98 protein-coding genes, 2 tRNA genes and 3 pseudogenes are annotated in these 101929 nt (G+C 69.2%); 30 read left to right on the top strand and 73 right to left on the bottom strand.

The window, feature by feature from the left end:
• Positions 1–74: 74 nt before the first annotated feature.
• Positions 75–1034 (bottom strand): endonuclease/exonuclease/phosphatase family protein, encoded by a 960-nt coding sequence (locus tag A8G15_RS13095; protein ID WP_068159823.1) that lies wholly within the window; start codon positions 1032–1034, stop codon positions 75–77.
• Between the two features lie 119 nt (positions 1035–1153).
• On the opposite strand from A8G15_RS13095, the gene A8G15_RS30585 reads away from it, so the two are divergent.
• The 4 genes from A8G15_RS30585 to A8G15_RS13080 all read left to right on the top strand — a co-directional run bounded on the left by A8G15_RS30585 (position 1154) and on the right by A8G15_RS13080 (position 4374).
• Positions 1154–1330, top strand: a complete 177-nt coding sequence (locus A8G15_RS30585; RefSeq protein WP_156665368.1) for a hypothetical protein — start codon at positions 1154–1156, stop codon at positions 1328–1330.
• 79 nt (positions 1331–1409) lie between these two features.
• Entirely contained in the window at positions 1410–2618 is a 1209-nt protein-coding gene (locus A8G15_RS13090; protein ID WP_245687824.1) for an oxygenase MpaB family protein, read from the top strand.
• A 510-nt stretch (positions 2619–3128) separates the two neighbouring features.
• The gene (locus A8G15_RS31815) at positions 3129–3887 is read left to right on the top strand and encodes a DUF6745 domain-containing protein (RefSeq protein WP_245687823.1); all 759 of its coding nucleotides are present in this window, start codon (positions 3129–3131) and stop codon (positions 3885–3887) included.
• A gap of 34 nt (positions 3888–3921) precedes the next feature.
• The gene (locus A8G15_RS13080; RefSeq protein WP_068159814.1) at positions 3922–4374 is read left to right on the top strand and encodes a hypothetical protein; all 453 of its coding nucleotides are present in this window, start codon (positions 3922–3924) and stop codon (positions 4372–4374) included.
• Positions 4375–4378: 4 nt separating this feature from the next.
• On the opposite strand, the gene A8G15_RS13075 is transcribed toward A8G15_RS13080, so the two are convergent.
• The gene (locus tag A8G15_RS13075) at positions 4379–4738 is read right to left on the bottom strand and encodes an amino acid permease (protein ID WP_068159811.1); all 360 of its coding nucleotides are present in this window, start codon (positions 4736–4738) and stop codon (positions 4379–4381) included.
• Between the two features lie 10 nt (positions 4739–4748).
• Positions 4749–5942, bottom strand: coding sequence for a GDSL-type esterase/lipase family protein (locus A8G15_RS13070; protein WP_068159809.1), 1194 nt, complete (start codon positions 5940–5942; stop codon positions 4749–4751).
• A 91-nt stretch (positions 5943–6033) separates the two neighbouring features.
• Here A8G15_RS13070 and A8G15_RS13065 point away from each other — a divergent pair, with 91 nt between their 5' ends.
• On the top strand, positions 6034–6603 hold the full coding sequence (locus A8G15_RS13065; RefSeq protein WP_068159806.1) for a TetR/AcrR family transcriptional regulator: 570 nt from the start codon (positions 6034–6036) through the stop codon (positions 6601–6603).
• A gap of 37 nt (positions 6604–6640) precedes the next feature.
• Here the strand turns inward: A8G15_RS13065 and A8G15_RS13060 are convergent, their stop codons facing one another.
• A complete protein-coding gene (locus tag A8G15_RS13060) occupies positions 6641–7195 on the bottom strand; it encodes a TetR/AcrR family transcriptional regulator (protein ID WP_245687829.1) in 555 nt (184 codons plus the stop codon).
• Between the two features lie 207 nt (positions 7196–7402).
• Between A8G15_RS13060 and A8G15_RS13055 the strand changes: the two genes are divergently transcribed.
• Together A8G15_RS13055 and A8G15_RS13050 are read left to right on the top strand one after the other, a co-directional pair.
• Positions 7403–8383, top strand: a complete 981-nt coding sequence (locus A8G15_RS13055) for a Rieske 2Fe-2S domain-containing protein (RefSeq protein ID WP_082899863.1) — start codon at positions 7403–7405, stop codon at positions 8381–8383.
• A 55-nt stretch (positions 8384–8438) separates the two neighbouring features.
• Positions 8439–9524: an NAD(P)H-dependent amine dehydrogenase family protein gene (locus A8G15_RS13050; protein ID WP_068159800.1), complete on the top strand. Its 1086-nt coding sequence runs from the start codon at positions 8439–8441 to the stop codon at positions 9522–9524.
• 15 nt (positions 9525–9539) lie between these two features.
• Here the strand turns inward: A8G15_RS13050 and A8G15_RS13045 are convergent, their stop codons facing one another.
• The 3 genes from A8G15_RS13045 to A8G15_RS13035 all read right to left on the bottom strand — a co-directional run bounded on the left by A8G15_RS13045 (position 9540) and on the right by A8G15_RS13035 (position 11876).
• Positions 9540–11051, bottom strand: coding sequence for an HNH endonuclease signature motif containing protein (locus A8G15_RS13045; protein ID WP_068159797.1), 1512 nt, complete (start codon positions 11049–11051; stop codon positions 9540–9542).
• Positions 11052–11174: 123 nt separating this feature from the next.
• Complete coding sequence (locus tag A8G15_RS13040) at positions 11175–11726, bottom strand: dihydrofolate reductase family protein (protein ID WP_068159794.1); 552 nt, start codon at positions 11724–11726, stop codon at positions 11175–11177.
• 76 nt (positions 11727–11802) lie between these two features.
• Positions 11803–11876: transfer RNA gene (locus A8G15_RS13035), tRNA-Ile, on the bottom strand.
• 201 nt (positions 11877–12077) lie between these two features.
• On the opposite strand from A8G15_RS13035, the gene A8G15_RS13030 reads away from it, so the two are divergent.
• The gene (locus tag A8G15_RS13030; RefSeq protein WP_068159791.1) at positions 12078–12839 is read left to right on the top strand and encodes an SDR family NAD(P)-dependent oxidoreductase; all 762 of its coding nucleotides are present in this window, start codon (positions 12078–12080) and stop codon (positions 12837–12839) included.
• 69 nt (positions 12840–12908) lie between these two features.
• On the opposite strand, the gene A8G15_RS13025 is transcribed toward A8G15_RS13030, so the two are convergent.
• Positions 12909–12981, bottom strand: a tRNA-Asn gene (locus A8G15_RS13025).
• 149 nt (positions 12982–13130) lie between these two features.
• Here A8G15_RS13025 and A8G15_RS13020 point away from each other — a divergent pair.
• On the top strand, positions 13131–13376 hold the full coding sequence (locus tag A8G15_RS13020; protein ID WP_068159790.1) for a hypothetical protein: 246 nt from the start codon (positions 13131–13133) through the stop codon (positions 13374–13376).
• A gap of 4 nt (positions 13377–13380) precedes the next feature.
• Here A8G15_RS13020 and dnaG read toward each other — a convergent pair whose 3' ends face one another.
• The 3 genes from dnaG to A8G15_RS13005 are packed head-to-tail and all read right to left on the bottom strand — an operon-like array spanning position 13381 to position 17263.
• On the bottom strand, positions 13381–15291 hold the full coding sequence (dnaG, locus tag A8G15_RS13015; protein ID WP_068159787.1) for a DNA primase: 1911 nt from the start codon (positions 15289–15291) through the stop codon (positions 13381–13383).
• 28 nt (positions 15292–15319) lie between these two features.
• Positions 15320–16591, bottom strand: coding sequence for a deoxyguanosinetriphosphate triphosphohydrolase (locus tag A8G15_RS13010; RefSeq protein ID WP_068159784.1), 1272 nt, complete (start codon positions 16589–16591; stop codon positions 15320–15322).
• A gap of 39 nt (positions 16592–16630) precedes the next feature.
• Positions 16631–17263 (bottom strand): YdcF family protein, encoded by a 633-nt coding sequence (locus tag A8G15_RS13005; RefSeq protein ID WP_245687828.1) that lies wholly within the window; start codon positions 17261–17263, stop codon positions 16631–16633.
• Between the two features lie 154 nt (positions 17264–17417).
• On the opposite strand from A8G15_RS13005, the gene A8G15_RS13000 reads away from it, so the two are divergent.
• Positions 17418–19448, top strand: coding sequence for a TPM domain-containing protein (locus A8G15_RS13000; protein ID WP_068159853.1), 2031 nt, complete (start codon positions 17418–17420; stop codon positions 19446–19448).
• Positions 19449–19573: 125 nt separating this feature from the next.
• Complete coding sequence (locus tag A8G15_RS12995; protein ID WP_156665370.1) at positions 19574–20908, top strand: cytochrome P450; 1335 nt, start codon at positions 19574–19576, stop codon at positions 20906–20908.
• A gap of 39 nt (positions 20909–20947) precedes the next feature.
• Here the strand turns inward: A8G15_RS12995 and A8G15_RS12990 are convergent, their stop codons facing one another.
• On the bottom strand, positions 20948–22339 hold the full coding sequence (locus A8G15_RS12990) for a glycine--tRNA ligase (protein ID WP_068159774.1): 1392 nt from the start codon (positions 22337–22339) through the stop codon (positions 20948–20950).
• A 165-nt stretch (positions 22340–22504) separates the two neighbouring features.
• On the opposite strand from A8G15_RS12990, the gene A8G15_RS12985 reads away from it, so the two are divergent.
• Together A8G15_RS12985 and A8G15_RS12980 are read left to right on the top strand one after the other, a co-directional pair.
• A complete protein-coding gene (locus A8G15_RS12985; protein WP_068159771.1) occupies positions 22505–22840 on the top strand; it encodes an ArsR/SmtB family transcription factor in 336 nt (111 codons plus the stop codon).
• 8 nt (positions 22841–22848) lie between these two features.
• Positions 22849–23277: a Fur family transcriptional regulator gene (locus A8G15_RS12980; RefSeq protein ID WP_068159850.1), complete on the top strand. Its 429-nt coding sequence runs from the start codon at positions 22849–22851 to the stop codon at positions 23275–23277.
• A 12-nt stretch (positions 23278–23289) separates the two neighbouring features.
• Here A8G15_RS12980 and A8G15_RS12975 read toward each other — a convergent pair whose 3' ends face one another.
• From A8G15_RS12975 to recO, 4 genes are read right to left on the bottom strand one after another with little or no spacing between them, the layout of a single operon-like run.
• Positions 23290–23838 (bottom strand): T3SS (YopN, CesT) and YbjN peptide-binding chaperone 1, encoded by a 549-nt coding sequence (locus tag A8G15_RS12975; RefSeq protein WP_068159768.1) that lies wholly within the window; start codon positions 23836–23838, stop codon positions 23290–23292.
• Positions 23835–24254, bottom strand: coding sequence for a hypothetical protein (locus A8G15_RS12970; RefSeq protein WP_156665365.1), 420 nt, complete (start codon positions 24252–24254; stop codon positions 23835–23837). The genes A8G15_RS12975 and A8G15_RS12970 overlap by 4 nt, the downstream gene beginning before the upstream one ends.
• The gene (locus tag A8G15_RS12965; RefSeq protein WP_082899861.1) at positions 24251–25057 is read right to left on the bottom strand and encodes an isoprenyl transferase; all 807 of its coding nucleotides are present in this window, start codon (positions 25055–25057) and stop codon (positions 24251–24253) included. The genes A8G15_RS12970 and A8G15_RS12965 overlap by 4 nt, the downstream gene beginning before the upstream one ends.
• Complete coding sequence (gene recO, locus A8G15_RS12960) at positions 25014–25850, bottom strand: DNA repair protein RecO (protein WP_082899860.1); 837 nt, start codon at positions 25848–25850, stop codon at positions 25014–25016. The genes A8G15_RS12965 and recO overlap by 44 nt, the downstream gene beginning before the upstream one ends.
• Before the next feature lie 141 nt (positions 25851–25991).
• On the opposite strand from recO, the gene A8G15_RS12955 reads away from it, so the two are divergent.
• Both A8G15_RS12955 and A8G15_RS12950 read left to right on the top strand, forming a co-directional pair.
• A complete protein-coding gene (locus A8G15_RS12955) occupies positions 25992–27410 on the top strand; it encodes an amidase (RefSeq protein WP_068159761.1) in 1419 nt (472 codons plus the stop codon).
• Between the two features lie 2 nt (positions 27411–27412).
• Positions 27413–27985, top strand: a complete 573-nt coding sequence (locus tag A8G15_RS12950) for a TetR/AcrR family transcriptional regulator (RefSeq protein WP_068159756.1) — start codon at positions 27413–27415, stop codon at positions 27983–27985.
• Between the two features lie 26 nt (positions 27986–28011).
• Here A8G15_RS12950 and A8G15_RS12945 read toward each other — a convergent pair whose 3' ends face one another.
• The 6 genes from A8G15_RS12945 to A8G15_RS12920 all read right to left on the bottom strand — a co-directional run bounded on the left by A8G15_RS12945 (position 28012) and on the right by A8G15_RS12920 (position 35299).
• A complete protein-coding gene (locus A8G15_RS12945) occupies positions 28012–29439 on the bottom strand; it encodes a wax ester/triacylglycerol synthase domain-containing protein (protein ID WP_068159753.1) in 1428 nt (475 codons plus the stop codon).
• A gap of 145 nt (positions 29440–29584) precedes the next feature.
• Entirely contained in the window at positions 29585–30502 is a 918-nt protein-coding gene (gene era / locus A8G15_RS12940) for a GTPase Era (protein ID WP_068159750.1), read from the bottom strand.
• Between the two features lie 19 nt (positions 30503–30521).
• On the bottom strand, positions 30522–31826 hold the full coding sequence (locus tag A8G15_RS12935; RefSeq protein ID WP_068159748.1) for a hemolysin family protein: 1305 nt from the start codon (positions 31824–31826) through the stop codon (positions 30522–30524).
• Positions 31827–31850: 24 nt separating this feature from the next.
• Positions 31851–32393, bottom strand: a complete 543-nt coding sequence (gene ybeY / locus A8G15_RS12930; RefSeq protein WP_068159745.1) for an rRNA maturation RNase YbeY — start codon at positions 32391–32393, stop codon at positions 31851–31853.
• Positions 32394–32442: 49 nt separating this feature from the next.
• Positions 32443–34584, bottom strand: coding sequence for a PhoH family protein (locus tag A8G15_RS12925; RefSeq protein ID WP_068159740.1), 2142 nt, complete (start codon positions 34582–34584; stop codon positions 32443–32445).
• An 85-nt stretch (positions 34585–34669) separates the two neighbouring features.
• Positions 34670–35299 carry a TetR/AcrR family transcriptional regulator gene (locus A8G15_RS12920; RefSeq protein WP_281180649.1) on the bottom strand — a complete coding sequence of 210 codons (630 nt, stop codon included), beginning with the start codon at positions 35297–35299 and terminating at the stop codon, positions 34670–34672.
• A 190-nt stretch (positions 35300–35489) separates the two neighbouring features.
• Between A8G15_RS12920 and A8G15_RS12915 the strand changes: the two are divergent.
• A pseudogene (locus tag A8G15_RS12915) lies at positions 35490–37058 on the top strand (MFS transporter); the annotation flags it as partial.
• Between the two features lie 5 nt (positions 37059–37063).
• Here A8G15_RS12915 and A8G15_RS12910 read toward each other — a convergent pair.
• The 4 genes from A8G15_RS12910 to hrcA are packed head-to-tail and all read right to left on the bottom strand — an operon-like array spanning position 37064 to position 40849.
• A complete protein-coding gene (locus A8G15_RS12910; protein WP_068159734.1) occupies positions 37064–37825 on the bottom strand; it encodes an alpha/beta hydrolase family protein in 762 nt (253 codons plus the stop codon).
• A gap of 10 nt (positions 37826–37835) precedes the next feature.
• A complete protein-coding gene (locus A8G15_RS12905; protein WP_068159730.1) occupies positions 37836–38597 on the bottom strand; it encodes a 16S rRNA (uracil(1498)-N(3))-methyltransferase in 762 nt (253 codons plus the stop codon).
• Positions 38598–38606: 9 nt separating this feature from the next.
• The gene (gene dnaJ / locus A8G15_RS12900) at positions 38607–39761 is read right to left on the bottom strand and encodes a molecular chaperone DnaJ (protein ID WP_068159726.1); all 1155 of its coding nucleotides are present in this window, start codon (positions 39759–39761) and stop codon (positions 38607–38609) included.
• Positions 39762–39805: 44 nt separating this feature from the next.
• A complete protein-coding gene (hrcA, locus tag A8G15_RS12895; protein WP_068159722.1) occupies positions 39806–40849 on the bottom strand; it encodes a heat-inducible transcriptional repressor HrcA in 1044 nt (347 codons plus the stop codon).
• Between the two features lie 161 nt (positions 40850–41010).
• On the opposite strand from hrcA, the gene A8G15_RS12890 reads away from it, so the two are divergent.
• Positions 41011–41403 carry a type II toxin-antitoxin system VapB family antitoxin gene (locus A8G15_RS12890; RefSeq protein ID WP_068159719.1) on the top strand — a complete coding sequence of 131 codons (393 nt, stop codon included), beginning with the start codon at positions 41011–41013 and terminating at the stop codon, positions 41401–41403.
• Positions 41404–41416: 13 nt separating this feature from the next.
• Here A8G15_RS12890 and hemW read toward each other — a convergent pair whose 3' ends face one another.
• Positions 41417–42640 (bottom strand): radical SAM family heme chaperone HemW, encoded by a 1224-nt coding sequence (gene hemW, locus A8G15_RS12885; protein ID WP_425415090.1) that lies wholly within the window; start codon positions 42638–42640, stop codon positions 41417–41419.
• Positions 42641–43005: 365 nt separating this feature from the next.
• Between hemW and A8G15_RS12880 the strand changes: the two genes are divergently transcribed.
• The 7 genes from A8G15_RS12880 (at position 43006) to A8G15_RS12850 (ending at position 50355) form a co-directional block, all read left to right on the top strand.
• Positions 43006–44727 (top strand): nitrite/sulfite reductase, encoded by a 1722-nt coding sequence (locus A8G15_RS12880; RefSeq protein WP_068159714.1) that lies wholly within the window; start codon positions 43006–43008, stop codon positions 44725–44727.
• Positions 44724–45449 (top strand): phosphoadenylyl-sulfate reductase, encoded by a 726-nt coding sequence (locus tag A8G15_RS12875; RefSeq protein WP_068159710.1) that lies wholly within the window; start codon positions 44724–44726, stop codon positions 45447–45449. The genes A8G15_RS12880 and A8G15_RS12875 overlap by 4 nt, the downstream gene beginning before the upstream one ends.
• Positions 45446–46390, top strand: a complete 945-nt coding sequence (gene cysD / locus A8G15_RS12870) for a sulfate adenylyltransferase subunit CysD (RefSeq protein ID WP_068159706.1) — start codon at positions 45446–45448, stop codon at positions 46388–46390. Before A8G15_RS12875 ends, cysD begins: the two co-directional genes overlap by 4 nt.
• A gap of 2 nt (positions 46391–46392) precedes the next feature.
• Positions 46393–47700: a sulfate adenylyltransferase subunit 1 gene (locus tag A8G15_RS12865; RefSeq protein WP_068159702.1), complete on the top strand. Its 1308-nt coding sequence runs from the start codon at positions 46393–46395 to the stop codon at positions 47698–47700.
• A complete protein-coding gene (locus tag A8G15_RS12860; RefSeq protein WP_068159699.1) occupies positions 47697–48446 on the top strand; it encodes a sirohydrochlorin chelatase in 750 nt (249 codons plus the stop codon). Before A8G15_RS12865 ends, A8G15_RS12860 begins: the two co-directional genes overlap by 4 nt.
• Before the next feature lie 94 nt (positions 48447–48540).
• Complete coding sequence (gene ppk2, locus A8G15_RS12855; protein WP_068159696.1) at positions 48541–49431, top strand: polyphosphate kinase 2; 891 nt, start codon at positions 48541–48543, stop codon at positions 49429–49431.
• Positions 49432–49509: 78 nt separating this feature from the next.
• Entirely contained in the window at positions 49510–50355 is an 846-nt protein-coding gene (locus A8G15_RS12850) for a universal stress protein (RefSeq protein ID WP_068159693.1), read from the top strand.
• 34 nt (positions 50356–50389) lie between these two features.
• On the opposite strand, the gene A8G15_RS12845 is transcribed toward A8G15_RS12850, so the two are convergent.
• From A8G15_RS12845 to A8G15_RS12825, 6 genes are all read right to left on the bottom strand, one after another.
• Entirely contained in the window at positions 50390–51403 is a 1014-nt protein-coding gene (locus A8G15_RS12845) for a sulfate/molybdate ABC transporter ATP-binding protein (RefSeq protein WP_068159689.1), read from the bottom strand.
• The gene (gene cysW / locus A8G15_RS12840; protein WP_068159686.1) at positions 51400–52209 is read right to left on the bottom strand and encodes a sulfate ABC transporter permease subunit CysW; all 810 of its coding nucleotides are present in this window, start codon (positions 52207–52209) and stop codon (positions 51400–51402) included. Before cysW ends, A8G15_RS12845 begins: the two co-directional genes overlap by 4 nt.
• A complete protein-coding gene (cysT, locus tag A8G15_RS12835) occupies positions 52206–53081 on the bottom strand; it encodes a sulfate ABC transporter permease subunit CysT (RefSeq protein ID WP_068159683.1) in 876 nt (291 codons plus the stop codon). The genes cysW and cysT overlap by 4 nt, the downstream gene beginning before the upstream one ends.
• A 10-nt stretch (positions 53082–53091) precedes the next feature.
• Complete coding sequence (locus A8G15_RS12830; RefSeq protein WP_068159681.1) at positions 53092–54123, bottom strand: sulfate ABC transporter substrate-binding protein; 1032 nt, start codon at positions 54121–54123, stop codon at positions 53092–53094.
• Positions 54124–54300: 177 nt separating this feature from the next.
• Positions 54301–54393, bottom strand: a complete 93-nt coding sequence (locus A8G15_RS32365; RefSeq protein ID WP_342671574.1) for an Ms4533A family Cys-rich leader peptide — start codon at positions 54391–54393, stop codon at positions 54301–54303.
• A gap of 124 nt (positions 54394–54517) precedes the next feature.
• Positions 54518–54739 (bottom strand): hypothetical protein, encoded by a 222-nt coding sequence (locus tag A8G15_RS12825; RefSeq protein WP_068159676.1) that lies wholly within the window; start codon positions 54737–54739, stop codon positions 54518–54520.
• Between the two features lie 87 nt (positions 54740–54826).
• On the opposite strand from A8G15_RS12825, the gene A8G15_RS12820 reads away from it, so the two are divergent.
• Complete coding sequence (locus A8G15_RS12820) at positions 54827–56794, top strand: glycoside hydrolase family 15 protein (RefSeq protein ID WP_068159673.1); 1968 nt, start codon at positions 54827–54829, stop codon at positions 56792–56794.
• A gap of 13 nt (positions 56795–56807) precedes the next feature.
• Here A8G15_RS12820 and A8G15_RS12815 read toward each other — a convergent pair whose 3' ends face one another.
• From A8G15_RS12815 to A8G15_RS32510, 7 genes and pseudogenes are all read right to left on the bottom strand, one after another.
• Positions 56808–57788, bottom strand: a complete 981-nt coding sequence (locus tag A8G15_RS12815; protein ID WP_082899858.1) for an ABC transporter substrate-binding protein — start codon at positions 57786–57788, stop codon at positions 56808–56810.
• 58 nt (positions 57789–57846) lie between these two features.
• A complete protein-coding gene (locus A8G15_RS12810) occupies positions 57847–58779 on the bottom strand; it encodes an NAD(P)H-dependent flavin oxidoreductase (protein WP_068159671.1) in 933 nt (310 codons plus the stop codon).
• 19 nt (positions 58780–58798) lie between these two features.
• Entirely contained in the window at positions 58799–60643 is a 1845-nt protein-coding gene (gene lepA / locus A8G15_RS12805; RefSeq protein ID WP_068159669.1) for a translation elongation factor 4, read from the bottom strand.
• A gap of 161 nt (positions 60644–60804) precedes the next feature.
• Positions 60805–61161 (bottom strand): annotated as a pseudogene (locus A8G15_RS12800) (winged helix-turn-helix transcriptional regulator); the annotation flags it as partial.
• 139 nt (positions 61162–61300) lie between these two features.
• Positions 61301–62434: an MFS transporter gene (locus A8G15_RS12795; protein WP_068159838.1), complete on the bottom strand. Its 1134-nt coding sequence runs from the start codon at positions 62432–62434 to the stop codon at positions 61301–61303.
• A gap of 35 nt (positions 62435–62469) precedes the next feature.
• Positions 62470–63045 carry a Chromate resistance protein ChrB gene (locus A8G15_RS12790; protein ID WP_068159667.1) on the bottom strand — a complete coding sequence of 192 codons (576 nt, stop codon included), beginning with the start codon at positions 63043–63045 and terminating at the stop codon, positions 62470–62472.
• Between the two features lie 25 nt (positions 63046–63070).
• Positions 63071–63280: a hypothetical protein gene (locus tag A8G15_RS32510; RefSeq protein ID WP_425415089.1), complete on the bottom strand. Its 210-nt coding sequence runs from the start codon at positions 63278–63280 to the stop codon at positions 63071–63073.
• Between A8G15_RS32510 and A8G15_RS12785 the strand changes: the two genes are divergently transcribed.
• Positions 63210–63761 (top strand): type II toxin-antitoxin system PemK/MazF family toxin, encoded by a 552-nt coding sequence (locus tag A8G15_RS12785; RefSeq protein ID WP_425415088.1) that lies wholly within the window; start codon positions 63210–63212, stop codon positions 63759–63761. The genes A8G15_RS32510 and A8G15_RS12785 overlap by 71 nt on opposite strands.
• A gap of 26 nt (positions 63762–63787) precedes the next feature.
• Here A8G15_RS12785 and A8G15_RS12780 read toward each other — a convergent pair whose 3' ends face one another.
• The 4 genes from A8G15_RS12780 to A8G15_RS12765 form a co-directional block, all read right to left on the bottom strand.
• Positions 63788–64570, bottom strand: coding sequence for an aquaporin (locus A8G15_RS12780; RefSeq protein WP_068159661.1), 783 nt, complete (start codon positions 64568–64570; stop codon positions 63788–63790).
• A gap of 72 nt (positions 64571–64642) precedes the next feature.
• Positions 64643–65473 carry a transglutaminase family protein gene (locus A8G15_RS12775; RefSeq protein ID WP_068159658.1) on the bottom strand — a complete coding sequence of 277 codons (831 nt, stop codon included), beginning with the start codon at positions 65471–65473 and terminating at the stop codon, positions 64643–64645.
• An 8-nt stretch (positions 65474–65481) separates the two neighbouring features.
• Positions 65482–66456 (bottom strand): alpha-E domain-containing protein, encoded by a 975-nt coding sequence (locus tag A8G15_RS12770; protein ID WP_068159657.1) that lies wholly within the window; start codon positions 66454–66456, stop codon positions 65482–65484.
• Positions 66456–68105, bottom strand: a complete 1650-nt coding sequence (locus tag A8G15_RS12765) for a circularly permuted type 2 ATP-grasp protein (RefSeq protein WP_068159654.1) — start codon at positions 68103–68105, stop codon at positions 66456–66458. Before A8G15_RS12765 ends, A8G15_RS12770 begins: the two co-directional genes overlap by 1 nt.
• 193 nt (positions 68106–68298) lie before the next feature.
• Between A8G15_RS12765 and rpsT the strand changes: the two genes are divergently transcribed.
• On the top strand, positions 68299–68559 hold the full coding sequence (rpsT, locus tag A8G15_RS12760) for a 30S ribosomal protein S20 (RefSeq protein WP_068159652.1): 261 nt from the start codon (positions 68299–68301) through the stop codon (positions 68557–68559).
• 84 nt (positions 68560–68643) lie between these two features.
• On the opposite strand, the gene holA is transcribed toward rpsT, so the two are convergent.
• The 23 genes from holA to nadD all read right to left on the bottom strand — a co-directional run bounded on the left by holA (position 68644) and on the right by nadD (position 92618).
• Complete coding sequence (holA, locus tag A8G15_RS12755; protein WP_068159651.1) at positions 68644–69606, bottom strand: DNA polymerase III subunit delta; 963 nt, start codon at positions 69604–69606, stop codon at positions 68644–68646.
• Positions 69603–71936: a ComEC/Rec2 family competence protein gene (locus A8G15_RS12750; protein WP_068159649.1), complete on the bottom strand. Its 2334-nt coding sequence runs from the start codon at positions 71934–71936 to the stop codon at positions 69603–69605. The genes holA and A8G15_RS12750 overlap by 4 nt, the downstream gene beginning before the upstream one ends.
• Complete coding sequence (locus A8G15_RS12745) at positions 71933–72799, bottom strand: ComEA family DNA-binding protein (RefSeq protein ID WP_068159647.1); 867 nt, start codon at positions 72797–72799, stop codon at positions 71933–71935. Before A8G15_RS12745 ends, A8G15_RS12750 begins: the two co-directional genes overlap by 4 nt.
• Positions 72800–72905: 106 nt before the next feature.
• The gene (nuoN, locus tag A8G15_RS12740; protein ID WP_082899864.1) at positions 72906–74429 is read right to left on the bottom strand and encodes an NADH-quinone oxidoreductase subunit NuoN; all 1524 of its coding nucleotides are present in this window, start codon (positions 74427–74429) and stop codon (positions 72906–72908) included.
• Positions 74430–74473: 44 nt separating this feature from the next.
• Complete coding sequence (locus tag A8G15_RS12735) at positions 74474–76111, bottom strand: NADH-quinone oxidoreductase subunit M (protein WP_082899856.1); 1638 nt, start codon at positions 76109–76111, stop codon at positions 74474–74476.
• A gap of 7 nt (positions 76112–76118) precedes the next feature.
• The gene (gene nuoL / locus A8G15_RS12730) at positions 76119–78032 is read right to left on the bottom strand and encodes an NADH-quinone oxidoreductase subunit L (protein WP_068159642.1); all 1914 of its coding nucleotides are present in this window, start codon (positions 78030–78032) and stop codon (positions 76119–76121) included.
• Between the two features lie 25 nt (positions 78033–78057).
• Positions 78058–78357 (bottom strand): NADH-quinone oxidoreductase subunit NuoK, encoded by a 300-nt coding sequence (nuoK, locus tag A8G15_RS12725; RefSeq protein ID WP_068159639.1) that lies wholly within the window; start codon positions 78355–78357, stop codon positions 78058–78060.
• Positions 78354–79157 carry an NADH-quinone oxidoreductase subunit J gene (locus A8G15_RS12720; protein WP_068159636.1) on the bottom strand — a complete coding sequence of 268 codons (804 nt, stop codon included), beginning with the start codon at positions 79155–79157 and terminating at the stop codon, positions 78354–78356. Before A8G15_RS12720 ends, nuoK begins: the two co-directional genes overlap by 4 nt.
• Complete coding sequence (gene nuoI / locus A8G15_RS12715) at positions 79154–79723, bottom strand: NADH-quinone oxidoreductase subunit NuoI (RefSeq protein ID WP_068159832.1); 570 nt, start codon at positions 79721–79723, stop codon at positions 79154–79156. The genes A8G15_RS12720 and nuoI overlap by 4 nt, the downstream gene beginning before the upstream one ends.
• Complete coding sequence (gene nuoH / locus A8G15_RS12710) at positions 79723–80985, bottom strand: NADH-quinone oxidoreductase subunit NuoH (RefSeq protein ID WP_068159835.1); 1263 nt, start codon at positions 80983–80985, stop codon at positions 79723–79725. Before nuoH ends, nuoI begins: the two co-directional genes overlap by 1 nt.
• Positions 80985–83384 carry an NADH-quinone oxidoreductase subunit G gene (locus A8G15_RS12705; protein ID WP_068159633.1) on the bottom strand — a complete coding sequence of 800 codons (2400 nt, stop codon included), beginning with the start codon at positions 83382–83384 and terminating at the stop codon, positions 80985–80987. The genes nuoH and A8G15_RS12705 overlap by 1 nt, the downstream gene beginning before the upstream one ends.
• A complete protein-coding gene (gene nuoF / locus A8G15_RS12700; RefSeq protein ID WP_068159630.1) occupies positions 83381–84694 on the bottom strand; it encodes an NADH-quinone oxidoreductase subunit NuoF in 1314 nt (437 codons plus the stop codon). Before nuoF ends, A8G15_RS12705 begins: the two co-directional genes overlap by 4 nt.
• A gap of 1 nt (position 84695) precedes the next feature.
• Complete coding sequence (gene nuoE / locus A8G15_RS12695) at positions 84696–85502, bottom strand: NADH-quinone oxidoreductase subunit NuoE (protein ID WP_068159627.1); 807 nt, start codon at positions 85500–85502, stop codon at positions 84696–84698.
• The gene (nuoD, locus tag A8G15_RS12690; protein ID WP_068159626.1) at positions 85499–86839 is read right to left on the bottom strand and encodes an NADH dehydrogenase (quinone) subunit D; all 1341 of its coding nucleotides are present in this window, start codon (positions 86837–86839) and stop codon (positions 85499–85501) included. Before nuoD ends, nuoE begins: the two co-directional genes overlap by 4 nt.
• On the bottom strand, positions 86839–87537 hold the full coding sequence (locus A8G15_RS12685) for an NADH-quinone oxidoreductase subunit C (protein WP_068159625.1): 699 nt from the start codon (positions 87535–87537) through the stop codon (positions 86839–86841). The genes nuoD and A8G15_RS12685 overlap by 1 nt, the downstream gene beginning before the upstream one ends.
• Positions 87534–88088: a NuoB/complex I 20 kDa subunit family protein gene (locus tag A8G15_RS12680; protein WP_068159624.1), complete on the bottom strand. Its 555-nt coding sequence runs from the start codon at positions 88086–88088 to the stop codon at positions 87534–87536. Before A8G15_RS12680 ends, A8G15_RS12685 begins: the two co-directional genes overlap by 4 nt.
• Before the next feature lie 69 nt (positions 88089–88157).
• A complete protein-coding gene (locus A8G15_RS12675) occupies positions 88158–88517 on the bottom strand; it encodes an NADH-quinone oxidoreductase subunit A (protein WP_068159623.1) in 360 nt (119 codons plus the stop codon).
• A 244-nt stretch (positions 88518–88761) separates the two neighbouring features.
• Positions 88762–89157 carry an Rv3143 family two-component system response regulator gene (locus tag A8G15_RS12670; protein WP_211270155.1) on the bottom strand — a complete coding sequence of 132 codons (396 nt, stop codon included), beginning with the start codon at positions 89155–89157 and terminating at the stop codon, positions 88762–88764.
• A 97-nt stretch (positions 89158–89254) separates the two neighbouring features.
• Positions 89255–90088 carry a DegV family protein gene (locus A8G15_RS12665; protein ID WP_068159621.1) on the bottom strand — a complete coding sequence of 278 codons (834 nt, stop codon included), beginning with the start codon at positions 90086–90088 and terminating at the stop codon, positions 89255–89257.
• Positions 90089–90093: 5 nt separating this feature from the next.
• Positions 90094–90879 (bottom strand): diglucosylglycerate octanoyltransferase, encoded by a 786-nt coding sequence (gene octT / locus A8G15_RS12660; protein WP_068159620.1) that lies wholly within the window; start codon positions 90877–90879, stop codon positions 90094–90096.
• Positions 90866–91513 carry a histidine phosphatase family protein gene (locus A8G15_RS12655; protein WP_068159619.1) on the bottom strand — a complete coding sequence of 216 codons (648 nt, stop codon included), beginning with the start codon at positions 91511–91513 and terminating at the stop codon, positions 90866–90868. Before A8G15_RS12655 ends, octT begins: the two co-directional genes overlap by 14 nt.
• Complete coding sequence (gene rsfS / locus A8G15_RS12650; RefSeq protein WP_068159614.1) at positions 91510–91944, bottom strand: ribosome silencing factor; 435 nt, start codon at positions 91942–91944, stop codon at positions 91510–91512. Before rsfS ends, A8G15_RS12655 begins: the two co-directional genes overlap by 4 nt.
• Complete coding sequence (gene nadD / locus A8G15_RS12645) at positions 91941–92618, bottom strand: nicotinate-nucleotide adenylyltransferase (protein ID WP_068159613.1); 678 nt, start codon at positions 92616–92618, stop codon at positions 91941–91943. Before nadD ends, rsfS begins: the two co-directional genes overlap by 4 nt.
• Before the next feature lie 144 nt (positions 92619–92762).
• Between nadD and A8G15_RS12640 the strand changes: the two genes are divergently transcribed.
• Positions 92763–93260 (top strand): hotdog fold domain-containing protein, encoded by a 498-nt coding sequence (locus tag A8G15_RS12640; RefSeq protein ID WP_068159612.1) that lies wholly within the window; start codon positions 92763–92765, stop codon positions 93258–93260.
• A 12-nt stretch (positions 93261–93272) separates the two neighbouring features.
• On the opposite strand, the gene A8G15_RS12635 is transcribed toward A8G15_RS12640, so the two are convergent.
• From A8G15_RS12635 to A8G15_RS12610, 6 genes are read right to left on the bottom strand one after another with little or no spacing between them, the layout of a single operon-like run.
• Positions 93273–94754 carry a vWA domain-containing protein gene (locus A8G15_RS12635; RefSeq protein ID WP_082899855.1) on the bottom strand — a complete coding sequence of 494 codons (1482 nt, stop codon included), beginning with the start codon at positions 94752–94754 and terminating at the stop codon, positions 93273–93275.
• A 1-nt stretch (position 94755) separates the two neighbouring features.
• Positions 94756–95658, bottom strand: coding sequence for an AAA family ATPase (locus A8G15_RS12630; protein ID WP_068159610.1), 903 nt, complete (start codon positions 95656–95658; stop codon positions 94756–94758).
• Between the two features lie 15 nt (positions 95659–95673).
• Entirely contained in the window at positions 95674–96966 is a 1293-nt protein-coding gene (locus A8G15_RS12625; protein WP_068159608.1) for a glutamate-5-semialdehyde dehydrogenase, read from the bottom strand.
• A gap of 59 nt (positions 96967–97025) precedes the next feature.
• Positions 97026–98132, bottom strand: a complete 1107-nt coding sequence (locus A8G15_RS12620; protein ID WP_068159606.1) for a D-alanine--D-alanine ligase family protein — start codon at positions 98130–98132, stop codon at positions 97026–97028.
• Positions 98133–98180: 48 nt separating this feature from the next.
• A complete protein-coding gene (locus tag A8G15_RS12615) occupies positions 98181–99341 on the bottom strand; it encodes a cystathionine gamma-lyase (protein ID WP_068159826.1) in 1161 nt (386 codons plus the stop codon).
• A gap of 7 nt (positions 99342–99348) precedes the next feature.
• Positions 99349–100347, bottom strand: a complete 999-nt coding sequence (locus tag A8G15_RS12610; protein WP_068159604.1) for an NAD(P)H-dependent glycerol-3-phosphate dehydrogenase — start codon at positions 100345–100347, stop codon at positions 99349–99351.
• 163 nt (positions 100348–100510) lie between these two features.
• On the opposite strand from A8G15_RS12610, the gene cofC reads away from it, so the two are divergent.
• Positions 100511–101206, top strand: coding sequence for a 2-phospho-L-lactate guanylyltransferase (gene cofC / locus A8G15_RS12605; protein WP_068159602.1), 696 nt, complete (start codon positions 100511–100513; stop codon positions 101204–101206).
• Positions 101203–101929: pseudogene (locus A8G15_RS12600) on the top strand (RNA degradosome polyphosphate kinase); the annotation flags it as partial. The gene cofC and the pseudogene A8G15_RS12600, both read left to right, overlap by 4 nt.

Genomic DNA, 101929 nt, shown 5'->3' with positions numbered 1-101929 from the left:
ATCCTGCCGTCCCGCTCCCGGTTTCCCACCCCACCCAGGGAGGGGTATTCGGGAGCGGGGCGGCATCGCTGTTTCTAGGCCTGTTCGGCGTCCAGGCGGATCCGGGCGACCACCGCACGGTGGTCCGCGCCGGGAATGTCCACGGTCGTCACCTCCGTCGCGCGTCCGCCCGCGACGAGGATGTGGTCGATGCCGACGACCGGCGGGAACTTCCGGTCGCTCGGGTAGGTGGCCAGGTTCCCGGCACCGACCTGCTCCGCAGCAGCACCGAAGCGTCCGGTGAGCAACGCCCGGAACTGCGCATGGTCGAAGGTCGCGTTGAAGTCGGCGCCCACGATCGCAGGCCGCGTCGCGGGCGCACCCCCGAGGATGTCGCCCAGACGGGACAGCTCGTCCGCCCACACGTGTGTACCGAAGACCGGCGGGACGGGATGGAAGGCGTACACCGTGACCGGTCCGGCGCCGGGGACGTGCGCGGTCGCCGAGAGCTGGTTCATCGCGAACCCGTCGTGTTCGACCGTGTCGGACAGCGGGTAGGCGCTCCAGATTCCCGTACCGTTCGCGCCGGCCGCGGGCGCGAGATACCGGTACGGCAGCAGCCGGTCGAGACCTTCCCCGGTCAATGCCTCGACGGCCTCCGGCGACAGCTCGTCGACGGTGAGTATCCCGATGTCCCGTTCGCGCACCTCGCGCACCACGGCGGCGGGGTCGGCTCCTCCGAACAAGATGTTCGTCTGCATCACCTGAACCGCGACGCCGCCGGTCGTGTCCACGCCCCCGACGTGGAGCGGCATTTGGGTTGCGGCTGCTCCTGCCACGACGAGGCCCGCGACCGCCACACCGGCCCAGCGGCGAACGACCACGAACACGACGGCCCCGACGAGAGCCGCGGCCATCAGGTACTGCGCACCCGATGCAGCGAGCACGAGTGGGCGCGCCGACGACGGACTGAAATGCAGTGCGACGCCGGCCGCTCCGACCGCCGTGGCAATCCACGCAAGAAGCTCGACACCGGGCCGCACCCACTTCGTCATCACGCCGACCAGACAATCACGACGGCGGTGCGGACGGGGTCAGGCCGTGCACGGCGATTCGGGGACGCGAGCCTCAGGCCTTTTCGCGTGCGTCCGCCACTCGCGGCGCGAGCCGCAGGATGTCGACGACGAACGCGCCGACCGAATCGCTCACCTCCCGCCCGGGTCCCGGACAGCCGGCGGCCTGGGATCTCGTCGACGTCGTCCGCGATCGCGGGACCGGCCGGTTCGCTCGACACACCGACGGCTCGTCGAGCACTCCCGGCTCCGGCGAGACGCCGCCGCAGCAGCGGTGACCTGCCCACAGACACAGCGGGAAAACTCTGGACCCCTCCAGTATTGACAACCGCAGTTGTCAGTTGCATGGTGGGCGGTGTGACGATCCCGGCATATGCTCCGACCCGCTACATGCGCGACCGCGAACGCAGCGCTCGCGTCACCGCACCTCTGCGCCCGTTCGCGTGGCCGAATCCCGACGCCGGCGCAGAGGAGGCGGATCGACTCCGGCGTGCGCTGCTCGAGCGCGACGAGCCGAGTGCCGCACTGGTCCGCGCGATGCGCGAGGACCGCACGGTCACGATGTCCCAGTTCCGGCAGGCCCTCCACCAGGGCGTCGACTCCGTGCCGGACGCGCCGCAGCCCCTACGGGACTACTTCGCCCGCCTCGAGGCCACGCCGGCCTGGGTGGACCGCGACAAGATCGCGCTCGGAGCACGCACCCTGCGCCGCGTCGGAACCGACGCCGCGGACGTACTCGCCTACGGTTCACTGCTCGGCGGGTTCAACAACTCCGGCCCGCTGCCGATCCTGACCGGATCCGGAAAACTCACCGGCGACCGGACGCTCCGGCGGATCGCCGAGACCGGCGCATGGTGGTACGGCTGCACCGAGGACGGTGGGCTCGAACGCTTCGGCGACGGGTTCCTCCTGTCCGTCCACGTCCGCCTCATGCACGCCTTCGTGAACTATCACCACGAACACGAAACCGATTGGGACACGGCCGAACGCGGTCTTCCCATCAACCAGTTCGACCAGGCCGGGACGCTCGGCCTGTTCTCGATCACGTTCCTGCTCCACACGCGCGTCCTGGGCGTGCGCTACACCCGTCGTGAGGCCGACGCGGTCCTGCATCTGTGGTGCTACGTCGGATGGCTCATGGGCGTCGACGATCACTGGCTTCCGTTCGACGAGCGGAAGGGGTTGCGCATGATGTACCGGATCGGCTCGTCGTCGCCCGCCGCGGACGAACACAGTCTCGTGCTCGCGAAGTCGCTGATCGACCTGCCACTCCATTCCGACCTGACCGGCTTCGGCCCGCTGCGCCGCCGCTACGAGTACGAGCGCGGTCTCTCACTCGCGACCACTCTGCTCGGTCCCGCCGGGGTACGAGCACTGCATGTGCCGATGCGTCCGCCGTGGTACCCGGTGGCGCGTATCGCGGTGAACGTGACCAGACATCACGTGATCGGTCGTGTCCCGGCCGGGAAACGTTGGCTGCAGAGGCTCGGGGAGCGCCGTCTGATCGAGAATCGCCGGCGCATTCTCGGCGGCGAGATCCCCACCGTCGCACCGATTCCCGTGTAATTCTTGCGCGACAGGTGAATTCGTGCCATCCTCGACAACCATGACGACAGGAAAGGCGGCTTCCGCCCCCATCGCGTGACCGCCGTGGAGACCACACCAGCGGTCGAACACCGCTCCCGGGCTCACGGCACTCCCCCTCTCGACCTGCTCTCCCACGTCCGAGAACTGCGCGACGATTGGCTTGCGCACGGACTGAGCACCCGACCGGCCGATCGCTGCGCCGCGGAAAGCGCAGTCAGCCAGTTGTATCGGCGTTCCGGTTTCGATCCTCCTGAATTCCTCTGGGTGCCCTCACCCGCCGCGGCGGCGGTATCGATCGCCGAGCTCGCACTTCCGGCCCCCGCTTCGGCCGTCGACGACGGGCATCCTTCTGTACGGATAGCGTCCGGGCTCTCGGCCGCGCGCCGCCGGATGGATGAGCGGATCCGGCGACGATACCCGCCGGCACCCCGGTTCGCCGACCCGAGGCGGCCTTACGGGCCCTCTCCGAACCCGGAGGAGCTCGTCCGCATGCTGGTTTGGAATTCGTTGCGCAGCACTCTTTTCGACGCGGTCGCTACCGCTGTCCGGCGAACACTTCCCCGATCCGTGGGTACCGTGAGCTGGTACGGGCAGCAGGAAGCACACCGGGTCGGGTACTACGACACGATCCGGCGATGCGGTCTCGTCGGTTTCGGCCGTTCCGACAACGACCTGCTCGACATCCAGTCCGTGCTGACCGCGGCAACGGGGTGGTGGTGGGCTTTCCGGCGGGTCTGCGTCATGGCCGAACGGCCGTCCTCCCTGCACACGGAACCCGCACCGGATGGCAGCGACGGACGGCGACGCCTTCACCACCGCGATGCTGCTGCACTCGAATACCGGGACAACACACGAGTTTTCGTCCATCACGGCACCATCGTTCCGGAGTGGGTGGTACTCGACCCGAGTGCCGAGCGCATCGGACGCGAACGCAACGTCGAGATCCGCCGATGTGCGATCGAGCGCATCGGCTGGGATACCTATATCGACGAGGCCGGGCTCACGCTCGTCGACCGTGCCGAGGATCCCGGTAATCCGGGCTGCCGGCTCGAGCTCTACGACAGTCCGGGGGGCTGGGGCGCACCCGGCCGGATCCTGCTGGCCGTCAACGGATCGTCCGAGCGTGACGGTACTCGTCGGCGCTACGGACTGCCTGTACCCGCGTGGGTTCCGACCGCCCTCGATGCCGCCGGCTGGACGTACGGCATCAGCGGCTCCGACTACTCCCGGCTCGTCCGCCGGACCTGACTTCCCCGAACCCGAACCATCCGAGGTGATTGCCATGAACGCTCAGCAGACTCTCTCCGACATCACCGCCTGGAGCGGAATCGACGTCTTCGACTACCTCGATCGTGAGGTCTCCGTCCCGATCGTCCACGGACCGCAGGCGCAGGGCGACCTCATCGTCGTCCCACACGCGATGCTCGCCGACGTGGTGACCTCCCACCCGTGGACCCGCAGCCTGCCGGTGCCACCGTCCGGAATCGAGTTGCTGCGCAGCGCCGCCGGTGGCAACCCTCATTCGCTCGTCGCGGACGACGGTGCCTGCACGTGGACCGGACCGGTCGCCGATCCCCGTGGTCTCGCGCTCGGCATCGTCGAGGTGACCGGTGTCGCCTACCTCATCCATCCCGAGCACGGTGCCACGGGCATCGCGCCCGGCCGCTATGTCATCGGCCGGCAACGTGAGCGCGGTACCGGTCTCTACGGCGCGGCGCGGCTCGTCGCGGACTGACCGCTCACCTGCGGCCGCGCCGCCATGCCCAGACGCACGCGACGATGCCGGCAACGGCGACGAGCGGCAGGATCCGCTTCGCGTACCGCACCGTTTCGAAGCGTCGGTACTGTTCGTTCGACAGGAACTGCAGCGACGGTTCGTTGTCCGGCAGCGACAGATTCCACCAGAAGCTGCCGTCGCCGTTCACGAATCCGGGCACGGTCGTGAATGCGGCTGTCGCGCAGGCGACCGCGCCGCACGTGAGCGGAAAGACCACCCAGAACCACGGGAACCTTCCGGTGGGAGCGCGCATTCGGCGCGGCACGACCACGCGCGCAACCGTCGCTACGACGCCGAAGGCGACGATCAGCAGCCATGCCACGAGCTCGAGGTTATCGGGAACGTGCCGATCGGGACGCGGGCGCGCCGTCGCCGACGAGGACGCGTTCCGCGAAGCGTTCGCCGATGAGCCGGTGTGTTTCGGCGTCGGGGTGAAGGCGGTCGGGCAGCGGCAGGTCCGTGTGGTCGCTCTCCCCGTACAGTTCGCGCCCGTCGAGGTAGAAGAGGTTCGGATCGTCCTGGGCGCGCTGCGCGACGATGCGGGCGAGGTCGTCACGGATGGTCGCGAGCGTCAGTTTCCCGGCGGCTCGCTCGGCCGGGTTTCCGGTCGCGACGAACGCCATCGTTCCGGCGGCGAGCGCATCGGTGTCGAAAGCGCCGGGCCCGGGAGTGTCCTCGTGGATCGGACAATGGATCGGCGAGACGACGAACAGCGGCGTCGTCGGATGCCCGTCCCGGATGGTGTCGAGGAAGCCGTGCACCGCCGGGCCGAACGCGCGGCGTCGCATCAGGTCGGAGTTGACGAGATTGATTCCGAGCTTGACGCTGATCAGGTCCGCCGGGGTGTCCCGCAACGTGCGGGCGGTGAACGGGTCGAGGAGGGCACTGCCCGCGAGCCCGAGGTTGACCAGGTCCACTCCCCCGCGCGCGGCGGCCACCGCCGGCCAGATCCCGGTGGGCGAGGCAGCGTTGGAACCCTGGCTGATCGAGCTGCCGTGATGGAGCCATACCGCTCGGTCCTCGTCACGCACCGGTTCGACCGGGGCGTCGGTGCGCAGCGCGACGAGCTCGGTCGTCTCGTTGTGCGGTAACCAGATCTCGACCTTCTTCGAGTCACCGGGCAGACCGGAGAACCACACGGTACTGACCTGTCCGGCGCGGTTCTCGACGTTGCCGGTGGCAAGGTCGACGATCACGGTGTTGCCACCCGACGCGCCGGCCTGCCCCGCGAGCCGGCCGTCGACGAGCAGGTCGTACACACCGGCCGTGCGCGGAGGGGCACCGATGTAGGTACGCCTGGTGGGCAGCGTGTCCAGTTCGATCTCACGCGCGCGGGTCCGGAACACCAGCCGCACGCCCGACGGCTGGGACTCGGCCATGAGCAGTTGCGGGTCGTCGCACTGGCGGCGGGCGCGGGCCGGCAACCGGTGCGGGAGGAGTCCGTGCTCTGTGCGCTCGAGTTCGGCGGCGCCGCGAACGAGGTCCTGGGTGATCGCCGTGGCGGTCAGGCCGGTCGTGCTTGTCATGATGTCACCTTCCGATTTCCTAAGCACCACTGTAAATTGCCTATATATATTAGGCAAAATGGGATCGCCCCGACCGAATAGGGTGCAGAGCATGGCACGAGCTGGGCTGACCACGGATCGACTGACGCAGGCAGGAGCCGAACTGGCCGACGAGGTCGGTTTCGACGGGGTGACCTTGTCGGCCCTGGCCCGACGGTTCGATGTCAAGGTGGCGAGCCTGTACTCCCACCTGCGGAACTCACAGGATCTGCGAACCCGCATCGCACTGCTCGCGCTCGAGGAGATGGCCGACCGCGCATCCGACGCGGTGGCCGGTCGCGCGGGAAAGGACGCACTGTTCGCGTTCGCGAACGTCTATCGCAGCTACGCCGGGGAGCACCCCGGCCGGTACGCGGCCGCCCGCATGCCCCTCGGGCCGGAGATTGCCGCCGCGAGCGCCGGTGTCCGGCACGCAGCCATGATGCGGGCGATCCTGCGCGGCTACGACATCGACGAGCCGGACCGGACGCACGCGGTTCGGTTGCTGGGCAGCGTCTTCCACGGCTACGCGAGCCTGGAGCTGAACGGTGCGTTCGCCCACAGCGAGCCCGGGTCCGAGCAGAGCTGGATTCGCATCCTCGAAGTCCTGCACGACACGTTGAGCAACTGGCGGTCGACGTAGTCCCGCCCGGCCGGTATCCGATGCCGGCCGGAGGGGCTCATCCCTCGAGATAGGCCACGATCCCGCCGATGAGACCGGCGAGCGCATCGTCGAGGTCTCCGTAGGTACCCAGGGTTCGCTCCGAGGTGATTCCGCGCATCGCCGCCGGGATGAGCGCGGCCACCTGCCGCACTTTGGCCCGGTCGAGGCCGAGGCCGGCAAAGGTACGTTGGCAGGCCTTGTCCCAGTTGGGCTTCCACGAGGCCAATTCGGCAGCGGTGAGCGGATAGTCCCGCTCGAGTTCGGCATGGTCACGCGGCAGTGCGGCGCGGAGGGTTTCGATCGCCAGCGATTCCGGGGTGCGCAGGCCCACCGCCATCGCGCCGATCAGCGCGGATACCCGCTCGAGCACTGTTCCGTCGGTCCTGATTCCGGCGGGAAGGTCACCGCGCTTGTCGGCGGTGTAGCGGAGGACGGCAGCCCAGAGGCCGTCGATATCCCCGAACTGATACTTAACGACACCCCAGGTGGCCCCGATGTCGCGGGCGATCCGGTTGCCGGACACCGCCGCGGGATCTCCGGTCGCGAGCGAGGCGATGGCCGCCTTGATCATGCTGTCCCGCGTTTCGATACCGCGCCTGTTCGCGCGCCGTCCGTTCACCGTCTCCGCCACGATCGGCGAGTCTACCGCCCTGAACAGCACCGATCGATTTTCACAGAACCCTCTTGTCTTGTTTCACAGAGGGTTCTACGATCACTTCCGTTCCGAGATGGAGATCACGCATCCGACAGGAACCGCACCCGAACCGGGAGGACCGAATTGGCGAAACCACCCCTGCCCATGGAGCCGACAGGCTGGTTCCAGGTCGCCTGGTGCACCGAGATCGAGGTCGGCACCGTCCGCAGGATGAAGTACTTCGGGCGCGAAATGGTCGCGTGGCGGGCAAAGTCCGGACGGATCGCGGTGTTCGACGCGTACTGCGAGCACCTCGGCGCACACCTGGGATACGGCGGCCACGTCGAAGGCGAGAACCTCGTGTGTCCGTTCCACGGCTGGGAGTGGAACTGCGAGGGGCGCAACGTGTGCATTCCCTACGAAAGCCGTCCCAACAAGGGGAGGCGCATCCGCAGCTATCCCGTCGTCGAACGGAACGAGGCGGTGTGGATCTGGTACGACACCGAAGGGCGAGCGCCCTACTTCGAGGTCCCCGACATGTTCGAGGCGTTCGGCGACGACAGGACTGCCGCCGACTACTACCCACCCGTTCCCGCGGCCACGCTGTATCGGCGAGGGCTGGAGATGCATCCGCAGTACATCCTCGAGAACGGGGTGGACTTCGCCCATTTCGAGTTCGTCCACAAGACACCGTTCGTCCCCGAGTTCACCCGCCACGACTTCTCCGGTCCCGTGTCCTATGTGGACTTCACCGTCGCCTTCGACGCGGGCGTGGCGGAGGACCAGGTCGACAGCGGAGTGGAATCGATCAACGCCGGGCTCGGATGCTCTCTCACCAAGAGCTGGGGAATGATCGACAACCGCACGATGCCCGCGGTGACGCCCGTCGACGAACACACCTCCGACATCCGGTTCACGGTGTGGATCGGACGCCGCCCCGGGGACGACGGCCCGGAGATCACCCGATACGGAAAAACGATGGCGGACTTCGTCATCGAGCAGTTCGAGGCCGACATCAACATCTGGGCACACCAGCGATACTCCGATCCTCCCGCACTGACCCACAAGGAATTCGAAGGATTCAGGGCACTGCGCGAATGGGCGGTGCAGTTCTACCCCTCCTGAGCCCCCGTGCCCGCCGGCAGACACCTCCCACCACGAACCAGAAAGGCCCATGAGAATGAGCGCTTCCGCGAAGGTCCGGGTTTTCCAGGTCGCAACGGGCAACCTCGGCACGGAAATGATCGGCCGTATCCGGAACCATCCCGACCTGGAACTCGTCGGCCTGCACTGCTACACATCCGACAAGATCGGCCGGGACGCCGGCGAGATCGTCGGGCTCGACCCCATCGGAGTGACGGCCACCGGGTCGGTCGACGAGATCATCGCTGCCCGGCCGGACATCGTCACCTTCCACGGCGTGTTCCCCGACGAAGACCTCTACGAGAAGGTCCTCGAGGCGGGCATCGACGTGGTGACCACCGCCGACTGGATCACCGGACACCACCGCGACAGGAATCATCCGCACCCGTCCGGCCGCAGGGTCAGCGAGGTCATCCAGGCCGCGTGCGAACGTGGCGGCTCGACCTTCTACGGCACCGGTATGAACCCGGGCCTGACACAGATCCTCGGCATCGTGCATTCCGCCGACGTGTCCGAGATCGAGAACGTCACCGTCACCGAGTCGGTCGACGTCTCGTGCCACCATTCGGTCGACACCTGGAAGGCCGTCGGATACGGGCGTGCGGTCGACGATCCGACGATCCCCGACTCTCTCTACAAGTACACCGCAGTGTTCGCCGACTCGGTCCAGTTGATGGCCGACGCCTTCGACCTCGAACTCGACGAGGTGACCTTCGGTTACGAACTCGGAGCGTGCACGAAGGACGTCGACCTCGGCTGGTACTTCCTGCCCGAAGGGTCCTTGGGCGCCAGCTACATCAGGCACCAGGGACTGGTCGACGGTGTGCCGCGAGTGGAAACCCACCTCGAATGGCAGATGACGCCGCACACCGATCCGGCATGGAAGATCCAGGGCTGCTACATCACCCAAATCACGGGCGACCCGAACATCTACAGCAAGCACATGATCTTCCCTCGCAAGGGCTTCGACCTGTCCGACCCGCAGAACTTCGCGTCCATCGGCATGACGGTCACCGGACTCCCGGCACTGAACGCGATCAAATCCGTGGTCGCGGCCCCGCCCGGCATCATCACCAGCGCCGACCTGCCCCTGCGCGGGTTCGCCGGGCGCTTCAAGAAGTGACGCACCGGCGATCGTCTACGGTGCCTCGCCGTCGTTCGCGTCTCCGCCCGGTTCCCGCAGCCATCGCCGCCGGTACTCGCGCAACTCGGTTTCGCGGCGGGCCCGGTAGTGCGCCAACGCCGCCGACAACAGATCACCGAGATGATGCCGGTGATTGACGCGAGGTTTCTGTTCCGGATCGATGTGCGGGGGCGCGATCCACTCGGTGCGGCCCGGGTGTTCGGCGCTTGCCGCCGCGACGCGGGTTTCCCAGCCGCCGGGCCCGTCGTGCACGAGTGCATGGCAGGCGTCGCAGGCCAGGTCCTCGTTGGTGATGTCGGTGAGACCGCCGTCGCGCCATTCGGTGATGTGATGCACCGCAGTCAGGGTGGCGGGCGCGTCGCAGCCCGGTCGGGTACACCCACCGGACGCGGCGATCAACGCCAGCCGCTGATCCGCCGAGGCGAGTCGTTTCGCGCGCCCGAGATGCAGCGGCCGACCACGATGATCGAACACCGCCAGCACCGGATGCGCCTTTTCGGCCATCCGCAGCGCATCCCGGATCGGCACCAAACCGCCGGACGCGGTGCTCACGACACCGGTCTCTTCTTCGAGTTGGGTGACGCTCATGGTCAGGATCGCGGTGACCGGCAACCCGCGGTGACTGCCGAGCACCCCCGAGGACAGCACCTGCCGCAACGCCACTTTCAACGCGTCGTGATTGCGCTGCACCGCGGTGCGGGTGTCGCGGGCGGCGGCCTTGGCGAGGGCGTCGCGGTCCAGGCTCTCGGATTCGACATCGCCACGCGGTGATTCCGGGTCGTCGGGGTTGTTCATGCCCGGGCGGGCGAGTTTCGCGAGCACCGGTTCGAGCAGCGCCCGGGTTTCGGGATCGAGGAGTCCGGAGATCGGCGTCATCAGATCGGTGCCCTGTTTCCCGATCCGCAGGCCACGCCGTCGTGTGCGTTCCTTCTCGTCCGGTGCGTCCCCGTCCGGATTGAGATATGCAAGAAGGTGCGCGCCGATCTTGGTGACTTCCTCGGGGGTGACCGAGCACGCGGCATCGGCCAGGATCTTCTCGGCGACGGTGATCTCGTCGAACCCGACCCCGCGCGGAACCCTGCGCATCACGCGGGCGACGGCGGCGACATGATCGGGCCCGACAGCACCCGAACGCTGCGCGGCGGCGGTGGCCGGCAACTCCACGGGCATGTCGCCGCCGTCGGCGCCATGCCACACCCCGGCCTTCTTGGCGCCCTTGACGCGGCGGGCGGCGTCGGCGCCGGAGATCCGCAGCGTGCCGATCAGGAAGTCGTTGATCGAGCGGCAGCCGAGATGACCCGGGATCTGCCGTTCGGTCGATTCCACAACCAGCCGGTGCCCGACCACCGAGGTTTTCCGCAGCGAGGTCTCCAGGCGTTGCAGGACCTCGACGATGTCGTCGTCGGACAGGCCCGACAGGTTGTCGTCGAGCAGGCCGGTAACGGCAGTGTCGAGGGCGGTCAGCCGCGCCTCGACGATCTCCCCACCGACACTGTTCGAAAGCATGTTCGAATCATAGTGAAGGGGTCCGACAATTTCCGCGCCGCTCATCTTGAAGGCGCGCCGCGCCTGCCGATCGGCGCGAACAGCAGGCGGTCACAGGCCGCCTTCGACTTCGACGATCGGATCTCATTCAACCTGGTAACGCAGCATCAGCACGGTTTCGAAGTGCTTCGTTTCGGCCAGTCGGAGCTGGATTCGGTGGTCCAACGGCGGGAAGAGCGGAGTGCCACCGCCCAGCACCACGGGAGAGAGGAACAGCTGATACTCGTCGATGAGTCCGTGCGGCATGAGCGAGGCCGCGAGGTTCGCGCCCCCGACTTCCATGACGCCATCGCCTTCGGATTTGATCCTGCGAACTTCCTCGACCGCGTTCTCCCTGATCAGGGTGCTGTTCCAATGGACTTCGGTGAGCGTCCGAGAGAAGACGATCTTGGGCTTCTCCGTCCAGAGTTCGGCGAACTCATGCTCGATGCGCGACGCGTCCTCTGGCACGTGCGGCCAATACTCAGCCATCAACTCGTACAGCCGGCGGCCGTGCAGCGAGATCTCGAGCTCGCGGAACCTGTCGTTGTGGAACTGGTGCAGTTCCTCGTCCGGATCAGTCCAATCGATGCTGCCGTCGCGGTCGTTGATGTAGCCGTCCAGGGACACGCCATACGTGTAGATCAGTTTCCTCATGGTCGGGTAGACCTCCTGCGAGAACGAAACTCATCGGTGCTCGCTCGGCTGTGGTCTCTACCCGAGGTGATACACGTGGGGCGGGCGGGGCTCGAACCCGCGACCAATGGATTATGAGTCCACGGCTCTAACCGACTGAGCTACCGCCCCATTACGGCCGTTTCCGGCAGCGCGCCCCGAATGCTACCTGCCTGCACAGGGCAGCTCGATCACCGGGTCACCCGGGGTTCGCGGGCGGATACGAACCGTGCCTCGGACTCCGTCAGAACCTTTGTCGATCTTTTAAGAATGATATTCTTCCTTTTGCAAATATTGTTTTCGAACGTGACTTTCACAGACGAGGGGCTCTCGATGGAGGGATTGAAAGACCAGGTCGTACTGGTTGCGGGTGCTGCAACCGGACTGGGCGCCGACTCGGCCGCCCGCCTCGCCCGCGAGGGCGCGAAGGTGGTCGTGGGCGATCTGGACGGCGTCGGCGCGGAGAAGACCGCCACCGCGATCGGCGAGGCGGGCGGCGACGCGATCGCCGTGCAGTTCGACATCTCCGACGACGACTCCGTCCGAGCGCTCGTCGACGCCACGATCGGCGCCTACGGTCAACTGAACGCGGTGCACGTCAACGCGGGCGACATGGGTTCGGTGTCGAAGGACACCGATGTCGTGGACATCGACCTCGCCATCTGGGACCGCATGATCGCCGTCAATCTGCGCGGCCACATGCTCGTCACCCGGCACACCGTCCCGCACCTGCTCGCGGCCGGCGGCGGCGCGATCGTCTACACGTCGTCGATCGCCTCGTTCACCGGCGAACCGCAGCGACCCGCATACTCCGCGACCAAGGCCGGAATCAACGCCCTCACACGCCACGTCGCGTCGCGCTGGGGCCGGGAGGGCATCCGGGCGAACGCCGTCGCCCCCGGGCTGATCCTCACCGACGAGATCCGCACCGGCGCCGATCCCGAACTGCTGAAAGCACTCATCGGCAGGTCCCGCAGCACCCGGGCCGGGGAGGCCCGCGACGTCTCGGGCATGGTCGCCTACCTGATGTCCGACGAAGGTTCGTGGATCAATGGGCAGATCGTCAACGTCGACGGCGGCACCGTCCTGCGTTGAATCGGGAACGCACAGGTACGCCGAATAGAAGAAGACCCCCACCCGATGATCGGGTGGGGGTCTTCTCTGCTCCCCCGGCTGGACTCGAACCAGCAACCGTTCGATTAACAGTCGAATGCTCTGCCAATTGAGCTACAGGGGATTGTCCTGCGGTGCTCCGCGGTTTCCCTCGGTGCGAGAAGAACTGTAGCCTCCCACCCTCCGCGGTACCAAATCGCCTGCATGTGGGCATGTGGGGCCTGATCGGGCAGGATGGACACGACGCGCAGACACAGGTGAAAGGACGACACATTGTTGCCATTGTTGGTCGGGGTCGCGGCGGGGTACGTGCTCGGAACCCGAGCAGGCCGGGCCCGGTACGAACAGATCAGCAAGACCGCGAAGGCCGTGGCGGCGAGCCCCGTCACGAAGAAGGCCATCGAGGTGGGCCGTCAGAAGCTCGCCGACTCGCTCAATCCGCAGCCGAAGCTCGAGCCGATGAAACCGATCGACGAGCAGACGACGATCCTGATTCCGCGCGATCAGCTGAAGCGGTAGCCGCTCAGCCGGCCAGGCCCTCACCGCTGGTGTCGCCGATGGCCTGGTCCAGCAGGCTGCGGCGATACTGTTCGAGCGCCACGAGATCGCCCAGCAGAGCGTGGAATTCGTCGGACTCGGTGGCCGGCGAGATACGTTGCAGCTTCGACTTGAGTTCGGCGACCTGCTCGCCCACCCAGACCTCCTGCAGCCGGGCCAGCACCCCGCCGATGTAGCGGGGCATGCGCTCCTCGTCGGCGGGCAGCGGTTCCACGGCGAGTTCGCTGACGAGCGAATGCGCGACCGGGTCGGCGGCGGCCCGGTGCACGGCGTCGACCCATTCGGCGCCTCCCATCCCGGCACCCGCACCCCCGGCCGCCGCGACCGCTTCGCGCACCGCGGCGTAGGCCGGATCGGTGAACGTCTCCCCCGGCAGCGAATCGAACACGGTGCCGGCGATCCCCGGGTACTGGAGCGCGGCCTTGAGCGCGTCGCGCTGCGGCCACAGTGAAGGGTCGTTGGGCCGCGGGCGACGCAGCACCGACGCCGGAGCATCCGGCGCCGAGGCCGCAGCGCGCGTCTTCGACTCCGGCGCACGGCTTCCGCGTCGTGCTTCCTCCTGGACGCGGCGCCGGACGGTGGGGATGTCGTCCCAGCCGACCCAGTGCGCGAGCTGCACCGAGTAGTTGTCGCGCAGCGTGCGGTCCTTGATCCGGGCGACGACGGGCACGCAGCGGCGCAGCGCCTCCACGCGACCTTCCGCGGTGTCGAGGTCGTGTTCGGCCAGAATCGATCGCACGACGAACTCGAACATCGGGGTGCGGCGCGCCACCAGGTCGCGGACGGCGCCGTCGCCGCTGGCCTGACGCAGCTCGCACGGGTCCATGCCCTCCGGCGCGATCGCCACGAACGTCTTGGCCGCGGTCTTCTGATCGCCTTCGAACGCCTTCATCGCCGCGGCCTGGCCGGCAGCGTCGCCGTCGAAGGTGTAGATGATCTCGCCGCGGAAGTAGCTGTCGTCCATGAGCAGTCGCCGCAGCATCGACAGGTGTTCGTCGCCGAATGCGGTACCGCACGAGGCCACCGCGGTTTTCACACCGGCCAGGTGCATCGCCATCACGTCGGTGTAGCCCTCGACGATCACCGCCTGGTGCGACTTGGCGATCTCCCGCTTCGCGAGGTCGAGTCCGAAGAGCACCTGAGACTTCTTGTACAGCACCGTTTCCGGGGTGTTGACGTACTTCGCGGCGAGCGTGTCGTCGTCGAACAGGCGCCGGGCACCGAATCCGATGACGTCGCCGGCGAGGTTGCGGATGGGCCACAGCAACCGGCGATGGAACCGGTCGATGGGACCGCGGCGCCCCTGCTTCGACAACCCGGCCGCCTCCAGTTCGGCGAACTCGAAACCCTTCGACAGCAGGTGCTTGGTGAGCGCGTCCCACCCGGCGGGGGCGTAACCGCACCCGAACATCTGCGCCGCCGCACCGTCGAAGTTGCGTTCGGTCAGGTACTCCCGCGCGGCCTGCGCGTCCGGGGTGCGCAACTGCTCGGCGTAGAAGAGCTGGGCGGCGGCGTTGGCCGCGACCAGCCGCGCGCGGGTGCCACGGTCGCGCTGCACGGACGGGCCGCCACCCTCGTAACTGATGGTGTAGCCGACACGTTCGGCGCACTGCTCGACCGCTTCGACGAAGCTGACGTGCTCGATCTTCTGCAGGAACGAATAGACGTCGCCGCCTTCCCCGCAGCCGAAGCAGTGGAAATGGCCGTGGTTGGGCCTGACGTGGAACGACGGGGACTTCTCGTCGTGGAACGGGCACAGGCCCTTCATCGAGTCGGCGCCACCGCGTTTGAGGGCGACATAGTCGCCGACGACGTCCTCGATACGAATACGGTCGCGGATGGCCGCGATGTCTCTGTCAGAAATTCGGCCGGCCACGGGCACGAGTCTAGGCGCTCGCGGGCGGCTACCCCCAGCCCGCCTGGGCGGCCAGACTGTCCTTGTCGATCCGCTCCAGCCGCGACTCGGTGCACGAGGCGATCTGATCGACGACGACGCGCACGCGAGCCGCATCGTCCTTCGCTTCGTCCCACGCGGGGACGAACAGCGGATCGAGGCCGACGGGGGCGGTCCGCAGCAACCATTCGGCCACCCGGTGGATGCGTTCACGCTGCCGTTCCTGGCGCGCCCGGTGTGTGACGTCGGACATCACGAACTGCAACGCCATGGTCTTGAGCAGCGCGACCTCCGAGGCGACGGTCGGTGGCACCACCAGGTCCGCGGCGTAGCGGCTGACCGGTTCACCGCCGGTGACCTCCCGGGTGCCACTGATCGCGGCGGTGGCGTAGCGGCCGACGAGCTCGCTGGTCAGTTTCTTCAACGCGACCGAACCGGCCAGGCTGCCGTCGTAGACGCCGACCCCGACGATGACGGGCATCCGGGACAACCGCTCGGCGGCCTCGACCAGTTCGTCCGGAACGAGACCGGCGAACTCGCGCATACCGACGTCGACGAGACCCTGCACGGACGCGGGGTCGGACAGCACCCGCAGGTCGATGCGTCCGTCGATGACCCCGTCCTCGACGTCGTGCACCGAATAGGCGACGTCGTCGGACCAGTCCATGATCTGCGCCTCGAGGCACTTCTTCCGATCCGGTGCGCCGTCGCGCACCCACGCGAGAACCTCGGCGTCGTCGTCGTACGCACCGAACTTCGCGCCGGGCTTCGGCCGGGTCCACGGATATTTGAGGGTCGCGTCGAGGGTCGCGCGGGTGAGGTTCAGTCCGGCACTGTGCCCGTCCGGGTACAGAATCTTCGGTTCCAGGCTGGTGAGGATGCGCAGGTTCTGCGCGTTGCCCTCGAAGCCGCCGCAGCTCGCCGCGACCTCGTCGAGCGCGCGCTCCCCGTTGTGGCCGTACGGCGGGTGGCCGATGTCGTGGGCGAGGCCGGCCAGATCGACCAGGTCGGGGTCGGCGCCCAGCCCTTCGGCGATGCTGCGCCCGATCTGCGCGACCTCCATGGAGTGGGTCAGCCGGGTGCGCGGGGTGTCGCCGTCGCGCGGACCGACGACCTGGGTCTTGTCGGCCAGCCGCCGCAGCGCGGCGCAGTGCTGTACGCGGGCGCGGTCGCGCACGAACGGGGTCCGTTCGGCGGCGGCGGCTTCCGCGCCTGCGATTCCCGATCGTTTCGGCGCCTCGACGACACGGCGCTCGAGTTCGTGCTCGGTGTATCCCTGCATCCGCCCGTCCTCAGCTCGCTGCGCCGGAAATCCCGGAGATCATTGCGCCGCAGTGTAGGGAAAGTCCGCCGAGCCGTGCGTCATCTGGTACCAGACGAGCGCTCCGGTTTCCCGAGCGATTCCGTGCAACTGCGATTCACGGGTGAACACCGCCGGCCCCGTCCGGGTGGGGGCGGTCCACGCGTCGAGCCCGGCGTCGCGCGCCATGGTTCGGGTCCGCAGCGAATGCCACGGGTCGCTGACCAGCACCGCCGACGACAGGCCCCGATCGTGCATCTCCCGGCTGACCGCCTCGACGCTGAGCAGGGTGTCCGACCCTTCCTCGACCGCGAGGATCGCATCCTCGGGAACGCCACGGGACATCAGGTAGTTCTTGCCGGCGGCGGCCTCGGTGTACAGGTCGCCCTCCTGTTTGCCGCCGACGGTGACGACCGTGTCGGACACCCCGTTCTCGTACAGCCGCACCGCCTGATCGAGCCGGGCCTCGAACACCGACGACGGTGTTCCCGAGTACTGCGCGGCACCGAGGACGACGATCGCGTCGGCGTGGCTCCAGTCGTCGATGCGGGCGACCTGCCAGACGCGCACGGCGGTGCCGGCGACGACGGCGATCGCGGCGAGCAGCACCCCGACCACGATCCGCCGGGTCCACCGTGCGATGCCCGCGCCGATGCCACGGCGCTCCGGGGCGGGCGGCGGGGTCGGCCGGGATCGGCGGGCTGCGGTACTCACCCAATCGATTCTGCCAGCGGCCGCGACCGGTTCCCCCGACGACGCGCCACGGACCCTCACGCGCCGCGCACTCGTGACCGTTAGATTCGACGCCATGCCCGTGCACTCGCCCGCTGTCCCGGCGGCGTCCACCCGACCGGTTCCCCTCCCGATCCGCGCGGCCGTGCCCGCCGTGCTGGCACTGCTGATGCTGTTGCTGTGGCCCGCGGCCGCGTCCGCCGACACACCGCTGCGACTGCCGGGGCAGATCACCGACTCCTCCGGAGTCCTGAACGCGGGTGCGAAGGCCGAGGTCCAGGACGCGCTCGACGCGCTGTACGGCGATCATCAGGTGCAGCTGTGGGTCGCATACGTACCGAGCTTCTCCGGGATGTCCGGCGACGACTGGACCGAGGCCACCGCGCGGGCGAGCGGGTTCGGGCCGAAGACGGCGCTGCTGGCCGTCGCCACCACGGACCGCGACTACAACCTCTGGGTGTCGAACGACGTGACCGACGTCTCCGATGCCGAGATCACCGCGATCGCCACCGACCAGGTGCGACCGCAACTGGTGGAACAGGACTGGGCCGGCGCCGCGATCGCCGCGGCCGAGGGCCTCGACGACGCGCTGAACCCCACGTCCGTGACGCCGCTGCTCGTCGGTGGCGGCGTGGTCGTCGCCGGCGCCGGGGGCGTCTACCTGTACACGCGGCGGTCGAAGCGCAAGCGCGCCGAGGCCGGTGCGGAAGCGGCCGCCTCGATCGACCCGACCGACACCGCCGCGCTGGCGGCCCTGCCACCCGACGTGCTCGACGCCCGCGCGAAGGACATCCTCGTCGACACCGACAACGCGGTGCGGACCAGCGCCGAGGAACTCGAGCTGGCCCGCGGCGAGTTCGGTGACCAGGCAGTCGCGCCGTTCGCGACGGCGTTCGCGCAGGCCCAGGCTGCGCTGGCGAAGGCATTCGAGATCCGGCAGCGTCTCGACGACGCGATTCCCGAAACACCTCAGCAGCGCCGCGACATGCTCGTCGACCTGATCTCCACGTGCGGTCGCGCGGGTCGCGAGCTGGACTCCCGGGTCACCGAGTTCGACGGCATGCGGGATCTGCTGCTCGATGCCCCGGCCCGGCTCGATGCGCTCACCCAGCAGGTCGTCACTCTCACGGCGCGCGTGCCCGCGTCGGAGGCGGTGCTGACCGCGTTGCGCGCGGAGTTCCCGGCCGAGACGCTCGCTCCGGTCGCGCAGAACACGGCGCTCGCCCGCGAGCAGCTGGGTTTCGCCGAGAAGTCCATCGCGGAGGGCCGTGACGCGATCGCATTGCCGGCCGGAAAGCAGGGCCCGGCGGTGGGTGCGATCCGCGCCGCCGAAAGCGCGCTGATCCAGGCATCGACGCTGCTCGACGGGATCGACCACGCCGAGACCGACATCCGGCACGCGATGGCGACGCTGCCTGCGGCCGTCGCGGACCTCGAGCAGGGTGTCGCAGCCGCCGAGCAGCTCGCCGCGAGCGGCGGACCGGACCTGGCAAACGCCGCGGCCGCGGCAACCGAGGCCCTGGCCCACGCTCGTGCGTCGCAGGCGACCGATCCGCTGGGCAGTTTCACCCGCGTCGTCGACGCCGACGCCACACTCGACGCGGTGCTCGCCAGTACCCGCGAGGCCCAGGAGCAGGCGGAACGCGCCCGCCAGAAGTTGCAGCAGGATCTGACGGCCGCGCAGTCGCAGGTGACCTCGGCGGCCGATTTCATCGGCACGCGGCGCGGCGCGGTCGGTGCAGAGGCCCGCACCCGGTTGTCGGAAGCACAGCGGCACCTGCAGGCGGCGCAGCAACTCGCGTCGACCGACGCGGCGCAGGCGCTGCAACATGCGCAGGCCGCCACGCAGCTCGGCGCGAAGGCCATGTGGGCCGCACAGAGCGACGTGCGGCAGTGGGAGCAGCGCCAACAGCCGCGTAGCTCGGGCACCGACATGACCGGCGCGATCCTCGGCGGCATCCTGATCGACAGCATCCTGCGCGGGGGTGGCGGGGGCGGTTACTCCCGTGGCGGTGGCTATCGCGGGGGCAGCGGCCGCGGACCCGGTTCGTTCGGCGGCCCCAGCAGCTCGGGACGCATCGGCCGCAGCAGCGGAGGACGTTTCTGACCGAAGTCAGCGATATCGGTTCCCGTCGGCGGTGGTACTGCTAACCTTCTGCCCGCCAGCAGTTTTCGAGGACCCGGCCGTCCGGGCCCCGGGGCACGCATCACCATCACCGACGGGGAGCTGTGATCGTGACGAACATCGAGCAGGGGAAGAAGCGGTTCCATTTCGACCGGCACGCGCCGGAATACCGCGATCGCTTCGAAGCGATCACCAGGGACATGCAGGGGCAGTGCCCCGTCGCGTGGACCGACACCTACGGCGGGCACTGGGTCGCGGCCGGCGCCGAGCAGGTGTTCCACCTGGCACGGTCGCAGGTCGTCTCCAACGACAACGACGTGGACGGCGCCCGGCGCGGCTACACGGGCATCACGATCCCGCACGCTGAGAACCCGATCCGCTCGGGCATTCTCGAGATGGATCCCCCCGAACACGGGGCGTACCGGCAGGTCCTCAATCCCTACCTGTCGCCCGCCGCGGTCGCGCGCTGGATCCCGTTCGTCGACGACGTCACGCACGCCTGCCTGGACGAGAAGATCGAGAGCGGCGGAATCGACTTCGTCGACGACCTCGCGAACATCGTGCCCGCCGTGCTGACGCTGGCGATGCTCGGCATTCCGCTGCACAAGTGGAAGGTCTACAGCGAACCCGCCCACGCGGCGCTGTACACACCGCCGGATTCACCGGATCGCGAGCGAGTGCTCGACCTGCACCGGACGATGGGCACGGACCTGTTCGCCACGATCCACGAGGTGCGGCAGACGCCGCGGCCCGGTCTGGTGGACGCGCTCGTCCGCGCCGAGATCGACGGGCAGGTACCGCCGGACATCGAGATCCTCGGCATGCTGAACCTGTTGATCGGCGGCGGATTCGACACCACGACGGCACTGACCGCCCACGCGTTCGAGTGGCTCTCCCAGAACCCGGACGAGCGTTCCCGGCTCGACCGCGAGCGCGACAGCCTGCTCGACTCGGCCACCGAGGAGTTCCTGCGGTACTTCACGCCGACCCCGGGAGACGGTCGCACGATCTGCGCCGATTACGACTACGCGGGCGCCGGTTTCCGTGAGGGTGAGCGACTGTGGCTGTCGTGGGCGATGGCCAATCGCGACCCGTCGTTGTTCGACGATCCGGATGTCGTCGATCTCGAACGAAAAGGTAACCGGCACTTCAGTTTCGGGTTGGGGATCCATCGCTGCATCGGCTCGAACGTGGCCCGCGCGGTGTTCAAACGGATGCTCCTGGCCGTGCTGGATCGGATACCCGACTTCCACTGCTCGCCCGATGACGCGGTGCACTACGAGACGATCGGGATCATCCAGGGCATGCGGCATCTGCCGGCGACGTTCACGCCCGGACCACGCGTCGGTCCCGGACTCGACGCGACGCTCACGCGGCTGCAGGCCCTGTGCGACGAACAGGGCCTTGCCGAGCCGGTCACCCCTCGTGCGCGGTTTCGGTAGCTCCGGCTACCGAAACCGCGCACGGGTACGGGAGCGCGCTCAGGCGCCGATCAGGCGCTGCGCGAGGTATCCCTCGACCTGGTCGAGAGCAACGCGTTCCTGAGTCATGGTGTCGCGCTCGCGGATCGTCACGGCCTGATCCTCGAGCGTGTCGAAGTCGACGGTGATGCAGAACGGGGTGCCGATCTCGTCCTGGCGACGGTAGCGACGGCCGATGGCCTGTGCGTCGTCGAACTCGACGTTCCAGTTCCGGCGCAACTGCGCGGCGAGGTCCTTGGCCTTGGGGCTCAGGTCGGCATTGCGGCTCAGCGGCAACACCGCGGCCTTGACCGGCGCGAGCCGGCGGTCCAGCCGCAGCACGGTGCGCTTGTCGACGCCACCCTTGGCGTTGGGGGCCTCGTCCTCGGTGTACGCATCGACGAGGAACGCCATCAGCGAGCGGGTCAGGCCCGCTGCGGGCTCGATGACGTACGGGGTGTACCGCTCGTTCGTGGTCTGGTCGAAGTAGCTCAGGTCGGTGCCCGAGTGCTTCGCGTGGGTCGACAGGTCGAAGTCGGTGCGGTTCGCGACGCCCTCGAGTTCACCCCACTCGCTGCCCTGGAAGTGGAAGCGGTACTCGATGTCGACGGTGCGCTTGGAGTAGTGCGACAGCTTGTCCTGCGGATGCTCGTACAGGCGCAGGTTGTCCTTGTTGATGCCCAGGCCGGTGTACCAGTCCATCCGGTAGTCGATCCAGTACTGGTGCCATTCCTCGTCCTCGCCGGGCTTGACGAAGAACTCCATCTCCATCTGCTCGAACTCGCGGGTCCGGAAGATGAAGTTGCCGGGCGTGATCTCGTTGCGGAAGCTCTTGCCGATCTGGCCGATGCCGAAGGGCGGCTTCTTGCGCGAGGTGGTGAGCACGTTCGCGAAGTTCACGAAGATGCCCTGGGCGGTCTCGGGGCGCAGGTAGTGCAGGCCTTCTTCGCTCTCGATGGGACCGAGATACGTCTTGAGCATCATGTTGAAATCGCGGGGCTCGGTCCACTGACCCTTGGTGCCGCAGTCCGGGCACGCGATCTCGGACATGGGCACCGAGTCCGGGTCGTCGAGCTTGTGCTTCTCGGCGTACGCCTCCTGCAGGTGGTCCTGCCGGTGCCGCTTGTGACAGCTCAGGCACTCGACGAGCGGGTCGTTGAACACACCGACGTGCCCGGAGGCGACCCACACCTGGCGCGGCAGGATCACCGAGGAGTCGAGGCCGACGACGTCCTCGCGGCTGGTGACCATGTTGCGCCACCACTGCTTCTTGATGTTCTCCTTGAGCTCCACGCCGAGCGGCCCGTAGTCCCAGGCCGACTTGGTGCCGCCGTAGATCTCACCGCACGGGTAGACCAGGCCCCGGCGCTTGGCGAGGTTGGCGACGGTATCGATCTTGGATTTGGGTGCCACGCGGATTCTCTCCATCTTCGATGCGGGGTTCGCAACATACGTCGGCGACAAGCCTATCGCCCCCGGCACGGAGCCCGAATTCCGGCGCGGTTGACATGCACATTCGTGCATATCAAAATGGAATCGGTTTGCATTAACAGTACCCGCGCCGTCGAAGGAGAACCGTTGAGCGTCCCTACCGACCAGCACGACTGCCGGGGCGAACATCTCACACCTCCGTCGCAGCACACGCTCACACTCGCCGGCGAGCTGCTGCGCGCACTGTCCGCACCCGTTCGCATCGCCATCGTGCTGCAACTGCGCGAATCCGAACGCTGCGTACACGAACTGGTCGGGGCGCTCGGCGTGACGCAACCCCTGATCAGCCAGCACCTCCGGGTGCTCAAATCGGCCGGTGTCGTGCGCGGGGAGCGGTCCGGCCGCGAAGTGCTCTACCGTCTGGCCGACGACCATCTCGCCCACATCGTCGTCGACGCCGTCGCACACGTCCAGGAAGGTTGATCTCTGCCGTGACCACTGCCCGCAAGCCCGTCGTCGGGGTCCGCTCCACCAGGCAGCGCAGCGCGATCGTGGCCCTGCTCGAGGACGTCGAGGAGTTCCGCTCGGCACAGGACCTGCACGACGCACTGCGCAAGCGCGGCGACGGCATCGGCCTGACCACCGTCTACCGCACCCTCCAGTCGCTCGCGGAGGCCGGCAGCGTCGACGTGCTGCGCACCGACACCGGAGAGTCGCTGTACCGGCGCTGTTCGTCGGGCCACCATCACCATCTGGTGTGCCGCACCTGCGGTTTCACCGTCGAGGTGGACGGACCGGAGGTCGAGCGGTGGTCCCACGAGATCGCCGAGTCCAACGGGTTCGCCGATGTCAGCCACACCGTCGAGATCTTCGGCACGTGCCGCGACTGCGCCGTCGCGGACGGCGAGCAGTCGCGCTGAGCAACGTCCGGCTCAGCCGCAGTCGCAGTCGCCGCAGCCGCACCCCTGGTTCACGGGCAGGCCGTCGGCCTCTCCCTCATCGCTCTCCTCGCCGTCGAACACGCACGCCTCGCCCCCGAGACGGGACGCCAGCACCCGGGCCTCCTCGACGAGCGGCACGATCGCGCCGACCGCACGGACCAGGTGCATCGGCACCAGTGGCGAAGCCGGGACACGCTGTTCCGCGGTGACCCGGTCCTTGTGCAGCACGAACTTGAAATCCGGCCACTCCGACTGCAGGTCGCCGAGCACCTCGGCGGCCCGGGTACGTCCGCCGATCCGCTCGACCAGGAACGTGCGGAGTTCCACCACGGCGTCCTCCGCGTCGACGGACGCGTAGGTCAGCACGTCGGCGAGCCAGATCGGCAGGTCACCGTCTTCGTCCGGCTCCGGCGCCTCGTCGAGGACCTCCGACAGGATCTGCTGCACCGCGTCGCGCAGCGCGTCGTCGTCCTCGGTGTCCACCGGCACGGTCCACTGCTCGTCGACGGCCTGTTCGCCGCTCGTGCGTTCGCTGCTCACTGCTTCCCCTTCTCTCCGGTCGGTTCGACGATCGTGGTGCGGGCGTCCGCCGCACCGCCGAGCACGAGGAGCAGCATCGTCGTCAGCGCCGTGTCGCCCAGGCCGGTCGCCGGGAACGAGTAGCGCAGCACCACGTCGGCGTCGGTGTCGCGCTCGACGGCGTGCACCGACCCGAACTGCACCGCGTCGGCGGCGGACGCGATCCGCGCCCGCAGACCGTCGTCGAGGGCGAGGTCCCAGCCGAGCACGCTGGTCAGCGAGACGACGTCGAGCCCCTCGCTGAGCGTGACCACGCGCAGGGCACAGGGCACTCCGTCGTAGTCGAACCCGAACGAGTCGTCGCCGTCGGCGGACGGCGCGTGCATGTCCACGAACGACGCGAGTGCCGCGCCGATCCGATCCCGCAGTTCGTTCACTTGACCCCACCGAACCTGCGGTCGCGGGAGGCGTACTCGACGCACGCGGCCCACAGGTCGCGGCGGTCGAAGTCGGGGAAATTCTTGTCCTGGAACACGAACTCGGCGTACGCGGCCTGCCACAGCAGGAAGTTCGACGTGCGCTGCTCGCCGGACGGGCGCAGGAACAGGTCCACGTCGGGCATGTCGGGTTCGTCGAGGTACCGCTCGATCGTCGCCTCGGTGACCTTCTCCGGGTCGATCTCGCCGGCCGCGACGCGGCGCGCGATCTCCCTTGCGGCGTCGGCGATCTCGGCGCGACCGCCGTAGTTGACACACATGACGAGGGTCATCACGTCGTTGTCCTTCGTGAGTTCCTCGGCGATCTCGAGTTCCTTGATGACGCTGCGCCACAGCCGGGGTCGACGACCCGCCCAGCGCACCCGGACACCCATCTCGTGCATCTCGTCGCGGCGGCGCCGGATCACGTCGCGGTTGAAGCCCATGAGGAAGCGCACCTCCTCGGGGCTGCGTTTCCAGTTCTCGGTGGAGAACGCGTACGCGGACAGCCACTTGACGCCGATCTCGATACAGCCCTCGACGGTGTCCATGAGCACCGCCTCGCCACGTTCGTGTCCGGCGGTGCGCGGCAGGCCGCGTTCCTGCGCCCAGCGACCGTTACCGTCCATGACGAGCGCGACGTGCCGGGGAATCAACTCGGTCTGCAGAATCGGGGGCCGGGCACCGGACGGGTGTGGGTCCGGAGGCCGGATCGCGCGGTCAGGCGATGCTTGCGGGGCGCGTCGTCGAATCACGGTCCTCATCCTGCCTGACGGCGTCGGCGCCCTGCCCCAGGGCACCGGCGGTCTCGGTCGCCGCGCGGTCGGTGGATCGTTCGACGAGTGGCAGCGTGCGCAGCCGCCGCTCGAGGTGCCACTGCAGGTGCGCGGCGATCAGGCCGCCGGCCTGGCTGCGCACGGCCGGTTCGATCGTCTCGGTGCCGTCCCACCGGCCGTGGTTCAGGGCGTCCATCAGGGCCAGGACACCCGGTGCGGGTGTCGCCGCGCCGGGTGGTCGGCAGTGCACGCACACCGCTCCCCCGGCGGCGACGTGGAATGCGGTGTGCGGGCCGGGCCGGTCGCAGCGGGCGCATCGGCCGATCGCGGGCGCCCATCCGGCGTAGGTCATGGCGCGGAGCAGGTACGCGTCGAGGATCAGGTCCGGTGGACGGATCCGGTCGCACAGGGCACGGAGTGCCCCGACGGTCAGCGCGTGCAGGCGTGGCACCGGGGCGCGTTCCTCGCCGGCGAGTCGCTCGGCGGTCTCGAGGATCGCGCAGGCCGTCGTGTACCGGCTGTAGTCGTCGACGATGTCGGCGGCGAACGCATCGAGGGTCTGCACCTGCGTGACGATGTCGAGCGACCGGCCCGGATGCAGTTGCACATCGATGTGTGCGAACGGTTCGAGCCGCGCACCGAACTTCGATCGGGTGCGCCGCACGCCCTTCGCGACGGCCCGCACGAGTCCGTGCCGCCGGGTGAGCAGGGTGACGATGCGGTCGGCCTCGCCCAGCTTGTGCTGACGCAACACCACGGCATTGTCCCGATACAACCTCACTCCCCGAGTCTGTCATGCGCGACCGACAGCCGAGGTGTCGTGTGCCTTCGTGGCCCGCGGGATCGCCACAAAGGCACACGAGCGGGCTTGCCCGCCCAACTGAAACACGTTACTGTTCGTTCGAACGAACAGGGAGCGCCGATGACCACTTCCAGGGAAGACACCCGCTCGGCCGGCCTGACCGCCGAATCCGCTGCCCTCGCCGCGGGCGCCACCACCTCGCTGCAACTGACACGCGCCGCACTCGACCGCATCGAGTCCGCGCAGGACACCCTCAACGCGTTCCGGGTGATTCGCCGCGAAGCTGCGCTCGCCGAGGCCGGGGAGTCCGACCGGCGACGCGCCGCAGGCGCGCGCCTGCCGCTGCTCGGAGTGCCGATCGCGATCAAGGACGACACCGACATCGCCGGGGAACCCACGGCGTTCGGCTGCGCCGGGGAGTTCCCCGTCCAGGACTACGACGCCGAAGTTGTACGACGTCTGCGCGAGGCCGGTGCCGTCATCGTCGGCAAGACGCACTCGCCGGAACTGGGGCAGTGGCCGCTCACCGGGGGCAGCGCGTTCGGGCACACCCGCAACCCGTGGTCGCGCGAGCACACGCCGGGCGGATCGTCCGGCGGCAGCGCCGCCGCCGTCGCTGCCGGCCTCGTCTCGGCCGCCCTCGGCTCGGACGGCGCCGGATCCGTCCGGATTCCCGCCGCGTGGAGTCACCTCGTCGGCATCAAACCGCAACGCGGGCGGATCTCGATGTGGCCCGACCCCGAAGCGTTCCACGGCCTCACCACCCACGGCGTCCTGGCACGCACCGTCGCGGACGCCGCACTGCTGCTCGACGCGGTGTCCGGCAATCATGCCGGGGACCGGCACCACCTCGACTCGATCACCGTCACCGACGCGGTCGGCCGCGACCCCGGACGCCTGCGCATCGCGCTGGCACTACACGCCCCGTTCACCGCGACCCCCACCCGCCTCACCCCGGAGGTCCGCGCCGGCGTCGACTCCATCGTCGAGGCCCTGCGCGAACTCGGCCACGAGGTCACCGTCGCCGACCCCGACTACGGCATCACGTTCGGACTGAACTTCCTGCCCCGCTCGATGGCAGGTCTCGACGACTGGCTGCACCGGCTTCCCGATCCGTCGCTCGCCGACTCCCGCACCCGCGCGAACGCCCGCACCGGACGCCTGCTCGGTGGTGCACCCCTGCGCGCGGCCCGCGCCTACGAACCGCGGCTGCGGCGGCGGGTCGGGGCCATCTTCGACCGATTCGACGTGGTCCTCGCCCCCACCACGGCGACGCCGCCGCTCCCGATCGGAGCGATCGACGGCATCGGTGGCTGGCAGACCGACAAGGTCATCACCGCCGCCTGCCCCTACGCGTGGCCGTGGAACGTGCTCGGCTGGCCGGGAATCAACGTGCCGGCAGGGTTCACCGACGCGGGCCTACCCATCGGCGCCCAGTTGCTCGGTCACGAGAACGCCGAACCGCTGCTGGTTTCACTTGCCGCGCAACTGGAGTCGTCGCTGCGCTGGCACGACGCACTTCCGGAACGCTGGTGGTGACGATGTCCACGTCGGTCCGCGACCGCATCATCGCCTCGACCCTCCACCTGATCGGCACCGACGGCATCGCCGGAATCACCAACCGGCGCATCGCTGCTCACGCGAACGTCTCGCTCGGCTCGATCACCTACCACTTCCCGAGCCAGCCAGACCTGCTGCGCTCGGCACTGACCACCTTCGTCGCCGAGGAGACCGCCCGGTTGCGCGAGATCGCCGAATCCCATCGCGGGCAAGGCGTGACCCTCGCCGAGGCGGCCGGTTTCGCCGAGCGCGTCGCCGAGGACCTGTCGTTCTCCGCCGAGCGGATCGCACCGTTCGAGCTGTACGTCCAGGCCGGCCGCGACCCCGAGCTGCGCGCGGCCGCGGACCGGTGCTGGGCCGCGTACGACGAGCTGACGGTCGCGATCCTCACCGAACTCGGGATACCGGACCCCGGAACGATCGCGCCGACTCTCGTCGCGACCATCGCCGGGCTACAGCTGCGGCGGCTGTCCACCGGCGGCGGCAGCGACCTGGCCACATCGGTGCTGTTGCTGCTGCAGGGCGCCGCCCTGTCCGCGGCGCACCCGCGGTAGGCCGGTGCGGCGACCGGGCCCCTGTATCAGCGCACCGACACCGTCGCGGGAACGGCCGCCCACAGACGATCGAAGGCGCCCTCGAGCAGAGACTCGTACTTCTCGGGATCCGGCATCACCGCCCGCTTCGTCGAGAACGTCACGTCGAGCGAGTCACCGAGTGTCACCACCGAGTGCATCAGGCCCAGGAGCCGGTTGAGGCAGGGCGCGCTGAAGCCGTCGACCGCGGGACTGTCCCCGAACCGCAGGCAGTCGGCGGTCCCCCGCGCCACGTTCGACATGCTGGTGTTCGTCGGCCCGATCTGGTCGCCCGCCGACGCCACCGCCCTGCGCACGGCACGTCCGATCGAGTAGCGCATGCACACCGACGGCAACGCGTCGAACAGCGATTCGACGGCGATCGATTCCGGGCGCCAGACCCGTTCCTTCTCGCGGGCCGCCGACTCGTGGATCAGGGACAGCCGCGTCAGCGGATCGGACCGGTCCGTGTGCAGATCGACCTGCATGACACTGGTCTTGTTCTCGGCCGCCAGATCGGATCGGGCGGCCAGCGAGACAGGAACCTGGGCGGCCAGCGAATCCGCCGGCGTCTCACCCCGATCCGCGAGATAGGTGTGCATCGCGTCCGACACCACCGCGAGCATCACGTCGTTGACGGTCGTTCCGGTGGCCTGCCCGAGCGCCCGGACGTCCTGCAGTTCGAAACGGACCCGGCCGAACAGGCGGGTGCTGTAGTCCACGACGTTGAACCGGGTCCGCGGACGCCGTGGGCAGGGCTCGACGATCTCTCCGCGGCGCGCCAGTTCACCGAGCGACCGCCGGCCCCTCATCCACCGTCGAACCGCGCCCGCGTACCGCATATAGTCCCGGGGCAGTTTCCCGGCGGCCGCGAACGGACCGGGGATCGGCACCGGCGTACCACCCGCGGACGGTTCGGCCGCCGGATCGTCGAACAGGGCGCGTGCGATCTGCACCGCACCCTTTCCGTCGGTCACCGCGTGGTGGACCCGCAACGCCACGACGGTCGCCCGGTCGGGAAGATCGCCGACGCCGCGCACGTCGGTCAGCACGTGCAGTCCCCAGAGCGGCCGGTCGGCGTCGAGCGGCCGTTCCGCGAGCGAGGCGAACAGCCGGTGCAGGCGGGTGCGTGTCGTCGGCCCGATCCGCTGGAACTCGATGTGATGCTCGGGATCGATCCCGGCCTCGATCCAGTGCGGATAGTCGAGGTCGCCCGGCACCCGGTGCAGGCGCCGGCGCAAGGCCGGGGCCCGGTGTGTGCGCGCGAGGATCCAGTCCACGGCCTCGGCGCGGGTCGCGACGGGCGTTCGCCCGCGTCGTGTATCGAACACATAGAAATGCGTCATGATGCTGGGAGTGTCCCCCCGGCTCGCTTCGTCCCCGTAGACGTACACGGCGTCACGCGCCGCGAGCTCGGTTCCCGACTTCTTGCCCATGGTCTCTTCCCCCGTGAAGTGACTTCGGTTACTCTGTTCGGCTATCGAGTTGTTCGGCCGGGTACGTCCACGTTTAGTGACGCACCCGAACGACCGTACCGTTTCAGAGTCCGGGCCGCGCGGGATGGAAGCCGGTCCCCGTGTGTCAGAAGCCGAGCCGCCCCAGCTGCTTGGGATCGCGCTGCCAGTCCTTCGCGACCTTCACGTGCAGGTCGAGATAGATCTTCACGCCGAGGAGCTTCTCGATCTGGGTGCGCGCCGCGGTGCCGACCTCGCGCAGCCGCGCACCGCCCTTCCCGATGACGATGCCCTTCTGGCTGGGTCGTTCCACGTACAGCAACGCGTGCACGTCGAGCATCTCACCCTGCTTCTCGGTGCGACCCTCCCGCTCGACGACCTCCTCGATCACCACGGCCAGCGAGTGCGGGAGCTCGTCGCCGAGACCCTCGAGCGCGGCCTCGCGGATGAGCTCGGCCATGAGCGTCTCCTCCGGCTCGTCCGTGAGCTCGCCGTCCGGGTAGAACGCCGGCCCGGGCTCCATGTGCGAGGCGAGCACGTCGACGAGCACCTCGACCTGTTCACCCGACGTGGCCGAGACGGGCACCACGTCGGTGTCGGCGCCGAGCAGCTTCGAGACGGCGATCAGCTGTGCGGCGACCTGCTCCTTGCCGACCTTGTCGATCTTCGTGACGATGCCGACCAGCGGGGTCTTCGGCGCGACGTTGCGCACCTGGTCCAGGATCCATCGGTCGCCGGGGCCGATCTTCTCGTCGGCGGGGATGCACAGGCAGATCGCGTCGACCTCCGAGTACGTGTCGCGCACGAGGTCGTTGAGGCGCTGCCCGAGCAGCGTGCGGGGACGGTGCAGGCCCGGGGTGTCGACGAGGATCAGCTGGGCGTGGTCGCGGTGCACGATGCCCCGGATGGTGTGTCGCGTGGTCTGCGGGCGCGACGAGGTGATGGCGATCTTGCTGCCGACCAGGGCGTTGGTGAGTGTGGACTTGCCGGTGTTCGGGCGGCCCACGAAACACACGAAGCCGGAACGGAAGTCGGGGTCGGTCATGCACGCTCCTCGGGGTGGGTCATCTTTCGGGTTCCTCGGCGGGTTCGGGCTCGTCCTCGGCCGGGGCGCGCTGGACGTGCACGGTGTTGATCCGCACCCGGCCGCGCACGTTCGAGCCGCCCTCGCCGCGCAGGATCAGTCCTCGGGTAGTGACCTCCGAACCCGGCAGCGGCACCCGGCCGAGTTCGAATCCGAGGAGGCCACCGACGGTGTCGACCTCGTCGTCGTCGATCTCGACGTCGAACAGTTCACCGAGGTCCTCGACGGGCAGTCGCGCGGACACCCGGTAGACGCCGTCGCCGAGATCCTCGACATCCGGGGTTTCACCGGCGTCGTATTCGTCGGCGATCTCTCCGACGATCTCCTCGATGACGTCCTCGATGGTGACCAGTCCCGCGATGCCGCCGTATTCGTCGACGAGAACCGCCATGTGGTTGCGGTCGCGCTGCATCTCGGCCAGCAGGTCGTCGAGCCGCTTGGAATCCGGGACGAACACCGCCGGCCGCATCACGTCGGCGACCTTGACGCTGCGGCCGCCGTCGCGCGAGTAGTAGGTCTGCTGGACGAGGTCCTTGAGGTACACGACGCCGCGGATGTCGTCGACGTTCTCGCCGATGACCGGGATGCGGGAATGGCCGCTGCGCACCGCGAGGGAGGTGGCCTGCCCCGCGGTCTTGTCCTCCTCGATCCACACCATTTCCGGGCGCGGCACCATCACCTCGCGCGCGGTGGTGTCGCCGAGATCGAACACGGACTGGATCATGCGGCGTTCCTCGTCGGCGACGACCCCGCGTTCCTGCGCGAGGTCGACGAGTTCGCGCAGTTCGATCTCGTTGGCGAACGGCCCGTTGCGGAAGCCGCGGCCCGGGGTCAAGGCGTTGCCGATGAGGATGAGCAGCCGGCCGAGCGGGCCGAACAGCACACCGAGGAAACGCAGCGGAATCGTCGCGGTCAGTGCGATCGGATACGCGTGCTGGCGACCGAGCGTGCGCGGGCCGACGCCGATGACGACGTAGTCGACCAACACCATCACGGTGGCGCTCACGACCAGCGCCCAGGTGCGGTCCAGGACCTCGAGCAACGCGCCGGCGAGAACCACGGTTGCAGTGATCTCGCACAGGATGCGCAGAAGGACCATGAGGTTGACGTAGCGCGGCCGGTCCTCGAGGATCAGCCGCAACCGCTGCGCACCCGGTCGCTCGTCCTTGGCGAGTTCGTCGACGCGGGCGGCGGAGACGGTGTTCAGAGCCGAGTCGACGGCGGCGAACAGACCACCGAGCGGCACCAGGACGACCGCGATCACCACGAGTGCGAGGGCGCTCATGCGTGTATTCCCACGTCGGCCCCGCTACTGCTCGGGATTGTCGGCGAGACCGACCTTGCCGAGGAGCTGCTGGTCGCGGGCGGCGAGGCGGGCCTCGTGCTCGGCGCGGCGCAGTTCCTCGTACCACTCCTCGAGGAGCTGGTTCTGCAGGCCGAACATCTCCTTCTCCTCCTCGGGCTCGGCGTGGTCGTAGCCGAGGAGGTGCAGCATGCCGTGCACGGTGAGCAGGGCGAGTTCGTGGTCGAGGGAATGGCCCGCCTTGACCGCCTGATCCGCCGCGAACGACGGGCACAGCACGATGTCGCCGAGCATCGACGGACCCGGCTCGGGTGCGTCCGGGCGACCGCCCGGTTCGAGCTCGTCCATCGGGAAGGACATCACGTCGGTGGGACCCGGCAGGTCCATCCACCGCATGTGCAGATCGGCCATGGCGTCGGAGTCGACCAACACCATCGACAGTTCGGCGGCGGGGTGCACGTCCATCCGGGCGATCACGAAGCGGACGACGTCGAGCAGGTTCTCCTCGACGACGTCCATCCCGGATTCGTTCGAGATCTCGATGCTCATCGGTGTCGTTCCTTCTGCACTGCGGACTGGTTTCGAAAGTGGGGGTGGCTCACCGGCGCTGCACCCGGTGCTGGGTGGCGCGCCGCTGCGCCCGGTTGCCGATACCGACGTCGCCGGACCGTTCGGCCTCGTAGCGTCCGTAGGCGTCGACGATGTCGGACACGAGCTTGTGCCGCACCACGTCGCTGCTGTCGAGCGTCGCGAAGTGGATTCCGTCGATGTCGTCGAGGATCTCGGTGGCCGCACGCAGGCCCGATCGGGCACCACCGGGCAGGTCGACCTGGGTGATGTCGCCGGTGACCACGATTTTCGAGCCGAAGCCGAGTCGGGTCAGGAACATCTTCATCTGCTCGGCGGTGGTGTTCTGGGCTTCGTCGAGGATGATGAACGCGTCGTTGAGCGTGTTGTGGGTCAGCAGAAAATCCTCTGTGACGTACAGCGAGTCGGCAGCAGCGACCTTGATGCAGACCGCCTCCTCGGTGCCCGCTGATTCGATGCTCTCGACGTAGCGGCGGGGCGCTTTGTGGCCGGCCTCCGAGTACTTCTCGGCCTTTCGCCGGAGCCGGAACGGCGCGCACCCTTCAGGCAGGCGGATGTCGAGGACATGAGCGCCGTGCCGACAGGGCACCTCGCGACCACGGGCGTTTCCGGGCTTTCGGCCTTCGGCAGGACGCGTGCGGCTGTATGCGACCCCGCCCAGCGACTGCACGAGGTAGATGACGTCGTCACGAAGTCGATCGGACACGGTCGTGTACTGGACCCGACATGTACGTCCGGCCTGACTCACGGGTCCGCCGTCGGAGTCGAGTAGCCCTTGCAGAACTGCGAGGCGCACATCGGCCGAATTGTGCAGGTACTCCTTCGGAACGAACTTTGTCGGCGACTTCGAGCCCCAGAGACCGAGCGCCCGCATCGTCTGCGTGACGGGATTCTCGATCGTGACGACCTCGCCCGGCGAAGCGATCCTGTTGAGGATGTAGTCCACGTCCGACTTGCGGCGGGCCACGATTCCCGGGATCGCGGCGACAAGTGCCTCGACCAGCTCCGGGTCGGCGGTCGTGAAACTCGGCGTCGCCACGCCGGCCATGCACCCGTGCCCGATCATCAGACCCAACGCGTACGGATCCAGCGGTACCGGAGCGGCGTCGAACGCCACGGGCGCCGCGAGCACCGGGAGCTCGTATCGGTGGTAGTGCGCGGCGCGCAGGTTGCCGATCATCTCCTTGGCCGCGAGCACCCGCGGCCCCTTGCCGCGCCTACGGTCGGAGCGCGTGTACACCGACCAAAGGTGATCGGTCGAGCAGAGGGTGGACGCCCCGTCTTGCGTGGTCACCCGGACGATGTCCTTGAATCCCTGGGGATAGACGCCGAGTACTTCGGTCGGCCTGCCGTCCGACCCGATCACCGCGTCGCCTACCTTCACATCACCGATCCGGCGGAACCCGTCGGGGGTGAGGACCCGGGTGGACAACGGTTGCGCCCGGCCACGCATGTACGCCAGCGGCGCGACCTCGATGACCCCCGCCTGCATGAGCTTCGGGATCGACTCCGGATCCATCATGTCGTGCAGCGCGTCGTGCAGCGGGCGCAGATAGGGGTCGATCTTCTCGTGCAACGTGCCCGGCAGGAACCCGAGACGTTCGCCCGCCTCGACGGCCGGCCGGGTCAGGATGATGCGGGTGACCTGCTTGCTCTGCAGGGCCTGCACAGCCTTCGCCATCGCCAGGTAGGTCTTGCCCGTGCCGGCGGGGCCGACGCCGAAGACGATGGTGTTGGCGTCGATCGCATCGACGTAGCGCTTCTGGTTGAGCGTCTTGGGCCGGATCGTCTTGCCGCGCCGCGACAGGATGTCCAGGCTCAGCACGTCGGCCGGGGATTCGGACAGTCCCTGGGTGAGCATCCCCACGGTCCGGCGGACCGTGTCCGGAGTCACCCGCTGGCCACGGCCGACGAGGGTGACGAGTTCGCCGATGACCCGTTCGGCGAGCGCGACGTCGGCGGAGCTTCCGGTGAGGGTGACGGAATTGCCTCGCACGTGGATGTCCGCGTCGAGCACGCGCTCGAGCGCGACGAGGTTCTCGTCGGCCGCCCCGAGCAACGGGGCCGCCGCATCCGGCGGCAGGTCCAGACTGGATCGGACGGTGGTCCGTTCGGCATTTCCGGGATCGCGGGTGTCGTCTGATTCACTCACGTGGACGGTACGGCCTGCTTTCGATTCAGCTCCCACACGACGGTCGTCGCGTGCGTGCCAGTCTAGCGCCGGACAGCAGGGACATTCACCGCATTACTCCCGCGGCCGGGTCCCCGGCGTGGTCGCGCAGCCAGCTTCGCGCCTGTTCGACCACCTCCGCGGCACGCTCCGGGGTGACCCCGGCCAGCACGAGAGCACCGAGCGCGATGCTCTCGCCGGAGTCGCGGACGAGGCCGAGATTGGCCTGTTCGAGGGTGGCCATGGTCAGGCCCTCCATCATCCCGACCAGCACCACCGAGGGCAGGTAGCCGGCGAAGATCCCCGCGGCGCGTCCGCGTTCGACGACGTCGAGCGTGCGGGTGCGCACGGGGGCGACGAGATCGGCGATGCACTGCTCGCCCACCTCCTTGCGGGCGAAGGACAGCAGCAACCGGAACCGGTCCCCCACCGGCCAGGTGCGCAGCGCACCGACCGCAAGTGCCAGGTCGGGACCCTCCGGCTCGGCCAGGTCCACTGCGGCTGCCAGTTCCGCGGCGGCGTCGGCCGCGATGCCGTCGACGAGGGCGTCCCGGTTCGGGAAGTGCGCGTAGACGGTGCGGCGGACCACGCCCGCGGCCCGCGCGACGTCGTCCATGCTCGCGTCGGGGTCGGCCGCGAAGCAGTCCATCGCCGCGTCGAGGATGCGCCGGCGGTTCGCGTTCGTCCGGTTCCTCACCGGTGGAACGCGCGAACTCGCGCCCGGTTGCGCGACCGGATCCTGCACGCTGCACCCACCTCTCCTGCCGGACTTCTGTGACCTCGATCAAGTTTAGTTGCACACCCGTGTGCAGAAACTTAAGTTGCACACTGTTGTGCAATTGGTGTCCCGAATCACCTGGCTCCGAAAACACCCCGAGGAGAGGTTCATGACGACAGTCGCCGGCCACCCGGAGGCCACACCCGTACCGCCCTATCCGCGCCGCTGGGCCGGCCTGGCAGTGCTGTGCCTGAGCCTGCTGATCGTCGTGATGGCCAACACCGCGCTGATCGTCGCGGCACCGAGCATGCTCCGCGAACTCGCGCTCACCAGCGCCGACCTGCAGTGGATCATCGACGGCTACACCGTTCCCTACGCGGCGCTGATGCTGCTGTGCGGCGTGCTCGGCGACCGCTACGGCCGCCGAGCCGCGCTCCTGACCGGCCTGGCGATCTTCGCAGGCGGCGCCGTCGCCGGGAGTCTCGCCGACACCGCGACCTCCGTGATCGTCGCGCGCATCGTCATGGGCATCGGCGCCGCGGTGATCATGCCCGCGACCCTGTCCCTGCTCGTGGCCATGTTCCCCGCGGGCGAGCGCGCCCGCGCCATCGCCGCGTGGGCCGCGACGTCGGGTCTCGCCATCGCGCTCGGGCCGCTGCTGGCCGGTTGGCTCCTCGAGAGCCACGCGTGGGGATCGACATTCCTGATCAACGTTCCCATCGCCGCGTTCGCCGCGGTCGCTGCGCTCGTCCTGGTGCCCGCATCGAAGGCCGACGGCCTCACCCGCATCGACTGGATCGGCGGCGTCCTGTCGGTGGTCACCGTCGGCGGCATCGTCTACGCGATCATCGACGGCTTCCACTTCGGTTGGAGCGCCCCGGCTCTCGGCGCGCTCGGCGCCTCGGTCGTCGCCGCGGTTGCCTTCGTCCTCTGGGAGTTGCGGCATCCGCAGCCCCTGCTGAACCTGCGGCGGGTGGCCGACCGCGCGGTCGGCGGGGCGTGCATCGCGGTGCTGCTGCTGTTCTTCGCGACCTTCGGACTCATCTACTTCGTCGCGCAGCAGTTCCAGTTCGTGCTCGGCTACGGACCGCTCGAGACCGGCCTGCGCCTGCTGCCGCTCGCGGCGTCGGTATCGATCGGTGCGGCCTCGAGCGGTCGCCTCGTTCCGCGATTCGGCGCGCGCATCCTCGTGTCCTGCGGCATGGTCGCGACGTCCACCGGGATGCTGCTGCTCGCCGCTCTCGAGCCGGACTCCGGCTACGGCATCTTCCTGGCGTCGCTGCTGCTCGTCGGCCTCGGCATCGGCCTCGCGACGCCACCGGCGACCGACCTGATCATGGGTGGCTTCCCCGACACCGATCTCGGTGCGGCGGGCGGCCTGAACGACACGGCCGTCGAGTTCGGCGGCTCGCTCGGCATCGCGCTGCTGGGCTCGGTCCTGGCGACCTCGTACCACGACGAGATCGCCGGATTCCTGTCCGGACTGCCGCTGAACAACCTCACCGGCGACCTGGCCGACCAGGCGGCACTCGCGCTCGAAGCCGCCGGCGACTCCGTCGGTGGCGCCGCGATCGTCGCGGAGGAACTGGCCGCGAACCCGTTCGCGAAGTCCTACGCCCAGCCGCTGCTGGAGTCGTCGAGCGCGGCGTTCGCCCACGCGATCGTCGATGCCGCACTGGTCGGCGGTGTCGCGTTGGCGGTGGGCACCGTCGCGGTCGCGCTGATCCTGCCCCCGCGATCGCGTCAGACCCGCGCGAGCAGCAGATCCAGCGAAAGGTTCCAGCAGCCGCTGTCCTTGTTCAGGAACGCGAAGTGGTCCTCACCGTGGACGACGTGCAGGGCCACGTCGTCACCCGCCTCGCGAGCGGCCTCGGTATAGCGCGCGGCGATCTTGGCGGGCACCTGCTCGTCCTCGGAACCGTGCACCAGCACGATCGGCCGTCCGATCGGCAACCGGTGCCGCGGCGACGCCGAGCGATACAGCTGCGGGTTCTCCTCGAACGGTTGCCCGAACAGATCCTCGAGGTAGTCGACGCGCCTGCCCCGTTCGCCCGCCGACGCCAGGTCCAGCGCGGCGGCCTGACCGACCACGAGCGACGGGCGCACCGCCGTGTCCTCACCGGCGAGCCACACCGCGAGCTGCCCGCCGGCCGAGTGCCCGACGACCCGCACCTGCGTCGGGTCGAGTTCGACGCCCGCGGCGCGGGCACGCTCCGACACCAGCGTCGCGGTCGCCTCGAGCGCGGCGACGACGTCTGCGGACATCTCCGGCCACCGGCCGCCCGCGCCGAGACGGCGGTACTCGATGTTCCAGGCGGCGACGCCGCGCCGGGCCAGTTCCGTCGCGAGAGGCGTCCCGAGATTGAGGTGGTAGTTGCCGCTCCAGTACCCGCCGTGGATCACCATCACCACCGGCACCGGCCGTTCTCCGGCCGCACCGTCCGGAAGGTAGAGATGACCGAACTGTTCCGGCTCGGGGCCGTAGGCGATGCGGGTACGCGACATGAACGAAACGCTAGTCGAGCGGACGTGCGCCCCAGCGACCGGACAGGACGCCGACCGCGCCGAGCGCCACCGCGGCGGCCGTCGACGTGCGCAACACCGTCGGGCCGAGCAGCACCGGCGTCGCGCCTGCCTCCGTCAACGCCGCGACCTCGCTGTCGTCCAGCCCGCCCTCGGGTCCGACGACCAGCACCAGCTCGGGGGCATCCGCGAGCGGCAACGACGCGAAGGGCGTGGTTGCCGACTCGTGGAGCACCGCGACGACCCCGCCCCGCGCGACCGTCTCACGCACCAGCGCGACGACGCCGGCGGTGCGGGTCAGCGGCGCGACGTCGGGTATGTGCGGCCGGCGCGACTGCTTGGCCGCCGCGACGGCGACGGCCTGCCAGCGGGCCACGCCCTTGCCGGCCTTCGGTCCGTCCCAGCGGGCGACGCACCGCGCCGCCTGCCACGGCACGAACGCGTCCGCGCCGGCTTCGGTCGCGAGTTCGACGGCCAGCTCCGAGCGCTCCGATTTGGGCAGCGCCTGCACCACGGTCACCGAGGGCGACGGCGCGGCCAGTTCCCGGCGTTCCAGGACCGTCGCCTCGAGCCGGTCCTTGGCGACTGCGCTCACCTCGACGTCGGCGACACCGCCGCGACCGTCGGACAGCACGAGCCGCTCCCCGACCGAGATGCGCCGGACCGTCGCGGCGTGCCGGCCTTCCTTCCCGTCGAGCACGGCCACCTCACCGGCGCCGGGCAGCGGATCCAGATAGAACAGGGTCGCGGCCACCGGCGCTGCCTAGCGGGCGCTGAACGCGTCGCGCAACCGGGAGAACAGGCCCCCGGAGTGCTGCGAGTTGTTGGACACGACCTCGGCGCGGTCGCGCTCGTTGTGGCGGCGCAGATCCTCGAGCAGCTTGGTCTGCTTGTGGTCGAGCTTGGAAGGCACGACCACCTCGAGATGGGCGTGCAGGTCCCCGCGGGTGCCCGACCGCAACTTCGGCATGCCGTGCCCGCGCAGCACCGACACCGACCCGGGCTGGGTGCCGGCGTCCACGGTGATCTCGGTGGGACCGTCGAGGATCGTGTCGAACGTGACGGTGGTGCCCAGCGCCGCGTCGACCATCGGCACGCGGATGGTGCAGTGCAGATCGTCGCCGTCGCGGACGAACACGTCGTGCTGCTGCTCGATCACCTCGACGTACAGGTCGCCGGCGGGACCACCGCCGGGTCCGACCTCACCCTGCGCGGCGAGCCGGATGCGCATGCCGTTGCCGACACCGGCCGGCACCTTGACGGTGATGTCGCGGCGCGAACGCACGCGGCCGTCGCCGCCGCACTTGCGGCACGGGTCCGGGATGGTCTCACCGGCACCGCGGCAGGTCGGGCACGGCCGGGACGTCATGACCTGACCGAGGAACGACCGCTGCACGGACTGGACCTCGCCGGCACCGCCGCAGGTCTCGCACAGGACCGGCTTCGAATCGCCGTTCGTGCCCGAGCCGGTGCAGCTGTCGCACAGGATCGCGGTGTCGACGGTGATCGTCTTGGTGACCCCGGTCGCGCACTCGTCGAGCGTCAGCCGCGTGCGCAGCAGCGAATCGGCGCCGGGCTGCACGCGACCACGCGGGCCCCGCGCGCCTCCACCAGCGCCGCCACCGAAGAACGCCTCGAACACGTCGCCGAGGCCACCGAAACCGGCGCCGCCGAAGCCGCCGGCCCCGGCGCCGCCGCCCGACGCCAGCGGGTCGCCGCCCAGGTCGACGATGCGCCGCTTCTCCGGATCCGACAGCACCTCGTACGCCGCGGAGATCTCCTGGAAGCGCTTCTGCGCCGACTCGTCCGGGTTCACGTCCGGGTGATGTTCGCGTGCCAGCTTGCGGTACGCACGCTTGATCTCCTGGTCGGTCGCGTTCTTGGACACGCCGAGCGTCCCGTAGTAGTCCCGTGCCACGTTAGGTTCTCGTCCTTACTTCTCTACACAGATTTGGACGGCGCTCAGCGTTCGCCGAGCACCTCGCCGATGTATCTCGCAACGGCCGCGACCGACGCGATGGTTCCCGGATAGTCCATCCGGGTGGGACCCAGCACACCGAGTCCGCCGAATACGGTACCGGCGGTGCCGTAGCCGGTGGACACCACCGACGTTCCGCGCATCTCCGCGACCTGCGTCTCCTCGCCGATGCGGACGGTGACACGGCCGGCGTCCTGGCTGGCCGTGAGCAATTTGAGGACGACGACCTGTTCCTCGAGTGCCTCGAGGACGGCACGCAGCGAACCGGGTACCCCCGCCTGCACGTCGAAGTCGGCGGCGTTGCGGGTCAGGTTCGCGGTACCCCCGAGAACGAGCCGGTCCTCGGGATGTTCGACGAGAGTCTCCACCAGCACCGTCGCGCAGCGGATCACCGCGTCGCGCAGGTCGTCGGGGGCCTCCTCGGCCAGCTCCGACACGGCGATCGACGCCGCGGCGAGCCGCTTGCCTGCCAGTGCCGTGCCGAACAGGTCGCGCAGGCGCGACAGATCGTCGTCGTCGACGACGTCGCCGAGTTCGACGATGCGCTGGTCGACCCGGCCCGAATCGGTGATCAGCACCAGCAGCAGCCGCGCCGGGGTCAGCGCGACGACCTCGAGATGGCGCACCGACGACGCCGACAGCGTCGGATACTGCACGACCGCGACCTGCCGGGTCAGCTGCGCGAGCAACCGCACCCCGCGACGCAGCACGTCGTCGAGGTCCACCCCGGATTCGAGGAACTGCAGGATCGCGCGGCGTTCGGCGCTCGAGAGCGGCTTGACGTCGGCGATCCGGTCGACGAACTGCCGGTACCCCTTGTCGGTGGGTACCCGGCCCGAGCTGGTGTGCGGCTGCGTGATGTAGCCCTCTGCCTCGAGCACGGCCATGTCGTTGCGAACGGTCGCACTGGACACGCCGAGGTTGTGCCGCTCGACGAGCGTCTTGGAGCCGATCGGTTCCTTGGTGGACACGTAGTCCGCAACGATCGCGCGCAACACCTGGAATCGCCGTTCCTCGGTGCTCGACATCCCCGCCCACCTCCGTCTCTGCCGCCACGCTCGCGGATTCACGCCCACGCGCATCCCGCACGCGGCGCCGCGCGCTGTGTGCCTCGTCGATCCAGTCTAGTCGCCGCGGCGCCGCGGCCCGAGGGCACGGCGCACGCGCGGGTCCCACGTACTGTGAGCTCATGATTTTCAAGGGTGTCCGGGACGGCAAACCGTATCCCGATCACGGCCTGTCGCTGCGCGACTGGTCTCGGATCCCACCGCGGCAGGTCCGGCTGGACGAGATCGTCACCACCACGAAGGTTCTCGAGCTCGATCGGTTGCTGTCGGAGGATTCCACGTTCTACGGCGATCTGTTCCCCCACGCGGTGCAGTGGCAGGGCGTGCTGTATCTGGAGGACGGCCTGCATCGCGCGGTGAGGTCGGCGCTGCGGAACCGCATCGTCCTGCACGCGCGGGTGTTCGACTACGACGCGCTGAGTCCGGGCGGTGAACTCGGCCCGAGCGCCGAGGTTCCCAGCGCCGAGGTGAACTGGGTGGATCTCGACACGGACCTGTCCGACGAACGCCGCTAGACCAGGAACGCCGCTAGACCAGGATCGAGCGGACCACCGCGTCGGCGAGGAGCCGGCCGCGGTCGGTGAGGACCAGACGATCGTCGTGCAGGTCGGCGAGTCCGTCCGCGACGACGGTCCGCGCGGCATCGCGCTCCGACGGCTCGAGCGCCGCCCACGGCAGGCCGCTACGCAGACGCACGGTGAGCATCACGAGTTCGGTGTGGGTGTCGGCGGCGGTGAGCTGCTCGCTGCCGCCGACGGGGAGCCGTCCCTGCGCGAGTGTGTCGGCGTAGCGGGCGGGGTGTTTGACATTCCACCAGCGGACCCCGCCGACGTGGCTGTGTGCGCCGGGTCCGGCGCCCCACCAGTCCCCGCCGTCCCAATACCCGAGGTTGTGTGCGCAGCGCGCGGACGGATCGCCGGCACGTGCCCAGTTGGACACTTCGTACCAGGTGAGTCCGGCGGCTTCGAGGCGCGAGTCGATGCGTTCGTACCGGGCGGCGAGCACGTCGTCGTCGGGCGCGGGCAGTTCGCCGCGACGTACCCGCCGGGCGAGGGCGGTGCCGTCCTCGACGATCAGCGCATACGCCGACACGTGGTCGACACCGGCGGCGAGCACGGCGTCGAGCGATCGGTCGAGGTCCTCGTCGCGTTCCCCGGGGGTTCCGTAGATGAGGTCGAGGTTGACATGGTCGAACCCGGCGGTGCGCGCCTCGCGGGCCGCCGCGACCGGCCGCCCCGGCGTGTGGGTGCGATCGAGCACGGCGAGCACGTGCGACGCGGCGGACTGCATGCCCAGCGACACACGGGTGTAGCCGGCCGCGCGGATCCGGGTGAAGAACTCGGGTCCGGTCGATTCGGGGTTGGATTCGGTGGTCACCTCGGCGCCGGCGGCGAGGCCGAAGCTCGACCGGACCGCGTCGAGCACGTCGGCGAGACCGTCCGCTCCGAGCAGCGACGGGGTGCCGCCCCCGACGAAGACGGTGTCCGCGGCGGGTGCGCCGAGCACGCTCGCGGCGATGTCGAGTTCTCGGCGCAGACCGTCGAGCCAGGACTGTGGTGACGCCGACGACCCGAGTTCCCCCGCGGTGTAGGTGTTGAAATCGCAGTAGCCGCACCGGGTCGCGCAGAAGGGCACGTGCACGTACACACCGAACGGCCGGCTGCCGACTCCGGTACGTGCCGCGACCGGGAGTTCGAATCCGTCGTCGGTCCCGGTTCCGTTGCCCGTTCTCGTCTCACTCACAGCGTCCAGTGTTCCAGAGCCGGAAGAGGCGCCACGCGGCCGTGGGGCGATGACCTCGGTATTTCCCGCGATTCGGGTGGAAATACCGTCCAGGATTCGGATTCGCCCCCGTGACATGGCACAATGGTCGCCATGACCGGACTCGGAGTGCGACTCGTGGCTCGCCGCCACGTCGACTTCAAGCGCGTCTGCGCGTCCTGCTGTCAGGCTTGTGCCGCCTGTTCCTGCGCCGACTGTCGGTAGTCACCACCCGTAGCCAGTCGGCACCATCCCGGCAATCCCCCAGATCCTGCCGGGTCGAGGCGTGTCTGCGCGAGGTACAGCCCACCTCGACGCTCCCGACCCGGTCCGTCGCAAATCCCAGGAGTCCCCGCATGTCGTCGACCACCGACGTCTCCCCCGCCGGAGAACCCGCCGCGCCCGCCCGGCCGCGGGCGGCCCGGCCGGCCAAGCGCCGCGCCGAAGGCCAGTGGGCTCTCGGTTACCGCGAGCCGCTCAACGCCAACGAGCAGGCGAAGAAGGACGACAATCCGCTCAACGTGCGCCGTCGTATCGAGGACATCTACGCGCACCAGGGTTTCGACAGCATCGACAAGTCCGACCTGCGCGGCCGGTTCCGCTGGTGGGGCCTGTACACCCAGCGCGAGCAGGGTTACGACGGCACCTACACCGGTGACGAGAACCTCGATCTGCTCGAGGCGAAGTACTTCATGATGCGGGTGCGCTGCGACGGCGGCGCCCTCAACGCCGAGCAGCTGCGCACCATCGGCACCATCTCCACGGAGTTCGGCCGCGACACCGCCGACCTGTCCGACCGGCAGAACGTCCAGTACCACTGGATCGAGGTCGAGAACGTGCCGGAGATCTGGCGCCGTCTCGAATCGGTCGGGCTGAAGACCACCGAGGCGTGCGGCGACTGCCCGCGCGTCGTTCTCGGGTCCCCGCTCGCCGGTGAGTCCCTCGACGAGGTCGTCGACGCGACCCCGGCGATCGACGAGATCGTCCGTCGCTACATCGGCGACCCGCAGTACTCGAACCTGCCGCGCAAGTTCAAGACCGCGATCTCCGGCCAGCAGGACGTCGTGCACGAGATCAACGACGTCGCGTTCGTCGGCGTGCACCACCCCGAGCACGGCCCCGGTTTCGATCTGTGGGTCGGTGGCGGGCTGTCCACCAACCCGATGCTCGCGCAGCGGGTCGGTGCGTGGGTTCCGCTCGACGAGGTGCCGGACGTCTGGGAAGGCGTCGTCGCCGTGTTCCGCGACTACGGCTACCGACGGCTGCGGTCGAAGGCGCGCCTGAAGTTCCTCATCAAGGACTGGGGCATCGAGAAGTTCCGGGAGGTTCTCGAGACCGAGTACCTGAAGCGCAAGCTCGTCGACGGTCCCGCACCGGAGCAGCCGGCCCGACCGATCGACCACGTCGGCGTCCAGAAGCTGCGCAACGGCCTCAACTCGGTCGGCTTCTCCCCGATCGCGGGCCGCGTGTCCGGGACCATCCTGACGAAGGTCGCCGACGCCGTCGAGCGCATCGGCTCGGACCGGGTCCGCTTCACGCCCTACCAGAAGCTGATCGTCCTCGACGTCGCCGACGACAAGGTCGACGAGCTGATCGCCGAACTCGAACCCCTCGGCCTGCAGGCCCGCCCGTCCGCGTGGCGCCGGAACCTGCTGGCGTGCAGCGGCATCGAGTTCTGCAAGCTGTCGTTCGTCGAGACCCGCAAGCGTTCCCAGGTGCTCGCGCCGGAACTCGAGGAGCGGCTCGCGGACATCAACGCGCAACTCGACGTGCCGATCACCATCAACATCAACGGTTGCCCCAACTCGTGCGGCCGGTCCCAGATCGCGGACATCGGCTTCAAAGGCCAGCTGGTCGACGACGGCGACGGAAACCAGGTGGAGGGCTATCAGGTCCACCTCGGCGGCAGCCTCGGCCTCGACAGCGGTTTCGGCCGGAAACTGCGCCAGCACAAGGTGAACAGCACCGAACTCGGCGACTACATCGAGCGTGTAGTGCGCAACTTCGTCAAACAGCGGTCCGAGGGCGAACGGTTCGCCCAGTGGGCCGTGCGTGCAGAAGAGGCGGACCTGCGATGACCACCACAGAGACCACCGAGGACCTTCGAACCCTCGCCGCGCAGGGGGCGGCAAGCCTCGAGGGCGCCTCGGCACTGGAATTGCTGCACTGGACCGAGGAGACCTTCGGTTCCGCAGTGAGCGGCGACCGCAGCGGCTACGTCGTCGCGTCGAACATGCAGGACGGGGTGCTCGTGCATCTCGCCACGCAGGTTCGTCCGGGCGTGGACGTGCTGTTCCTCGACACCGGCTACCACTTCGCCGAGACGCTCGGCACCCGGGACGCCGTCACCCAGGTGTACGGGGCGAATCTCGTCGAGGCGAAGGCGGCCCACTCGGTGGCCGAGCAGGACGACCTGCTCGGCAAGGATCTGTTCTCGCGGGATCCGAACGAGTGCTGCCGGTTGCGCAAGGTCGTGCCGCTGACCGAAACCCTGAAGGGTTACCGGGCGTGGGTCACCGGCATCCGCCGGGTCGAGGCCCCGACGCGAGCCAACGCGCCGCTCATCTCGTTCGACGAGGCGTTCGGATTGGTGAAGATCAATCCGATCGCCGCGTGGTCGGACGAGGACATGCAGAACTACATCGACGAGCACGGGATTCTCGTCAATCCCCTGGTCGACGAGGGCTATCCGTCCATCGGATGCGCCCCCTGCACCGTCAAACCACTTCCCGGAGCCGATCCGCGCAGCGGACGGTGGGCCGGCCGAGCCAAGACCGAATGCGGGTTGCACTCCTCATGACACTCATCGACACGAACCTCTCGGAATCCCGAATCAAGTTGGACGGCAACAAGTTCGACACCCTCGACGCGCTCGAATCGGAGGCGATCCACGTCTTCCGGGAGGTCGCGGGCGAGTTCGAGCGTCCGGTGATCCTGTTCTCCGGCGGCAAGGACTCGACGGTTCTGCTGCACCTGGCGCTCAAGGCCTTCTGGCCCGCGCCGCTGCCGTTCGCGCTGCTGCACGTCGACACCGGGCACAACCTGCCCGAGGTTCTGGCGTTCCGCGACCACGTCGTCGAGAAGTACGGCCTGCGACTGCACGTCGCGAAGGTCGAGGACTATCTCGCCGACGGGCGCCTCACCGAGCGTCCCGACGGCATCCGCAACCCGCTGCAGACCGTCCCGCTGCTCGACGCCATCACCGAGAACCGCTTCGACGCGGTGTTCGGCGGCGGCCGACGCGACGAGGAACGCTCCCGCGCCAAGGAGCGGATCTTCTCGCTGCGCAACGCATTCGGCCAGTGGGATCCCAAGCGCCAGCGCCCCGAGCTGTGGAACCTGTACAACGGCAGGCACGCCCCCGGCGAGCACGTCCGGGTGTTCCCGCTCAGCAACTTCACCGAACTCGACATCTGGCGGTACATCGCCCGCGACGACGTCGAGCTCGCGAGCATCTACTACGCGCACCAGCGTCCGGTGTACCGGCGCGACGGCATGTGGATGACCCCCGGCGTGTGGGGCGGCCCCGCCGACGGCGAGGAGCTCGAGACCCGTTCGGTGCGGTACCGCACCGTCGGCGACGGCTCCACCACCGGCGCGATCCTGTCCGAGGCCGCCACCAACGAGGAGATCCTCGCCGAGGTCGCGGCGTCGCGGCTGACCGAGCGCGGCGCCACCCGGGGCGACGACCGAGTTTCCGAAGCGGCCATGGAAGACCGCAAGCGAGAGGGCTACTTCTGATCATGAGCGCGTCACAGCTCCTGCGCCTCGCAACTGCGGGCAGCGTCGACGACGGCAAGTCCACCCTGGTGGGCCGGCTGCTGTACGACACCAAGTCCGTCCTGGCCGACCAGATCGACGCGGTCACCCGCGCCTCGGTCGACAAGGGCCTCGACACCCCCGACCTGTCGCTGCTCGTCGACGGCCTGCGCGCCGAACGCGAACAGGGCATCACCATCGACGTCGCCTACCGGTACTTCGCGACCCCGAAGCGCAGCTTCGTGCTCGCCGACACCCCGGGTCACGTCCAGTACACGCGCAACACGGTCTCCGGCGCGTCCACCGCGCAGCTCGTGGTGCTGCTCGTCGACGCCCGCAAGGGCGTGATCTCGCAGACCCGCAAGCACGCCGCCGTCCTCGCGCTGCTCGGTGTGCCGAAGCTGGTGCTCGCGGTGAACAAGATCGACCTCGTGGAGGATCCGGCCGCGGTGTTCGCGCAGATCTCCGCCGAGTTCAACGAGCTGACCTCGTCGCTCGGCTGGGCTCCCGAGGACGTGCAGGAGATTCCGGTCTCCGCGCTGCACGGCGACAACGTGGCGACCCGCTCCGAGAACACCCCGTTCTACGACGGGCCGACGCTCATCGAGCACCTCGAGTCCGTCCCCGTCGACGCCGACGTGCACGGCCGTCACGAGTCCGGCCTGCGCTTCGCGGTCCAGTACGTGATCCGCCCCCGCACCGCCGAGTACCCGGACTACCGCGGCTACGCCGGCCAGATCGCCTCCGGTTCGGTGCGTCCCGGTGACGAGATCGTCGTCCTGCCGTCGGGTGTCCGCACCACCGTCGAGCGCATCGACACCGCGGACGGCGAACTCGACGTCGCGCACGCGGGTCGCTCGGTCACGCTGATCCTCGCCGACGACGTCGACGTCTCCCGCGGCGACGTCATCGCCGCACCCGAGGGCGCCCCCGAGCCGATCGGTGAGTTCGAGGCGACGGTGTGCTGGCTCGCCGAGAAGCCGCTGCGTCCCGGCGCACGGCTGCTGCTCAAGCACGGCACCCGCACGACGCAGGCGATCGTCGGCACGCTCGAGGAGCGTTTCGACGAGCAGAACCTGACGTCGGTGTCCAACCCGGAAACGTTGGAGCTCAACGAGATCGCCCGTATCTCGCTGCGCGTCGCCGAGCCCGTCGCCGCCGACGACTACACCGTCAACCGCCGCACCGGCAGCTTCCTGCTCATCGATCCGGCGGGCGGGAACACGCTCGCCGCCGGCCTGGTCGGCAACGGCCTGTCACAGATCGAGCTCGGGGACCGCGTCCCGGCATGATCCCGGTGATCGCCGTCGCGCACGGCAGCCGTGACCCGCGTTCCGCGCAGGCCATGGCTGCCGCGCTGACGGTGTTGCGGGCCGGGCGACCCGACTGGGACATCCGTCTGGCATTCCTCGATCTCAACGCACCGTCGGTGGGGCAGGCCGTCGACGCCGTCGCCGCCGAAGGACACCGTCGCGTCGTCGTCGTTCCGCTGTTGCTGGGCAGCGCATTCCACGCCCGCGTGGATCTGCCCGGCATTCTCGCCGAGGCCCGGGTCCGGCACCCACACCTCGAGGTGATCCGCACCGACATCCTCGGCGACGATCCGCTGCTGGTCGCGGCGGCACGGAACGCCGTGGCAGCCGCCGGCCTCTCGCCCCTCGACCCGTCCGTGGGAATCGCCATGTGCGCGGTCGGTTCACGACGGGACGGCGCCGACGCCGCGACCGCCGCCGTCGCTCCGCGTCTGCTCGACGGCACGTCGTGGACGCGCGTGCGAGCGTGCTTCGCGACGTCCACCCCCGATGTCGTCGGCGCCCTCACCGAACTCCACGAGGGTGGGGCCCGACGGCTCGTCGTCGCGCCGTGGATGCTCGCTCCCGGCCTGCTGTGGGACCGCGTGTGCGACGCCGCGCGATCCGCCTTCCCCGACGTCCGGTTCGCCGCTCCCCTGGCGGCAGGCGACGTCGTCGGCCGGGTCGTCGAGCGACGGTGCCTCGACGCGCTCGCCACCTCCACGAGGTTGCTGCGCAGCGCCTGACCACGCCCGGCCCCGGGTCGTTCTACTCTGGTTCATCTGCAACCGCTACAACGGATGCCGTTTGTCACGTTGCGCCGAGGACCAGGAGACTCCCGTGCAGAACGAACTGCGTCACTACATCGACAGGCTCCGCACCGACGGGTTCTCGGTGCGCGACGACCACGGGGAAGATCCCGATCTCATCGACATCGACGGGCGGGCCGTCGACACGTGGCGGGAGAACTATCCGTACGACCACCGCATGGACCGCGCGACCTACGAGGTCGAGAAGTACCTGCTGCAGATCGAACTGCTGAAGTTCCAGGCGTGGTCGCTCGAGAACGGTTCCAAGCACATCATCGTGTTCGAGGGCCGCGACGCCGCCGGTAAGGGCGGGACGATCAAACGTTTCCAGGAGTACATCAACGTGCGGCACGCGCGGGTGGTGGCGCTGAGCAAGCCGTCCGAACGCGAGAGCGGTCAGTGGTACCTGCAGCGGTACATCGAGCACTTCCCCACTGCCGGTGAGCTCGTGCTGTTCGACCGGTCCTGGTACAACCGCGCCGGAGTCGAACGGGTCATGGGGTTCTGCACCGACGACGAGTACGAACGGTTCATGACCCAGGTGCCGCTGTTCGAGCAGCTCGTCGTCGACGCCGGGATCAGCCTGACCAAGTTCTGGTTCTCGGTGACCCGCAACGAGCAGCGCACCCGGTTCGCGATCCGGCAGCTCGATCCGGTCCGCCGCTGGAAGCTGTCGAGCATGGACCTCGAGTCGCTGGACAAGTGGGACCGGTACACCGACGCCAAGGAGGAGATGTTCCGCCGCACGGACTCCGACCACGCGCCGTGGACGACGATCAAGTCGAACGACAAGAAGCGCGCGCGTATCAATGCGATGCGGCATTTCCTCAACCGCTTCGACTACGAGGACAAGGACTGTCAGGTGGTGTTCGATCCCGATCCGAAGATCGTCCAACGGGGGAAGCACGCCGTCGGCGACTGACCCCGCCGCGGGCACGCGAATGCTGACAAGATCGTGCGATCTGGCTCACACTGGACGGGAGGCCAAGGAGTCACCACCATGAGCACAGCATCGACCAGACGCGGAATCGTGGCGGGCATCGACGGGTCGGACAGTGCGCTCGGTGCAGCGCGCTGGGCGGCGTCCGTCGCGCAACGGTTCGGCGAACCTCTCCATCTGCTGCACGTGCAGGCGAACGGGCGGTCCGGGGACGGCACCGCCGACGAGCTCCTCGACGCCGCCGAGACCTCGGTGCGGGACGGGCCGGGCGGAGTCGAGATCGAGCGCAGCGTCGAACACGGCACTCCGCAGAAGGTGCTCGTCGAGAGGTCCGGTACGGCCCGCATGATCGTGCTGGGGCATCTGACGACGAGCGAGATGCAGTCGATGTTCCGGGGCTCCGACGTCGTGTACACATCCAATCATGCCAAGTGCCCCGTCGTGTCGTGGCGCGGCAAACCGGCGCCCGAGGCCGTCAACGGCCGTCCCGTCGTCGTCGGCGTGGACGGCAGCGAACTCAGCACCAGGGCGATCGAGCACGCCTTCGAATTCGCTTCGTTCATCGGTGCCCCGCTGATCGCGGTCCACAGCTGGACCGAGCAGTCGACCCTGACGTACGGGGAGGGTTCCCGGTTCATCGAGTGGGACGACTACGTGAAACAGCAGACGGCACTGGTGTCCGAGAGCCTCGCCGGATGGCAGAGTCGCTATCCCGACGTCGAGGTGAGCCACAGCGTCGAGCGCGGCAAACCGGAAGAGGCTCTGCTCGAGCATTCTTCGCGGTCGCAGCTGGTCGTCGTCGGCAGTCACGGCCGCAGTCCGATGACCGCCGCGGTGCTCGGCTCCACCAGCCAGTCGTTGCTGCACCACGCGCTGTGCCCGGTCCTGATCGCCCGCGGGGACTGACACACCGCGGGCGGGCAGGACCGGCCGGCGGATGTCAGACGCCGGTCACCACAACCTCTTCCGGCAAGGCGGGTGCCCGGGTCGCGCGGGCGTAGACGGTTTCGCCGGCGCGCAGGCCCAAGGCCTGCGCGTCACCGCGGGTGACCTGCGCGGTGAACGACTCGCCGGTGGCCTCGTTGTGCAATTCCACCCGCACCTCGAAGCCGAGATGCACGACTCGCTCCACGGTCGCGCGGGTGATTCCGAGCGACTCGGCGGTGCCCTCGTTGCGTGCCTCCGCGAGCTCGGGGGTGCGGCCGAGCCGGATGTCGTGGGGTCGCACGAGCTGCCCGTTGAGCTTGGACACGTTGCCGAGGAACGACATCACGAAGTCGTTGTCGGGACGGTCGTAGAGATCCTCGGGGGTTCCGATCTGCTCGATGCGGCCGCGGTTGAGCACTGCGATCCGGTCGGCGATGTCGAGCGCTTCCTCCTGGTCGTGTGTGACCAGTACGGTCGTCACGTGCACCTCGTCGTGCAGCCGGCGCAGCCAGGTGCGCAGGTCGGCGCGAACCTTCGCGTCGAGCGCACCGAACGGCTCGTCGAGCAGCAGCACCTGGGGATCGACGGCGAGTGCGCGGGCCAGGGCCATGCGCTGACGCTGACCACCGGACAGCTGCGCCGGATAGCGCTGCTGGAATCCGTCGAGCCCGACGATCTCGAGCAGCTCCCCGACCTTCTTGTCGATCTCGGCTTTCGGCCGTTTGCGGATCTTCAACCCGAACGCGACGTTCTCCCGCACCGTCATGTGCTTGAACGCCGCGTAGTGCTGGAACACGAAGCCGATGTCACGCTTCTGCGGCGTCACGTCGGTGACGTCCTTGCCGGCGATCCGCACGGTGCCGGCGTCGAGGGTCTCGAGGCCCGCGATCGACCGCAGCAGCGTGGACTTGCCGGACCCGGACGGCCCGAGCAGCGCGGTCAGCGACCCGGACGGAATCTCGATGTCGACGTCGTCGAGCGCCGCGAAATCCCCGTAGTTCTTGCGGGCCCCGGTGACGGTGATCATTTGTCGGCACTCCTCTTGCGGTCGAGCAGGGTCATCAGCAGCAGCACGAGCACCGCGATGGCCATGAGCAGGGTCGCGGCACTGTAGGCGCCGAAGGTGTTGTGGTCGTCGATGTACCGGGCGTGCACCAGCAGCGTCAGCGTCTGGGACACACCGGGGAACCCGGACGAGACCATGATGACGGCACCGAACTCGCCGAGAGCACGCGCGACGGTGAGCACGATGCCGTAGGTCAGACCCCAGCGGATCGCCGGCAACGTGATCCGCCAGAACGTCTGCCAGGCGTTCGCACCGAGGGTCGCGGCGGCCTGTTCCTGTTCCTCACCGATCTCGTGCAGAACCGGTTCGACCTCGCGCACGACGAACGGCAACGTCACGAAGATCGTGGCGATCACCATGCCGGGCAGACCGAAGATCACCTTGAAGCCGAGGGACTCGAGGCCACCGAACCAGCCGCCGGCACCCCACAGCATGATCAGAGCGACACCGACGACGATCGGTGACACGGCGAACGGCAGGTCCACGACCGACTGCAGCAGGCCACGCCCCGGGAAGCGGCCGCGCACGAGCGCGAGCGCGACGACGATGCCGAACACCACGTTGAGGGGCACCACGATCACGACGATGAGCAGCGACAGGTTCAGTGCCGAGATCGCGGCCGGGGTGCTGATCGACTCGACGAACGCCATGATGCCGTTCTCGAACGTGCGGTACAGGATGACCCCGATCGGCACGATCAGCAGGAGGAACAGGTAGGCCAGGGCGACGGTGCGCAGCGAGATCCGGGTGAACGGGGAGAGCTTCACTCGTCGTTCTCCTCTCGGCGCCGCCCGCGGCTCGCGACGACCCGCAGCACGAACAGCGCAACGAACGCGATGAGCAGCAGAGCCACCGACACGGCGGCGGCGTTGACGGGACGGTCGATCTCGATCTGCTGCTGGATGTACTGGGACGCCATCTGCGTCTTGTACGGAATGTTGCCGCCGATGAGCACGATCGATCCGTATTCGCCGATCGCGCGGGCGAACGCGAGGCCGGCACCGCTGAGGATCGCGGGGCCGAGCGTCGGCAGGACGACGGAGCGGAAGATGGTGAAGTTGTCGGCACCGAGCGATGCCGCGGCCTCCTCGACCTCCCGATCGGTTTCGATCAGGACCGGTTGCACGGCGCGCACCACGAACGGCAACGTCACGAACGCCAGGGCGACGATCAGGCCGGGCTGGGTTGCGTTCAGGTGCAGGCCGATCGGGCTCATCGGCCCGTACAGCGACAACAGCACGATGCTCGCGACGATGGTGGGCAGCGCGAACGGCAGATCGATCAGCGCGTTGACCACTTTCTTCCCCGGGAACTCGTCGCGGACCAGCACCCAGGCGATGAGCGTGCCCATCACCGCGTTGATCAGCGCGACGACGACGGACACGACGACGGTCACCCGCAGGGTGGCGAGCGCGGCGGGAGCCGTGACGGCGTCGACGAAGCCGGAGATCCCGTCGGCGAACGCGTGGGTGGTCAGCGCCGCGAGCGGCAGCAGGACGATGATGCTCAGCCACAGGGTGGCGACGCCGATGCCGAGTGGGCCGACCGTTCCGGTGAACGCGAACAGCGGCTTGCGGCGGCGCGCCGCCGGGGCGGGAGCCGATGCTCCTGCCCCGGGGCGTGTCTCGGTGGTACTCACGGGATGGGGCCTACTTCGTGGCGTTGTCGTAGATCACAGCGATCGAGCCGGTGCCCTGCTTGAACAGGTCGGCATCGACGGTCGACCAGCCGCCGAGGTCGGCGATGGTCCACAGCTTCTGCGGCTGCGGGAAGTCGGCGGCGAACTCTTCCGCGACGGCGGGATCGACGGGGCGGAATCCGGCCTGCGCCCACAGACGCTGTCCTTCGGTGGTGTACAGGAAGTCGTTGAACGCCTGGGCCTTCTCCGCGTTGGGCGAGTTCGTCAGCACCGCGGCCGGGTTCTCGATCTTGAACGTGACGGGCGGGGTGACGTGTTCGACGGGATCGCCGTTGCGTTCGGCGAACAGGGCCTCGTTCTCGTAGCTGAGCAGGACGTCACCGGAACCCTGCAGGAACGCCTCGGTCGCTTCGCGCCCGGACTTCGGCTGGATCTTGACGTGCTCGGTCACCAGCGTGTTCACGAAGTCCAGTCCGGCCTGCGGGTTGGCGCCGCCCTCGCTCTTCGCGGCGTACGGCGCGAGCAGGTTCCACTTGGCCGATCCGGAGCTGAACGGGTTGGGGGTCACGACCTCGAGACCCGGCTGGAGCAGGTCGTCCCAATCCTCGATGCCCTTCGGGTTACCCTCGCGGACGACGATGGTCACCACCGAACCGAACGGAATGCCGTTGTAGGCGCCGGTGTTCCAGTCCGGGTCGACCAGGCCCGCGTCGACGAGCCGGGTGATGTCGGGCTCGACGGAGAAGTTGACGAAGTCCGCCGCCGCACCGTCCTTGACCTTGCGGGACTGGTCGCCGGAGGCACCGTAGGACTGCTGGAAGGCGACGCCTTCACCCGCCTCGGTGCCGTTGAACGCGGGGATGAGCAGGTCGAAGCCGGGCTTCGGGACCGCGTAGGCGTACAGGTTGACGGTGCCGCCGGAGCCGTCCGCCGCGCTGTCGTCGCCGCCGACGGTGTCGCTCGCGCCTCCCGAGCAGGCGGACAGCACGGTCGCGGTGGCCGCCGCGAGGGCTGCGAAGACGAGGGCAGAACGTTTCTTCATGGAACGGGGCCTTCCTACAGGAACGGTGTACGGGATGGGGACCCGCGGAAATCGGCACCGGAAGGCTCCGTGCGCGCTGCCCGAGGCGCCCGGCCGTAACCGGGGAACGACGCACGGAGAATCGATCGAAGTTGCCCGGAGACCGATGCGGCGACGCCGCGGGTCGGGAAGGATCGATCAGCGACAACAGCTGACGTCGGCAACCGCCAGGCTGCCGACAGCGATCAGCGCCAGCTGGTGGCGCACGCGGGGCAGGGTGGTTGCGGACACGCCGCAGACTCTAGCAGAGCGGACCGCCTCCCCCGACCCGGCGTTCAGCGGGTGAGAAGCCAAGCAACGACGACGATTGCGAGCAGTGCGATCAGCGCCAGGGTCACGCGTGAGCGCGGCATATTCAGCAGTCCTTCGTCGTCGGGTCGGTCGGGGCCGGTGCCGGTGCGCCCGATTCACGGCGCCCGACGGCCGCGAACACCGTTGCCAGGACGCGGTCGAGCAGCCAGGCCGCGCCTGCGCACAGCGGCACCATCACGAGCAGTACCAGGGCGGCCTGCGGCACGAACGACAGTCCGGCGAGCCACAGCTCGAACCCGTCCCACCACGATGCCATCCGGTCCACGTCTTCACCTTAGACGGCGGGCTCCGGGCCACCGAATCCTCCGTCGTTCGCCGTGCGCGAGGACCGCGCCGGACCGATCATGGGGTGATGGGACCCACGATCGACTTCGACGACCCCGATCCCGCCGACCGCCCGCTGCCGGCGCTGCACCGCAGCCCGTATCCCCCGATCGACGACTACGCGTTCCTCTCGGACTGCGAGACGACCTGCCTGATCGCCCGCAACGGTGCCGTGGAGTGGATGTGTGTGCCCCGGCCGGATTCCCCGAGCGTGTTCGGATCGATCCTCGACCGCAGCGCCGGGCATTTCCGGATCGGGCCGCACGGCCACACCGTTCCCGCCGCGCGCCGATATCTTCCGGGTGGGCTGATCCTCGAGACCACCTGGCAGACCGAGACCGGCTGGATCGTCGTGCGCGACGCACTGGTGATGGGGCCCTGGCACGCCGTCGACGAGCGGTCGCGCACGCATCGCCGGACGCCGCCGGACTGGGATGCCGAGCACGTGCTGCTGCGCACGGTCCGCTGTGTGAGCGGCACCGTGGAGTTCGAGATGAGCTGCGAACCGGCGTTCGACTACAACCGGGAATCCGCGATGTGGGAGTACACCGGCAAGGTGTACGAGGAGGCGACCGCGCGGTGTCGCCCGGAGGTCGCGGGCTCGCATCCGGAGTTGCGGCTGACCACCGATCTGCGTCTCGGCCTCGAGGGTCGTGAGGCGCGTGCCCGCACCCGGATGTACAAGGGTGACAGCGTGTTCGTGGCCCTGTCGTGGTCCGACAATCCCGCTCCGACGACCTTCGCGGAGGCTGCTGCGAAAATGTCGGGGACAGCGGACTTCTGGCGCGAGTGGATCACCACGGGACGATTCCCGGACCATCCGTGGCGTGGCTATCTGCAGCGCAGCGCACTGACCTTGAAGGGCCTGACATATGCGCCGACCGGGGCTCTGCTGGCGGCGTCGACGACCTCGCTGCCGGAAACTCCTCGCGGCGAGCGGAACTGGGACTACCGCTATGCGTGGGTTCGTGATTCGACGTTCGCGCTGTGGGGCCTGTACACATTGGGACTCGACCGCGAGGCCGACGACTTCTTCTCGTTCATCTCCGACGCGAGCCGCGACGAGCACGGTGTCCCCCGCCCGCTGCAGGTGATGTACGGGGTCGGTGGGGAACGGACCCTCGAGGAGTCCGAACTCCTGCATCTGTGCGGGTACGACGAGGCCAGACCGGTGCGCATCGGCAACGGCGCCTACCACCAGTCCCAGCACGACATCTGGGGAACGATGCTCGATTCGGTGTACCTCCACGTCAAATCCCGTGAGCACGTCCCCGATTCACTGTGGCCGTTGCTCAAGCGCCAGGTGGAGGAGGCGCTGAAGCACTGGCGGGAGCCGGACCGGGGAATCTGGGAGGTCCGCGGCGAACCCCAGCATTTCGTCTCGTCGAAGGTGATGTGCTGGGTTGCGCTCGATCGCGGCGCGAAACTCGCTGCGATGCAGGGCGAGAAGAGCTATGCGACGCAGAGGCAGAAGACGGCCGACGAGATCAAGGCGGACATTCTCGCGCACGGCGTCGACGAACGCGGAGTCTTCACCCAGCGGTACGGTCATCCGTCGCTGGACGCGTCGGCCCTGCTGATTCCGTTGTTACGGTTCCTGCCCGCCGACGACCCGCGGGTCCGCGCGACGGTCCTGGCGATCGCCGACGAACTCACCGAGGACGGTCTGGTGTTGCGCTACCGGGTCGAGACCACGGACGACGGCCTGTCCGGCGAGGAGGGCACCTTCACGATCTGTTCGTTCTGGCTGGTGTCGGCGCTGGTCGAGATCGGGGAGGTCCTGCGTGCCCGCGCGCTGTGCGACCGGCTGCTCGGGTTCGCCAGTCCCCTCAAGCTCTACGCCGAGGAGATCGATCCGCACACCGGCCGGCACCTGGGGAACTTTCCGCAGGCGTTCACTCACCTGGCCCAGATCAACGCGGTGGTACACGTCATCCGTGCGGAGGAGCAGATCGAGACCGGCGCGTTCCACCCGGCCCACCTTCACCCGTCCTGATCGCACGGCCGGCTCAGGCGCCGGCGATCGCCTCGAGTTGCGGCCGGATCGTGTCGAGGGCGTAGCCGATGGACAGCGACGAGGGGGTGTTGAACGCGGCGACCGTCGGGTAGTCGACGACGGCCAAGCCGCCCCCGGTGACCGCGGGCAGGCCGGAGAAACCGGGCAGCGCCAGCAGATCCTGTTCGGTCCCGCCGTTCGGCAGGATGATCAGCAGGTCCGCGACGAGCGCATCGACCCGCTCGGGGCTGAACATCAGCCGGCCCTGGCTGATACCCGCCTCCTCCACGAGCGAGGGCGGCAGCGTCATGCCGAGTTGCTCGAACAGCGCGGCGGCGCCGTCGTTCGGGTCCGCGACGACGACGAACTGTCCCTGGCCGAACATGTACTGCGACAGCACGCCGGTCCGGCCGGCGAGTCCGGGCAGTGCGGCGGCCGCGATTTCGGCTTCGCGGTCGGCGATGATCGTCTCCGCATCGTCGCTGCGCCCGAGGATTTCGCCGAGGACGCGAACCTGGTCGTCCCAGCGGTCGACCCCGGTCTCGCTCAGCGGGGCGACCGTCGGCGCGACCGCGGACAGCGTGTCGAAGTCGGTTTCCGAATCGACCAGCCACGATCCGAGGACCAGGTCGGGTTGCAGGGATGCGATCTCCTCGACGGGCAGATCACCCCCGGTCAGGAGGGCGGTGTCGTCGAGTGCGATCGCGTCGGCGGCGACGTTCTGCTGCCAGGGGAACAGGCCGCGCTCGTCGCCCATGCTGCCGGCGCTGAGGTACGCGACCGGCTGGACCCCGAATTCGATCAGTGCGTCGACCCATTGACCGGACGTGGCGACGATGCGCTCCGGGGTGCCGTCGATCGTCGTGCTGCCGAAGACGTGCTCGACGGTGACGGATTCTCCCGACGTCGACTCGGTCGTGCCGTCGTCGCTCGAGCAGCCGGCGACCAGTGCGGTCGCCGCGGCGGCAGCGGCAAGTGCGAATCGGATCCTCATGACACCCCTCCCAAGAATTTAGGGAAGGCTACCTTGAGTAACCGGCTTCTGGGTAGAGCTATCGGAATCGCGAGAGCAGCGACTCGGCCTGCGCCGCGATGCCCCGGATCACGTCCCCGGCCGGACGCTGCTCGCGGACCAGCCCCGCGGCCTCCCCCGCGTACACGACCCCGATGTCCGGATCGTCGCCGGTGTACGCGTCCGCGATCGTCTGCTCGTCCGCACCGCGACCGTGCCAGGTCGCGGTGAAGTCGTTGGCGAGCGCACGACCACCCCAGCGCTGCGGCCACGGCTGGTGCCGCGCCTTGTCGAACACGTCGGTGTACACGGTGTCGGCGCTGCCCGCGGCGATGAGCTTCTCCCGGGCGTAGGCCGGGCCGACCGTCTCCGGGCTGGCCAGCAGCGCGGTGCCGACGAACGCACCCTCGGCACCGGCCGCGAGCACAGCCGCCAGACCACGTCCCGACGCGATTCCGCCGGCGGCGAGCACCGGCAGCGACGTCGACTCGAGAACCTCCTGCAGCAGCGGCAACGTGCCGACCCGTCCGGTGTGCCCGCCCGCCTCGTGCCCCTGCGCGACGACCGCGTCGACTCCCGCGGCCTCGACGATGCGCAGGTCGTCGATCGTGTTGATCTGCGAGATCGCCAGTGCGCCCGCGTCGTGCACCCGCCGCACGTAGGGCGCGGGATCACCGAAGGACAGCGACACCACACGCGGCCGCAGGGCGAGGACCGCACCGAGGAGCGAGTCGTCGTCGGCCAGCGACCACGTCATCAGTCCGAACCCGAGCAGGCCTCCGCCGATCTCTCGTGCGGTGCGGGCCTCGGCCTCGAGCCACTCGGCGGTGTTGTAGCGGGCCGCGCCGATCAGGCCCAGACCTCCTGCCCGGGTGACCTCGCCGGCCAGGGCCCCCCCGGCCCGTCCGCCCATGGGTGCCCCGACCAGTGGGACGGTGATTCCGAGTTCACGGGTGAGCCAGGTGTCGAGCACGGGGTTCCTTCCGGTGGCCCTACTTCTTGGGCTTGTCCGAGGCAGCCTCGGACGACAGCGCCGCCACGAACGCCTCCTGCGGCACGTCGACGCGACCGATCGTCTTCATGCGCTTCTTGCCTTCCTTCTGCTTCTCGAGCAGCTTGCGCTTGCGGCTGATGTCACCGCCGTAGCACTTGGCGAGCACGTCCTTGCGGATGGCGCGAATGTTCTCGCGCGCAATGATCTTCGATCCGATCGCGGCCTGGATCGGCACCTCGAACTGCTGCCGCGGAATCAGCTCCCGCAACTTGGTGGTCATCTTGTTGCCGTACGCCGCGGCGGCGTCCTTGTGCACGATCGCACTGAACGCGTCGACCGCCTCGCCCTGCAGCAGGATGTCCACCTTCACCAGCGCCGCTTCCTGCTCGCCGGCCTCCTCGTAGTCGAGGCTCGCATAGCCGCGGGTCCGGGACTTGAGCGAGTCGAAGAAGTCGAAGATGATCTCCGCCATCGGCAGCGTGTACCGCAGCTCCACGCGGGTCTCGGACAGGTAGTCCATGCCGCCGAGCTCGCCGCGCCGGCTCTGGCACAGCTCCATGATCGAGCCGATGAACTCGCTCGGCGAGATGATCGTGCACTTGACGATCGGCTCGTAGATCTCGCGGGCCTTGCCCTCGGGCCAGTACGACGGGTTGGTGACGATGTGTTCCTGGCCGCCCTCGAGGACGACCCGGTACACGACGTTCGGTGCCGTCGAGATCAGGTCCAGTCCGAATTCACGTTCGAGACGTTCGCGGGTGATCTCCATGTGCAGCAGACCGAGGAAGCCGCAGCGGAACCCGAAGCCGAGAGCGACGGACGTTTCCGGCTCGTAGGTGAGCGCGGCGTCGTTGAGCTGCAGCTTGTCGAGGGCATCGCGCAGGTCCGGGTAGTCCGAGCCGTCCACCGGGTACAGGCCCGAGTAGACCATCGGCCGCGGCTCGCGGTAGCCGGTGAGCGGCTCGACCGCACCGCCGCGCGCCGTGGTCACGGTGTCACCGACCTTGGACTGGCGCACGTCCTTCACGCCGGTGATGAGATAGCCGACCTCGCCGACGCCGAGCCCGGTCGTCGCCTTCGGCTCGGGCGAGACGATGCCGACCTCGAGCAGTTCGTGGGTCGCGCCGGTCGACATCATCTTGATCTTCTCGCGCGGCACGATCTTGCCGTCGACGACGCGGACGTAGGTCACCACACCGCGGTAGGTGTCGTACACCGAGTCGAAGATCATGGCCCGGGCCGGCGCGTCCGGATCGCCTACGGGCGGCGGTACCTGACGGATCACCTCGTCGAGCAGTTCCGCCACGCCCACGCCGGTCTTGCCGGACACCCGCAGCACGTCGCCGGGCTCGCAGCCGATGATGTTGGCGATCTCCGCGGCGTACCGATCGGGGTCGGCCGCGGGCAGGTCGATCTTGTTGAGGACCGGGATGATCGTCAGGTCCTTGTCCAGCGCCAGGTACAGGTTCGCGAGGGTCTGCGCCTCGATGCCCTGCGCCGCGTCGACGAGCAGTACCGCGCCCTCGCACGCCTCGAGCGCGCGGGAGACCTCGTAGGTGAAGTCGACGTGGCCCGGCGTGTCGATCAGGTGCATGACGAACTCTTCGTCGCCGACCTTCCAGGGCAGCCGCACGTTCTGCGCCTTGATGGTGATGCCGCGCTCACGCTCGATGTCCATCCGGTCGAGGTACTGCGCGCGCATCGCGCGTTCCTCGACGACACCGGTGAGCTGCAACATCCGGTCGGCGAGGGTGGACTTGCCGTGGTCGATGTGCGCGATGATGCAGAAGTTCCGGATCCTGGACGGATCCGTGAACGTCTTCTCCGCAAAGTTGCTGCTCAAGCCCTGTTCCCTCGTCTCACTCGCACACCGACACCGACCGTGTCCTCGCGACCGGTCCCGTTTTCGTCCCACTCCAGGATCGCATCCGCCGCGACCCACACTTCCCCATCATCCCCCGACGACCGGTCCGCGGACACATCGAGGGTCGCGGCCGGGTCCGCTCAGGACGGAGACGGCTCCGCCCCGGCCCGTTTCCCACGCCGGTTGATGCGCACCCGCAGATCGTCGAGACCGACCTCGTTGCCGTCGTCGCTGCGTATCTGCACCCGGACCGGCGCGCTCGTGGCGTCCTCGACGAACTGCAGCGGTCCGCCGTCACGGTGCAGGTATTTGTCGCCCCACTGCATGAGCGCGAGCACCGCGGGCAGCAGATCACGGCCCATCTCGGTGAGCACGTACTCGTACCGGGTGCGCTGCCCGGGCTCCCGGTACGGGCTCTTGGCGAGCAGTCCGGCCTCGACGAGTTCCTTCAGTCGTGCCGAGGCGACGGCCTCGGTGATGCCGACACGGCCAGACCATGTGCGAAGCAGGCGGATTGGCGAACGCCACCATCATCGAACGGCTGTGAACCCGTTGCTGCCCGAGACGACGGTTGGCGTACCGGTATTTCGGTACGCCAACCGGCAGGTCGGGCGCTTCTGCGTCAGCCGCCGAGGATCACCGGCGAAGCGTAGTACGCCCGACCACGACAGCGGGTGCTGCGAGCAGGATCGCGGCGAGCACCGCATAGCCCGCGGTCAGCGTAACCACAGCCGCGGCGCCACCGACGAGCAGCGGACCGCCCGCGTCGCCGAGTTCGCGCCCCAGTTCGGCGGCGCCCATCGTCTGCCCCATCCGTTCCTCGGGGGTGGCTCCGGCGAGGGACGCGAAGGCCAGCGGTGTGATGAGCCCGGTGCCGACGCCGATTCCGATCGCGGCGACCACGACGCCGGCGGGGCCCGGAATCATCGCGGCCGCAAGACCGGCACCGGTGACGACGAGTCCCACCGCGATGCCGGCGCCGGCACGGAGCCGGCCGGTGTCCAGCGCGCGGCCCGCTCGCGGCTGCACGAGTGCCGCGCATGCGGCCAGCACCGACACCGCGGCACCGGTCGCGACGGGCCCCATCCCGGACGCGGCACCGGAGACCGGCAGGAAGCCGACGCCGACCGAGAGGGCGGCGGTGGCGAGCGCAAGGGCGGTGGTGGGCCGCCAGAACGTCGGTTCGGACAGCCGATGCGCAAGATCGAGCAGCGTCTGGCGTTGCCGCGGCAGCGGTGCGATCGTCGGAACCGCGAGGGCGGCCCACACCGCGACCGCGGCGGCGAGTACGGCCATCACGACGAACAGCGCGGTGAGTCCGCCGAGCCAGACGATCGCACCGCCGAGCAGCGGACCGAGCGTGTACCCGATGCTCTTGTAGAAGCCGTAGGTGCCGAACGCCCGGCCGTGTGCGGATCTCGGGTTCATCCGCGCGACGAGCGCACTCGCCGCCGGAGAGAACGCCGACGCCGCAGCACCCTGACCGAGGCGGGCGAGCCACAGCCAGCCGGCGTCGTCGACCACGACGAACACCGCCGACGCCGCCGCGAACCCGACGAGGCCACCGAGCAGGACCGGGCGCGCGCCGATCCGGTCGGACAGGGCCCCGAACACCGGTTTGAGGATGACCTCGGCACCGTCGTACAGGGCGAGCAGCACGCCGAGATACAGCAGCGAACCGACCAGGTCGCCGGTCTCCGCGCCGAGGTTCGCCGCGATGCCGTGCGCGCCGAACGCGGTGGTGAACCCGGCCGCGTACAGCGGCCACATCCGCCACCGTTCGTACACGGGCGGCTCGGGGGCGCTCACGAGGACCGGCCCGTACTGTCGGCGGGTGCGTGCAACGCGGCGATGACCTGCTCCGAGTAGTTCTCGAACCGGGCCGCGCACGATTCGAGGCGCGAGGTCGCGTCGGCGGCGTTGGCCGCGCCGAACACGTCGCGGGCCCTGAGGTCGCGATGCCAGCGGCGCAGCCGTTCGAGGCTCTGTTCCTCCTCCTCGAGTTCGGCGAGCGTGAACTTGCGGGTCCGGATCTCCTTGTCGATCTCCTCGTCGTACTTGTCGCAGTCGGCGAGGAATTCGGCCCAGTCGGCTTCGCGGGCGGAGGTGAACATCGCCGCGAAGCGCGCCGCATCGGCGGCGCTCGCCCCCGATGCGCGCAGCTCGATGATCTCGCCCCCGGCCCGTTCGACGAGTTCGCGGGTGCGGCTCAGGCCGGCGGCGAACGCGGGCACGTCGGGCACGGCCCACACCCCTTGTCCGAGTGGGAGCGCGCCGACGCGCCGCAGTTCCCGCCACACCGCGACGCGGTGACGGGAGGGTTCCGCGGCGACGCGGATGAGGAGAACCGTCCAGCCCAGCGGGCCGTTGCCTGTCGTCACTCAGCGAAATGTATCATCTGTTACATCAGGACACGTATCGGCTATCCCGCGGGGTTGCGGCCGACGCTGCCGACCCGGCGCCGCTAAGCTCGGCGACCGTGGCTGGCACCTGGAAGAAACTCGGAAAGCAACTGGGCAGGCTCGCGGCCGAGCAGGGTCCTCGCCTGCTCGAGCAACTGCAGCGATCCGGCGCCCTGGACAAGGCCCGCACCGCGGCCGTGGACAAGGCCCGCACCGCGGCCGTGGACAAGGCCCGCACCGCCTTCGGCGGGAGTGCGGCACCGGCCCGCAAACCCTCCCCCACACCCGGCCGTCCGGTGTCCTCGCGCACAGCGCCCACCGCCCACCGGGCCCGGCGCGTCGACTACGCGCCCGACCTCGACGGCCGCGCGGATCCGGGCGAGATCGTCTGGACGTGGGTCGCCTACGAGGAGGACGCGAGCCAGGGCAAGGACCGCCCTGTTCTCGTCGTCGGTCGCGACGGTTCGAATCTGCTCGGCCTGATGCTCTCGTCCAACAGCGACCGCGGCGGCACCCGAGACTGGCTGGCGCTGGGTGCAGGTGCGTGGGACGCCGAGAACCGGCCGAGCTGGGTTCGGCTCGACCGGGTTCTCGACGTCCCGGAGGAGGGCATCCGGCGCGAAGGCGCGATCCTCGACCGTGCCCGCTTCGACAAGGTCGCGGCCCGCCTGCGCTCCGACTTCGGGTGGCAGTGAAACCGGGACTGCTGTGATTCCGGACGCTAGTCGAACAACCTGCGCGTGGTCCCGAACAACAGCCGGTAGACCAAGGCGCCGAGGGCGCCACCGACGAGCGGGAACACGATGAACACCCACAGCTGGCCGATCGCGCCGACCTGGTAGGGCGCGACCGCGAGACTGCGGGCCGGATTTACCGACGTGTTGTCGATCGGGATCGAGATCAGGTGGATCACCGCGAGGGTGAAGCCGATCGCGACGCCGGCCATCAGCACGTCCGACACCTGGTCGGTGGCCGACAGCACCACGAACACCAGCAACGCGGTGAGCAGCACCTCGACCAGGATCGTGGCACCGAGACCATAGCCGTTCTCGAGGACACCGCCGAGCGGTCCCTTGATGGCCGACGGACTGTGGGCGCCCCAGCCGTTGGCACCGAGACCGTCCACGGTGCGGTCGTAGGCCGGGAGCGACTGGGCGATCGTGTAGATGACGACACCCGCGAGCAGACCGCCGACGAACTGCGCGATCCAGTAGCCGACGGCGCGGACCGGGGTGATGCGGCCGATGACGAGCTGACCCACCGTGACCGCGGGATTGACGTGACAGCCCGAGATGGGGCCGATCGTGTAGACGAGGAACAGGAGTGTGAGACCGAAAGCGAGTGCGACACCGAGGTTACCGACCTTCGCTCCGGCGAAAACCGCGGTGCCGACGGCGGAGAACACCAGCACGAACGTGCCGATCGCTTCCGCCACGTATTTCCTGATGTCCGAGAAGTCTTCCTTCTCGACGTATTCCTGAGCCGTTTCGTGTTGGGACGTCATACGACCGCCTAGAGGTTCGCGGCCCCGCAGGGCCGATCCGAGTCGATTCGACTTCCCCCTGCGCTCAGGACATTACGCAAGCCGAGTGACCTCGACAACAACTTCGTGCGCCGTGGCGCCGCCACCGGTGTAGATGCCCTTGAGCGGCGGCACGTCCGTGTAGTCGCGTCCCACCGCGACCGTGACGTGCTGTTCCCCGACGAACGCCAGGTTGGTGGGGTCGTAACCCCACCACGCGCCGGTCCACGCCTCGACCCACGCGTGGGATTCGCCCGCGGCGGCCGCCCCGATCTCGGCGTCCGCCTTCGGATGCAGGTATCCCGACGCGTAGCGCGCGGGAATGCCCATGGCGCGCAGCAACAGCAATGTCAGATGCGCGTAGTCCTGGCACACGCCGCCGCGATCCGCGTACGCCTCGACCGCCGAGGTGTGCACACCGGTCGAACCGGGCACATAGTTCATTTCCGCGTGCACCCACCGCGCAGCAGCGAACACGGCGGAGACGGGGTCGAGTCCGCTCGCCAGCTCGCGTGCGAGCCTCGCGAGGTCCCGGTCCGACGGCACGTACACCGTCGGCACCAGCAGTTCGTCGAATCGGTCGCGAATCGGTTCCGAGCGCAGGTCGTCCCATTCGACGACCCCGTCGGGCGGGCCCGACATCTCCGTCTCGACGACGGACAGGCCGGTGACGTCCAGCGCCGTGTGCGGGGCATGCAGGTCGAACGCGGTGACGGCGCTGCCCCAGTAGTCGGTGTACCGGTAGGCCCGCGTCGCCGGGACGGTGTCGACGCGGGAGAGGATCACCGTCTGGCGGCCGTCCGACCGCGGCGTGAGACGCGCCTCGTTGAACGACGAGGTCACCGGCCCGTCGTAGCCGTACCCGGTGGTGTGCACCACGCGCATCCGCCAGCTCACAGTTCTCCTTCCATCGGCACGCGGTCGAGTTCCACTGCCCTTGCGTCGATCCACGCCACCCACGGGGTGGAGTGGAAGAACTGGCGGGCGATCGCGTCTCCGACCCGCCGGCACATGTCCTGCAGGGTCAGCAACCGGTGCGCGAGTTCCTCCACGAGCACGCCCGGCTCCAGGAACTCCAGTTCGCTGCGGGCCCGCCCGAGCAGACGCTGGGCCTCGTTGCCGGATCCGAGCCGGTCGTCCGACGAGTCGTCGAGTTCGGCAAGACAGCGTTCGGCCTCCCGGATCGCACTGAACACCGAACGCGGGAACAGGCGGTCGAGCAGCATGAACTCGACGATGCGGCCGGCGTCGAGCGCACCCCGATAGGTGCGCAGATAGGTGTCGTGGCCACCCGCGGACCGCAGCACCGTCGCCCATGTCGGCGATGTGGGCCGGTCACCGGCCCGCGACAACAGCAGCCGCACCGTCATGTCGACGCGTTCGACGGACCGGCCGAGCAGCAGGAACCGGTAGCCGTCGTCGCGGCACAGGGTGCTGTCGGCCAGGCCCGCGAACATCGCAGCGCGTTCCTCGATGTACCGGAAGAACTCGTGCGGGCCGAGGCGTTTGGATGCGCGTTCACGTTCCGCGAGTCCGTGGTACGTCGTGTTGAGGCTCTGCCACATCTCCGTCGAGGTGACCTCGCGGGCGCCGCGCGCATTCTCCCGCGCACTCGCGATCGTCGACGCGATCGAGGTGGTGCCGTCGCGGCCGAACGCGACGAGGTCGACGACCGCCTGCACGTCCAGCGCGCCGGCCGGCTCGTCGAAGCCGAGCACCCGGAGCAGGCGCCGGCACGTCTCGTCGGGGTCGACGGTCGAGTCCTCGAGCAATTGGTGGACGGCGACGTCCATGATGCGGGCCGTGTCGTCGGCCCGTTCGACGTAGCGCCCGATCCAGAACAACGATTCCGCGTTGCGCGCCAGCATCATCGTTCCCTCCCGTTCTGCTGTTGTTGCTGCTGTTGCTGTTGCTGCTGGCTGTCGCTCAGTTCCGGGCCGCGGTCCACCGACCCGACCCGCAACGGTTCCGCCACGACGCGGTCGCCGCCGAGTTCGCTCTCCTCGTCGGAACTGCGGGCGGCGAGCACCCACGTGTCCTTGCTGCCGCCGCCCTGGCTGGAGTTGACCACCAGCGATCCTTCGGGCAGCGCGACCCGGGTCAGCCCGCCCGGCAGCACCCACACGTCCTCGCCGTCGTTGACGGCGAACGGCCGCAGGTCCACGTGGCGCGGCGCGAGAACGTTCCCGGCGCGGGTCGGGACCGTCGAGAGCTGGACGACGGGCTGCGCGATCCAGCGGCGAGGGTCGGCACGGATCTTGCGGGCCATGGTCTTCAGTTCCGCCGCCGAGGCGTCCGGTCCGAACACGATGCCGTAGCCGCCGGACCCCTCGACCGGTTTGATCACCAGTTCGCCGATGCGGTCGAGGACCTCGTCGCGTTCCCCGCGGAGCCAGCAGCGCAGGGTGTCGACATTGGGCAGCAGCGGCTTCTCCCCGAGGTAGTAGTCGATGATGTCCGGCACGTAGGTGTAGATCAGCTTGTCGTCGCCGACGCCGTTGCCGACGGCACTGGAGATGACGACGTTGCCGGCGCGGGCCGCGTTGAGGATCCCGGCGACACCGAGCACCGAGTCCGGCCGGAACTGCATCGGGTCGAGGAACTCGTCGTCGATGCGCCGGTAGACGACGTCCACCTGCCGCTCCCCCTCGGTGGTGCGCATGTAGACGATGTTGTCGCGACAGAACAGGTCGCGACCTTCGACGAGTTCGACGCCCATCTGCCGCGCGAGAAGGGAATGCTCGAAGTACGCGGAGTTCGCGACCCCCGGTGTGAGCACGACGACGGTCGGGTCGGCTGCGTTCGGCGCCGCCGCGGCCCGCAGTGCGTGCAGCAGACGCAGCGCGTACTCGCCGACCGGCCGCACCCTGTGTTCGTGGAACAGGTCGGGGGCGACCCGCGCCATCGCGCGCCGGTTCTCCATCACGTAGGACACACCCGACGGGGACCGCAGGTTGTCCTCGAGGACCCGGAAGGTGCCGGTCTCGTCGCGGACGAGGTCGATCCCGGCGACATGGATGCGCACCCCGTTCGGCGGCACGATGCCGGCTGCCTGGCGATGGAAATGCTCGCACGAGGTCACCAGTCGCTTGGGCACGACGCGGTCGCGGAGGATGTGCTGCTCGCCGTACACGTCGTGCAGGAACATCTCGAGCGCGCGGACCCGCTGGGTGACGCCGCGTTCGAGTTTCGCCCATTCGGCGGCGGCGATCACCCGCGGGACCAGATCGAGCGGGAAGGGCCGTTCCTGCCCGGACAGGGAGAACGTCACGCCCTGATCGGTGAACGCCCGGCCGAGCGCCTCGGTGCGGGCGGCGAGGTCGTCCGGACCCTTCGATTCGAGGATCTTCGCCAGCCGGCGGTACGGCGCGCGGACTCGTCCGTCTGCGTCGAACATCTCGTCGTAGGCCGCTCGGGCCGACACCGCCTCCGGGTAGCCGTCGAAGACGTCGGTGGTCGTCGCGGGGCGCGATCGGGCGCGTCCGGCAGCGTCGAGGGAGGGGGTGCGGCGGCTCATGACCGGAATCGTCGTACACCGAATACGCAGGTGCAGAACCGGAAACCAACTTGTCACAGGCACGAAATCTTCGGCACTCGACGCGGCCGTTTTTGGTATTGCGACGGCCCGCTGGTATCGTCGTACGCCGGTGCGCATTGGTGCACCCAGAGCTTTCCGACCAGCTACCCAGCAAAACGACAGGATTTTACGCGTGGCCAACATCAAGTCCCAGGTGAAGCGGATCCGCACCAACGAGCGCAACCGACTCCGCAACCAGTCGGTCAAGTCCTCGCTGCGCACGGCGATCCGTTCGTTCCGCGAGGCCGCGGCCGCCGGCGACAAGGACAAGGCCACCGAGCTCCTCGTCGCCACCAGCCGCAAGCTCGACAAGGCCGCCAGCGCCGGTGTCATCCACCGCAACCAGGCCGCCAACAAGAAGTCGGCTCTGGCGAAGGTTGCCAACCAGCTCTGAGGTAGAACGCAAGCTCTGGCTCCGACAAGACCGCCCTCCTCGTCGAGGGCGGTCTTTCGTCGTCGTACCCGGAGGGGACGGTGATCAGCGGCCGGCCAGGGCGGCGATCCGGCGGACCGCTCGCTCGACGGCGTAGTCGGCGTCGGCAGCGATTCCCTTGACCTCACCGTTGAGTGCGGCCACGATCGCCAGCCCGGACGCGACCGAGTCCGGGTTCCATCCGCGGGCCTGCGCCTGCGCCTTCTTCACCTTCCACGGCGGCATCCCCAGATCCGGCGCCAGCTTGAACGGGTCGCCGCGACCGGCGGACCCCACCCGGGCGATGGTGTGCACCGCGTCGGCCAGCGCATCGGCGAGCAGCACGTGCGCGACACCGCGGTGCATCGCCCAGCGCAACGCCTCGAGCGCCCCCGCGGCGTCCCCGGCGACCGCCTTCTCCGCGACCTCGAAACCGGTGACCTCGGCCTTGCCGGAGTAGTAGCGGTTCACCGCGGTCACATCGACCTTGCCGCCGGTGTCCGCGCACAACTGGCTGCACGCGGCGGCGAGTTCCCGCAGGTCCGAGCCCACCGCGTCGAGCACCATCTGCACGACATCCGGCGCCACCCGCACTCCGGCGGCGCGGAACTCGGCGCGCACGAAGTCGACGCGTTCGCTCGCCTTGGTGACCTTCGCGCATTCGTGGGTTTCGGCGCCGCATTTCTGCAGCGACCCGACCATCGCCTTGGCGCGGCCACCGCCGGTGTGCAGGATCACCAGCGTGACCCCGTCCGGCGGTGCTTCCGCAGCGTCGAGGATCAACGCGACCGCGTCCTTTCCGGCCTCGGCGGCGGCCTCGAGCACCACCACCCGGTCCTCGGCGAACAGCGACGGGCTCAGCAGCTCCGCGAGTTCCGGGGCGCCGGCATCGCCCGCACGCAGCCGGGACACCGGCAACTGGGCACCCGCCCCACTGGTGTCGCGTACCCCGGCGACGATCCCGGCGACCGCGCGTTCGACGAGCAGTTCTTCCTCGCCCAGGACCAGGTGCAGTTGCGTCGCGCTCACGGTCCGATCGTGCCACGGTGGTCGGACACGACGGCAAGGGCCCCGGACCCGGCTCGCACCACCGCGATGTCACCCAGTTCGTCGGTACCGAGGACCCGCGCGCCCAGGTTCTGCAGGGTCGCCAGAATCTCCGCGTGCGGATGGCCGAACGGGTTGTCACGCCCCACCCCGATGAGTGCCACGCGGGGCCGCACCGCGGTGAGGAACCGCGACGACGACGTCCGCGAACCATGATGTGGAACCTTGAGAACATCGGCTCGCACATCCACACCCGAGCGCAGCAGTGCCTCCTGCGACTCGGCTTCGGCATCACCGGTCAGCAGCACCGAGCCGATCGGGGTCTCGGCCCTCGCGACGAGTGAGCGGTCGTTCTCCTCACCGCCGCCCGGACCGGCGCCGAGCACCCGGAGCGTGATCGTCCCCACGGTGAACACCTCTCCCGCGTTCGTCTCCCGCACGGGCACCGAGAACCGTCGCGCGGTCGCGGCCAGGTCGGCTCCGCCGGGACGGGTGGTCGCGCCGGGGCCGGTGACGACGACCCCCACCGACCGGTCGGTGAGCACCCCCTCGAGACCTCCCACGTGATCGGCGTGCAGATGAGTGATCATCAGCAGCGGGATGCGGGTGACCCGCAACCGGCGCAGGCACCGGTCGACTGCGACGGGGTCCGGTCCGGTGTCCACGACGACCGCGCCGCCGTCCCCGGCCGACAGCACGAAACTGTCGCCCTGCCCCACATCGCACCCGACGACCGCCCATCCCGTGCCAGGCCAGCCCGGTTGGCGGATCCAGACCGGCACGCACACCGCCGCCGCGGCCAGTGCCGCGACCACGACGACCCTCCTGAGCCGACGACGGCGCACCACGAGCCACCCGCCGACGATCCCCGCGCCGACCGTCGCCGCGCCGGCAGCCCCGGAGGGCACCGTCAGTTCCGCCGTGGGCAGCGACGCCGATCGTTCGGCCACCTCGAGCAGCCACCACAGCATCGGGGCGGCGCCGCGCGCGAGGAGTTCCGCTGCCGGTGGCCACGCTGCGCCGCACACGACGATCAGCGAGCCGAGCACCGTGAGTGGTGGAAGTACCAGCGCCACGAGAACATTCGCGACGATCGCCACGACGCTCACCGTCCCGGACAGGGCCGCGACGATCGGCGCGGTGACGACGAATGCCGCCGCGGACACCGCGCACACCTCGGCGGCGGACCGCGGGCAGCCGCGGGCCCGCAGGCGCGTCACCCACCCCGGGGCCACGGCGATCAGCCCGGCCGTCGCGACGACCGACAGCGCGAAGCCCGCGTCGGCCGCGAGTCCGGGGGCGAGGATCAGCAGCACCCCGATCGACGCGGCGAGCGCCGGCATCGCCTGTCTGCGTCTGCCCACCACCAGCGCGAGCAGCGCAACCGACCCCATCGCGGCGGCGCGCAGCACGCTCGGTGACGGCCGCACCACGACGACGAACGCGACGAGCGCCAGGGCGGCGAGGGCTGTGCCCGTACGCGGCCCGATTCCCAGGCCGCGCACCAGCAGCAGCACCGCCCCGAGAAGGATGCTCACGTTCGCGCCGGAGACCGCAGTCAAATGTGCCAGCCCCGCGACCCGGAACTCCTCGCGGACGGCGTCCGGCAGGTTCGAGGTGTCCCCGACGATCAGTCCCGGCAACAGTCCGGCGGCCTCGGCCGGAAGTACGGCATGCGCCGCGGAAGCGAGCCGCTCCCGCACGGTCGCGGCCCACCGCTGGTGTGGTGGCGGAGGTGCGACCGCGCGTGGTGGCCCGTCCGTCCGGATCAGCGCGACCTCCAATCCCGGTCCGTCCGCGACGGCGAGCACGCCACGCACCGTGATCCGTTGTCCCGGAACGAGCGTCGACCAGGTGTCGGCGGGCGCGAACAACACCACGGAACCACCCGCGACGATCCGGTCGCGTCCGATCTGCGCTGCCCGCAACGATGCCGGAATCCGGACCTGCGGCGCACCGCCGAAAGCGCTCTGCCGTAACGGCTTCGGATCGTCGTCGAGCACCACCTCCGCAGTGGTGCCGGCTCCGCGCGCGGCGGCGACCGCGAGCGGATGGGTCTCGGCGGCTCCCGCTCTGACCCCGGCGGCGACACCGAAACCGGCGCCGACCAGGAGCGCCGCGAGCAGCGGCCCCGCAACCGTCCGCACCGTTCGCGATCCGCGGGTGCGAGCCACCGCGGCGGCACCGGCGAGCACGACCGCGATCACCGAGACGACCAGGGCGGTCCGCCTTCCCGCATACAGGCCGACGAGTGTGGCGGACCACGCCGCGGCCGCGCACGGAACGAGCCGGGCATCGAGCCGTGCGTTCACACGGTCACCACGGTGCGCAGTCTCGCGAGCCGGGCCGGACCGATACCGTCGACCTCGCCGAGCTGCTCGACGTCGGTGAACGGCCCGTTCTCGTCGCGCCACGCGATGATGGCCGCGGCGGTCACCGGCCCCACCCCCGGCAGTGCGTCGAGCGCCGCTTCGTCCGCGGTGTTCAGATTCACCGGTCCCGCGCCGCTTTCCGCTGCCGGGGCGGGCGATCCCGCACCCGTACCCGCACTCGACACACTACTCGCCGGCGGCGGCGGATCCGGGGGCACGGCACCGACGACGATCTGGTCTCCGTCGGCGACCCGTTGCGCGAGATTGATTCCCGCGAGATCGGCACCGGGCAGCGCTCCCCCGGCGGCGGTCAGGGCATCCGCGACCCGGGTGCCCGGCGCCAACGTCACCAGGCCCGGCGCACCGACCAGCCCGACGACGCTGACGACCAGTTCCTCCGGCTCGGTTGTCTCCGACACGGATGCGCCTCCGCTCGGCTCGGACCCCGGCGGCTCGGACCCCGGCGGCTCGGACCCCGGTGGCTCGGACACTGCCGACACGGACGGCAGCGGCGGAACGGCCTGCGGGACAGGCTGGTCCCGCCACACCACGACGAACGCCACGAGAGCCGCGACGACACCCACCACACCGAGTGCGGCGGTGCCGCCGCGGCCGGTCTGCCAGCGCGCCGCGCGCAATCGGTCGCTCAGCCGCAGCGGCTCCGGTTCGTCGGCGGGTCCGTACCCGTCGTCCCGGTCGGCACGGCCGCCGCCCGCCGGTGACTCTTCCCCGTAGTCACCGGCGGCGCGTGCGATCGCGTCCAACCGGGACCGGACCCGCTCCCCGTCGTCGCCGCTCCCCATGCCGCGACGTTAACCAGCGAGAACCCGGATCGGGACCCACGGACGCCGGATCCGGCAAATCTGTGGATGGATCGGCCGCCTGTGGACAACTACCGAAGGACCGTGCTCACTGCAGGAACACGGCCGCCCGATCCGCGAGATCCAGCACCGGTTGCGGCACGATCCCGAGCACCACGGTCACCAGCGCGGACACCGCGACGACCACGGCGGTCAGCGTCCCGGGCGCCGCGACCGTCACCGTGTCGTCGTGGGGATCGGTGAAGAACATCAGGACGATGACCCGCACGTAGAAGTACGCGGCGATCGCGCTGCACACGACACCGACGACGACCAGCGGTGCGAAACCCCCGTCGATCGCGGCACCGAACACCGCGAACTTGCTGACGAACCCACTGGTCAGCGGGATGCCCGCGAACGCGAGCAGAAACAGCGCGAACGCCGCGGCGACCGCCGGGGAGCGTCGGCCCAGCCCCGCCCACGCGGACAGGTCGCCGGCTTCGCCGCTGCGGTCGCGGACGAGCCCGACGATCGCGAACGCTCCGACGGTGCTGATGCCGTAGGCGAGCAGATAGAACATCGTCGAGGTGACACCCGCGTGGTTCGCCGCGACGAATCCGGTGAGGACGAAACCGACGTGCGCGACGGACGAATACGCGAGCATCCGTTTGACGTCGCGCTGGGTCACCGCGATCACCGACGCGACCACCATCGTGAGGACGGCGACGGCCCCGAGCACCGGCTGCCAGTTCGCGCTGAGCCCGGGTACCGCGACGTAGAACACCCGCAGCAGCGCCCCGAAGGCCGCGATCTTCGTCGCCGATGCCATGAACGCCGTGACCGGCGTCGGGGCGCCCTGGTAGACATCGGGAATCCAGGACTGGAACGGCACGGCACCGACCTTGAACAGCAATCCGACCGCCAGCAGGGCGACACCGATCAGGGCGAGTGTGTCGTCGCCGGAACCGTCGGCGACCGCAGCCGCGATATCCGGCAACCGGACCGTGCCCGCGTACCCGTACAACAACGCCATGCCGTAGAGGAAGAACGCCGACGAGAAGGCGCCGAGCAGAAAGTATTTCAGCGCTGCTTCCTGCGACAGCAGGCGCCGGTGCCGCGCGAGGCCGCACAGCAGGTACAGCGGCAGCGACAGCACCTCGAGGGCCACGAACATGCTGAGCAGGTCGTCCGAGGCGGGGAACAGCAGCATCCCGCCGACCGCGAACATCGTCAGGGGGAACACCTCGGTGGTGAGCGATCCCCGGTCGGCCGCCGCACGTTCGGGAGCGCTTCCGGGCGGCACCGACGGTTGCGGAGCGAACGCGTCGACGGCGAACTGTGCCGGAGCCCCGGCCCCCACCGTCTGCACGGCGACCGCGTGTCGTTGCGCGATCAGCCCGACCGCGAGGGTCGAGGTCACCAGGATCGCGCCCTGCAGGAACAGGGCCGGACCGTCGATCACCACGGCGCCGAGTACCGCCGTCCGGTCGGTGCCGGCGAGCGCGACGACCGCCGCGAACGCCGCGACGAGCCCGGCCACCGCGAGCACGAACTGCGTCGTGTGTCGGGCGCGGCGGGGCACGAACGCCTCGACGAGCACCCCCGCGATCGCGACACCGAACACGATGAGCATCGGGGCGAGCAGACCGTATTCGATCGACGGTGCACTGATCTCGTTCACTCGGATTCACCTCCCTGCTCGGGCATGTCGACATCCGGATCGGCACCCACCACAACCCCGGTCAGCACGGGACCGGGCGCGGTGGGCACCGGATCGGTCTGCCCGATCGTGGTCATCGTGTGGGTCACGGCGGGATCGATCACGTCGAGGGCCGGTTTCGGGAACAGGCCGAGGACGATCAGCAACGCGATGAGCGGTGCGACGACGACCAGTTCCCGCGGCACCAGGTCGCGGACCTTCTCGTTGCCGGCGGCGAGCGGTCCGGTCATCATCCGCTGGTACAGCCACAGCACGTAGACGGCGGAGAGCACGAGCGCTCCGGTGGCGAGCACCGCGGCGATCCCGTAGCGCGGGAACGTGCCGATCAGGACGAGGAATTCGCTGACGAACGGGGCCAGCCCGGGCAGCGACAGTGTCGCCAGTCCCGCGACGAGGAACGTGCCCGCCGCGATCGGCGCGACGGTGCGCACCCCGCCGAACGAGGCGATCATGCGGGAACCTCTGCGGGACACCAGGAATCCCGCAATGAGGAACAACGCCGCCGTGGAGAGCCCGTGGTTGACCATGTACAGCGTCGATCCGGTCTGCGATTGGCTGGTCATCGCGAAGATCCCCAGCACGATGAACCCGAAGTGCGAGATCGACGTGTAGGCGATCAGCCGCATCACATCGGTCTGCCCGATTGCCGCGATCGCGCCGTACAGGATGCCGATGACCGACAGGGTGACGATCAGCGGCGCGAACGTCGCCGACGCCTCGGGGAACAACTGCAGGCAGTACCGCAGCATCGCGAACGTGCCGACCTTGTCGACGATCGCCATCATCAGCACGGCACCGGCCGGTGTCGCTTCCACGGCGGCCCCGGGCAGCCAGCTGTGGAACGGCCACAAGGGTGCCTTGACCGCGAACGCGAACATGAATCCGAGGAACAACGCGTTCAGGAGACCCGGGGAGGCCCCGAGTTCCCCGGACGTCGCGGATGCGACGACCTCGCGGAAATCGAACGTCCCGGCGCCCTGGTCGACCGTCAGGATGTACAGGCCGATGACCGCGGCGAGCATCAGCAGACCGCCGAACAGGTTGTAGAGCAGGAACTTCACCGCCGCGGCGGATCGGGCGGCCCGATCCCCCGTTCGGCCGAACCCGCCGATGAGGAAATACATCGGGATGAGCATGGCTTCGAAGAACACGTAGAACAGCAGGATGTCGAGCGCGGTGAACGCGAGCACCACCATCGCCTCGACCACCAGGATGAGCGCGACGTACGCGTGGGGTGCCTTGCCTGCGATCCCGCCGTCGCCCTCGGTGGTCCGGGTGTCGTTCCAGCCGGCCAGCAGCAGCAACGGCACCAGCACCGCGGTGAGCAGAACCAGCACCAGCGCGATGCCGTCGACACCGACGGTGTATCCGGCCCCGAAGGACGGGATCCACTCGTGGGATTCGACGAACTGGTACTGCGGACCCCCGGGTTCGAATCGCACCGCCACGGCGATCGCGAGCACCGCGACGACCAGCGACACGACGAGCGCACCGGCCTTGGCGAGGTCGGGCCTGCGCGCCGGCACCAGCCACACGAGCAGTGCGCCGACCGCCGGCACCAGCCACAGCGTGCTCAGCCACGGGAACTGGTTCATCGCATCCTCACCAGAGCACCATCGTGGCGACCACGAGGGCCGCGCCTACGAGCATGGACAGGGCATAGGACCGGGCGAATCCGGTCTGCAGGGTGCGCAGCCGCGCCGACGCGGCGCCGACGAGCGCGGCGACCCCACCGACCGCACCGTCGACGACGCGGTCGTCGACGGCGACGAGCGCGCGGGTCGCGTGCTGTCCGGGCCGCATGAACACCGCTTCGTTGACCGCGTCGCCGTAGAGGTCGCGGCGCGCGGCGCGGGTCAGGCCGGAGACCTCGTCCGGCGCATCGACCGGGATCTCGCGGATCGCGTACTGCCGGTAGGCGATCGCGACACCGACGAGCACGACCGCGAGGGTTACGACGGTGAGCACCCACACCGGGACCGGGAGTTCGCCGTGGTGTTCCCCGACGACCGGTTCGAGCCAGTTCGTCAGGGCATCTCCGTAGGCCAGCAGCGCGCCCCCGGCGACCGAGCCGATCGCCAGCACCACCATCGGTGCCGTCATCACACCGGGCGATTCGAGCGGGTGCGCGTCGTCCGCCCACCGGCGCCGTCCGAAGAACGTCATCAGCATCACGCGGGTCATGTAGAACGCGGTGATTCCGGCGCCGAGCAGTGCCGCCGCGCCGAGCACGAACCCTTCGACGCCGCCGGATCCGAAGGCCGCCTCGATGATCAGGTCCTTGGAGAAGAACCCGGCGAACGGCGGGATCCCGATGATCGCCAGATACGCGAGCCCGAACGTGACGTAGGTGACGGGCATGACGGTGCGCAGACCGCCGAAGCGTCGCATGTCGGTTTCGTCGTTCATGCCGTGCATCACCGAGCCGGCGCCGAGAAACAGTCCGGCCTTGAAAAATCCGTGCGTGAGCAGATGCATGATCGCGAACGCGTAACCGGCCGGTCCGAGACCCGCGGCGAGCACCATGTAGCCGATCTGGCTCATCGTCGATGCGGCCAGAGCCTTCTTGATGTCGTCCTTCGCGCAGCCGATGATCGCACCGAACAACAACGTGACGGCCCCGACGATCACCACGGCCAGCTGTGCGCCCGGCGCGGCGTCGAAGATCGGCCCGGAACGCACGATCAGGTAGACACCGGCGGTGACCATCGTCGCCGCATGGATGAGGGCGGACACCGGGGTGGGCCCTTCCATCGCGTCGCCGAGCCACGCCTGCAGCGGCACCTGCGCGGATTTACCGCACGCCGCCAGCAGCAACGTCAGACCGATCGCCGTCGACACCGTCTCGCTCGCACCCGGGACCGTGGCGAAGACGTCGGCGAACCCGATCGTGCCGAACGAGGCGAACATGATCATCATGGCGACGGCCAGGCCCGTGTCGCCGACCCGGTTGACGACGAAGGCCTTCTTCGCTGCGGTCGCGGCGGTCGGCTTGTACTGCCAGAACCCGATGAGCAGGTACGACGCGAGACCCACGCCCTCCCACCCGAGGTACAGGCCCAGATAGTTGTCGGCCAGCACCAGCAGCAACATCGCCGCGAGGAACAGGTTGAGATACGCGAAGAACAACCGGCGTCCGGGGGCTCGCCCCGCGGTGTTGCCGGACGGGTCCGGGCCGTGCGCCATGTATCCGACCGAGTAGATGTGGATCAGCGATCCGACACCGGTGATGAGCAGCACGAAACACATCGACAGCTGGTCCAGCTGCAGTCCGAAGTCGACCTGCAACCCGCCGACGGGAACCCACGAGAACAGGTCCTGCTGCACGGCACGGTCGTCGGCGTCCCGGCCGAGCATCTGCACGAACAGCACCGTGCCGAGCACGAACGACGCCAGCGCGGTCGCGCACCCGAGCAGATGCCCCCACGCGTCGCTGCGCCGGCCGGCGAGCAACAGCACGGCCGCGCCGGCGAGCGGCAGCACCGGCAGAAGCCATAGGGCCGAGGTTCCGCTCATACCGCTCTCCTCCCGGACTGCGCGATCAGTTCTTCAGCAGGTTGTTGTCGTCGACCGACACCGAACGCCGGGCGCGGAAGATGGTCATGATGATCGCCAGGCCCACGACCACTTCGGCGGCGGCGACCACCATCGTGAAGAACGCGAACACCTGACCGTCGAGGCTTCCGTGCATCCGTGAGAACGTCACGAACGACAGGTTCACGGCGTTGAGCATCAGCTCGACGCACATGAACACGATCAGCGCGTTGCGCCGGACGAGGACGCCCGCGGCGCCGATGGTGAACAGCAACGCGGAAAGATACAGGTAGTTCGCCGGATTCATCGGCTCGCCCCCTCGTCCGGAACCTCGCCCACGGCCCCGCGCGCCTCGAGCACCCGGCTCACCGACAGCGGCGAGTAGGTGCCGTCCGGCAACCGGGCCGGTACGTCGACGGCGTTGCGGCGCGCGTACACACCGGGACTCGGCAGCGGGGTCACACGCACCTCGGGTTCCCCGCGGGCGCCCGCGGCGCCCCACTCGCGGAACCGTCTGCGGGCCAGTTCCTTCTGACCGAGGCGTTCACCCACCCGCTCCCGATGGGTCAGCACCATCGCCCCGATGGTCGCGGTGACGAGCAGCGCGCCGGTGAGTTCGAATGCCCACACGTACCGCACGAACAACAGTTCGGCGAGACCGGCGACGTGCCCGTCTCCGGTGTCCGTCAGGCCCGCGAACGGCGGCAGTTCGCTGTCGGCGAGGAACCCGATGATCAGCACCCCGAAGCCGATTCCGGCCACGACCGCTGCGATGCGGTGCCCGCGAAGGGTTTCGGTGAACGATTCCGAGGCGTCGACACCGACGAGCATCACCACGAACAGGAACAGCATCATCACGGCACCGGTGTAGACGACGATCTGGACGACACCGAGGAACTGGGCGTCCTGCGCGATGTAGAAGGCGGCCAGCACGATCATGGTCAGCGCCAGGAAGATCGCGGAATAGACGGCTTTGCTCGAGACGACCACTCCGATCGCACCGGCCACGGCGACGACGGCGAGGATCCAGAACTGCACCGCCTCACCGGTGGAGGTGCGCTCGACGGTATCCTGCGCGAGGACCGCGACTGCGGTGACGGTGCTCATTGCTCCGGCGCTCCTTCCGGATTCGGCTCATCCGGACTGCTGTCGCGGTGGGACGGCGCGGCGCCGGGCACCAGCCCCCGGTAGTAGTCCTCGTCGGTGGTGCCCGGGTACATCGCGTGCGGCGGCGCCTCCATCCCGGGTTGCAGCGGCGCCAGCAACCGCGACCGGTCGTAGATGAGGTCGGCGCGGTTGTCGTCGGCCATCTCGTAGTCGGTGGTCATCGTCAGCGCCCGCGTCGGACACGCTTCGACGCACAGACCGCAGCCGATGCACCGCAGGTAGTTGATCTGGTAGACCCGGCCGTACCGCTCCCCCGGCGAATACCGTTCGGTGTCGGTGTTGTCGGCCGCTTCGACGAAGATCGCGTCCGCCGGGCACGCCCACGCGCACAGTTCACAACCGATGCACTTCTCGAGTCCGTCCGGATGCCGGTTGAGCTGGTGGCGGCCGTGATATCCGGGTGCCGGTGGCCGTCTCTGCTCGGGATACTGCTCGGTGATCGGTTTCTTGAACATCGCCGCGAACGTGGTGCCGAAACCGGCGATCGGATCGAGGAATTCGGGCATCATCCCTCCCCGGGGGTGCGCTGCGCGGGTACGGGACCCGGCATCGGCGGGACCGGGAAGCCCCCGGCCGTCGGATCGAACGGTTCGTGTACTTCCGGTGCGGCCCTGTCGGCTTCGTCGCCCCGTTGCCCGGGTCGCCACCGCGCGACCACGAGGAACACCAGGACGCAGCCCACACCGACCGCGGCGAGGGTACCCGGCCCGGCCGCATATCCTTCGTTGCCGAGCGCCCGGATCACGGCGACGACCACGACCCACACGAGTGCGGCCGGAATGAGAATCTTCCAGCCCAGATTCATGAACTGGTCGTAACGCAGCCGCGGCAGCGTGGCGCGCAACCACACGAACAGGAACAGGAACGTCCACACCTTCGCGACGAACCACAGGACGGGCCACCAGCCGGAGTCGGCACCGTCCCACATGTTCAGCGGCCACGGGGCGTGCCAGCCGCCGAGGAACAGGGTGGTGGCCAGGGCGGAGACGGTCGTCATGTTCACGTACTCGGCGAGCATGAACATCGCGAAGCGCAACGACGAGTACTCGGTGTGGAAGCCGCCGACGAGTTCGCCTTCGGCTTCCGGCAGATCGAACGGTGCGCGGTTGGTCTCGCCGACCATTGCCGTGACGTAGATGAGGAACGAGGGCAGCAGCAGGAAGACGTACCACGTTCCGATCTGCCCGGACACGATGCCGGAGGTGGACATCGTGCCGGAGAGCAGGAACACGGCGGCGAACGACAATCCCATCGCGATCTCGTACGAGATCACCTGGGCCGTCGACCGCAGGCCGCCGAGCAGCGGGTACGTGGAGCCGGACGACCAGCCGGCCAGCACGATGCCGTAGACGCCGATGGACGTGACCGCCAGGATGTACAGGACCGCGACCGGAAGATCGGTGAGCTGCAGAGGCGTCTGCTGCCCGAACACCGACACCACCGGACCGAACGGGATCACCGCGAACGCCATGAACGCCGGGACCGTCGCGATGACCGGCGCGAGCAGGTAGACGGGCCGGTCCACCCCGGACGGGACGATGCCCTCCTTCAGCGCCAGTTTGACGCCGTCGGCCAAACTCTGCAGAATTCCTTGCGGACCAAGACGATTCGGTCCGATCCGCATCTGCATGCGGGCCAGGACGCGGCGTTCCGCGTAGATCGCCACGAGGACGGTGAGGACCAGGAACGCGAAGACCGCCACGGCCTTGACCAGGATCAGCCACCACGGATCGCGGCCGAACGCCGCGAGGTCGGTGTACCCGGACATCACCGCTCCTCCCCTGCCCGGACGATGCGCACGAGCGCACCGGGTCCGACACCCAGGTGCCGATGGACCGCGGACCCGGGTGAGTTCAGCGGCAGCCACACGACGCGGTCGGGCAGGCCGGTGATCTCGAGCGGCAGCGTCACGCTTCCACGGCTCGTCGCGACCGTCACCGCGTCCCCGTCGGCGACCTCGATCTCGGCGGCGGTCGCGGCGGACAGCCGGACGACGGCCGGCCGGGCGGTCGCGGCCAGGTTCGGTTCGCCGTCCTGCATCCGCCCGGAGTCGAGCAGCATCCGCCATCCGGCCAGGATCGCTTCACCGGGACCGGCTCGCGGCGGTTCGACCGCGCCGGTTCCGGGACCGGCCGGATACTCGCCGTCCCACAGGCCCAGCCGGTCCAGTTCGCGACGCGCGGATTCGGTGTCCGGCACCCCGAGCCGGGTACCCATCTCGGCCGCCAGCGCGTCGAGGACCCGCCGGTCGGGCAGGGTGTCGGCGCCCCGCAGCGCGATCCCGAAGTCACGGACGCGGCCTTCCCAGTCGAGGAAGGCACCGGACTTCTCCGCGACCGCAGCGACCGGCAGCACCACGTCGGCGAGGTCCGTGACGGCGCTGCGGCGCAGTTCCAGGCTCACGACGAATCCGGCCGATTCCATCGCGGCCACCGCGGCCTGCGGATCGGGCAGGTCGTAGAGGTCGACACCACCGACCACCAGCGCGCCGAGTTCGCCGGCCGCGGCGGCGGCGAGCATGCCCGCGGTGTCCCGGCCCGGACCGGCGGGCAGTTCCACCGTGCCGCCGACGGTCTCCGACCACACCTCCGAAACCTGCCTGCGCGCCTGCGGATCGGTGATGTCGCGGCCGCCGGGCAGCAGCGTCGGCAGCGCCCCGGCTTCGAGAGCACCGCGCTCACCGGCCCGACGTGGTACCCAGGCGATCCGGGCACCGGTGTCGTCGGCGAGCCGGATCGCCGACGACAACGCACCGGGAATCGACGCGCACCGCTCCCCGACGACGATGACCGCCCCGGGCCGGCGCAGCAGGTCCGCGACGTCACCGCCGACCTCCCCCTCCCGGATCCCGTCCAGCACCGCGGCTTCGGTGCCCGGTACGGCCTGCACCAGAAGGCCCGACATCTTCGTCAGGCCGCGGCTCGCGAACGGCGCCACCGAGCGGACCGCCGCACCGCCGCGGGCTGCCCGCCGCAGGCGGAGGAACACGATCGGCGACTCCTCCTCGGGCTCGAACCCGACGAGCAGCACCACCGGGGCGCGGTCGAGGTCCGCGTACGTGACGGTGAGCGGCCGCCCGGCGATGCGCGCCGCGAGGAACTGCGCTTCCTCCCCGGAATGCGGACGGGCACGGAAGTCGATGTCGTTGGTGCCCAGCACGACCCGCGCGAACTTCGCGTAGGCGTAGGCGTCCTCGACCGTGACGCGTCCCCCGACGAGCACACCGGCGCCGCGCGCCGCGGCCAGTCCCCGCGCGGCGACCGCGAGAGCGGCCGGCCAGGATCGCGGGACGAGGGTGCCGTCGCCGCCGCGGACCAGCGGGGTGGTGAGCCGATCGGGTTCGGTGGCGTAGGTGAACGCCCATCTGCCCTTGTCGCAGTTCCATTCGGCGTTGACCTGCGGGTCGTCGCCCGCGAGGCGGCGCAGGACAGTGCCGCGGCGGTGGTCGGTCCGTTGCGCGCAGCCACTGGCGCAGTGTTCGCAGACGCTCGGGCTGGACACCAGGTCGAACGGGCGCGCCCGGAAGCGGTAGGCCGTCCCGGTCAGCGCACCCACCGGACAGATCTGCACGGTGTTGCCGGAGAAGTAGGAGTCGAACGGTTCCTCGGCGTAGATGCCGACCTGCTGCCCGGCTCCGCGCTCGAGCAGGTCGATGAAGGGGTCGCCCGCGATCTGCTGGGAGAATCGGGTGCAGCGGGTGCAGTTCACGCACCGTTCCCGGTCCAGCAGGACCTGCGAGGAGATCGCGATCGGCTTGGGGAAGGTCCGTTTGACACCCTCGAAGCGGGAATCGCCGCGGCCGTTGGACATCGCCTGGTTCTGCAGCGGGCATTCCCCGCCCTTGTCGCACACCGGGCAGTCCAGCGGATGGTTGATGAGCAGCAGTTCCATCACCCCCTGCTGGGCCTTGTCGGCCACCGGGGACGTGAACTGGGTCCGGACGATCATGCCGTCGGTGACCGTGGTGGTGCACGAGGCGAGCGGTTTGCGCTGGCCTTCGACCTCGACGAGGCACTGGCGGCACGCACCCGCCGGGTCGAGGAGGGGGTGGTCGCAGAACCTCGGGATGCGGATGCCGAGTTGTTCGGCTGCGCGGATCACGAGAGTGCCCGGGGGAACACTGATCTCGATCCCGTCGATGGTGACGACCGGGTCCTGTGCGGTCATGACGGGCCTCCTGCGGTGAGGCTGGACAAGCGTGGATCGAACGGGCACCCGCCGTGCGACAGGTGCGCGATGTACTCGTCGCGGAACAGCGCGATCGACGACGTGATGGGGCTGGTCGCGGCGTCACCGAGCGCGCAGAACGCGCGACCGAGGATGTTGTCGGAGATGTCGAGCAGCTTGTCGAGATCGTCCTCGGTTCCGGTGCCGGCCTCGAGACGTTCGAGGATCTGCACGAGCCACCACGTGCCTTCCCGACAGGGCGTGCACTTTCCGCACGATTCGTGTTTGTAGAACTGCGACCAGCGCAGGACCGCGCGCACCACGCACGTGGTCTCGTCGAAGATCTGCAGGGCCTTGGTGCCGAGCATCGACCCGGCGGCCCCGACCCCCTCGTAGTCGAGGGGCACGTCGAGTTGTTCGGCGGTGAACAGCGGCGTGGACGATCCGCCGGGTGTCCAGAACTTGAGCCGGTGGCCGGCGCGGATGCCCCCGGCGTAGTCGAGAAGTTCGCGCAGCGTGATCCCGAGCGGCGCCTCGTACTGGCCCGGCCGGGTGACGTGGCCGGACAACGAGTACAGCGTGAACCCCGGTGACTTCTCGGTGCCCATCGTGTGGAACCAGTCGACGCCGTTGAGGACGATGGCCGGCACGCTCGCGATGGATTCGACGTTGTTGACGACCGTCGGACACGCGTAGAGACCGGCGACCGCGGGAAAGGGGGGCCGTAGTCGAGGCTGGCCTCGGCGGCCCTCCAGCGAGTCGAGCAGTGCGGTCTCCTCACCGCAGATGTAGGCCCCGGCGCCGGCGTGCACCACGACGTCGAGGTCGAAGCCTGATCCGAGGATGTCGCGGCCGAGGTATCCGGCGGCATACGCCTCGGCGACCGCGTTCTGCACTCGGCGCAGGACGGGGACGACCTCGCCGCGCAGGTAGATGAACGCGTGCGAGGCCCGGATGGCGTAGGCCGCGATGACGACGCCCTCGACGAGGGTGTGCGGGGTCGCCAGCATCAGCGGCATGTCCTTGCACGTGCCCGGCTCGGATTCGTCGGCGTTGACGACGAGATAGTGCGGTTTCGCGCCGGCGGGCGTGGCGGGATCCTGCGGGATGAACGACCATTTGGTGCCGGTCGGGAATCCGGCCCCGCCGCGCCCGCGCAGGCCGGAGTCCTTGACGGTGGCGATGACCTCGTCCGGGTCGGAACGCAGGGCGCGTTCGAGTGCCCGGTAACCGTGGTGGCTGCGGTAGGTGTCGAGGGTCCACGACCGCGGTTCGTCCCAGTGCCGGCTCAGGACGGGGCTCAGTGCCATGTCATTCCCCTTCCGTTCCGGTCGGTTCGGGCGCACGCATGTTCCGTTCGCGGGCCACGCGCAGTCCGGCGAGGGTCGGGTCGCCCGGTGGCGCACCGTCGTTCGCGCCGGGGCGCGGATCGGGGAACCCGGCGAGGATGCGCGCGGTCTCCCGGAACGTGCACAGCGACGCGCCGCGGGTCGGGGTGATGCGTTTGCCGGCACGCAGTGCGTCGACGAGCGCGGTCGCCGACTCCGGGGTCTGGTTGTCGAAGAACTCCCAGTTGACCATTACCACCGGCGCGTAGTCGCAGGCCGCGTTGCATTCGATGTGGTCGAGGGTGATCTTCCCGTCGCCGGTGGTGTCGGAGGCCGAACCGGGGTCGACATCGAGATGCCGTTCCAGGGCGGCGAGAATCGCATCGCCGCCCATGATCGCGCACAGCGTGTTGGTACAGACCCCGACGTGGTAGTCGCCGGTCGGGCGGCGGCGGTACATCGAGTAGAAGGTCGCCACGGCCGCGACCTCGGCGCCGGTCAGTGCGAGTTGTGCTGCGCAGAACTCGATTCCGGCGGGGGTGATGTAGCCGTCCTCGGCCTGGACGAGATGCAGCAGCGGAATCAGCGCCGACCGCGCCACCGGGTAGCGCCCGATGACGGCGGCGGCGTCCGCCTCGAGCCGGTCGCGTACCTCCGGCGGATACGTTCGGGGTGCGCCGGGATGTTCGATGCGGTCGGCTTCGTCTGCGGTGCGGCCCAATTCGACGAACACCGGTTCCGGTCGGCCCTGCGGGGCGGCGGATTCACCGGTGGGTTGTACCCGGGTCATCGGTCGACACCTCCCATCACCGGATCGATGCTCGCCACCGCGGCGATGACGTCGGCGACCATGCCGCCCTCGCACATCGCCGCGACCGCTTGCAGATTCGTGAACGACGGGTCCCGGTAGTGCACCCGGTAGGGGCGGGTACCACCGTCGCTGACCATGTGCACGCCGAGTTCGCCGCGGGGCGATTCGACGGCCACGTACACCTGCCCGGCCGGGACCCGGAATCCCTCGGTGACCAGCTTGAAGTGGTGGATCAGCGCCTCCATGGAGGTGCCCATGATCTTGCCGATGTATTCCGGCGAGTTGCCGAGTCCGTCCTGCCGCACGGCCAGGTCCGCCGGCCACGCGACCTTCGGGTCGTCGACCATGACCGGACCGGGCCGCAGCCGGTCGAGGCACTGCTCGACGATCTTCAGCGATTGCTTCATCTCCCCGACGCGGATCAGGTAGCGGCCGTAACAGTCGCTGCCGGTGTCGGTGACGACGTCGAATTCGTAGGTCTCGTAACCACAGTAGGGTTGCGACTTGCGCAGATCGTGCGGAAGTCCCGTGGATCGCAGGATCGGCCCGGTGATGCCGAGGGCCATACAGCCCATCAGGTCCAGGTAGCCGACGTCCTTCGTGCGGGCCTTCCAGATGGCGTTCTCGTCGAGGAGGTCCTCGAGGTCCCGCAGGCGGCCCGGCACGATGTCGAGGACCTCGCGGACCTTGTCGAGCGAACCGTCCGGAAGGTCCTGTGCGAGTCCGCCGGGCCGGATGTAGGCGTTGTTCATGCGCAGCCCGGTCACGGCCTCGAACACGTCGAGGATCAGCTCGCGTTCCCGGAATCCGAGGAACATCGATGTCATCGCCCCGAGTTCCATGCCGCCGGTGGCCAGCGCCACCAGATGCGAGGAGATGCGGTTGAGTTCCATGAGCATCACACGCACGACGGTGGCCCGTTCCGGTACGAGATCGGTGATGCCGAGAAGTTTCTCCACGGCCAGGCAGTACGCGGTTTCGTTGAAGAACGAGGACAGGTAGTCCATGCGCGTGACGAAGGTGACGCCCTGCGTCCACGTGCGGAACTCGAGATTCTTCTCGATTCCGGTGTGCAGGTAGCCGATCCCGCAGCGCGCCTCGGTGACGGTCTCGCCGTCCATCTCGAGGATGAGCCGCAGCACGCCGTGTGTGGACGGATGCTGCGGACCCATGTTGACGACGATGCGTTCCTCGGCGAGTTCGGCGTCCGGCCCCGCCGATGCGCGGACGGCCTCGACGATCTCGTCCCAGTCCCGGCCCGCGACGGTGTAGACGGTGCCCTCGGCATCTCGGCCGGTCGAGTAGGGGTCGCTCATCAGTGGTACGCCCTCCGTTCGTCGGGTGGCGGTGTCCGCGCGCCCTTGTATTCGACGGGGATCCCTCCGAGTGGGTAGTCCTTGCGTTGCGGATGTCCCACCCAGTCGTCGGGCATCTCGATGCGGGTGAGCGCCGGGTGCCCGTCGAACACGATCCCGAAGAAGTCGTAGGTTTCGCGTTCGTGCCAGTCGACGGTCGGATAGACCGCGTACAGCGAGGGCACGTGCGCGTTGCCGTCGGGCACCGACACCTCGAGCCGGATCCGGCGGTTGTGGGTGATGGACATCAGGTGGTAGACGGCGTGCAGTTCGCGGCCGGTCTCCCCCGGGTAGTGCACCCCGCTGACACCGAGGCACAGCTCGAACCGCAGACCGGGGTCGTCGCGCAGGGACCGGGCGACCCGGGGCAGGTGCTCGGGGCGGATGTGGAGGGTCATCTCGCCGCGGTCGACGACGATCCCCTCGACCGCCCCGCGCGGGTCCACCGGGATGCGCGCCAGTGCCGCGTCGAGGCCGTCGGCCACCGCGTCGAACCAGCCGCCGTACGGCCGGGATGCTGCACCGGGCAGCACGATCGGCCGAACGAGTCCGCCGTACCCGGACGTGTCGCCGGTGCCGGCCGGGCCGAACATGCCCCGGCGCACGCCGATCACTTCGGGTGCGGCCGGTTCCCGCCCGGTGGGTTCCCGCCCGGTCATCGCAGCAGACCCTTCAGCTCGAGGGTGGTCGGCGACGCGAGCGCCGCCTTCTCGGTGTCGCGGATCACCTCGTCGCGGTTGACGCCGAGCGGCATCTGCTGGATCTTCTCGTGCAACATCAGGATCGCGTGGAGCAGCATCTCCGGTCGTGGCGGGCAGCCTGGGAGATAGATGTCGACGGGGACGATGTGGTCGACGCCCTGCACGATCGCGTAGTTGTTGAACATCCCTCCGGAGGACGCGCACACCCCCATGGCGAGCACCCATTTCGGCTCGACCATCTGGTCGTAGACCTGCCGCAGCACCGGCGCCATCTTCTGGCTCACCCGTCCGGCGACGATCATCAGGTCCGCCTGTCTGGGCGAGGCGCGGAAGGCCTCCATCCCGAAGCGGGCGATGTCGAAGCGCCCGGACACGGTGGTCATCATCTCGATCGCGCAGCACGCCAGGCCGAAGGTCGCCGGCCACAACGAACCCTTGCGGGCGTACCCCGCCGCGACTTCGACCGTGCTCAACAGGAAACCGCTCGGTACCTTCTCCTCGATTCCCATGTCCGCCTCATCTCGCTTCCGATGTCGCTGCGGTTCCGGCGTCGCTGCGGCGTGCCGGGAAACACTCGGTCAGTCCCATCCGAGCCCGCCGCGTCGCCACTCGTAGACGTAGGCCACGGACACGTTGAACAGGAACAGCGCCATGGCGCCGAGACCGAACAGACCGAGGCTGTCGAAGTGCACCGCCCACGGGTAGAGGAAGACGATCTCGATGTCGAAGATGATGAACAGCATCGCGGTCAGGTAGTACTTGACCGGGAACCGCCCGCCGCCCGTGGGTTGCGGTGTCGGATCGACTCCGCATTCGTAGGCCTCGAGTTTGGCGCGGTTGTATCGCCGGGGGCCGACCAGGCCGGCGACCCCCACGGAGAACACCGCGAAGACGACGGCGATGGCTCCGAGCACGAGGATCGGCACGTAGAGGTTCATGTCCGCTGATCCCCCCTTCTCGTGATCCCGGCCGCCACGAACCGACCGGTCTCACCGATCGCGTCGAGGCTCGATATGTAACCGGAATCACTCCTTCCGACCGGGTGTGATATGCGACTCACCCTACAAGGGTTGTCCCCGGCCTTGTCCCGATTTTCGAGGGTGCCGAAATTCGGTGGGATCGAACGGATCCGTGCCGAACCACGGCACGATTCATCACCGTCACAGTGCGGTCACGAGCAGGTCACGTGAGGCGCAGCAGCGGCAGCGCTTCCGCGGCGAGCCGGAACGGATCGACCGGGTGCACCACCGCAGCGTCGGCCCGCGACCAGGACGCCAGCCAGGCGTCGTCGGCCCGGCCCAGCAACAACAGCAGCGGCGGGCAGGGATCGATCTCGTCGCGCAGTTGCTTCGCCAGTCCCATGCCGCCGACCGGCGCGGCCTCCCCGTCGAGGACGGCCAGGGCGATGCCGCCGTTCTCCACCTGCCGGATCACGACCGGCGCGGTGGCCACCTCGACGTACTCGAGTTCCGGGAGGTCCGGATGCGGGTGCGTCCCCAGGGCGCGCACGACCTGCGCGCGGGTGTTCGCGTCGTGGCTGTAGACGAGCACACGCAGCCTGCCGGGCGAGTCGGTCACGGACCCGATGCTAGGGCAACGACCGCACCGATGCCCGAATCCGACCGAATTCGGCGCGGTGAAATCACGGTTGCGCGTGGACGATCCGAACCGGGGCTCAGTCGCGCGAGACGACGATCCCGATCGCGCCCGGGCCGACGTGTGCGCCCAGCACGGCGTCGAGTTCGGACACCCGCAGTTCGGTGCCCTCCGGGAGCCGGCCCGCGAGTTCCTCGGCGAGAGACCGGGCGCGCTCGGGGGCGTCGCGGTGGTGCACCGCGACCTTCGGCTCGGCGGTCTTCGCGACCTCGGCGCACTGCTCGACCACCGCGTCGACGAGCTTGGCGAGTGCCTTGGACATGGTCCGGGTCTTCTCCCGCAGGACCAGTTTCCCGTCGGCCAGATGCAGGACGGGTTTCATCGACAGGGCCGTGCCCAGCAGCGCGGTGGCCGTTCCGATCCGTCCGCCGCGACGGAGATGGTCGAGCCGGTCGACGACGAGCAGGGCACAGCCGGCCGCAGCGACCTCCACTGCGCGGGTGTACACCTCGTCGAGGGTTGCGCCGGACTCCGCGAGCCGGGCGGCGGCAAGGGCGGAGAAACCCAATCCCATTGCGGTGTTGCGGGAATCGACGAGCCGCACACGACCGCCGAAGGCGTCGGCCGCGTACCGGGCAGCCTCCCACGTCCCGGACAACTGCCGCGAGATGTGCACGGCGACGACGCCGTCGCCGGCGCTGTCGGCGAGCGCGCGGGCGTAGACATCGGTGAGTTCGGCGGGCGCCGGCCCCGAGGTGGTGACCTTCGACAGGTCCTCGGGAAGTTCGTCGACGCCCTCGCGGAGTTCACGGCCGTCGGAGATCACGTGCAGCGGCACCACCCGGATGCCGTACCGCTCCACCGCTTCCGGATCCAGACAGCACGAGGAATCGGTCACCACCACAACAGACACGTCGACTACCGTATGCCGTCGGCCACCGTGTCCGCATCCCGGTGCACCATCCGCAGCGCCTCGACCATCGCAGCCGCAACCTTGCGGTGCGCGTCCCAGCCCCAGTGGATGCCGTCCGGGTTCGCGTCGTCCGATTCGATGTTCTCGCGGACCGCCTCCGCGAGATCAACCAGCGGAACGGACTTTTCGGCCGCCCATGCGGTGATCGCGCGGGCGGCGGCGGGACGGCCCTTGTGCACGGAGGCGTACTGGTCGCTACGGTGCACCGACGGCAGGGTCCCGATCACCGGCAGTTCGGGGCGCATGTAGGCGAGCGAGTCGCGGATCGTCTCGAGGTATTCGACACTGACCCGGGCCGGCAGTGCGACCGGCCAGCCGAGTGGCGAAAGTCGCGGCTGGAGCCAGCCGTAGGCATTGCGCGCGACCCGGCGCAGCGAGGCGGGCCGCACGTAACGCAGTTGTTCGCGCAGCGCGGTCGGCAGCGGCGACGGAAGCGTGTCCATCCCCCCGACGGCGAGGACGACGGCACCAGCGCGCGGGATCGACGCCCACACACGAGGATCCTGCGTCATGGCCCACCAGGCGTCACGCGTGGTCCAGCCGATACGGGCGACGAGCTCGACGTCCCACCCGAGTTCGGCCGCAACGAGGTTCGGCCAGATCCGCGGGTGGTCCGCCGGTAGACCGCCTTCGGGACCGTAGTAGCTGAGCGAGTCGCCGATCACGAGCAGCGTCGGGCGGTCCGGTCTCCCGGCGGTCTCCGGAACGTCCGCTGCGTCAGAGGACGTCATCGGGCACCACGTTCGCCGTCGCGTTCCACACATCGAGCCGCCATGCGGGTTCCTCTCCGTAGCCGCTCAGCCGCACCCATCCGGTGTTGCCGAGGCCGCCGAGGACCGGCCAGCGGTCCACCGGCAGGTCCAGGAGGGCGGCGGTGAGCGCTGCGATGAGCCCGCCGTGCGCGACCAGGATGATCGGCTGTTCCCCCCACTGTTCGTACTTGTCGAGCAGTTCCCGCACGACCGGGACGCTGCGGCGCGCCACGTCGATCCGGCTCTCCCCCTGCGGCGGCGCCCAGGTCGCGTCGGCGCGCCACGCGGCGCGCGCACCGGGCGCGACCGCGTCGACGTCCTCGTGCGTCAGCCCCTGCCACTCCCCGAGGTGCGTTTCCCGCAGGCGCGGATCGATCGCGACGGGCAGGCCCGCGCTGTCACCGAGTGCGACCGCGGTGTCGTAGGCACGCCGCAGGTCGGACGAGACGATCGCGAGCGGCTCGAACGCCGCGAGTTCCTGCGCCGCGGCGAGCGCCTGGCGCCGGCCCAGGTCGGACAGCTCGGTGTCGAGCTGGCCCTGCATGCGGCTGGTCGCGTTGTACTCGGTCTGCCCGTGGCGCAGCAGGACCAGCCGGCGGACGCCGTCCGTCACGGGGTGTCCGGGGTCTCGGGGCTTTCCGGGAGCGCGCCGTCGTCCGGCGCACCCAGGTTGCGGGTCGACGGTTCGATTCCGTCGACGGGAACGGTCGGGCAGTCCTTCCACAGGCGCTCGAGGGCGTAGAAGTTGCGTTCCTCGTCGTGCTGGATGTGCACGACGACGTCGATGTAGTCGAGCAGCGTCCAGCGTCCCTCGCGGGTGCCCTCGCGGCGCACCGGCTTGTGACCGGCTTCGCGCAGCTTGTCCTCGACGTTGTCGACGATCGCGTTGACCTGCCTCTCGTTCGCCGCGGAGGCGATGACGAAGCAGTCCGTGATGACGAGCTGCTCGGAGACGTCGAGCACCACGACGTCGGACGCCAGTTTCTCGTCGGCCGCCAGGGCCGCGATACGTGCCATCTCGATGGCTTCTGCCGATGCGCTCACTGCGTGCTCTTTCTCTCGATTGCGGAGGTCCCGCTGCGGACCGTCTGCGGGTCGGTCACCGCGGCGGCCCCGTCCGGCCGCCGCGAATCCTGCGGACGATACAGATTGCGTTTGCTGATGTACTGCACCACCCCGTCGGGAACGAGGTACCACACGGGGCGGTTCGCGCTCACCCGCGTGCGGCAGTCCGTCGACGAGATAGCCAGGGCCGGGATCTCGACGAGGCTCACCGCGTCGGCGGGCAGGCCTTCGAGGTGCCCGGCGAGGTGCTCGATGTGGAGGTCGTATCCCGGGCGGGACACACCGACGAATCTGGCCCGGTCGAACAGCCCCTGCCATTCCTGCCAGGACAGGATCGACGCGAGCGCGTCCGCTCCGGTGATGAAGTAGAGCTCGGCGTCGGGGAGCCGGTCGTGCAGGTCCCGCAGGGTGTCGACCGTGTAGGTGGGCTTGCCACGGTCGATGTCGACGCGACTGACGGAGAACCGCGGGTTGGAGGCGGTCGCGATGACCGTCATCAGGTAGCGGTCCTCGGCGGAGCTGACGTGACGGTCGGATTTCTGCCACGGCTGCCCGGTCGGTACGAAGATCACTTCGTCGAGGCCGAAACGGTCGGCGACCTCGCTGGCCGCCACGAGGTGGCCGTGGTGGATCGGATCGAAGGTGCCGCCCATGACACCCACGCGCCGGCGGAGCGCGGGTTGCAGGTCGGATGGCTGTTGCACGGTTGACCAGCTTACGGGTTCACCGGCGGGCCGACGCCGTCGCGGGTTCGGCCGCGCTACCCCTACGAACTTACTCGGTAGTAAGGTTCGGGCATGACGACCACTCCGACCTACCGCGCCTGGACCCGCCTCTCCGGTGGACCGTTCGGCTCGACACCTCTCGGATCCGCGCTCTTCTCGCTCGGCATGTGTGCGCGGGTGCCCTACTTCGCGACCGTCCTGCCCCGCGTGACGCTCCTCGAACCCGGCCGGTGCGAAGTGCGGGCGCCGAAGTGGTGGGGCGTGCACAACCACCTGGGCACCTTCCACGCGATCGCCGCCTGCAACCTGGCCGAGGCCGCCATGGGAATGCTCGCCGAAGCGACCGTGCCCACCACACACCGCTGGATCCCGAAAGCGATGACCACCCGCTACCTCACGAAGGCGACGACCGGCCTGCACGCGGTCGCACAGCTGACGGACCTGCCCGACTTCGAGACGATCACCGGGGACACCGGCGGCGCCGAGCTGACGATCCCCGTGTCGATCGGCGACAAGAACGGCACCGAGGTGGTGCACGCCGACATCACCGTGTGGATCACCCGACGTTGACCGGCCGGCGGCTCAGACGGGCAGGAGGTTCGACACGACGGCCGCGAGCTGCTGCGCGGACCGGCACTCGTGCATCGTGACGACCTCGCTGTACGCCTTCGCCGCGGAGTCGCCTGCACCCCACTGCCCGCGCGGCTCCGGATTGAGCCAGTGCGCGTGCCGCGCGACCGTCACCAGGTGCTCGAGCGCCTCGAGATTCGGATTGCGGTAGTTGGTGCGTCCGTCGCCGAGGATCAGCAGCGAACTGCGGCTGGTGAGGCTGTGCGCGTACTTCTCGGCGAACACCCCGATCGCGTTGCCGTAGTCCGAGTGCCCGTCGTACGCGATGAGATCGGCCTCCCGCAGCATCCGCGACATCGACGTTCCCAGATCGGCGCCGGCGGAGAAGTAGTCGGTGACCTCGTCGGTGGTGTCGATGAACGCGAACACCCGCACCCGCGTGAACTGCTCGCGCAGCGCGTGCACCAACAGCAGCGTGAAGTGCGAGAACCCGGCGACCGATCCGGAGACATCGCACAACACCACCAGTTCCGGGCGGGCCGGGCGCGGTTTGCGGTTGACCAGATCGATGGGCACACCACCGGTCGACATCGACTTGCGCAGGGTACGTCGCAGGTCGATGGCACCCGCCCGGGCACGGCGACGACGGGCCGCGAGCCGGCTCGCCAGCAGCCGGGCCAGCGGTGTCACGCTGCGGCGCAACGCCGTCAGCTCGGCGTCGGAGGCGCGCAGGAAGTCGACCTCCTCGGCCAGCTTCGGCACCCCGTACTTCTCGACGCGGTCGCGCCCGACCTGTTCGGCGGTGCGGCGGCGCGTCTCCCGCTCGACCATCGCCCGGAAATCGGCGACCCGCCGTGCGGCGGTGCGGCGCGCGACCTCGGTCGCGTAGTCGCCGGCCGGTTCGTGTTCCTTCGACGAGCCGTTGCCCAGCAGGCCCTCGAGGATGCGGTTGAGGAGGGTTTCGGGTTTGACGTCCCGCAGCGCCTGATAGGCGGAGAACGACGGGCCGTTGCCGGATTTGTACTGACCGAGTTCCTCGACGAGCTGCGTGGTGAGCATCTCGGTCAGTTCGAGCGCTTCGGGTGACTCGTCGGACAGCAGTTCGGCGATCAGATCGCGCAGCGCCTCGAGGTCGATCTCGCCGTCCGGGGTGCGCGGCAGCGACGGATCGATCCCCCCGGTTTCGCGCTGCCCGACGGCAGCGGGAAACCACAGGTCGAACAGGGCGTCGAAGGTGGCCCGGTGGGTGGGCCGGCGCAGCAGGGTGCACGCGAGCCCTTCCCGCAGCGCCTCACGGTCGAGCAGGTCCAGCACCGTCATCACCTGACCGGCGTCGACGGTCTCCGACGGCCCGACGGCGATGCCGCGCCGGCGCAGCGCCTCGACGAACCCGACGAGGTGCCCGGGCAGCCCGTGCGGAGCGGCGGGTCCTCGGCTCTGCCCGTGCGGACCGGCCGGTCCGGAGGTGTGCCCGGGCGGGCGTGCGCCGGCCATGTCAGTTCAGCCGCAGCTCGGCCGCGGCACGCTGCTGATCGGACTGGTGTTTGAGCACAACCCCGAGCGTGGTGCGGACCGCCGCGTCGTCGAGGGTGTCGAGTCCGAGCGCCAGCAGCGTCCGGCCCCAGTCGATCGTCTCGGCCACCGACGGCAGCTTCTTGAGCTGCATGCCGCGCAGGACCCGAACGGTGCGCACGAGCTGTTCGGCGACGGCCTCGGGCAGCTCCGGCACCCGGCTCGCCAGGATCCGGCGTTCGAGTTCCGCGTCGGGGAAATCCAGGTGCAGGAACAGGCAGCGGCGCTTGAGCGCCTCGGACAGCTCCCGCGCCGCGTTCGACGTGAGCACCGCGAACGGTTTGCGCACCGCGCGGATCGTCCCGAGCTCGGGGACGGTGACCGCGAAGTCGCTGAGCACCTCGAGCAGCAGACCCTCGATCTCCACGTCCGCCTTGTCGACCTCGTCGACGAGCAGCACGGTCGGGTCCTCCCGGCGGATCGCCGTCAGCAGCGGACGCGAGAGCAGGAACTCCTCGGAGAACACGTCCTGCTTCGTCGAATCCCAGGATTCGCTCGTTCCGCTCGCGGCACTCGCACCCGCCGACTGGATCCGCAGGATCTGCTTGGCGTGGTTCCACTCGTACAGCGCGCGGGACTCGTCGACACCCTCGTAGCACTGCAGGCGCACCAGTTCGGCACCCGAGGTCGACGCGACCGCACGCGCCAGTTCGGTCTTACCGACACCGGCCGGTCCCTCGATGAGCAGCGGCTTGCCCAGCCGGTCTGCGAGGAACACGGCGGTGGCGGTCGCCTTGTCGGCGAGGTAACCCGTCTCCGCGAGACGCGCGATCACATCGTCGACGTCGGCGAAGATCGGCGGAGTGGTCGGCAGCGCACGATCCACGCTGGGTCCTTTCGATCAGGCCGGGCGGGTGTGGCCGTCGCCCCACACCACCCACTTGGTGGAGGTCAGCTCCGGCAAGCCCATCGGGCCGCGGGCGTGCAGTTTCTGGGTGGAGATGCCGATCTCGGCACCGAACCCGAACTGCTCGCCGTCGGTGAAGGCGGTCGAAGCGTTGACCATAACCGCTGCGGCATCGACCCGCGCGGTGAACTCCCGGGCCGCCGCCAGATCCGAGGTGACGATCGCCTCGGTGTGGCCGGTGCCGTAACGATCGATGTGCTCGACCGCGGCATCCAGATCGTCGACGACAGCCAGTGCCACGTCGAGCGTCAGGTACTCCTCCGACCAGTCCGCCTCCGTCGCCGGGACCAGGCCGGGCAGGTCGCCGTGCACGACGACACTGTGGGCCTGCAGCACCGACAGCAGCTGCGGAACCGCGGTGTCCGCGATCGCCTTGTCCACGAGCACCGTCTCGACCGTGTTGCACACGCTGGGCCGACGGGTCTTCGCGTTGACGACGATCTTCTCGGCCATCGCGAGGTCCGCGGCCGCGTGCACGTACACGTGGCAGTTCCCCACACCGGTCTCGATGGTCGGCACCGTCGCATCGCGCACGACCGCGGAGATCAGGCCCGCGCCGCCCCGCGGGACGACCACGTCGACCAGGCCGCGCGCCTGGATCAGATGGGTGACCGACGAACGGTCCTCGCTCGGCAGCAGCTGCACGGCATCGGCGGGCAGGCCCTGCGCCTCGAGCGCGCCGCGCAGCGCCGCGACCAGCGCCGCATTGGACCGCTTCGCCGACGAGGAGCCACGCAGCAGCGCCGCGTTGCCGGACTTGAGGGTCAGGCCGAACGCGTCGACGGTGACATTGGGCCGGGCTTCGTACACCATGGCCACGACGCCGAGCGGCACTCTCCTCTGCCGGATCTCGAGACCGTTCGGCAGCGTCGAACCGCGTACCACCTCGCCGACCGGGTCGGGCAGGCCGGCGACCTGTCGCAGGCCCGACGCGATGCCCTCGATCCGGGCCTGGGTCAGCCGCAGCCGGTCCAGGAGCGACTCCTCGGTGCCGGATTCGCGCGCGGCGTCGACGTCCGCGGTGTTCGCGGCCAGCACGGCGTCCGCCGCGGCGAGCACGGCATCGGCTGCCGCGTGCAGCGCAGCGTCCTTTTCGGCGGTGGTCAGCAGCGCGAGACGACGGGACGCGACGCGGGCGCGACGGGCCGCGGCGTGCACGGCCTCGCGGATGTCCCCGCTGTCCGATACAGCGTCCGTTCCGGGGGTGTCGGGAGTCACGGCAGTCATGGTGGACAGAGTAGTCGCCGCGGCGGTGGGGCCGGCGGCCCCGCCCGGGTCCCGGGTTGTCAGCGCAGTCCGGTGCCCCGGGCCAGGGCGGTCTGTACGAGGATCGAGACGAGTTCGCCGTAGCCGATGCCCGCCGCCTCCCACATCCGCGGGTACATCGAGATCGACGTGAATCCGGGCATCGTGTTGATCTCGTTGATCACCGGTCCGTTGTCGGTGACGAAGAAGTCGACGCGCGAGAGTCCCTGGCAGTCGAGGGCGCGGAACGCGCGGACCGCGAGGGCACGCAGTTCTTCGCTGACGTCGTCGTCGAGCTTGGCGGGCACGTCGAACTCGCACACGTCGTCGAGGTACTTGGTGTCGAAGTCGTAGAACGCTTCGTGGTCGCCGGAGTTGTCGGGCATGCGGATCTCGGCGACGACGCTGGCGCGCACGTCGCCGTCCGGGAACTCGAGCACTCCGCATTCGACCTCACGGCCGACGATCGCGGATTCGACGATGACCTTCGGGTCGTGCCGGCGTGCCTTCTCGAGTGCCGCGTCGAACGAGTCCCAGTCGGCGACCCGGCTGATGCCGATGGACGAACCGCCGCGGGCGGGCTTGACGAAGACCGGCAGGCCGAGCTGCTCCTTCTGCTCCTCGGTGAGCGTGCCGACGCCCGGGCGCAGGACGATCTGGAAACCGACCGGCAGGCCCTCGGCGGCCAGCAGCTTCTTCGTGAACTCCTTGTCCATTCCGGCGGCGCTGGCGAGCACCCCCGGACCGACGTACGGGATCCCGGCGAGCTCGAGCAGGCCCTGGATTGTGCCGTCCTCGCCGTATGCGCCGTGCAGGACCGGAAAGACGACGTCGACCGACGCGAGGACTTTGCCGAACTCTCCCTCGTCGAGTGCGACGATGTCGCCGCTGCGGGTGGGGTCGGCGGTGAGTACGAGCGCCGAACCGTCCGATGCGACGGTGGGCAGTTCGCGTCCGGCCTTCGCCAACTGGGCGGGATCGGAGTCGCCGAGCACCCACGCACCGTCGGTGGTGATCCCGATCGGCACGATCTCGTACAGCTCCGGATCGAGGTTGCGCAGGATGCTGCCCGCGGACACGCAGGACACGGAATGTTCGTTGCTGCGGCCGCCGAACACGACAGCCACCCGGGTGCGGGGAGTACTCACGTACAAACCGTACCGGCACCGGGGGCGACTGCCATACCCGAGTGGGGCTCACACCGCACGGAGAGCCGCGGTGATGTCGGCGAGGAGGTCCTCGGTGTCCTCGATGCCGCAGGAGAGCCGGACGAACCCGGCGGGCACGCGATCGCCCCAGCGTGCGCGCCGGTCGGCCGTGGTGTGGATTCCCCCGAAGCTGGTCGCCGAGCCGATCAGCTCGGACGCACCGACGAACCGGTGGAAGGCGTGCTCGTCGGCGAGACGGAAGGTGACGAGCGGACCGAACCTGCTCATCTGCGCGGAGGCGACCGGGTGGGCGGGATCGTCGGGCAGGCCCGGATAGCGCACCTCCGCGACAGCGGACTGCGATCGCAGCATCCGCGCGACCGCGAGGGCGTTGGCGCACTGTCTCTCGAACCGCAGGCCCGCGGTCCCGAGGCTGCGATGCGCCAGCCACGTCTCGAACGGCCCGAGGACCGTCCCGGAGAACAACCGTTCCCGGTCGATGCGCGGAAGCAGCGCCGGATCGGCGACGGCGAGGTACCCGAACAGCAGGTCGCTGTGACCGCTGAGCGACTTGGTGCCGCTCGCGACCACGGCGTCCGCGCCGAGCGCGAGCGGTTGCTGGCCGAGCGGGGTCGCCGTCGTGTTGTCGACGAGCAGCAGCGCGTCGCACATGTGGCACACGGTGGCGATCGCGCGCAGGTCGACGGTGTCGAGGCCGGGATTCGACGGTGTCTCGGCCAGCACGACGGAACGGTCCGGGGCATCGACCAGGACATCGGTCAGGGTGCCGTCTCCGAACTCCGTGGCGGACAGTTCGACGACGGTCACGCCGTGCGGTGCCAGGAACTCCCGGGCGTACGCGCGGACCTGGTAGTAGCCGTCGGACGGGACGACGACGGTGCCGCCCGGTTGCGCGAGCGCCCGCAACGCGACGGTGACGGCGGACATACCGGATCCGACGACCCGCGCCGCGGCCGCGCCCTCCAGCTCCGCGAGGGCCGATTCCAGTGCCCGCCAACCGGGATTCGAGGCACGTGCGTAGCTGTCCAGCGCCGGGTCCTCGTCGGGGCCGAGCTGATAGGGCGCAGCGAACACCGGTCCCGGCTGCAACGAGGCACCCGGCTCGTGTTCGGCTGCAACCGCTTTCACGCAGCGCGTGGAATCACCCCGGAACACCGGATCACCCGGGAGGACCGAATCACCCGTCATGGCCACCTCACTCCGGCTTGGTGCGGCGGCCCAGCAACCGGCCGATCGCCTCGGGCACCGACATCCCCTCGTAGCAGACCTTGTGCACCGCGTCCGTGAGCGGCATTTCGACGTCGTAGTTGGCGGCGAGCGCACGGACCGACGTACACGACTTGACGCCTTCGGCGACCTGACCGTGTGTGGCTTCCTGGGCACTCTCGAGAGAGCCGCCCTGCCCGAGACGTTCACCGAACGACCGGTTGCGCGACAGCGGCGAGGTGCACGTGGCCACCAGATCGCCGACACCGGCGAGTCCGGCGAGCGTGGCCGGCTTGGCACCGAGCGCCGTCCCGAGCCGGGTGACCTCGGCGAGCCCGCGTGTGATGATCGTGGCAATCGTGTTGTCGCCCAGACCCACACCCGCGGCCATCCCACATGCCAGCGCGATGACGTTCTTGCATGCCCCACCGATCTCGCAGCCGATCACGTCCGAATTCGTGTAGGGACGAAAATATCCTGTGGCGCAGGACTTCTGGATCTGCATTGCGCGAGCGGAGTCGCTGCAGGCGATCACGGTCGCGGTGGGCTGGCACTCGGCGATCTCGCGGGCGAGGTTCGGCCCGGACAGCACCGCGATGCGGTCCTGCTCGGCGCCGGTGACCTGGCCGATCACCTGACTCATCCGCAACAGGGTGCCCTGTTCGATCCCCTTGGCGAGGCTGACGAGCGTGACATCCGGCCCGATGTCGTCACGCCACACCTGCAGGTTGTCGCGCAGCGACTGCGAGGGCACGGCCAGCACCACGAAATCCGCACCGTCGAGCGCGAGCCTGTGATCGGATGTCGCGCGCAGCGATTCGGGAAGCGCGACGCCCGGAAGATAACCGGGATTCTCGTGCCGGGTCCCGATCGCCTCGGCGACCTCTGCGCGACGCGACCAGATCGTCACCTCCGTACCGGCCTCGGCCAGTACCTTCGCGAACGCCGTCCCCCACGAGCCCGCCCCCAACACCGTCGCCTTGGTCACGCAGTCCCCTTCGCTCGTCTCACCACCGCCGGCGGATCACCGGCCACTCGTCGCCCCAGTATCGCCCAGGCGGTGGTGGCGAGCCGCCCGAGTGTCAGTTCTCCCGTTGCCCGGCGGGGCACCGAGCCCCCTCGCCGTCCGGGGGCTGGCAGAATCGGGAGCCATGACCGCCCCGCACGTGCTGATCCCCGTCAAGGCCCTGCGCCTGGCGAAGACGCGGCTGGCGCGGATCTACACGCCCTCCGAGCGGGCCGACCTGGCACTGGCGATGTTCGAGGACACGCTGGCCGCCGCCCTGCACCTCGAGGACGTCACCGTCACCGTCGTCACAGGGGATCCCGACGTCGCGCGGGCGGCGCGGGCGCGCGGTGCCGCCGTCCTGGCCGATCCCCCGCCCTCGGCCGTGACGACCGGAACCGAACCCCTCAACGCAGCACTGTCCTGTGCCGCGGTCCGGGTGCGGGCATCGACACCGGACGCCACCCTCGTCGCGTTGCAGGCGGATCTGCCCGCCGTGCGGTCCGCCGAACTCGCGCAGGCACTGGCCGAGGCGCGGCGCGTCGGCCGGGCGGTCGTCGTCGACCACACCGGGTCCGGCACGTCCGCGCTCGTGCACTCGTTCCCCGATCGGCCGTTCGAGCCCCGGTTCGGAGCGGATTCCGCCGCCCGCCACATCGCGGCCGGCGCGCTCGCGCTGGAAGGTGACTGGCCCGGGCTCCGGCTCGACGTCGACACCGGCGACGATCTCGCGGGCGCGGTGTCCCTGGGCGTGGGCCCCGCGACCGCCGCAGCGCTCGGCCGTATCGGGTTTCCGCTCGGCTCCCTGCGCTCGCCGGTTCCTGCCACAATGAACCCGTGAACAACGGTGACAGCACGGATCGACGGCCCGATTCCGAATCTCCCGACCGCCTCGCATCGAACGGTGTCGCGACTGCGACCACACCGCGGGTCGGTTCCTCCCCGGCGGCACCGCCCGCTGCCGCTGCGCTACCGGCGCTCACCGACGGCCTGCCCGAAGGCCGTTACCTCAATCGCGAACTGAGCTGGCTCGATTTCAACGCGCGGGTTCTGGCGCTGGCCGAGGACACCTCGCTGCCGCTGCTCGAACGCGCGAAGTTCCTCGCGATCTTCGCCTCGAATCTCGACGAGTTCTACATGGTGCGCGTCGCGGGCCTGAAACGCCGTGCGGAAACCGGACTGTCGGTACGTTCCGCGGACGGCCTGTCGCCGCGCGCCCAGCTCGCGCTGATCGCTTCGTCCACCCGCGAGATCGCCAATCGGCATTCCCGGGTGTTCCTCGACATGGTCCAGCCCGACCTCGCGGCGGAGGGCATCTCGATCATCCGCTGGTCGGAGTTGTCCGACGACGAGAAGGCACATCTGACCGGCTATTTCGCCGAGCAGGTGTTCCCGGTTCTGACAGCGCTCGCCGTCGACCCCGCCCGCCCCTGCCCCTACATCAGCGGCCTGAGGCTCAATCTCGCTGGGACCGTGAAGGATTCGCAGGCGGCCGGGGAACACTTCGCCGGGGTGAAGGTCACGGACAACGTCGACCGTTTCGTCCGCGTCGACCGTCCCGGAA

Source organism: Rhodococcus phenolicus (assembly GCF_001646785.1).
Lineage (GTDB): Bacteria > Actinomycetota > Actinomycetes > Mycobacteriales > Mycobacteriaceae > Rhodococcus > Rhodococcus phenolicus.
The sequence above is the reverse complement of the archived record's forward strand: the minus strand, read 5'-3'. Positions and strand labels throughout refer to the sequence as shown.

What these genes read in the sequence shown, in the direction of transcription:
- A8G15_RS13095 (WP_068159823.1), bottom strand. Translation starts at nt 1,034, where the DNA reads ATGACGAAGTGGGTGCGGCCCGGTGTCGAGCTTCTTGCGTGGATTGCC.
- A8G15_RS30585 (WP_156665368.1), top strand. Translation starts at nt 1,154, where the DNA reads ATGTCGACGACGAACGCGCCGACCGAATCGCTCACCTCCCGCCCGGGT.
- A8G15_RS31815 (WP_245687823.1), top strand. Translation starts at nt 3,129, where the DNA reads ATGCTGGTTTGGAATTCGTTGCGCAGCACTCTTTTCGACGCGGTCGCT.
- A8G15_RS13080 (WP_068159814.1), top strand. Translation starts at nt 3,922, where the DNA reads ATGAACGCTCAGCAGACTCTCTCCGACATCACCGCCTGGAGCGGAATC.
- A8G15_RS13070 (WP_068159809.1), bottom strand. Translation starts at nt 5,942, where the DNA reads ATGACAAGCACGACCGGCCTGACCGCCACGGCGATCACCCAGGACCTC.
- A8G15_RS13065 (WP_068159806.1), top strand. Translation starts at nt 6,034, where the DNA reads ATGGCACGAGCTGGGCTGACCACGGATCGACTGACGCAGGCAGGAGCC.
- A8G15_RS13060 (WP_245687829.1), bottom strand. Translation starts at nt 7,195, where the DNA reads ATGATCAAGGCGGCCATCGCCTCGCTCGCGACCGGAGATCCCGCGGCG.
- A8G15_RS13050 (WP_068159800.1), top strand. Translation starts at nt 8,439, where the DNA reads ATGAGCGCTTCCGCGAAGGTCCGGGTTTTCCAGGTCGCAACGGGCAAC.
- A8G15_RS13045 (WP_068159797.1), bottom strand. Translation starts at nt 11,051, where the DNA reads ATGCTTTCGAACAGTGTCGGTGGGGAGATCGTCGAGGCGCGGCTGACC.
- A8G15_RS13040 (WP_068159794.1), bottom strand. Translation starts at nt 11,726, where the DNA reads ATGAGGAAACTGATCTACACGTATGGCGTGTCCCTGGACGGCTACATC.
- A8G15_RS13030 (WP_068159791.1), top strand. Translation starts at nt 12,078, where the DNA reads ATGGAGGGATTGAAAGACCAGGTCGTACTGGTTGCGGGTGCTGCAACC.
- A8G15_RS13010 (WP_068159784.1), bottom strand. Translation starts at nt 16,591, where the DNA reads ATGCAGGGATACACCGAGCACGAACTCGAGCGCCGTGTCGTCGAGGCG.
- A8G15_RS13000 (WP_068159853.1), top strand. Translation starts at nt 17,418, where the DNA reads ATGCCCGTGCACTCGCCCGCTGTCCCGGCGGCGTCCACCCGACCGGTT.
- A8G15_RS12965 (WP_082899861.1), bottom strand. Translation starts at nt 25,057, where the DNA reads ATGAGGACCGTGATTCGACGACGCGCCCCGCAAGCATCGCCTGACCGC.
- A8G15_RS12955 (WP_068159761.1), top strand. Translation starts at nt 25,992, where the DNA reads ATGACCACTTCCAGGGAAGACACCCGCTCGGCCGGCCTGACCGCCGAA.
- A8G15_RS12950 (WP_068159756.1), top strand. Translation starts at nt 27,413, where the DNA reads ATGTCCACGTCGGTCCGCGACCGCATCATCGCCTCGACCCTCCACCTG.
- A8G15_RS12945 (WP_068159753.1), bottom strand. Translation starts at nt 29,439, where the DNA reads ATGGGCAAGAAGTCGGGAACCGAGCTCGCGGCGCGTGACGCCGTGTAC.
- era (WP_068159750.1), bottom strand. Translation starts at nt 30,502, where the DNA reads ATGACCGACCCCGACTTCCGTTCCGGCTTCGTGTGTTTCGTGGGCCGC.
- A8G15_RS12935 (WP_068159748.1), bottom strand. Translation starts at nt 31,826, where the DNA reads ATGAGCGCCCTCGCACTCGTGGTGATCGCGGTCGTCCTGGTGCCGCTC.
- ybeY (WP_068159745.1), bottom strand. Translation starts at nt 32,393, where the DNA reads ATGAGCATCGAGATCTCGAACGAATCCGGGATGGACGTCGTCGAGGAG.
- A8G15_RS12910 (WP_068159734.1), bottom strand. Translation starts at nt 37,825, where the DNA reads ATGTCGCGTACCCGCATCGCCTACGGCCCCGAGCCGGAACAGTTCGGT.
- hrcA (WP_068159722.1), bottom strand. Translation starts at nt 40,849, where the DNA reads ATGTCGAGCACCGAGGAACGGCGATTCCAGGTGTTGCGCGCGATCGTT.
- A8G15_RS12890 (WP_068159719.1), top strand. Translation starts at nt 41,011, where the DNA reads ATGATTTTCAAGGGTGTCCGGGACGGCAAACCGTATCCCGATCACGGC.
- A8G15_RS12880 (WP_068159714.1), top strand. Translation starts at nt 43,006, where the DNA reads ATGTCGTCGACCACCGACGTCTCCCCCGCCGGAGAACCCGCCGCGCCC.
- A8G15_RS12875 (WP_068159710.1), top strand. Translation starts at nt 44,724, where the DNA reads ATGACCACCACAGAGACCACCGAGGACCTTCGAACCCTCGCCGCGCAG.
- cysD (WP_068159706.1), top strand. Translation starts at nt 45,446, where the DNA reads ATGACACTCATCGACACGAACCTCTCGGAATCCCGAATCAAGTTGGAC.
- A8G15_RS12865 (WP_068159702.1), top strand. Translation starts at nt 46,393, where the DNA reads ATGAGCGCGTCACAGCTCCTGCGCCTCGCAACTGCGGGCAGCGTCGAC.
- A8G15_RS12860 (WP_068159699.1), top strand. Translation starts at nt 47,697, where the DNA reads ATGATCCCGGTGATCGCCGTCGCGCACGGCAGCCGTGACCCGCGTTCC.
- A8G15_RS12850 (WP_068159693.1), top strand. Translation starts at nt 49,510, where the DNA reads ATGAGCACAGCATCGACCAGACGCGGAATCGTGGCGGGCATCGACGGG.
- A8G15_RS12845 (WP_068159689.1), bottom strand. Translation starts at nt 51,403, where the DNA reads ATGATCACCGTCACCGGGGCCCGCAAGAACTACGGGGATTTCGCGGCG.
- A8G15_RS12830 (WP_068159681.1), bottom strand. Translation starts at nt 54,123, where the DNA reads ATGAAGAAACGTTCTGCCCTCGTCTTCGCAGCCCTCGCGGCGGCCACC.
- A8G15_RS12820 (WP_068159673.1), top strand. Translation starts at nt 54,827, where the DNA reads ATGGGACCCACGATCGACTTCGACGACCCCGATCCCGCCGACCGCCCG.
- A8G15_RS12815 (WP_082899858.1), bottom strand. Translation starts at nt 57,788, where the DNA reads ATGAGGATCCGATTCGCACTTGCCGCTGCCGCCGCGGCGACCGCACTG.
- A8G15_RS12795 (WP_068159838.1), bottom strand. Translation starts at nt 62,434, where the DNA reads ATGTGGCCGCTGTACGCGGCCGGGTTCACCACCGCGTTCGGCGCGCAC.
- A8G15_RS12780 (WP_068159661.1), bottom strand. Translation starts at nt 64,570, where the DNA reads ATGACGTCCCAACACGAAACGGCTCAGGAATACGTCGAGAAGGAAGAC.
- A8G15_RS12775 (WP_068159658.1), bottom strand. Translation starts at nt 65,473, where the DNA reads ATGCGCGTGGTGCACACCACCGGGTACGGCTACGACGGGCCGGTGACC.
- A8G15_RS12770 (WP_068159657.1), bottom strand. Translation starts at nt 66,456, where the DNA reads ATGCTGGCGCGCAACGCGGAATCGTTGTTCTGGATCGGGCGCTACGTC.
- A8G15_RS12765 (WP_068159654.1), bottom strand. Translation starts at nt 68,105, where the DNA reads ATGAGCCGCCGCACCCCCTCCCTCGACGCTGCCGGACGCGCCCGATCG.
- A8G15_RS12745 (WP_068159647.1), bottom strand. Translation starts at nt 72,799, where the DNA reads ATGGGGAGCGGCGACGACGGGGAGCGGGTCCGGTCCCGGTTGGACGCG.
- nuoN (WP_082899864.1), bottom strand. Translation starts at nt 74,429, where the DNA reads ATGCTCATCGTGTTCGGTGTCGCGATCGCGGGGGTGCTCGTCGAGGCG.
- A8G15_RS12735 (WP_082899856.1), bottom strand. Translation starts at nt 76,111, where the DNA reads ATGAACCAGTTCCCGTGGCTGAGCACGCTGTGGCTGGTGCCGGCGGTC.
- nuoL (WP_068159642.1), bottom strand. Translation starts at nt 78,032, where the DNA reads ATGAGCGGAACCTCGGCCCTATGGCTTCTGCCGGTGCTGCCGCTCGCC.
- nuoK (WP_068159639.1), bottom strand. Translation starts at nt 78,357, where the DNA reads ATGAATCCGGCGAACTACCTGTATCTTTCCGCGTTGCTGTTCACCATC.
- A8G15_RS12720 (WP_068159636.1), bottom strand. Translation starts at nt 79,157, where the DNA reads ATGAGCACCGTCACCGCAGTCGCGGTCCTCGCGCAGGATACCGTCGAG.
- nuoI (WP_068159832.1), bottom strand. Translation starts at nt 79,723, where the DNA reads ATGCCCGAATTCCTCGATCCGATCGCCGGTTTCGGCACCACGTTCGCG.
- nuoH (WP_068159835.1), bottom strand. Translation starts at nt 80,985, where the DNA reads ATGTCCGGGTACACCGACCTCGCGGCGTTCGGCCGCGATCCGTGGTGG.
- A8G15_RS12705 (WP_068159633.1), bottom strand. Translation starts at nt 83,384, where the DNA reads ATGACCGCACAGGACCCGGTCGTCACCATCGACGGGATCGAGATCAGT.
- nuoF (WP_068159630.1), bottom strand. Translation starts at nt 84,694, where the DNA reads ATGGCACTGAGCCCCGTCCTGAGCCGGCACTGGGACGAACCGCGGTCG.
- nuoE (WP_068159627.1), bottom strand. Translation starts at nt 85,502, where the DNA reads ATGACCCGGGTACAACCCACCGGTGAATCCGCCGCCCCGCAGGGCCGA.
- nuoD (WP_068159626.1), bottom strand. Translation starts at nt 86,839, where the DNA reads ATGAGCGACCCCTACTCGACCGGCCGAGATGCCGAGGGCACCGTCTAC.
- A8G15_RS12685 (WP_068159625.1), bottom strand. Translation starts at nt 87,537, where the DNA reads ATGACCGGGCGGGAACCCACCGGGCGGGAACCGGCCGCACCCGAAGTG.
- A8G15_RS12680 (WP_068159624.1), bottom strand. Translation starts at nt 88,088, where the DNA reads ATGGGAATCGAGGAGAAGGTACCGAGCGGTTTCCTGTTGAGCACGGTC.
- A8G15_RS12675 (WP_068159623.1), bottom strand. Translation starts at nt 88,517, where the DNA reads ATGAACCTCTACGTGCCGATCCTCGTGCTCGGAGCCATCGCCGTCGTC.
- octT (WP_068159620.1), bottom strand. Translation starts at nt 90,879, where the DNA reads ATGACGTCCTCTGACGCAGCGGACGTTCCGGAGACCGCCGGGAGACCG.
- nadD (WP_068159613.1), bottom strand. Translation starts at nt 92,618, where the DNA reads ATGGGCGGCACCTTCGATCCGATCCACCACGGCCACCTCGTGGCGGCC.
- A8G15_RS12640 (WP_068159612.1), top strand. Translation starts at nt 92,763, where the DNA reads ATGACGACCACTCCGACCTACCGCGCCTGGACCCGCCTCTCCGGTGGA.
- A8G15_RS12635 (WP_082899855.1), bottom strand. Translation starts at nt 94,754, where the DNA reads ATGGCCGGCGCACGCCCGCCCGGGCACACCTCCGGACCGGCCGGTCCG.
- A8G15_RS12625 (WP_068159608.1), bottom strand. Translation starts at nt 96,966, where the DNA reads ATGACTGCCGTGACTCCCGACACCCCCGGAACGGACGCTGTATCGGAC.
- A8G15_RS12615 (WP_068159826.1), bottom strand. Translation starts at nt 99,341, where the DNA reads ATGACGGGTGATTCGGTCCTCCCGGGTGATCCGGTGTTCCGGGGTGAT.
- cofC (WP_068159602.1), top strand. Translation starts at nt 100,511, where the DNA reads ATGACCGCCCCGCACGTGCTGATCCCCGTCAAGGCCCTGCGCCTGGCG.